An 82138-nucleotide genomic window follows, 5' to 3' on the forward strand; every position below is an offset into this window, starting at 1 on the left:
GCCACGCCCCGAAATCGGAATGTGGCCCATACCGCGGCTCCGATCCCGGCTATTGTTGGGGATTGGCGTTGGGAGTACGTTCCCGAACGGGACAGGTGAACACCTTTCCCTCCTTTTCAATCGACTGGCCGGCTAGTTCCGGAGTCCGGCAGATGGACGTATCCTCGCGGGTATCCACGAATGGCAATGCCGGTCTCAAGGCGTCATGGGACGACGGCGAGCGCGTCTTTTGCCGTGAATGGCGCCGGGGCGCCGATGGAGACGTCAACAGCGTCCTGACCGTAAGGGCGGCGACGGAACATCCGCCGGCCGCGGTCCTCGACCGGCTCGCCCATGAATACGCCTTGCGCGACGAACTCGATGGGACCTGGGCCGTACGGCCGCTGGAGCTGATCCGCGACGGTGGTCGAATCTTGCTGATACTGGAAGATCCCGGCAGCGAGCCGCTCGAACAACTGCTCGGCGCGCCGATGAAGCTGACCCGGTTTCTGCGATTGGCTCTCGGCATCACCACCGCCGTCGATCAGCTGCATCGGCAGGGCCTGGTCCACAAGGATTTGAAGCCGGCCAATCTTCTGGTGACCGGGGCAGACGAGGTCAGGATCACCGGATTTGGCCTCGCATCTCGCTTGCCGCGCGAGCGACAGCAGCTCGAACCACCGGAGACCATGGCGGGCACGCTGGCCTACATGGCGCCCGAGCAGACCGGCCGCATGAACCGGTCCGTCGATTCCCGCAGCGATCTGTACGCAATCGGCGTGACGTTCTACCGGATGCTGACGGGCGCACTGCCGTTCACCGCGGCCAGTCCGATGGAATGGGTGCACAGCCACATCGCGAGACGTGCCGTTCCGCCCGCCGAACGAGTCAATGGCGTGCCTTATGCCGTGTCGGCGATCATCATGAAGCTCCTCGCCAAGACGGCCGAGGACCGCTACCAGACCGCAGCCGGTCTCAAGAGCGACCTCGAACGGTCACTCGCCGAATGGGAAGCGCAGGGACGAATCGATGATTTCGTCCTGGCCCAAACCGATACACCGGACCGCCTGCTGATTCCCGAACGGCTCTACGGCAGGGAGCACGAGATCGAGGCGTTGCTCACCTCGTTCGATCGCGTCACCCGGAGCGGCACGCCCGAGTTGATCCTGGTGTCCGGCCCCTCCGGTATCGGCAAGTCCGCTTTCGTCGACGAAATGCACAAGGCCTTGATCCCGTTAGGAGGGTTCTTCGCCTCCGGCAAGTTCGATCAGCACAAGCGCGATATGCCTTACGCGACGCTCGCGCATGCGCTTCAAGGCCTTATCCGAGGCCTCCTCGCCAAGAGCGATGCCGATCTGGCACCCTGGCGTAGCGCACTGCACGAAGCGCTGGGCAATCTCGGTCAACTGATGGTGGATCTCGTACCGGAGCTGCGGCTGGTGATCGGGGATCAGCCACCTGTCCCGGATGCCTCCCCGCAAGACGCACAGCGACGCTTCCAACTCGTCGTTCGACGCTTCATTGGCATCTTCGCCAAGCCTCACCATCCACTCGTGCTTTTCTTCGACGACCTGCAGTGGCTCGACGTGGCCACACTGGATCTGATCGCGTTTCTTCTGAACAGATCCGACCTGCAAAATCTGCTTCTCATTGCCGCCTATCGACGCAAGGATGTCGACGTCAAACATCCGCTGGCACAACGGCTCGTCGAAATTCGGGCCTCCCGTAAACGGGTGCGGGAAATCGACCTGGCACCCCTCACCAGCGCTGCCGTCGAGGAATTCACCGCGGATGCACTTCACTGCGAGCCGGCATACGCCATGCCCCTGGCGCAGCTGATATACGAGAAGACGAACGGGAATCCGTTCTTTCTCACGCAGTTTCTGCGGGCACTGGCCGAAGAAGAACTACTGGCCTTCGATCATGACAGGCGACAGTGGCACTGGGATCTCGAACGCATCAAGGAAAAGAGCTACGCCGAAAACGTCGCGCGTCTCATGGTCGGCAAGCTGAGCGGTTTGCGCGACGAGACACGTCGGGCCCTGCTGGAGCTGGCCTGCCTGGGCAACAGCGCCGAGATCGCAATGCTCTGCCTCGTGCACGGAGCATCGGAGCAGACGCTGCACGCTGATTTGCGAGACGCGACGCGTCTCGAGCTGGTCCGACGCCTCAAGAGCTCTTACGCGTTCGTGCACGATCGCGTGCAAGAGGCCGCTTATGCGCTTCAACCGGACCAGGACAGGCGAACGACCCTGCACCTTCGGATCGGTCTGGTCCTGGCAGCGCAGCTGACGCCCGACGAAACCAACGAGCGCGTCTATATCGTCGCCAACCAGCTGAACCGCGGCATCGCCGCTTTGACGAACGGCGCTGAACGCGAACAGGTCATTGCCGTCAATCTCGCCGCGGGCCGGCGCGCCCGAAATGCAACGGCTTACCACGCGGCGGCAACCTACCTTGAAATCGCCCGCGAACTGCTCGGAGAGGAAGGGCATCCGCGGTGCAGCCGGGACGCCTTCGCGATCGGCCTGCTCCACGCCGAATGCAAATTCCTACTCGGCGAGCTGAACACGGCGGAAGCGGAATTGACGGTCCTGTCGCAGAGCTGTTCGGACATTCAGGCGAGCGCCGAGGTCGCCAGACTCCAGGCGCAGCTATACACCACCGCGGGACAGCTCGAGCGCGCGGTCGACGTTTGCCTCGCATTTTTGCGCAGAACCGGGATTGACTGGTCTCCTCATCCCAGCCGCAGCGAGGTGGACGAGGATCGGCGACGCCTGCGGAGCTTGACCGAAAAGCTGTCCGACGAGCAGCTTCATGCGCTACCGCCGATGACCGATCCGGATCATCGTGCGACCATGGGCGTCCTGGCCGACCTCCTCACGCCTGCGTTTCTCACCGATCGCAACCTCTCCGACACCATGCTCTTGGAGGCCACTCGACTGACGCTCCAGCACGGGACCAGCCCTGAAGCGTGCTACCCGCTGACCGCCATATTCGGCGTGCTCGCGAGCAATTCAACCGATGCTGAACTTGGATTCCGGCTATCACAATTTGGCGCAGCCCTTGCTGACAGGCAGCCGCAGACAGGGCTGAGCGGCCGGGCGCTTTTGGTATTCGGCCTTCACGTGACCCCATGGATTCTCCCGATCCGATCGGGACGGCCGTTCATTCGGCGCGCACTCGCAATCTGCTTGACGACCGGAGATCTGGCATTCGCGGCGTATTCGCATCGCGGACTGATATCGGTGGATCTCTTCTGCGGCGATCCGCTCATGGACGTCTGCTCGCGCGCCGAGCGGTCTCTGGCATTCGCCGAGGGTCTGGGCGTCCGATTGGCTGCGGAGGGCCTCATCAGGCAACGAGATCTGGCGCAGAGCCTTATGGGGCGCAATGGCCGGAATGACTTCGAGAGCCCCGCGGCGCTTCAGCCCTCGGATGCGAGCGAACCGATAAGCGCCTTCTTCTACTACGCGACGCAAATTCAGATCGAAGTCATTGCCGGACGTGACGATGTCGCGATTGCCCTCGCCGCACGCGCAGAAGCGCTCTCATGGTGCGCCCGCTCTTATTCGGATTTCACCGAATACCGGTTCTACACGGCGCTCGCTCATGCCGGGGCTTATCACGCATCGCGCCCCGAGGATCGCGAGCGACGCCTCAACGACCTCCGCGAACACCACCGCAAGCTGACAGTCTGGTCCAACCGTTGCCCCGCGAATTACGCTGCCCGGCAGAAGCTCGTCGCGGCGGAGCTTGCGCGCATCGAAGGTCGCGAACTCGAGGCGGAACAACTGTACGAGGAATCGATCCGATTGGCGCAAGAATCCGGCTGCGCCCAGATCGAAGCGATCGCTGCGGAACGCGCAGCAGGGTTCTACGAGGCGCGCGGCATTCGAACGGTAGTTCTGTCCTACCTGACAAAAGCGCGCGATTGTTACGCGCGCTGGGGCGCCGAGGCGAAGGTGAGCCAGCTCGAGAAACTCCATCCGGGCCTGCGGGAGCGAGGATCCGCGCTCAGCGCCGCAGGGACGATCGGTGCACCTGTCGAACAGCTGGACCTTGCGACGGTTCTCAAGGTGTCGGAGGCTGTTTCAGGCGAGATCGTGCTGGAGAAGCTCACGGAGACCCTGCTTCGTTCGGCCATTGAGCATGCGGGTGCGGAACGCGGAGTGCTGATTCTACCGAGGGGTTCCGAGCTGAGAATTCGGGCGGACGCGGTGACTGGCGGCGGTTCGATCACTCTCGATCTCGCCGATTCACCGATCTCCGCCGCCGAAGTCCCGATGTCGATCGTGCTTTACACGGCTCGCACCCAGGAAAGCGTCGTGCTCGACGATGCCTCGACGAGCAGCGCGTTCGGCGGCGACGAGTACATCCAGAAGAAGCACGTCCGATCAGCCTTGTGCGTGCCGCTCGTCAAGCAAGGCAGGGCGGTGGCATTTCTGTATCTCGAGAACAATCTCGCCTCGCGCGTCTTCACACCCGCCCGGATCGCGATTCTCAAGTTTCTCGCATCCGAGGCCGCGACCTCGCTCGACAATGCCCGTCTGTACCGGGAGCTTCAGGAGCGGGAGTCGCGGATCCGCCGGCTGGTCGAGGCCAACATCATCGGGATCTTCATCTTCGATCACACCCCCGACATTCTCGATGCCAACGACGCGTTCCTGAAGACCATGGGATATGATCGCGAGGATCTCGCCGCAGGCCGGTTGCGCTGGGCAGATCTGACGCCGCCCGAATGGCAGGAGCGCACCGACCGCGCCCGGGCCGAATTGAAGGCGACGCGGGTTGTCCACCCGTTCGAAAAGGCGTTCTTCCGCAAGGACGGCAGCCGGGTGCCGGTGCTGACCGGCGGAGCCTTGTTCGACGACGAGCAGGAGCAAGGCGTTGCCTTCGTGCTGGATCTCAGCGAGCGCAAGCGCGCCGAAACCGAGGCACGCGAGAACGAGCAGCGTTACCGCGAGGCTCAGATGGAGCTGGCCCACGCCAACCGCGTGGCGGTGATGGGACAGCTGACGGCGTCGATCGCCCACGAGGTCAATCAGCCGAACACCGCCGTCATCGCCAGCGCACAAGCGGCCTTGAGCTGGCTCGATCACCAACCACCGGCACTGGAGCAGACGCGCAGGGCGCTGACACGCGCCATCGAGAACGGCATTCGCTCCAGCGAGGTCATTGAGCGAATCCGGGATCTCGTCAAAAAATCACCGCCCAAACGGGATGCCCTGGCGATCAACAACGTCATCGGCCAAGTCATCGAACTCACGCAGGCCGAAGCAGCGCGGCACGATGTGTCGATCCAGACGGTATTCGCCGATCGTCTGCCCAAGGTCATCGGGGATCGCGTCGAGCTGCAGCAGGTCACGCTCAACCTGATCCTGAACGCCATCGAGGCCATGAGCGAGACAACGGGGGGCAAGCGCGAGCTGTTGATCCAGACCGCGAGAGCGGATGCCGAGAGCATACGCGTATCGATCACGGATTCGGGACCGGGCTTGTCGACGGAGGGCCTCGCGCGGCTGTTCGAACCCTTCTACACGACCAAGTCGGGCGGCCTCGGTGTCGGACTGTCGATATGCCGCTCGATCATCATTGCGCATGGCGGCAGGCTCTGGGCGACTGCAAACGAACCGCGCGGAGCCGTCTTCCAGTTCACTGTTCCGATCGATGACGGCTTTACGGTTGGTTGAATCATCTCGGCTGGCGTCATCACACCACAAAATTGGTGGGATGACCTGTAACCAAGGCCGGGCCGCGGACGAAATATAGCCATCGGATCGCGCCGGCGAAGCCAAGCACGGGCCGGAACAGGTCCGCCACCGACCGACGGTGCGCTGCAAGGAGAGATCAGTTGGGACTGTCCTGGCAACAAGGCCCGCTTTCAACGGGAGCAATCGGCCGCTTTCTCGTCCCCGAGCCGCTGCCCAAGCGAATCTTGTACGTCGAACCATTACGCCGCCGCCTCCGCGTGCGCTTTGGGGGAAGCTGGATCGCCGATAGCGAACGGGTGCTCCTGCTTTTCGAACCGGGCCGTTATCCCGTGGCCTATTTCGCGGAGGCCGATGTTTCCCCACATGTGCTGGAACGCACCGAGCACATCACTCAACACGCCGATCTTGGGCCGACGTCTTGGTACAGCGTTCGAGTCGACGAGCAACGCATCACGGCGCGCGGAGCATGGCGGCACACCAACCTGCCCGCCCATGCAGGCGATCTGCAGGGTCTGATCGCTTTTGCCTGGCGGGCCATGGATGCCTTCTACGAGGAAGACGAACGCATCGTGGGCCATGCCGCCGATCCCTATCACCGCATCGACATCCGCCAGACCTCTCGTAACCTCGTGGTCAACCACCAGGGCCGGGTCATCGCCGATACAAAGCAGCCGCTGGTCCTTTACGAGTCCGGCTTTGCACCCCGTTGGTATGTTCCACGTGCCGACATCGATGAGTCTGCCCTCACTCCGGTAAAGCTCCAGACCTTCTGCCCGTACAAGGGCCTCTGCAGCTATTATTCCATCGGAGACGCGCGCCAGGCGGCATGGTCGTATCCCGACGCCTATCCCGAAGTCCGCCGCATCTCCAATTTTGTATCGTTCGAGCCGGACATCGTGACGGTCCATCTCGATGGCACGCAGCTTCGTCTCGAACCCGGCCAATTGGTGGTTCCACACGGCCCCGATCGTAATCTTGACATCGCCGAGGTGGTCGCCGAGCCAACGCCTGGTGGCCGGCCCGCTGAAGCTGCAACCAGTCCCCTCCATCGACGCTCGTGAGACGAACGAGCATATCTTCGAGATCGCACAGCATTCAGCGTTTCGCGTCCACGATTATTGTGGCCCTCAACGGAGCCGCTCATCCCGAGCCTCCACTACGGGAGCGCCACAATGTCCCATCGTTCGAACCAGACACGCTCGATCCGCTCCGCTTTTGCGGGCCTTCTCCTGATCGGCTTGCTGTCGCCCGCACATGCCTCCGACCGGAACAGCTCTCTCGACGCCCTCCCCGATCTGCCGTCGCGGGCCGCCGCGCGTTTCGCCTCGGCCGAGCCGACGTCGCGCCTGCCCTGGCTCGCTCCGGTCGGCCACCGTCAGCCGAGCCGGGCCGATGCGCCTCGATCGGATGCTCTGTCGGCCTGGGAGCGCGAGCAGCAGCAGCGCGATCAGATGCTGGATCGCAAGCTCATCATCTGCCGCGGATGCTGAGCTAGCCCGGCCACCTCACGCTCGCCTGCCTAGGCATTCTCACCAGCCGATGCCGTCTCTGCGCTCTTCGCCAGCTCCAGCTCGTCAATCGTCGCAGGCGTCTGCGCAGCCTTTCGGCATTGCGCGGGCGTGATGCCCATATGGCTCTTGAACGCCCGCTGGAACGCCGCCTCGGACAGATATCCGACCGCTTCAGCCACCGCTCCGGTCGAGAGCGAGGATTTCCTCAGTTCGTTCGTTGCCAGCGTCATGCGGATGTCGGTCAGCAGCTCGCTGGGCGAACGTCCGACCTTCTCCTGGAATTGACGAGCGAGCGTCGCACGCGACATGTTGGCGAGCTGCGCAAGCTCGGGCAGCGTCCATGCGCGCGCGGGCGCATTGAACATGGCCGCGACGACCGGCGCGAGGCGTGGGTGACCTGCGAGCGCAAGCAGCCCGCGGGGCGCGTCCCCGGTCTCGCTGGCGAGGCGCAGCACGAGCGCGAACATCGCCGTCGACAACGCGTTCAGCATCGCGCGGCCGCCCAGCTGATCGTCTGCGGTCTCGCCGCGCATCAAGGCAACGAGGCCCGCGAGCTGCCCCGCCGTATCCCGCTCTCCGGCCTGCGCGCCGGCCCTCACGATCAGCACCGGCGGCAGATAGTTGCGCAGCAGCCGGTCGTGCGGCGGGGCGATCGAAAAATGTCCGCACAACAGATCGAGCCGGGCGTCCGAGCCGGGATTCTCGCTGATCGTGAAGTTGAGTGACGCGCGGTTGCGGGCCTTCAGCGGCGCGGCTCCGCTGCCGTCGTGCATGACGTGCCGGGGGTTGCGCGGCAGCAGCAGAATGTCGCCGGCCTCCAGTAGCAACGGCCGGCCTCCCGCCGGATCGTCCAGCACCGCCGAGCCTGCGAGCACCGCATGGTACGGGATCTCGTTGACCTCGCCCGGCCCCTGCTCGATCCGCCAGGGCGCGCCGTAGGAGCAGCGCAGGTCCAGACGGCCGCGCACCGGCATCATCTCGAACAGCCGGCTCAGCCAATCCATCGTATTCACCTCTCAGTACGTAACTTGAGACGATTGAGCATATATAAAAGCCTATCAAGCATTCAACATCTCACATCGCGACCCTACTGTCACTCCGCAATCGTTCACCACCCCAACACGGAGTGCCATCATGTCCCGACTTTCCGTCCCGAACCTCGAAACTGACGCCGGMCCCTCCGGCCAGGTCTATGCCCAGATCAAGAAGGCCATCGGCAGCGTGCCGAACACCTTTGCGGCCATCGCCGCCCATGGCCCCGCTGCGCTCAAGGCCGTGCTCGCTGCCGACACTGTGCTCGCCTCCGGCGGACTGACCAAGTCCGACAAGGAGATCATCAAGCTCGTCATCAGCGAAGCCGCCGGCTGTGACTATTGTGTCGCCGCCCACAGCCATCTCGCAAAGCTCGTCGGGCTGGCGCCGGAGATCCTGAAGCAGATCCGCGATGGCCGGCCCACCGGTGATGCCCAGCGCGATGCGCTGGTCGCGTTCGTCGACAAGCTTGCGCGCACCAGCGGCACCGTCAGCCACAAGGATTTCGTCGCGATCAAGGCCGCCGGCTACAGCGACGCGCAGCTCGTCGACATCAGCCTCGCCTTTGCCACCACCGTGTTCACCAACATCTTCAACCGCATCAACGACACCGAGATCGACTTCCCGGCGGTCGCCTAACGCGACGGCCGCCACGTCGATCATCACACATCAGGGATCACGACCATGACCACGCTTGCCAACACCCACACCGCCCAAAATCCTCTCGTCCGCGCCCTGCAGGGATCCGGCCTGCTCGCGGAAGATCTCGACTACCATGTCGTCCGCGCCTCGATGGTGATCATGTTCTTCTTCTTCGGTTACCAGAAGTGGTTTCCGTACGAATTCGAACGGCTGGTCCCGTTCATCAGCAACGGCCCATTGATCTGGTGGCTCTATCCCGTGTTCGGCCATGCCGGCGCCAGCTATTTCCTCGGCGTTTCCGAATGGACCTTCGGCACGCTGCTGCTCGCGGGCTTCTGGAGCCACCGGCTTGGCGTGCTCGGCGCCCTCGGCTCGACCGGCACCTTCATCGCGACCGTCACGATCATTCCCTTCATGCCGGAAGGCTGGGACCTCGCCGCTGGAGGCTTCCCCGCGATGACGGGCAACGTGCCCTTCCTGATGAAGGACGTCGTGCTGCTCGCAGTCTCCTTCTATCTGCTAAGGCAGGATCTGGTTCGCCTGACGCGGTAACAGGTTGCATTCTGCCCAGGGCGACGCGTCGCCGGCGAGCTTTCCCGCTCGCCGGCGATGGCGCGTCGCGACGATCACGGCAGTGTGCCCGCAAGCAGCCGCTTTCGCAGAGCATCAATGAACGCTCTTACCCGGACGGGCATTTGCGCGCGAGTCAGGAAAACCGCCCATATCCCGAGCTCAACCGGCGCGGCATCCGCCAGAACGATACGCTTCAACTCTCCGCGTTCAATCTGCTCGTAGACATCCCAATAGGTCATCATGGCGACCCCCACGCCTGCAAGACAAGCCGCTCGAACAGCGTCGACTGTGCTGGCCGACAGTGGGCCGGCGATCCGGATCTGCTCCAATTCGCCTCCACGTACGAACGGCCAGGTCTCCATCGCATGAAGCTTGATGCAGGGGTGACTCACCAGATCGCCCAGCGTTGCCGGTTCGCCGAAGCGAGCGATATAGGCTGGTGATGCGCAGAGGATGTAGGGATTGTCGGCGAGCCTTGTCGCGATCATGTCGGAAGGCTTCATCGGCGCCACGCGGATCGCAACGTCGAGACCCATCGAAGCGATGTCGACGCGATCGTCGCTCAGGACAAGATTGACCCGAAGCGCCGGGTTGTCCGCAATCAGCTTGGCTACGACGGGTACGATGACCGCATGGCCGATGACGTTCGGYGCGGTGACCTTGAGCACACCTGAGAGCCCCGAGCCGGCGGACGACACGGACTCGAATGCTGAATCGCGGGCGGCTATCAGGGCGGCGGCGTGAGGCAAGAAGGCCTCGCCCTCAGGGGTGAGCGACAGTGAGCGCGTGGTCCGATGAAACAGGCGCGCGCCGAGCTCAGCTTCGAGCGCTGCGAGCCTTCGACTGACCAACATCGGCGTGGTGCCCATCTCTCGCGCCGCAGCGGACAGGCTGCCGGCGGTCACGATGCTGCGAAACAGGGCCACATCCGCGAAATCCATTTTATAACGATAATCGATAAAGTGCTTAGCTTCCAGCCGGACTTCTGTCGGCTCACGGCGAGCTTTAAATCGATCTCCAGCAAGGGAGGCCACTCCCGAAGGTAAAGCCCCTGGAGATTCAAATGATGGACAACGAAGCGAAGGCGCTTTTCACGCCGATCGATATAAACGGCCGTACCGCGAAGAACCGTCTTGCTGTTGCGCCAATGACGCGCATCACGGCGACCCAGGACGGCCGGGCCACCGAAACCATGACGCGATACTACGAGCGGTTCGCGCGAGGCGGGTTTGGAACGGTCATCACCGAAGGCATCTACACAGACCAGGCGTTCTCGCAGGGCTACGTCCATCAGCCCGGCATGACCGACGAAGTGCAGGCCATGGCCTGGAAGCCGGTCGTCAACGGCATCAAGGCGCACGGAGCGATGGCCATTGCCCAGATGATGCACGCCGGAGCGATCAGTCAGGGCAATCGCTTTCGCGACAGCACGGTGGGGCCGTCTGCCATTCAGCCCAAGGGCGAGCAGATGACATTCTATCACGGAAAGGACCGCTACGTGCTGCCGGCAGCCATCACCGAAGAGCAGATCGCCGACGCCATTGCCGGCTTCGCGGGCTCGGCTGCGCGAGCGATCCACGTCGCCGGGTTCGACGCCATCGAGATTCACGGCGCCAACGGCTACTTGCTCGACCAGTTCCTGACCGACTACGCCAACAGCAGAACCGATCGCTGGGGCGGCACCACGGAGAACCGCGTGCGGCTAATCGTGGAAACCTTCAAGGCGGTGCGCGCGAAGGTCGGGAGCGCGGTGCCGGTCGGCGTCCGCATCTCGCAAGGCAAGGTGAACCACTATCATCACAAATGGGCGGGTGCGGAGCGTGACGCCGAAATCATCTTCGGCAGCCTCGGCGATGCCGGCGCCGACTTCGTCCATGTGACCGAGTTTGAGGCGTGGAAGCCCGCTTTCGCCAAGGACGGCCCGTCATTGATGCGCCTCGCCAAGCGCTACGCCCCCAAAGCGACGATTTTCGCCAATGGCAGCCTGCACAACATCGAGCAGGCGGTGGCTGCGCTCGACGATGGCGCCGATGTCGTCACGATAGGCCGCGGGGCCTTGGCGAACCCCGATCTGCCCAAGCGTCTGTTGGACCGCAGCTCTCTGGATGAATTTGACCCTGCGATCCTCGGCCCCATCGCTGACATCAAGGACACCGAACTGATGATGTGAGCACGTCCCGCGACGTCGATGCCGAGGGCCGACGCTCTGAAGATAGTGCACGCATCGAAAGGAACGATCATGACGGACGCGATCTCCGATGCCTCGGTGGCGTTGTCGCTCATGCTGGAAGCATTGCGCATGCTCGATGGGCCCGAGCATTCGAAGGCCGCGGCCCACCTTCGAGCGGCCATCGAGCAGCTATCGCCTCACACCGCGCAACAGTTGCTTCCACCTCTCGGTGAGGCTCCGAGCAGGTCCTAAGTCGTCATCGGGCGTGTAACCGCGACGACCTCATTCATCGTTTCGGCACCGCTCATCTCACCGCACGACCCATGAAGACGGCAAGGCCATGATGGTCGAGGCCACCTGCTATTTTGTAAAAAGAACTCAGATATGATGCTTATGAATTGTCAAATTCATTCCAGATAACGACTCGCGACCGAAGATAAGACCTAATCCAAGTAATTGAAATAGCACAATTATATTATTCACTTCGATCACGACAAAGCGAACCAATCCCACGCGTTCTTTGATGTGTTTTTATAAAAACGCATTTTATATAGAGACGTCCAACAGTCGGATGCAACCGAAAGGATCAATGGCATGGCCAAGTTCGCCTTCTTCGTCGAGTTGAAAGCCAATCGGGGCAAGGAAGCGGAAGTCGAAGCTTTCCTGAAGCAGGGCGCCGTGATGGCGAAGGCAGAGGCCGGAATAGCGGCGTGGTACGGGCTCAAGGAAGAGGAGCCGGGACGTTTCGGAATCATCGACACGTTCAATGACGAAGTCGGACGAGACGCGCATTTGAACGGCGAACTTGCAAAGGCGCTGTTCGCGAGGGCAGACGAGCTGTTTTCCGAAGCTCCCAAGGTGCACCGGCTTCACGTCGTCGCCCAGAAATAGAGCGTCTTACCGGGCTCTTCGTTGCAAGGCAGATGATGAGCTTGGGCGGCGCGACTTAACGAACACTTCAGCGAAGCGACCTCCCCCTAATTCTCCTGAAAAAGGACTCACGATGAACCAGGAATCGCCCAAGCCCGCTGTCGTTCTTGTGCACGGGGCTTTCGAAGACGCGTCGATCTGGAATGGAGTGATTGAGAGGCTCCAGCGCGACGGCTACCCGGTCGTCGCCTTCGGCAATCCGCTGCTGGGCCCGGCAATCGACACCGCGTACCTGCGCAGCCTGTTGGACAAGATCCAGGGGCCCGTGATCCTGGCGGCCCACTCCTATGGCGGGGCCGTCATCACGCAGGCCGGGGACGACCCCAAGGTCAAGGGACTTGTCTACGCGGCCTCCATCATGCCCGCGGTCGGAGAGGCCGCAACCCATTTGCTCGAACGGTACCCCGGCAGCACATTCCCCACGTCCGTCGAGCCGACCACGTACACCCTGCCCGACGGGACCAGCGGCACATATCTCCTCTACCAGCCCGACAAGTTCCACAGCAACGTTGCCGCCGACGTGCCCGCGAGCGTGGCCGCCCTGATGCTCGCCGGCCAACGCCCCATGAACCTGGCGGCCCTGACCGAACCGCTGACATCCGCAGCATGGACGAGCAAGCCGAGCTGGCAAGTCAGGCCCCTGCAGGATCGCGCCATTCCGGTCGACGAATACAAGTTCGAAGCCGATCGCGCCCACTCCACCGTCATCGAGGTGAACGCTTCGCACGCCGTCCCCGTCTCCAACCCGGACGTCGTGGCTGACGCAATCAAACAGGCCGCCCGCGCAGCAGCGAAGTAACGGCGTCCGCAAAGCGCGGTCGCTTGGCATCATTCAAACAGGGAGGACCCATCCGATGACGCAGGACGGTGAGCAAGAAGCAACGCCGCCCTGGGATGCGGCTCGGGTGAACCTCACATCGAACGAACTGGCCCCCGGCGTTTTCGCGGTCATGCCTGATGACGTGTTCGAGAAAGRCCACGTCGCCACCACGGCCGGTTTCGTGATCGGCGAACGCAGCGTACTCGTCGTCGAGTCAATGCTGAATGGCGATCTCGCCGCGCAGCTTATCGGGCTCGTACGTCAAGTGACGTCGAAGCCGATCCGCTTCCTCGTCAACACCAGCTATCACGGTGACCATGCCTACGGGAATTACCTGTTCCCCGACAGTACTGTCGTGATTCAGCATCCGGCGACCAAGCGCTACATGGAAGAAAGCTTCGAGGACGATCGCCGTTTCATGATCAGCCTCATGGGCAAGGGGAAGGGCATTGAACGCGTGCAGGCACGCGCCGCTGACATCACCGTCCCCGACATGATTAGCGTCGATCTTGGCCGCCGCATCGTCGAGGTCCGCCACTTTGGGTTCGCGCAGACGCCAGGCGATTTGGTCATATGGACGCCAGACGCGAAGGTGCTTTGGGTCGGTAACATGATCCAAGCACCGTCTCCGGCGCTTCCGTGGCTCCTCGAAGGGCGGCACAAGGAGACGATGACGACCCTTGCCCGCGTGCGCGACTTCCTGCCGGAAGACGCGACCATCATTCCCGGCCACGGCCGGCCGATGCGTCCCGCGGACATCGAATTCCCGCTTCGCTATCTTCGCGAGCTCGACAGCGCCGTGCGCACGGCGATCGCAGAAGGCCGATCGATCGAGGCCACGCTCGAGGCGGTCGCAATGGCGCACTACGGTGAGTACAGCCTGTTCGATTGGGCGCACAACTCCGTCAACGTGCCCGCCGCCTTCCGCCACCTGCAAGAGCCGGGCGGCGGAGTGGCCTAGAGGAAGATGCATCGGGGTCGACCGCGAGCCTTGAGCATCTCGTCGCGTTCGCAACCCTATCGATGTAGCTGATGTTACATCGATTTTTCAATCGCATCGCCGGGAGAACGTCGGCACGCCGAACTGTGAATGCAGCAGCGATCGGAGCGCTTGCTGTGCGCGTCACCTCATTGCCGGCTCGCAAGGCAACCCCTTTCGCTGATAGACACAGGGTCGGAGGCAGCTTTCGCCATGGAGCAGTTCGACTCGCTCCGAATCTTCCGGACCGCACGTCGGAAAGCGACTGCGGATTGGTCGGTGCAAGGAAGTCTGCCCCCGTTGTGGTCTTCGCCCTTTGGGCGATCAATTTGCGGGAGCGACCCTTGGCGAAAGGGTTACAGGAAGGGGAAATCAAGCAGGAGCTGCAAAATGGCGGGCACCTGCGCAATGTCCTCATCATCACCAAGACGATCGAGGGTATGGCGGAGCACCTGGCCTATGTTCGGCCGAGCTGGCGACGCGAGTTCCTGCCGCTGCGAACCTGGGGCGACAAGGAAGATCGTACCTACAAGGATCTGGATCGGCTGCTCGTGCTTCTCCGCGACGACTTCGGCTATCGGGGCTTCATTGGGCTCTACATGGATGGTGATCCCGATCTCGTGCGTTATCGCGCGCTTTCGGAAAGCGAAGAGGCCGACGACAAGCCGTAAAGCTCGGATCCGACGGTGCCGCTGCCTCACTGCGAGGCTCGCGGTGACATCAGGACTCTCACCCGCAGATTAAAAATGGCTCGCTTGATGCGAGCCATTTTCTCATCGGGACCGGTGAAGTCCGAACGTGGCTGCGGGATACACTACCGCGACCATGCCGGGACGACGCCGTTCAGCGATTTCGGGCCGCCAGCGCACGTCGCGCGTCAGCGAAGGCCGCCGGTGACGTGAAGTGTCTCGCCCGTGACGTAGGACGCTTCGTCCGAAGCGAAGAAGGCCACCGCGGCAGCGATCTCCTCAACCTTGCCGATGCGGCCAAGCGGGGTGGTGGATTCGATCCAGTTGCGCATGTCGCCCTCGTGCAGGCCGGCGGACACGACGCCTTCGGTGGCGATCATGCCCGGATTGACGGCGTTGACGCGGATCTTGCGCGGCGCGAGCTCCTTCGACAGCACGGAGGAGATCGCATCCACCGATGCCTTCGTCGCGGTGTAGACAGCGGTGTTCGCCGGCGCGATGGTCGACACGCCGGAGCTGATGTTGATGATGCTGCCCCCATTGGGATTGAAGTGCTGCACCGCTTCCCCTGAGATCAAGAGAAGCCCGAGCACATTGAGGTCGAAATGCTTGTGGAAATGCTCAGGCGTGATGGCCTCGAGCGCCGCGAACTCGTAAATGCCCGCGTTGTTGACGAGGATGTCGATCGCACCGAACGCCTTCACGGTTTCCGCGACGACGCTTTTCACGTTTTTGGCATCGGCCAGGTTGCCGTGCACGGCGACGGCTTTGCCACCCTTGGCGATGATGGCGGCGACCACGCGGTCGGCGGCCTCTTTGCTGGCGCTGTAATTGACGGCAACCGCCGCACCCTCGGCCGCAAGCCGGGCGGAGATTTCGGCACCAATGCCTTTGGATGCGCCGGTCACGAGCGCAACTTTGCCTTCGAGTCTCTTGGTCATCGCATGTCTTCCGTTGTTCGGCGGGATGCCGATATTCAATAGTTCAATACTAGTGAACTATTGAATGAGTTCAAGGGACGTGCTATATTTTGGGCATGGTGCAGTTCGTTCACCCATCGCGGGACGAGATTACACTCGCCGGGGTACTTGGAGCTCTCGCGGATCCGATGCGGCTGCGCATCGTCAAAAGCCTGGCCGCGCAAAACGATTGCATGTCGTGCACCGAGGCGGCGCCTTGCCCCGACATGGCGAAGTCGACCCTGTCGAACCATTTTCGGATCCTGCGGGAGGCCGGCCTGATCCGGACGTCAAAGCAAGGCGTCCAGCACCGCAACGTTTTGCGCGAAGAGGACATCAACGCGCGGTTTCCGAAACTGCTCAAGATGATCCTGAGCTTTCCCGATTGAGGGCATTCGCGCACGACAGATTTGTGGAGCGCGCAAGGGGATCGGCCGATGGTGCCACCGGGCGTATCCCAAAACAAAAATGGCCCGCGCTTCCGTCCCGGCGCAGCGCGTTGCCCGGCGTTCGCGCCATGATCGATTTTCTGGCTACAGCGCCGAAGGCCCAGGTCTAGCGCGCCGTCTCTGCGCCGACCTGCTAGGGCTGCAAGACATGTTGCTCCGCGCGCGTGACGGAGCCTCCAAGCAGGCAACCCACGGGCCGGCTGTCAGCGAAGCCGAGCCGCACCCGAATCTCGGACAACGACCCCATCGCCCGGCCCTGCATGATGGTGATCCGCGCGCTGTTGCGCTCGACCAGGCCGTTCTTGAGCAGTCCGAACGCGAGCGCCGCGGCGGCAATGCCGGTGGCAGCATCTTCCGGGTAGCCTGATGACTTCGGAAACTGTCGCGCCTCGAAGCGCCGTTCGCCCTGATGTTCGATGGCGTAGGGGTAAAGTCCGGTGGACCCGATCCGCCCGCAGCACGCCTCGATCTGCGCCGGGTCCGGCACCAGCTCGTTGAGCTCGCGGACGCCCTTGATCGGGATGAGCGTCTTCACGCGCGACGTGACGGCGTTCTGCACTGGCATATCAAGCAGATCGCGGCGCGACAGCTTGAGCGTCGACAGAACGTCCTCCTCTTCGGCACGCGAGAGATCAACGACCTTGCCGACGGGCTGGCTGATCTCGACGGACGGTTCGCCCGAGTCCACACGATCGACATAACCCGTCACCGATCCGCTGCGCGTCTCGATGCGGACCTGTTCGCCCGGCAAGCGCCCTTTGGTCGCGAGGACCCAGAGCGCGCCGATGGTCGCGTGACCGCACATCTCCATCTCGTGTCGCGGAACCCAGAACCGGAAGACGTAGTCAGAGTCGAGTCCCGGCGCCGGCAGGACGAAGCCCGACTCATGCCCGAAGCGCCGGGCCACCGACTGCATCCCTGCAGCAGTCAGGTTCGATGCATCGATGACAATCGGACAGGGGTTGCCGCCGCGCCCCATGTGGGTGAACACGTTGACAAGGTCGATCTCGGTCATCGGATAGCTCGCTTCATGGAGTGCGCGACGGCGTCAACGATCGCGTTGGCAACGGTTTGATGGATCATGGTCAGATTCTGATGGCGCTCGAATGCCACGCTGGGCGGAAGCGACAACCTCTGCATGTCGAATCCAAACCTGGGAAGTCGTAACGCTATTCAAGTTTTAGTGACATGTCCGGCTAGATCATTTCTTACAAGCGTCGAAATATTTGCACCGCGCCGATGTTTCTTATGCTGATGACAGCAACACCAGGATCCCCGATGCCCCCGGCTGCGCTGGTCTCCCTGGCGACGTCGGTGCCTCCCCACGTGTTTTTGCAAGAGGACGTGCTGACGGCGGCATGGGATGTCTTCGGCGCCCGCTTTCCCGAATTCGAACGGTTCTCAAGCATTTTCTCGAATACCGGCATAGTCAAGCGTCACGGCGTCAAGCCGTTCGACTGGTATCTCGAACGACGAGGCTGGCCCGAACGCACCGAGGCCTTTCTCGAAGGAGCTGAAGCGCTATTTGTCGATGTCGCCGAGAAGGCGCTGGCGAGCGCGCAACTTGCCGGCGGCGATGTCGACACTGTCGTGACCGTCTCTTCCACGGGAATCGCGACACCAAGTCTCGAGGCGCGCGTTGCTCGCCGGATGGGCTTCCGGTCCGACATGATGCGTGTACCGGTGTTTGGTCTTGGCTGTGCGGGCGGGGTTTCGGGTCTATCGATTGCGTCGCGCCTCGCCCAAGCGCGCCCTGGCACCAACGTGCTGCTGGTCACGATCGAGCTCTGCTCACTCGCACTTCGCCTGGACGAACTTACCAAAGCCAACATCGTCGCCGTCAGCCTGTTTGGCGACGGTGCTGCTGCAATCGTGTTGCGCGCGGGCGATGGCGGTGCGACGCAGATCGAGGCTGCCGGCGAACACCTTTGGCCGGATACGCTTGGCATCATGGGATGGAGTGTCGATCCGGAAGGATTCGGCGTCATCTTTCGCCGCACCATACCTGACTTCGTCACGAGGCATTTCAACTCCGCCGTGACCGAAATTCTCTCCAGAATGCGTCTTTCGGTGGAAGACATTGACCGCTTCATCTGCCATCCCGGCGGCGCGAAAGTTATCTGCGCATTGGAAGGCGCGCTCGCGCTCGACCAAGGAACGCTCTCCCATGAACGACAGATTATCGCCGACTTTGGTAACATGTCGTCACCCACTGTATTGTTCGTGCTTGAGCAGGCTCGCGCGAAAGGGCTGCCGGCGCGCTCACTGTTGACGGCGCTCGGACCCGGCTTCACCGCGAGCTGTGTCACGCTACGGCACACTGCGTGACGTTTGCTGAACTCATTCTCGGCGCCATCACGCTGCAGCGCGTCGGCGAACTCGTCATTTCGCGCGCGAACACTCGAAAGCTCCTGGCCCGCGGCGCCGTCGAGGTGGCACCCCGGCATTATCCGTTGATCATCACGGTTCATGCCGTCTGGCTGTTGTCGCTGTGGGTGTTCGGCCGCGACCAACCGGTGAATGTCGTTGCCCTGGCCGGCTATCTTATCCTTCAGTGCCTTCGCTTCTGGATCATCTGGACGCTCGGCTCACGATGGACGACGCGGATTATTGTTCTGCCCGAACAGCCGCTCGTGTCAGCGGGACCCTATCGATTTCTGTCGCATCCCAACTATGCCGTGGTTGCCGGCGAGATCGCCGTGCTCCCTTTGGTTCTGGGTTTGCCGCTGCTGGCCATCGTCTTCACCATCCTCAACGCCGCGGTTCTCGCGATCCGCATACGGGCCGAAAACCTCGCCCTCGCCGCATCCCGTGAGACATTATGCGTGGCGCACAATGACTGAACGGGTTACCGAGCCGAGTGCAGCTACGTGGCTTGGCTTCGTCCTGATGTGCCTCGGCATGTTCATGGCGATCCTCGACATTCAGGTCGTCGCCACTTCGCTACCCACGATCCAGAGTACACTCGCCATATCGCGAGAGGCGATGAGCTGGATTCAAACCGCGTATCTAATCGCCGAGATCATCGCCATTCCACTGACCGGGTGGCTTACGCGCGTTCTGACGCTGCGATGGCTGTTCGTTATTGCGATCAGCCTCTTTACCCTTGCCTCCATCGGCTGCGCATTCAGCAGCAGTTTTACGACGCTTGTCAGCTTCCGCGTGCTTCAGGGTTTCGCTGGCGGCGTGCTGATTCCGGCGGTTTTTTCCGCTGTCTTTCTGCTGTTTCCGATCCGTTTGCATCCCGTTGCCACCACCATGGCCGGCATCATGGCCGTGCTGGCGCCCACGGTCGGGCCGGTGGTCGGTGGCTGGATCACCGACACCTGGTCCTGGCATTGGCTGTTTCTGATCAATGTCGCTCCTGGGGTGGTCGCCGCACTCGCCACGCCAATGCTGCTGCCGCGCGAACGACCCCGGCTTTCTGATCTGGCTACACTCGACGTGCCGTCTCTCGGACTTCTTGCGGTTTCGCTTGCATGCCTGGAGATCGGTCTGAAGGAAGGCCCGCAACGCGGGTGGCTTTCTCCATTCTGCTCCATCCTGATCGTCTTGAGTGCTGCCGCGGCAACCGTCTTCGCCATCCGAACACTCAGGGCCGCGCATCCGGTGGTCGAACTGTCAACCTTTAGATCGCGCTCGTTTGCAATCGGTTGCGCATTGAGCTTCTTCCTCGGAGTTGGATTGTTCGGCTCGGTCTATCTCATGCCGGTCTTCCTCGCCTATGTTCGACATCATGACGCATTTGAAATCGGCACGATCATGCTCGTCACCGGCGTTGCGCAGCTTGCCACCGCGCCGATTGCGGGCCTGCTGGAAAGCAGGTTTGATCCCCGCTGGTTGTCGGCGGCGGGGTTTGGTCTGTTCGCGATCGGGCTGGGTTGCAGTGCATTCGAGAGCCGTGTCGCCGACTTCCAAGAAATGTTCTGGCCGCAAGTCTTGCGCGGCGTTGCGATCATGTTTTGCCTGCTGCCTCCGACCCGGCTGGCGTTGGGTTCGCTGACCGCATCACGGGTACCCGACGCAAGCGGCCTGTTCAACCTGATGCGAAACCTTGGGGGCGCAATCGGCATCGCGCTGATCGATACGATCCTTTACGGGCGCACCGGCGGGCACGCCGACGCTTTGCGCGAGCGCCTGATTGCGGGCGATGTGACTGCGGCTCAGGCGATCGGGCTTGACGTCACGCTGTTTACCCACCGCCCTCCGCAGGTCTCCGATRCCACGGTTGAAGCCTATCTGCGTCCCATGGTCGAAAAGGCCGCGTTCGCGCTCAGCGCCAACGAAGCCTGGGCCCTCCTCGCTTGCGTGGCGCTGCTCGGACTGTTGCTCATTCCGTTCGCGGCCGGTCCCCTGGAAGGCACTGATGAGAATTCTGGTGATGGCGCACTCAATTGAGTGGTGAATAGAGATCGCAATTGCCGCGACGCCCGGCCCAACCGGCGAAGTTCGGCGTGGTTCGCTTACCTATCTGAGGAAGGCCGCACTGACCGAGGGACTCGTCGTGACCTGAGACGGTAGGCGCCCGCCCCACCAAAACAAAAATGGCCCGCGTGATGCGGGCCATTTTCGTATCGGAACCGGTAAAAGTCCGAACTTGGTTGCGGGGATAGGATTTGAACCTATGACCTTCAGGTTATGAGCCTGACGAGCTACCGGGCTGCTCCACCCCGCGTTAAACCGTCGCTTTGCCTTGGCCAAGATGCCGGGGACGGTGGATGAAGTGGCCGGCGCTGTTCGCGTGGCTTGCTTCGTCCGTCCCAAAGGCTTCCTTGGAAGGCAACCCCGGGGCAAAGCCCCTCGGGTGCGAGGCGTATGTACCAACCCGGGCTGCCTTTGGAAAGGGCCGCGGGGACGTTTTTTTCGACTTTATGACAGTGAGTTGGGCCGATTTTCGGCCCGTTTGGTGCGCTCTTGCCAGAAGTTCCACAAAGGCCCAGCTTGCGGGCAATAAAACCGGGGGCAAACGCCATTTTCAGGGGAGACCACCCATGGACCATACCTTGGACCACCCCTTGGCGAGCGCGCCACTCCCGGCGCTGAGGGATGCCTTCGAGGCCATGGTCGCGCGGGCGCGCGCCGAGCCGGCGCCCGACCTGGCCGAGCGGCTCGACCGGCTGGCGCGGCTGCGCACTGTGGTCGCCGACAACGAGGAACGTTTCCGGCAGGCGATCTCGGCCGATTTCGGCCACCGCTCGGCCGTCGAGACCACCATCGCCGAGACGATGCTGGTGTTCTCCGAGATCCGGCATGCGACCAAGCACCTGAAGGGCTGGATGGCACCGCAGCGCGTGGCCACCGCGCTGCAATTCCTGCCCGCGCGCAACCGCCTGATCCCGCAGCCGCTCGGCGTCGTCGGCATCATCGCGCCCTGGAATTATCCGCTCCAGCTCACGCTTGCGCCGGCGATCGGCGCGATCGCTGCCGGCAACCGTGTCGTGATCAAGCCGAGCGAACTCTCGCCGCACTTCTCAGTGCTGCTGAAGGAGACGGTGGCCGCGAAATTCGATGCCACCGAACTACTGGTGACAGGCGTCGAGGACGAAATCGCAAAAGGCTTCGCACACCTCCCCTTCGACCATCTCGTCTTCACCGGCTCGACCCGGGTCGGCCGGCTGGTCGCGGAGGCCGCCGGGCGCAATCTCACGCCCGTAACGCTCGAGCTTGGCGGCAAGTCGCCTGTTATCATCGACGCTTCCGCCGATCTCGAGGAGGCCGCCGAGCGCATCGCCTACGGAAAGCTGCTCAATGCCGGGCAGACCTGCATCGCGCCGGACTATGTGCTGGTGCCCGAGCGCTCGTTGCAGGCCTTCGCCGAAAAAGTGCGCGCGCAGATGCGGCGCATGTTCGGCACCGATCCCGCCAACAAGGACTACACCTCCGTCATCTCCGACCGGCACTATGCGCGGCTGGAACATCTCGTTGCGGATGCCGCCCAGCGCGGCGCAAAGATCCTGCAACCAGCGAAGGCGGACGATCCGAACTGGAAAGCACACCGCAAATTCCCGCCGACGCTGGTCGTCGGCGCGACCGAGGCGATGGCGGTGATGCAGGAGGAGATTTTCGGCCCCGTTTTGCCGGTGCTGGGCTATCGCGATCCGGCGGAGACGATCGCTTTCGTCAACGCCCGCGACCGGCCGCTCGCGCTCTACTGGTTCGGCAAGGATCGCACCGCGCGCGACGAGGTGCTGTCGCGCACGATCTCCGGCGGCGTCACCATCAACGACTGCCTGTTCCACTTCGCGCAAGCCAACCAGCCGATGGGCGGCGTCGGCGCGTCCGGCACCGGCGCCTATCACGGCGAATGGGGTTTTCGCACGTTCAGCAAACTGAAGCCGGTGTTTTATCGCTCCAAGTTCAACCGCCTCGCCGACCTCTATCCGCCCTACGGCGGCAAGATCGCACGGCTGGAGAAGTTGATGCGGTTCATGTCGTAGCTTTCAGTCATTGCGAGCCAACGGGTCCGCGCGAAGCACGGCCCGATGGCTCGCAATGACGAGAAGAAAATGCAGAGGGGGAAACATCAGTGACTGACACATTCGATTTCGTCGTCGTGGGCGCGGGCTCCGGCGGCTGCGCGGTGGCGGGGCGGCTGTCGGAGGATGCGGCGACGTCCGTGGCGCTGCTCGATGCTGGCGGACGGAACGACAATTGGCGGATCACCACGCCATTCGGGCTCGCTTTGCCATACAGCGCGGCCAACTGGGCCTTCGATACCGTGCCGCAGAAGGGATTGAACGGCCGCATCGGCTATCAACCGCGCGGCAAAGGCCTCGGCGGCTCCTCGGCGATCAACGCCATGGTCTACATCCGCGGCCACAAATCGGACTACGACCACTGGGCCTCGCTCGGCAATGCCGGCTGGTCGTACGCCGACGTGCTGCCCTATTTCAAGCGCTCGGAGAACAATTCCGATTTCGACGGCGAGTATCACGGCAAGGGCGGCCCGCTGCATGTCAACAGACTGCGCTCGGACAATCCGATCCATGACGTCTTCCACCAGGCCGCGCGCGAGGCGCAGTTCCGCATCCGCGAGGACTTCAACGGCGAGGACCATGAAGGGCTCGGCAGCTACCAGGTGACGCAGCACCATGGCGAGCGCTGGAGCGCGGCACGCGCCTATCTGCATCCCCACATGGACAAGCGCGCGAACCTGCACGTCGAGACGGGGGCGCAGGCCACGAAAATCCTGTTCGATAGCGGGCGCGCGGTCGGCATCGAATATGTGCAGGGCAAGCAGACCAAGCAGCTGCGCGCCCGCCGCGAGGTGATCCTCGCCGGCGGCGCATTCCAGTCACCGCAGCTATTGATGCTGTCGGGCATCGGCGATGGCGAGGCGCTTCGTACGCACGGCCTCGGCGTCACGCATCATCTGCCGGGCGTCGGGCGCAATCTGCAGGACCATCCGGATTTCGTGTTCGTCTACGCTTCCGACTATCCACACTTCGTTCATTCATCGCTCGGCCGGTTGCCATCCCTGCTCCGCGCCATCCAGCGGTATCGCCGGGAGCGACGCGGCCTGATGACCACCAATTTCGCCGAGTGTGGCGGCTTCCTGAAGACCAGGCCCGAACTCGCGGTGCCAGACATCCAGCTGCACTTCGTCATCGCGATGCTCGACGACCACGGCCGCAAGAAGCACAAGGAGGCGGGCTTCTCGTGCCATGTCTGCCTGCTCAGACCGAAGAGCCGCGGCAGCGTCTGGCTGAAGAGCGCCGATCCGCTCGCTGCACCCATGATCGATCCGAACTTTCTGGGCGAGGCGGAAGATCTCGAGTCGATGGTCGCGGGCTTCAAGACCACGCGGCGGCTGATGGAGACGCCCGCGCTGCGCGCGTTGCAGAAGAAGGACATGTTCACGTCGGATGTGAGAACGGACGACGACATCCGCGCCATCCTGCGCAATCGCGTCGACACCGTCTATCACCCCGTCGGCACCTGCAAGATGGGCACCGATGCGATGGCCGTGGTCGATCCGAAGCTGAAGGTGCACGGCATCGAGGGCTTGCGCGTCGTCGACGCCTCGATCATGCCGACGTTGATCGGTGGCAACACCAACGCGCCGACGATCATGATCGGGGAGAAGGTGGCGGATATGATCAGGGCGGAGGTGCGTGCGAGTTAGCGCGACGCCGCCACCCAATTCTCCGCCGTCGTCCCCGCGACCGCGGGGATCCATAATCACAGGGAGATGTTGTGGGGCGAGATGGCAACTCCGAGTCTTCGCCAAACGTCTCCCTGAGGTTATGGGTCCCGGGCTCGCGCTACGCGCGCCCCGGGACGACAGTAGGGCTCAATTGAGCAGGAACCCGCCATCCACCGTCACCACACTCCCCGTCATATACCGCGACGCCCGTGACGCCAGCAGCAGGATCGCGCCGTCGAGATCGGACTCGGCGCCGACGCGGCGCTGCGGGATGCGCTTGGTCAGGCGTTCGCCCGGCGGGGTGGACCAGAAGGCGTGATTCATTTCCGTGTCGATATAGCCTGGCGCCAGCGCGTTGATGCGGATGTTCTGGCCTGCGAGCTCCAGCGCCATCGCCTTGGTCGCCTGGAGGATGCCGGCCTTGGAGATCGCATAGGGCGATACCGCCTTCAGCACGCCGGTGCCGAGCACGGAAGCGATGTTGACGATGTTGCCTTCCTGCTTGCGCGCGATCATGCGGCGCGCGACTTCGGTCGCGAGGAAATAGGCGCCTTTCAAATTGGCGCCGATCACGGCGTCCCAATCGGATTCGGTCTGTTCGGTCGCGAGCTTCTCGATGGCGATGCCGGCATTGTTGATCAGCACCGTGATCGGACCGAGCGCGGCTTCCGTGGCATCCACAGCCTTGGCGATCGATGGCATGTCAGTGACGTCGAGTGCGACCGCGGCAGCGCGGCCGCCCTTGCCGCGGATCTCCTCCTCCAGGCTCTTCAGCTAGTCGGTCTGCCGCGCCGCGAGCGCGACGGCCGCGCCATGGGCCGCGAGGACCCGGGCAAATTGCCGCCCCAGCCCCTGGCTCGCGCCCGTCACAAGGATGGTTTCTTGACTGACGTCGAATAAGTCTGACATGACGCTTGCCTTGAGTGTTTTCCCTGAGCTTTGGAGCCACCAATACAGACGATTTTAACGATCTGAAACCGGAATGATCGGTCCGGCGTTCATTCGTTCCATCGACGCAAGCGTTCCATCGAGGCAGGCCTGACGCTCATGAACAGTTTCGATCTCGCGGTCTATGCGGCACTCGTCGTCGCGATCGGCTTCGGTTTCAGGACTGGCCTGCTCGGCAGCGCCATGACCATCCTCGCCTATCTCCTGGCCGCTCCCATCGCCGTCGGACTGATGCCGCTGATCGTGCCGCAGGTCGCGAGCAATCCGAACGCGCCGCTGCTRCAAAACTGGATCTGGTTCTTCGGCATCTTCGTGGTCGTCGGCATGCTCCTTGGTTATATCGGCCGCCTCGCGCTGAACGACACGATACGCGAAGCCGGGATCGGCGACCGGCTCGCCGGCGCCGCACTCGGCGCCGTCAGGGTCGGCCTCGTCGCCACCACCCTGGTGCTGGTGTTCGACCAGATCGTGCCGGCCAACCGCCAGCCGCCGTTCCTCGCCGGTTCGCATCTGCGGCCGCTGTTCTCGGCGGCCGGCAAGATGGGCTTCAAGACATTGCCGCCGGAGGCCGCGGCCGCGATCGACCGCCTCAAGCAGGAACGGCGCATCTAGCTTATTGTCTGGGCATGATCTTTTCGGAAAACCGCTGCACACTTTTCCGGATCATGCCCGCACATTTGCATCGCCGCGCGACCGCGCCATGCATTTTGACGCGGCCCCCTCCCTTATCAGCGGCGCCACGATTGGCTAGAGTGCGGCCCGTCTAAAACCTGCCTGACATTACGGGAGTGAAACAGTGGATCTTGGGATCAAAGGTCGCCGCGCCATCGTCTGCGCATCCAGCAAGGGCCTTGGCCGCGCCTGCGCCATCTCGCTGGCGGAAGCCGGCGTTGACGTCACGCTGACCGCGCGCGGCGCCGAAGCCCTGAAGAAGACGGCCGACGACATCCGCAAAGCCTATCCGGGCGTGAAGGTCACCGAGATCGTCGGCGACATCACGACGCCTGCGGGCCGCGAGGCCGTGCTGAAGGCCTGCCCCGAGCCGGATATCCTCATCAACAATGCCGGCGGCCCGCCGCCCGGCGATTTCCGCAACTGGACCCGCGACGACTGGATCAAGGCGATCGACGCCAACATGCTCACGCCCATCGAGCTGATCAAGTCGACCGTCGACGGCATGATGGCGCGCAAGTTCGGCCGCATCGTCAACATCACCTCGGCGGCGGTGAAGGCGCCGATCGACATCCTCGGTCTCTCCAACGGCGCGCGCGCCGGCCTCACCGGCTTCATCGCCGGCCTGTCGCGCAAGACCGTGATCAACAACGTCACCATCAACGGCCTGTTGCCGGGTCCGTTCGAGACCGACCGCCTGACCGGCACCGCGAAGGCCGAGGCCGACAAGCGCGGCACGACGCCGGAGCAGATCCTGGCCGAGCGAGCAAAACTCAACCCGGCCGGCCGCTTCGGCCAGCCTGACGAGTTCGGCTATGCCTGCGCCTTCCTCTGCGGCGCCAAGGCCGGCTTCATCACGGGCCAGAATATCTTGCTCGACGGCGGCGCCTTCCCCGGAACGCTGTGAGAGCAGTCTGGTACGAGCAAACAGGACCGGCGGCGGATGTCCTCACCTATGGTGAGATGGCGACGCCGGTCGCTGGCCCAGGCGAAGTTCGCATTCGCCTGGAGGCCTCCGGCGTCAATCCGGCCGATGTCGGCCGGCGCGGCGGCAGCTATCGCGCGATGGAATTTTCGCGCGTCATTCCGAACAGCGACGGCGCGGGTTTCGTCGACCAGATCGGCGACGGCGTAACGCGCTTCAGGGTCGGCGACCGGGTCTGGCTGTTCAACGGCCAGCGCAACGGCCGCGCCTTCGGCACGGCGGCCGAATATATCGCGCTCGCCGAGCAGCTGGTGACGCCGCTGCCGGATCATCTTTCCTTTGCGGAAGGCGCAACGCTCGGCATCCCCGCGATGACCGCATGGTGCGGCCTGTTTGCGGATGGGCCGATCGTCGGCAAGACCGTGCTCGTCACCGGCGGCGCCGGCGCGGTTGGCCATTATGCCGTGCAGCTCGCCAAATGGGGCGGCGCGCAGGTGATCGCGACGGTCAGCTCGGCGATGAAGGGCGAGCAGGCCCGGCGCGCGGGCGCCGATCTCGTGGTCAATTACAGGGACGAGGACGTCGTCGCCAAGGCGATGGCGTTCACCGGCGGACGTGGTGTCGATCGCGTGGCCGATGTCGATTTCGGCGGCAACATCGCGACCACGTTGAAGCTGATGGCGCTCAATTCGACGATCGCCGTCTACGCCACCAACGGCAACCGCACACCCACGGTACCGATGCGCGAACTGATGGAGAAGTGCATCACGCTCCGCACGCTGGTGCTGTTCGCGCTACCGCCCGCGCTGCTTGCGGCGGCCCAGGCCGATATCACGAAATGGCTGGCGGCGGGACCGCGGATCCACACGATCGCGGCGCAGTTCGCGCTGTCGGATACTGCGCAGGCGCATCTCGCGGTCGAGAAGGGCGACAAGCTCGGCACCGTGATCGTCGACTGCGCGCGGTGACGACTTAGGATACCGGCGTGGTCCGCTCGTCGGTCCAATCGATGCCGAGCTCGTCCATGCCATCGGCGAGCAGATCGCCCAGCATCGGTTCGCCCAGCAGATATTGCACCGTTTCGCGACGCGGGTTCTTGTATTCACCGCGCGCCTCGGCGGCGCGGGCACGCAGATCGTCCCACTCCTCCACTTCGCCATCGCCGCGGCCAAGCCACATCAGCGTGACAAGGTCGAGCTGTTCGTCCTCGTTCAGCGCGCGGATGAAACCGGACAGCTCGGCCGCAACCGGGTCGGAATTGGTGTCCTCGAGCACGTCGATCTCGTCATCATCAGAGGGATTGGAGCCCGAGTCAGGGTCGGACGCCGCCTCCTTGACGTCGAATTCGCGGGCCTTCTCGATGATGAAGGCGACCTTCTCGGCGGAAATGGCAAGCTCTGGCATCGTCGCTCTCTCTGGCTGTCTCGGGGTTCCCCCGATAACGCAACATCGCGACAGATGATCCATTGCGTTCGACGGCGGAAGGCCGCATCTTTCGCGAAAGCAAGAAAATTGGGATCGCCGCATGCCGTGGGCCGTGGGCAAGGTCAAAATCACCAAGATCGTGGAAATGGAGACGGTCGGCTCGACCCGCTTCATCCTGCCGGCCGCGACCAATGACGAGATCCAGAAGCTGCCCTGGCTGATCCCGCATTTCGCCACCGGGGAGGGCCGGCTGAAAATGTCGATCCACTCGCTGGTGGTGGAGACGCCGACGCGCCGCATCGTGGTCGACACTGGCCTTGGCAACGACAAGCAGGGCCGCGGTGTCCCGGTCTGGAATAACCGCAGCACGCCGTTTCTGGAGACCATGACGGAAGCGGGCTTTCCCCCTGACAGCATCGACACCGTGCTGTGCACGCATCTTCATGTCGACCATGTCGGCTGGAATACGAAGCTCGTCGATGGCAAATGGGTGCCGACTTTCCCCAGGGCGCGCTACCTGTTCGGCGAGACCGAGTATGAATATTGGCGCGACTATACGGCCGAGCCGGACAAGGTCGCGGTGTTCAACGATTCCGTGAAGCCGGTCGTCGATGCGGGCCTGGCCGAGTTGATCCCGAGCGATCACCGGCTCTGCGAGGAGATCAGCGTGATCCCGACCCCCGGCCACAGCCCCGGGCATATGAGCGTCCTGATCGAGTCCGGCGGCGAACAAGGGGTGCTCAGCGGCGACGTCGCCCATCACCCCTGCCAGATGGCGCATCTCGACTGGTGCTCGGTCGTCGACACCGATACCGCCCAATCGGCCGCGTCGCGGCACAAGGTGTTCTCGCGCTTTGCCGATACCCCGACGCTGGTGATCGGCGGCCATTTCTCGGCCGGGCACATCAAGCGGGACGGGGATGCGTTCAAATTTGTGGCGCTGCAATCGTAGGGTGGGTAAAGCCACCGGGTCGCGCGAATGCGCGCCCGATGACAGGCTCCGCGTGCCCGCCATACCGGGCCATCAAAAAGAATTGGTGGGCACGGCGCTCCGCGCCTTTGCCCACCCTACAAAGGAAGGGCTGCAATGCGCCCCACTTTGAGCGGTTGAATTTCCCGCCGCCCTGTTCCATGAAGCTATTTAACCGATCGGTCCATCTCCAGGGAGAAACGAGAATGAAGCTTGTTCGTTATGGCGAAAAGGGTGCGGAAAAGCCCGGCCTGATCGACAAATCCGGCCAATTGCGCGACCTGTCGGCGCATGTGAAGAACCTGACCGGGGAGGCCTATTCGCCGGAATCCTTGAAGAAGCTGGCGGGCCTTGACCCGGCCTCCCTGCCCGCCGTCTCCGGCAAGCCGCGCTTCGGCGCGCCCGTCACCGGCATCTCGAAATTCGTCGCCATCGGCCTCAACTACAGCGACCACGCCAAGGAAACCGGCGCCGCGATCCCGACCGAGCCGATCATCTTCATGAAGGCCAACACCTCGCTGTCCGGCCCGAACGACGCGGTCGAGAAGCCACGCGGCTCGACCAAGCTCGACTGGGAAGTCGAGATCGCCGCCATCATCGGTACCCGCGCCAAGTATGTCTCTGAAGCCGATGCGCTGAACTACGTCGCCGGCTATTGCGTCTGCAACGACGTCTCCGAGCGCGCCTTCCAGACCGAGCGCCTGGGTCAGTGGACCAAGGGCAAGTCACACGACACCTTCGGCCCGGTCGGCCCGTGGCTCGCCACCAAGGACGAGATCAAGGACGTGCAGAACCTGTCGATGTGGCTCGACGTCAACGGCCAGCGTCGCCAGACCGGCTCGACCCAGACCATGATCTTCTCCATGGCCAAATGCGTCTCCTACGTCTCGCAGTTCATGACCTTGCTGCCGGGCGACATCATCACCACCGGCACCCCGCCCGGCGTCGGTCTCGGCATGAAGCCGCCGACCTTCCTCAATGTCGGCGACGTCGTCACGCTCGGCATCGAAGGCCTCGGCGAGCAGCGCCAGGAGATCGTGGCGGCGTAAGGCCTCCGCCCTCTCCCCGTCATTGCGAGCGAAGCGAAGCAATCCAGAATCCCTCCGCGGAAACAGACTGGATTGCTTCGTCGCTTCGCTCCTCGCAATGACGAGAACAAATTGCCGGTCACCGCGTAGGACATTTTCCATGAAACTCTCCTTCTCTGCCGCCTCGCCCTTCGCCCGCAAGGTGCGCATCGCCGCGATCGAGCTCGGGCTGATCGACAAGATCGAGCTGACGCCCGCGACCGTCGCGCCGGGCACGGTCAACGAGGACTATTCGCGCATCACGCCGCTGAAGAAGCTGCCGGTGCTGATCACCAATGACGGCGACGTCATTCTGGATTCCTACGTGATCGTCGAATATCTCAACGAGATGGCCGGCGGCAGCCTGATCCCCGATTACGGCCCGCGGCGCTGGAAGGCCAAGACCGATCACTCCCTGATCAACGGCATGCTCGATTCCATGCTGCTGTGCCGCTACGAGAAGATGGTGCGGCCGCAGGGCCTGCAATGGCAGGCATGGTCGGACGACCATTGGAACCGGGCCTGGACCGGCATGGCGCGCTTCGAGAACATGCCCGAAGTTTTGAACGGCCCGTTCGACATCTCGCAGATCGGCCTCGTGTGCGTGCTCGGCTATGCCGACTTCCGCTTCGCCGATTGCGGCTGGCGCAAGGCCTATCCGAAACTCGACGCCTTCCACCAGAAGATGCTGGAGCGCCCCTCGGTCAAGATCTCGGTGCCTCCAGCGGCGTAAACTAGGCTGCGGGGAGAAGGACGATGCGCGATCGCTTCCCCCGCCTCGGCATTCTCGGCGCGAGCCTCGTGCTCGCGTTGACCGTCTCAGCCACTTCCGTGCAGGCCGACGGCATGGCGACTGGACGACAAAACCTCGCCTGTGGATCGCCGTCGTCAATCGACGACGGGTGGACGACTGCGTCGCCCGACAGCGTTGGCATGGACGGCATGCGGCTCTGCAGCATCGCTGCACGGMTCGATCAACGCGCGACCTCGGTCCATTCGGTTGTCGTCGTGCGCCACGGCAAGCTCGTCTTCGAGCAGTATTTTCCCGGCTACGACCAACCCTGGGGACAACCGGACGGCCAGCACGAATTTACCGCGACGACGAARCATGACATGCGTTCGGCATCGAAGAGTGTCGCTTCGCTGCTCGTCGGCATCGCGATCGATCGCAAGCTGATCGAAGGCGTCGACGAGCCCGTGCTCAAATTCTTCCCCGACCATCAGGCGGCGAAGCAGGCGGGCTGGGAGGCCATCACGCTGCGCCATCTGCTAACGATGTCCTCCGGCATTGAATGGGACGAGGCACGGTCCTGGACCGATCCGAAAAACGACGAGCCGCATCTCACCTTTGAGGCCGATCCGATCGGCTATGTGCTCGCAAAGCCAGTCGCTGCGCCGCCCGACGTGCTGTGGACTTATAATGGCGGCGGGACTGAACTGCTCGGCAACATCCTCGAACGCGTCTCGGGCAAGCCGCTGGAGGCATTTGCTCGCGAGGTGCTGTTCCAGCCGCTCGGGATCAGCGATTTCGAGTGGAAAGCCTATAAGAACGGCAAGATCGCAGCGGCCGCGGGCCTTCGCTTGCGGCCGCGCGATGCGGCGAAGATCGGCCAGCTCGTGCTCAATCGCGGCCAGTGGAACGGCCGGCAGATCGTCTCGGCCGACTGGATCGCACAATCTACCACGCCGCGCTTCCAGGCGATCGGCTATTTCGGCAGCACGATGTTCTACGGCTATCAATGGTGGATGGGCCGCTCGCTCGCCGGCGACAAGGAGATCAAATGGGTTGCTGCCTTCGGCTGGGGCGGCCAGCGCATCTTCATCGTGCCCGAGCTTGATCTCGTCATGATGACGACCGCCGCGCAATACGGCCAGCCCAAAGAGGGTCTGGCCGCGATCGACATTCTCACCAACATCGTCATTCCATCCGTGCGCGATGCGCACTGATCACTGGGGAAGCGAGCATGAGCCTGAAATATACGGTCGGCGATCTCACCATCCATCGCGTCATCGAGCAGGAAACCTCGTTCGTCCCGGCACTGGAAATGCTGCCGGGATTGACGGCCGAGGTGCTGGCCGAGAACCGGGCATGGATGCGGCAGGCCAAGGCGCTGGACGAGCAGGACGTACTGCTCCTGTGCTTCCAGTCCTATGTGGTGAAGACGCCGCACCACACCATCCTGATCGACAGCTGCATCGGCAACGACAAGCCGCGCCCGCAGCGGCCGAAATGGAACATGAAGACCGACGATACGTACTTGTGCGGACTCAACGCAGCCGGGTTCGCGGTCGACGACATCGATTTCGTGATGTGCACGCATCTGCATGTCGACCACGTCGGCTGGAACACGCGGCTCGAGAACGGCCGCTGGGTGCCGACTTTCCCCAAAGCGCGCTACCTCTTCGCCAAGCAGGAATACGACCACTGGTTCGCGGAGAATGCGAAGGCGGAGATCCCGCCCTTCGCCGACAGCGTGCTGCCGGTGGTCGAGGCCAGGCGCCACGAGCTGGTCGGCAACGATCATCAGATCGGCGATCACGTCCGCATCCTGCCGACGCCGGGACATACGCCCGGCCATATCGCCATCACGATGGGCCGCGGCAAGGACGACGCCGTGTTCTCCGGCGACCTCATGCATTCGCCGCTGCAGACGCTCTATCCGGAGCTGTCGATCAAGTTCGACGTCGACCCGGCCGCGGCGGCGAAAACGCGCCGCAGCTTTCTGGAGCGCTATTGCGACACCGACGCGCTGTGCTGCACCGCGCATTTCCCCTCGCCGTCGGTCGGGAAGATCAGGCGCAAGGGCAGCGCGTTCGTGTGTGCGGCGGTGTAGCGCGCGGCAATCGCCCGGCTTCCGTCATGCCCGGGCTTGTCCCGGGCATCCACGTTCTTACAATCAACGGCAACAAAAACGTGGATGGCCGGGACAAGCCCGGCCATGACGAGGAAACAAAAAATGGCCGACCTCCCCGACATCCCTCTCCCCGCCGGCATCCGCTCGCGCTATGTCGACGGCATCAACGTCTTGCGCATGCACGTGCTCGAAGCCGGCTTCGAGACCAAAGGCCGGCCCTGCATCCTGCTGCTGCACGGCTTTCCTGAGCTCGCCTTCTCCTGGCGAAAGGTGATTCCGGTGCTGGCTGCGGCCGGCTATCACGTGATCGCGCCGGACCAGCGCGGCTATGGCCGCACCACGGGATGGACCGCGGATTACGACGGCGATCTCACGCCGTTCTCGCTGCTCAACCTCGTGCGTGACGCCCTCGCCCTGGTGTCGGCGTTCGGCTACCGGCAGGTCGATCTCGCCGGGCATGATTTCGGCAGCCCGGTCGCGGCCTGGTGCGCCATGATCCGGCCCGACGTGTTTCGCTCGGTGACGCTGATGAGCGCACCGTTCGGCGGGGCGCCACCGATGCCGTTTGGCACGGTCGATGTTCCGGCAAAGCCTGCAGTCGAAGACCCCGTGCATCGCGAGCTCGCCGCGCTGCCTCGCCCGCGCAAACACTATCAATGGTATTACGCGACGCGCCCGGCCAACGCCGACATGCAGCACGCGCCGCAGGGCGTGCACGATTTCCTGCGCGCCTACTATCACCAGAAGAGTGCGGACTGGACCGACAACAAGCCATATCCGCTGAAGTCGTGGTCCGCGGGCGAACTCGCAAAACTGCCGACCTACTACGTGATGGACGCCGGCGAGACGATGGCGGAGACGGTTGCGAAGGAGATGCCCTCGCCGGCCGCGATCGCCGCCAACCAATGGCTGCCGGACAGCGACCTCGCCTATTACAGCGCCGAGTACGGCCGCACCGGATTCCAGGGGGGCTTGCAATGGTACCGCTACGGCACCTCGGGCATGCCCAACAGCGAGATGCGGCTGTTTGCGGGCCGCAGCATCGACGTGCCCTCGTGCTTCATCTCGGGCAAGCAGGATTGGGGCACCTATCAGCGCCCCGGCGTGTTCGAAGCGATGCAGGGGCGCGGCTGCACGAAGATGCTCGGCTGCCATCTCGTCGATGGCGCCGGACATTGGGTGCAGCAGGAACAGCCGGCCGAAGTGAGCCGCTTGCTGCTCGAGTTCCTCGCAAAAGCCRCCTGATTTGACCCGGGAACCCCGGCGCCCTATATAGTTTAGAATAATTCTAAACTATCGAACAGGGCCGCCGTGAAGAGTTTTGCCGAACTGACCGAGCGCGAGGTGCTTGCGGTCGCGATCTCCTCCGAGGAGGAGGATAGCCGCATTTACATGACCTTCGCCGAGGACTTGCGCGAACGTTACCCGGACACGTCGAAGATTTTCGAGGAGATGGCCGAGGAGGAACGCGGCCACCGGCATCGGCTGCTGAAACTTTATGAGGAACGCTTCGGCCAGCACCTGCCGCCGATCCGCCGCGAGAACGTCAAAGGCTTTCTGCGCCGGCGGCCGATCTGGCTGACGAAAAACCTGCCGCTCGACACCATCCGGAAAGAGGTCGAGACCATGGAGCTCGAGGCCGAACGCTTCTACGCGCGGGCCGCCGAGCAGGCCGAGGATGTCGGCGTGCGCCGCCTGCTCGGCGATCTTGCCGAGGAGGAAAAGCATCACGAGAACCGCGCCGTCGCGCTGACCGACGAAATCCTGAAGCCGGACGTGCGCGCCGAGGAAGACCGCACGCGACGGCGAATGTTCGTGCTGCAATATGTGCAGCCGGGCCTTGCCGGCCTGATGGACGGATCGGTCTCGACGCTGGCGCCGCTGTTCGCGGCAGCTTTCGCCACCCACCAGAACTGGCAGACGTTTCTGGTCGGCCTCGCCGCCTCGATCGGCGCCGGCATCAGCATGGGCTTTGCGGAGGCGCTGTCCGACGACGGCTCGCTGACCGGGCGCGGCTCGCCATGGCTGCGCGGCATCACCTGCGGCGCGATGACGACGCTCGGCGGGCTCGGCCATACACTGCCTTATCTCGTCCCGGACAGCTGGCCGAACGCATTCTGGATCGCGACGGGAATCGCCGGCGTCGTCGTGTTCTTCGAATTGTGGGCGATCGCCTTCATCCGCGCGCGCTACATGGACACTCCATTCCTCCAGGCCGTGTTCCAGATCGTGCTCGGCGGCGCGATCGTGCTGGCGGTGGGGATCTTGATCGGGGCGGCGTAKGTACACATAGCCCTTCGCATATCAATCGCGATCAAACGGCGGTTGCGGCATTCGGTCAAACTGCGCATCATCCCATCAGGGAAGCGCAGGAGCATGTCGTGGCGAAATCGGAATGGAGTTACAAGAGCGCGGTCGAGCTGTCGGCCGCGTTGACGGCGAAGAAGGTCTCCGCGGTCGAGCTCACGCAGGATGCGATCGATCGCATCGAACGTCACGACGGCAAGGTCAACGCGATCTGCGTCCGGGATTTCGATCGCGCGCTCGATGCGGCGCGCGCTGCGGACGCAGCACTTGCCCGCGGCGAACGCAAGCCTTTGCTCGGCCTGCCGATGACGGTGAAGGAATCCTACAACATTGCCGGCCTGCCGACGACCTGGGGCATTCCCGCGCAAAAGGATTTTATTGCCAAGGAGGATTCGCTGCCGGTCACGCGGGTGAAGGACACCGGCACGATCATCGTCGGCAAGACCAACGTGCCGCTGGGGCTCGGCGACTGGCAGAGCTACAACGACATCTACGGCACCACCAACAACCCCTACGATCTCGGCCGCACGCCGGGCGGCTCGTCCGGCGGCTCCTCGGCTGCGCTCGCCGCGGGCTATGGCCCGCTCTCGATCGGCTCGGACATCGGCGGCTCGCTGCGTGTGCCGGCGTTCCATTGCGGCATCTATGCGCACAAGCCGACCTTCAATCTCGTCGCGATGCGCGGCCACACGCCGCCGCCGTTGCCGCCTTTGCCGTTCGAGCGCGACCTCTCGGTGATCGGCCCGATGGCGCGCAGCGCCGCCGACCTTTCGCTGGTGCTCGACGTGATGGCCGGGCCCGATCCGATCGACGCTGGCCTCGCCTACCGGCTCGAGCTGCCGGCGGCGCGCCACACGGCATTCAAGGATTTCCGCGTGCTGGTGATCGATACCGATCCGGTGCTGCCGACCGACACCGCCGTGCGCGGCACCATCAACCGGCTGGCCGACAATCTCGCCAAGGCTGGCGTCAAGATCGAGCGCAGCAGCCCGCTGCTGCCGGATTTCGCGGCCTCCTCGCGGCTCTATATGCGCATGCTGATGTCGTTCCTCGGCTCGACCTTCGCGCCGGATGTCTACGCCGGCGCCAAGGCAGCCGCAGCGGCGTTGCCAGAGGGCGACAACAGCTTGGCTGCCGAACGGCTGCGCGGTATCGCGCTCAACCATCGCGACTGGCAGGCGGCAAATGCCGGACGCACGCGGCTGCGGGCGCAATGGCGCGAGCTGTTCAAGACGTACGACGCCGTGATCTGCCCGGTGATGCCGACGGCAGCCTATCCGCACGACCATTCGCCCGAGCAGGAAAGGCGCCGGATCAAGATCGACGGCAAGGAGCACGTCTATCCGGACCAGCTCGCCTGGCCGGGCATCGCGACGCTCCCCGGTCTGCCCTCGACCGCGATTCCGACGGGCTTTGCGCCTGATGGACTGCCCATCGGCGTGCAGATCGTCGGCCCGTGGCTGGAAGACCGCACGCCGCTCAAGCTCGTCGAGCTGATCGAGCGCGAATTCGGCGGGTTCGTGCCGCCCCCTTTGTTCAATGACTAGTGCCTCCCGTCATTGCGAGGAGCCCTTGCGACGAAGCAATCCAGACTGCATCCGCGGAGACATTTCTGGATTGCTTCGCTACGCTCGCAATGACGGAGTAAAATAACATAGAGGGAGAGAAACGTCATGAGCCAAGACCTCGACCAGCTCACCACGCTCAACCACGACTATGTCGCCTCCGTGCAAAACTGCGACGTTAAACGCTTCGACGAAATCCTCGCGCCGGAGTTCTTTTGCTCCAATCCCGACAAGACATTGGTCGACCGCGCGGCCTTCCTGGAGCAGACGGCACGGCCGATCGCAATCCGCAATCTGCATGCGCATGATGTCATCATCCGCATCATGGGCGATTTTGCCATCATCCACGCTGCCACCAGCTACACCACCGCCGACGGCCAGCAGGCGACGGGGCGGTACACGGATTGCTGGACGAAGAAGAACGGGACGTGGCTCGCGGTATCAGCGCACGTGTCGCGGTGAGGCGGGGGCACGCTGCCCGCGTACTCTCCGCTGTCATGCCCCGGCTTGACCGGGGCATCCAGTACGCCGCGGCAGCAGTTCGTTCACGCAATTCCCGCCGCAGAGTACTGGATCGCCCGGTCAAGCCGGGCGATGACACCTGTTTTGGAGTGGCACCGGCGAGCGCCAGCGCTAGCTGTCAAACACAATCACGCTGCGCAGCGTCTTGCCGGCCTTCATGTTGGCAAAACCCTCGTTGATCTCCGACAGTTTCAGCTTGGCCGAGATCCAGTCTTCGAGGTGCAGCCGGCCGCGCAGGTAGAAATCAACCAGCCTCGGCATGTCCACGCGAAAATGGTTGGAGCCCATCGACGAGCCCTGGATCCTGCGCTCGCGCAGGAAGTCGAAGCCGTGCAGCTCGATCTTCTGACCGAACGGGATCATGCCGACGATGGTGGCCGTGCCGCCGGACGCCAGCATGCCAAAAGCCTGCTCCGCGGTCTCCTTGCGGCCGAGCACCTCGAAGGAATGATGCACGCCGCCATTGGTGAGGTCGCGCACCTGCTTCACGACGTCGCCGTCGGTGGGATTGATGATGTCGGTCGCGCCCAGCTTGGTCGCAAGCTGCAGCTTTGCCGGATTGGTGTCGATGGCGATGATGCGCCCGGCGCCGGCGATCTGCGCGCCGTTGATCGCGGCCATGCCGACACCGCCACAGCCGATCACGGCCACGGTYTCGCCGGCCGTCACCTTCGCCGTGTTCACGACCGCGCCGTAGCCGGTGATGACGCCGCAGCCGATCAGCGCGGCGAGATCGAGCGGCATCTCCTTCCGGATTTTGACGATCGCATTCTCGTGCACCAGCATCTGCTCGGCGAAGGACGAGAGGTTGAGGAACTGATGCAGCTTCTCGGACTTCGACCATTGCATCCGGTTCGAGGCGCCCGGCAGCAGCTTTACGGTGGTGTCGGTGCAGAGCACGGTGCGGCCGGTAGTGCAATTGTCGCAGGTGCCGCAGAACACCGACAGGCACGTCACGACGTGATCGCCCGGCTTCACATAGGTGACGTCGGAGCCGACCTGCTCGACGATGCCGGCGGACTCGTGCCCGAGCACCGCGGGCAGCGGATGCGGATACAGGCCTTCCATGAAGTGCAGATCGGAGTGACAGAGGCCGGCGACCGCCGTGCGGATCAAAACCTCGCGTGGGCCCGGCTTCGGCAGGCTGACATCCTCGATGACCAGCGGCTGATTGACTTCATAAAGGACGGCGGCCTTCATCGAGCACTCCCTATCGCTTCTTTTGGTTTGAGCGTGGAGTGCAGCCTACGCTGCCAGAACCAGTTCGCCAACCTCGCTCATGCCGGCGTCGCGATCCCCGAGCAGCAGCGCTGCGATCTTCGCTTGCGCGGCATTTTCCGTCAGCCGGAACGGGTCGCTCGGCGCCACGCGATGGTCGATCACCAGCCGCGACAGCAGCAGCCGGCGCGCATCGCCGCGCATCTCGTTGATGCGATGCGCTTCCCAGGCGAGCGCGACCGCGCTTGCGACGTGATAGAGCAGGCTGGTCGCGCGGCGCGCATCGGCCTCGTTCTCGGAATTGCCCGCGACCTCGCGCGCGAAGCCGACGGCGCGATCGACCAGACCGCGCAAATTGTCGCGCCAGGCCTGCGGGACCGACACGCTATCATCGAGCCGCGCATGCAGATCGGCTGATAGCGCGGATTCGGCGCCGTGGCGGCCGACCGCGCGCCGGAGCGCATCGATGGCGACGATGTTGCCGGTGCCCTCCCAGACCGAGCCGAGATGCGCATCGCGCAGCAGGCGGGGCGTGGCGAATTCCTCGATATAGCCGATGCCGCCGCGCATCTCGAGCGCGTCGCCGCAGACTTTTCGCGCATCGCGCGTCGCACGGAATTTCAGCGTCGGCGTCAGGATGCGCAGGAGCGCGGCTGCATCCTGGCTTCCGGCCTCGGCGCGGTCGAGCGCGTCGGCGGTCAGAAAACTCATCGACAGCGCCTGCTCGACCGGCAGCATGATCTTCAGCATCTGCCGGCGGCCGAGCGGCAGATCGATGATGCGCTTGCCGAACACCACGCGGTTCTTCGCCACCGTCATCGCGTCATGATAGGCGCGGCGCATCAGCGCGGTGGATTTGACGCCGTTGGAGAGCCGCGACGAATTGACCATCTCGGCCATCTGCACGAAGCCGCGGTCGAGCTTGCCGACCGCATAGGCGATCGCGCCTTCGAGCTTGATCTCGCCCGAGGCCATCGAGCGGGTGCCGAGCTTGTCCTTGAGGCGCACGATCCGGTAGTGGTTCTGCGAACCGTCGTCGAGGAAGCGCGGCATCAGGAACAGGCCGACGCCGCGCGTGCCGGGGCCGGCGCCTTCGGGGCGCGCCAGCAGCATCACGACCTTGGCATCGGCGTTCGAGCAGAACCATTTCTCGCCATGGAGGCGCCAATGGTCGCCCTCCTGCACGGCGCGCGTGGTCAGCGTACCGACGTCGGAGCCACCCTCCTTCTCGGTCATGAACTGGCCGCCCTGGGTCAGCTTGCTCATGTCGGTCTGGGTCAGGCCGTCCAGATATTTCGCCTTCAGCGCCTCGCTGCCGAAATTCGCCAAGAGCTTTGCGCAGCCGTCGGTGACGTTGATCGGGCAGCCCATGCCGAATTCGGTCTGGTTGAACAGGAAGGTGAAGGCGTGCTTGGCCACGACGGGATATTTGTCGGGCCAGCCCATGATGCCCTTGCGGATCGAAAGCGCGTGGATGCCGAACTCGCCGAACGCGGCATTCTCTAGCTCGCGATAGGCCGGGTGATATTCGATCCATTGCATGTCGCGGCCGAACTTGTCGCGCTGGTGCAGCACCGGCGTGTGCCGGTCGGCGAGCCGCGCGCAATCGTCGAGATGGCCACCGGCGAGTTCGCCGAGGCGATTGAGATGCGGCTCGATGTGGCGGAACAGCGGGTCCGGCAGATGGATACGCAACAGATCCGTTAGCGCCGGATCGGCGCGATAGAAATTCATGCCTGATGTATCGGGCGCCAGCAGACCGGATGGTGCGGCCGCGACACTTTTTGGCTCACCTGTGACCGGCTTGTGCATGATCGTCCTCTTCGTTCCCACCCGACGGCAATTCTTATCGCTTGCCGCTTGGGATGATGTCGATCATGCTCCAGTCGCAAAGGCGGATAAAGCCGCAAATTGTCAGGGAGGCATGATCGCCGTGAAGGAGCAATTCGCTCTGCGGAATTATGATCGACCTGGCTGGTTGTCCGCACGGCGGATGCATAGATCAGCGGCTTCCCGTCTCCGAGAGATCACGCCATGGAACATCCGAAATACAAGATCGCCCTCATCGTTGGCGCCGGCGAAGGCCTGAGCGCCTCGCTTGCTCGGCTGCTGTCTGCGCAAGGCATCCGCGTCGCGCTGGCCGCGCGCAAGATCGAGAAATTAGGCGCGCTCTGTAGCGAGACCGGCGCCAAGGCCTATGCCTGCAACGCCACCGAACCTGAGGAGGTCGAGCGGCTGTTCGGCCTGGTCGAACGCGAGATCGGCACGCCCGACCTCGTCGTCTACAACGCCAGCGGCCGCACGCGCGGGCCGTTCGTCGATCTCGTCCCGGCCGATGTCGCGCAGGCGATCTCGATCAGCGCCTATGGCGGCTTCCTGGTGGCGCAGCAGGCGGCCAAGCGCATGCTGCCGAACAAGCACGGCGCGATCCTGTTCACCGGCGCCTCGGCGAGCGTCAAGGGCTATGCGCAGTCGGCCTCGTTCGCGATGGGCAAGTTCGCGCTGCGAGGGCTGGCGCAGAGCCTGGCGCGCGAGCTCTCGCCGCAGGGCATCCACGTCGCGCATTTCGTGATCGACGGCGGCATCCGCAGCGCGGCGCGCGCGGAGCCGGCCGACAAGCCGGATTCGATGCTCGATCCCGACGCAATCGCGCAGAGCTATTGGAACGTGCTGCAGCAGCCGCGCAGCGCCTGGAGCTGGGAGCTGGAGCTGCGGCCGTGGGTGGAGAAGTTTTAGACGCGCTGCCGTAGGGTGGGCAAAGGCGCGCAGCGCCGTGCCCACCATCACGACGAAACAACAAATGGTGGGCACGCGCGCTTTGCCCACCCTACAAGGGTAGGGAGCGACATGACCACGGAAACCACCATCGATACCGGCACCAACGAACTCCTCTGCGTCATCCGCGACCGCGTCGCGGTGATCACGCTGAACCGGCCGGAGGCGCGCAACGCGCTGTCGGACACCTTGACGCCGGCGCTGCGGACGATGATCCGCACCTGCGGCGAGAGCCCTGAGGTCGGCGCGCTGCTGATCACCGGCGCGGGCGCGGCCTTCTGTGCCGGCGGCAACGTCAAGGGCATGGGCGCGCATCGCGACCAAGCCAAGCTCGACATGTCCTTTGACGACAAGGTCGCCGATCTCCAGGAACGGCAGCGGCTGCTCACCGGCGCGCTGGTGTCGGTGCGCAAGCCGACCATCGCCGCCCTGCCCGGCCCCGCGGTCGGCGCCGGACTCGCCATCGCCATGGCCTGCGACATCCGCATCGCCGCGCAATCGGCCTTCGTCGCCACCGGCTACGCCCGCATCGCGCTCTCCGGCGACTACGGCATCGCCTGGCTGCTCACCCGGCTGGTCGGCACCGCGCGGGCCCGCGAGCTGCTGTTCACCGGCGATCGCGTCGACGCCGCGCGCGCCGAGACAATCGGCCTCGTCAACCGCGTCGTGCCCGACGACAGACTGCAAGACGAGGCCTTTGCGCTGGCCAAGTCGCTCGCCGAAGGCCCGCGCCTCGCGCTGCGCTACATGAAGGACAATCTCGACGAGGCCCTGCTGTTCGATTTCGAGACCGCCCGCGACCACGAAGCTGGACGGCTGATCCGCCTGACCACGACCGCTGATCACAAGGAAGCCGTGCAGGCCTTCATCGAGAAGCGGAAAGCGGTGTTCACGGGGAAGTAGGGCTACGCAGCCAAGGCCATCAGATCATTCCATAGAGTAGGTACCCCATTTTCAGGAGGGCTGAATGGATTGGTCTGAAGTGGTGCGGAAAGCCGTGCTCCTTGCGGAGAAGACGGGCGATGTCACATTCGAACAACTGAACGAGTTGATACCGTCCACCGAGGCGGAACCGGAAGACATCGAGGCCATACTGGCTGCTTTGAGCGAGCGGGGTATCTGGATTGCCGAGGAGTAAGGTTCGCTCCTCCGTCCCCGTAGTAGGTCCGTAGCCCGGATGGAGCGGAGCGTAATCCGGGGCCGCTGGCGCACGTGGCACGAATCCCGGATTGCGCTTCGCTCCATCCGGGCTACGCAGCTCACTACTTGGCGGGCGCCCTCGCAAAATCCACGAACGCGCGCAGCGCTGCCGGCAATTGGCGGCGGCTTGGGTAGTACAGGAAGAAGCCGGGATAGGCCGGGCACCAGTCGGCGAGCACGCGCACCAGCTTGCGCTTGGCCAGCAGCGCTTCGACCTGCGCCTCAAACACGTAGGCGAGCCCGATGCCGTCGAGTGCTGCATCCACCATCAGGTCCTGGTCGTTCATCGTCAGCGGTCCGGTGACGTCGATCGCGAGCTCGATGCCGCCGCGCTCGAATTCCCAATGATAGAGCGCGCCTGAGGTGAAGCGATAGCGGATGCAGGGCAGGCCTTTCAGGTCGCGCGGCGTGGTGGGCGGCTTGTGCGATTTGAAGAACGCGGGCGTGCCGACCACGGCAAAGCGGTGCCGCGGGCCGATCGGCACCGCGATCATGTCAGCGGCGATGGTTTCGCCGAAGCGGACGCCGGCATCGAAGCCGGCCGCAACCATGTCGATCAGGGCGTCGTTGATGACGATCTCGACGCTGACGTCGGGGAACGCTTTCAGAAAGCGCGTCACGATCGGAAGCAGCACCAGCTGCGCGGACTGGCGCGCGGCGGTGAGGCGCAGCGTCCCGGCGGGCTTGCCGCGGAAATTGTTGAGGTCCTCGAGCGCGTCGTCGATGTCGCGAAAGGCCGGCGTGATGCGGGCAAACAGCCGCTCGCCAGCCTCGGTGAGCGCGACGCTGCGGGTGGTGCGGTTGACGAGGCGCAGGCCGAGCCGCTCTTCGACATTGCGCAAAGCGTGGGACAGCGCCGATGGCGTGACGCCAAGCTCGGTCGCCGCCGCGCGAAAACTGCGGTGGCGGGCAATGGCCAGGAAGGTCGCGAGGTCGGACGGGTCGATCCGCATTGATGAATTATTCTCAGCAGCTTGCAAAGCATATAGCGGATTATCTCAGCTATGGCGAGCCGCTACACCTTGCCCATCGGCTCCGCACACCGCCGGGCCAAAATGGAAAGGGCAACATCATGCGTGTCTGGTTCATCACAGGAGCATCCCGCGGATTTGGCGCGTTGATCGCCGAGGCCGCCTTGAAGGCGGGCGATGCCGTGGTCGCGACCGCGCGCGATCCGTCCACGGTCACCACGCGCCTCGGCACGCACGAGCGCCTGCTGGCCACCCGGCTCGACGTCACCAGCGAGGCCGAGGCGCATGAGGCGGCGGGCCAGGCTGTGAAGCGCTTCGGGCGCATCGATATCCTGGTCAACAATGCCGGCTACGGCCTGCTCGGCGCGATCGAGGAGGCCAGCGGCGCTGAGACGCAAAAACTGTTCGGCACGAATGTGTTCGGCCTGCTCGGCGTCACCCGCGCGGTGCTGCCGCATATGCGCCGCCAGCGCTCGGGCCACGTCATCAACATCTCGTCGGTCGGCGGCTACACCGGCTATCCCGGCTGKGGCGTCTATGGCGCGACCAAGTTCGCGGTCGAGGGAATCAGCGAAGCGCTGGCCGGCGAAGTCGCGCCGCTCGGCATCAAGGTCACCGTGGTCGAGCCCGGCTTCTTCCGCACCGACTTCCTCGACGACACCTCGCTGTCGCGCACCGCGCAGGTGATCGACGACTATCACGAGAGCGTCGGCAAGACCCGCGCTCACGCCGTCGAATTCAACCACGGCCAGCGCGGCGATCCGCGCAAGCTGGCGCAGGCCTTCCTGACGCTGGTCGATGCCAAGAACCCACCGCTGCGCCTGCCGCTCGGCAGCGACACGGTGGAGCGGATCGAGGCGAAGAACGCATTCGTTGCGCGGGAGCTGGCGGGATGGCGATCAGTCGCGACCTCGACCGACTTCACCAATGACGGCGCTTGAGCGAAGGCAAAAAAAGGCCCGGCTCTGGATGACCAGGCCGGGCTCGGAGTGGTGTCAGGCCGAGGCTGAGGGGCTGTCGGCCTGACGGGAAAGGGCGACGAGGCGCCAGCTCGCGCAGGGAATGTCTTTCGGTGCGACGTTGATCTCCTTGTCGAAGCGCACCAGCTTCCAGTCATCGGGATGGTTGACGAAAGCGAAACCAGATTTGCGGGCGAGCGAGATCATGGTCTCGTTGGAGCGCAGCGTGTCGCCGAACATGTGCTCGGCACCGAGCGCGGCCGCGCGGCATTCGAGATTCTTCATCAGCGCGGTGGCGACGCCGTGGCCCTGCCAGCGATCGTCGACCGACAGGCCGAACTCGAGTGTGGAGGTTTCGGCATGGAAGGCGTAGCGCGCCTCGGCGACGATGGTCTCGAAGCCGTCGACCATCTTGGTCGCCACAACGGTAAAGCGCTCGCGCGCTCCGACATCGAGGAATTCGCTCAGCAGGCCCTTCGGCAATTCGCTGATCGCACCGAAGAAGCGGTTGTAGCGGGAGCGGGTCGAGAGCGAGCGGAAATAGTGTTGAAGCTCCTCGGTGTCGCGCGGCTCGACGAAGCGGATGTTGATCGCCTCACCCTGCCGGGTGCGCAGCACGTCCGAATATTGCTTCAGATCTTCCAGGCGAAGAGTGCTCATGACACGAGCCCTGCGGAAAGAGGGACCGCCGGCGCCCCTGTGATCAGGCGGCGCCGGCCTGGCGGCCAATCAGGCCCGCCAGAAGGGTTTGTCAGCCTCGTAGGCGATGTCGGTCCAGGACAGGCCGACGTCGTGGAGATCGCGGGCCGTCCAGTGGGTCAGCTCACGCCGGGTGCGGTAACGCTCGTGCCAGACGTGAAGCGTCTCGCCGATCTGCTGGATGAGGCCGGGTGCATGATGATTTGTCATCGAATTGTGGGTCAAAGTAGACATTTTCAGCTCCTTGAGCTAACTTGACCGCTAATATCTGCTTGCTACCGCGCTGCGACAAACGACAATTTGTACCCCTTCGCATGAAATAACGTCATGCATCCTGCTGCCAGATGACTGCCAGATTGCCCTCCCTGAACGGATTGCGGGCCTTTGAGGCCGCCGCGCGCCATCTCAGCTTCACGCTGGCCGCGTCCGAGCTGAACGTGACCCAGACCGCGATCAGCCATCAGATCCGGCGGCTCGAGGAGGAGCTCGGCATCCGGCTGTTCGTCCGGCAGAACCGCGCGCTGGCGCTGACGCCGGAAGCGCGCGACTATTTGCCGGGCGTCCGCGCCGCCTTCAACGACCTCCGCCTCGCGACCGACCGACTGCTGCGCAAGGACGACGACAAGGTGCTGACCGTCTCGACGCTGGCATCGCTCGCCGCGAAATGGCTGCTGCCGCGGCTGGCCGATTTCCAGGAGCAGCACCCCGGCATCGACGTCCGCATCACCACCTCGACCAGCCTCGTCGATTTCCAGCGCGACAATGTCGATGCCGCGATTCGCTATGGCCGCGGTCAATGGCCGGGCCTGCGCGCCGACTGGCTGATGGCGGACGAGCTGTTTCCGGTGTGCAGTCCGTCGCTGCTGCGCGGCGACAAGCCGCTGCGCCAACCTGAGGATCTCAAAGGCTATCCGCTGCTGCACACCTCCAATGCCAACAGCGATGACTGGCGGCTGTGGCTGACGGCGGCCGGCCTTCCGGGCGACATCGCCAGGCAGCCCGGCATCACCTTCGACATGATCTTCATGACCATCCAGGCCGCGATCGACGGCATCGGCGTGGCAATGGGGCGAACCTCCTACGTCCAGGACGACATCGCCAAGGGCCGGCTCGTGGTGCCCTTCAAGATCGCGCTGCCGGCCGATGCCGGCTTCTACCTGGTCGCGCCGGAGGGCCGGCGCGAGGCGCCGAAGCTGGCCGCGTTCCGCGAGTGGATGATCGCTGCAACGCAGAATAAAGCGTGAAAAATCATCAGCTTCCCCGGTGAAATCGATTGACTCGCCGCGCCCCGCGCGAGAGGGGTAGGACAGATTGTCGCAGCCGACAATCTGATGCCTTGCCGTGAAATGAGTTCCGGTCCGGCCGCGCCTTCCAGGGGAGAAACGTCATGGCTGGACCAGCAACCAATCCGCCCGAGATCAAGTCGCGCATCGGCGCGATCCTGCGCGCCACCTCCGGCAATTTTCTCGAGCAGTTCGATTTCTTCCTGTTCGGCTTCTATGCCGCCGCCATCGGCAAGGCGTTCTTTCCCTCCAGTAACGAGACAGCCTCGCTGCTCAACACTTTTGGCGTGTTCTGGCTCGGCGCGCTGATGCGCCCCGTCGGCGCGATCGTGCTCGGCGCCTACATCGACCGCATCGGCCGCCGCCAGGGCCTGATCGTCACGCTCGGCATCATGGCCATCGGCACCGTCGTGATCGCTTTCTGCCCGAGCTATGCGACCATCGGCATCGCGGCGCCCGTCATCGTGCTGATCGGCCGCCTGCTGCAGGGATTCTCCGCCGGCGTCGAGCTCGGCGGCGTCTCGGTCTATCTCGCGGAGATCTCCACGCCCGGCAATCGCGGCTTCTACACCTCGTTCCAGTCGTCGAGCCAGCAGGTCGCGATCTTCGTGGCCTCGATCCTCGGCTTCATCCTGTCCGAGGTGATGCCGGCGGACGTCGTGACCGCCTGGGGCTGGCGCATTCCCTTCTTCGTCGGTTGCCTCATCATTCCCCTGATCTTCATGCTGCGGCGGACGCTCGAGGAAACGCCGGCCTTCCTCGCCATGAAGAAGCACCCGACGGCAAACGAGGTGTTCGCCTCCGCGCTCGCCAACTGGCGCATCGTCATCCTCGGCATGATGATCGCGGTCCTGACCACGACGACATTCTACTTCGTCACCGTGTACACGCCGACCTTCGGCAAGACGGTGCTGAAGCTCTCGACGCAGGACGCACTGCTCGTGACGCTGCTCGTCGCCGTGACCAACTTCTTCTGGAATCCCGTCGGCGGCGCGCTGTCCGATCGCATCGGCCGCAAGCCGGTACTGCTCGCAATCGCCGGCCTGGCGCTCGTCACCGCCTACCCGGCACTGTCCTGGCTGGTCGCCGCGCCGACTTTCGGCAAACTGCTCGCGGTCGAGATGTTGTTCTCGTTCTATTTCGGCATGTATAGCGGCACCATGCTCGGTGCTCTCGTCGAGATCGTGCCGGCGCATGTCCGCACCACCTGCTTCTCGCTGGCCTTCGCGCTCGCCGCTGCGCTGTTCGGCACGTTCACGCCATTCGCCTCGACCTTGCTGATCGACTACACCGGCAACAAAGCCTCACCCGGCTTCTGGCTGATGTTCGCCGCTGCGCTTGGCATCATTGCCGCATCGATCGTCTATCGCGGTGGCCGCCAAGCGGTGACGACGTACGATGCGACCGGTGAAGCGGCGCCGGCGGTGAGCCACTGATGGTCATTCCGGGGCGCCTCGAAGAGGCGAACCCGGAATCCATTTCTCCCAACATTCTTGCGGCACGATGGATTCCGGGCTCGATGCTTCGCATCGCCCCGGAATGACAGCAACCTAAAGCTCCACCACCACGTAATCGCTCTCGACCTTCACCGGAATCGTCTCGGCGACATAGGGCCCCTTCACCACGCTCGCGCCCGGCTCGACATGCGCCTGATAGGCCTTCACGCGGAAGCGGCGGGGGTCGCAATAAGACTGGCCGGTGCGGATGTCGAACTCCCAACCGTGCCAGGGGCAGCGGATGATCTCGCCGAGCTTGGTGTATTCGATCTCGCCGGGATCCTTTGATTGCGCGAGCCCGATCAGCGGGCCCTCGCACAGCGCCGCGCCCTGATGCGGGCAGCGGTTCATCAGGCCGAAATACTCACCCTTGATGTTGAAGACCGCGATCGGCCGTCCGTCGATCTCCAGAAATTTTCGCGTGCCCGGCGGAAGCTCATCCACCGCCGCAATCACGTGCCGCGCCATCAAGCAATCCCATAGAGCTTGCGCGCATTGCCGAGATAGAACGCTTCGCGGTTGGCGTCGCTGACGCCCGCCGGCAGCACGCGCGACGGCTCGTCATAGTCCCAATGCGGATAGTCGGTCGCGAACAGCAGACGGTCCCAGCCGATCCATTTGATGACGTCGAACAGGTCCTCGCGACGCTCCGGGTCCTCCATCGGCTGCGTGGTCCACCACACCTGCTCGCGGATATATTCCGACGGCGGCCGCTTCACATGCGGCACTTCGCTGCGCAGCCGGTGCCAGACCTTGTCGAGCCGCCAGGCGAGCGACGGGGCCCAGCCGAAGCCGGCCTCGATCATCACCATCTTCAGCTTCGGAAAGCGCTCGAACACACCTTCCAAGACAAGGCTCGCCAGCGCCGATTGCTGGCACTGCGAGTGGCCCACCATCTCCTCGATGTAATAGGAAGGCCAGCCGGACGGCGTGATCGGATTGCCGCCGAAGCCGAAAGCGTGCACGCCGACGGGAAGCCCTGCCTCTTCCGCGGCCTGGTAGATCGGCCAGTAACGGCGCTGGCCGAGCGGCTCGACATTGCGGCTGAGCAGCAGCACCTGCACGAAATTCTTGTCGCCGGCGCGCTCGCGGATCTCAGCGGCGGCCGACAGGCCGTCCTCATTGCCCACGACTATGGACGCCTTCAGGCGCTTGTCCTTGCTGGTCCATTTGTCGATCTGCCAGTCGTTGATCGCCGAGCACAGCGCCGCCGAGAGCTCGTGATTGCGGATGCCCTGCCCGGTGTTGAGCGGATTGAGCACGCCGAGTTCCACGTTGTTGGGATCGAGCAGCTGCTTCTGCATGAAGGACAACGAAGAGCCCTGCGGCCCGCCTTCCGGCGGATAGGCGTCGCGACGCGATGCGTTGGGCTGGGCCTTCGGATAGGGCGGGCCTTCCATCATGCCCTGGTAGGCATGGACGCCGTAGACTTCGAGATGATGCTGCCAGCGTTTCGCCAGATAAGGATAGAGCTCGGTGCGGGTGGCGCGTGCCGGATGGATGTCGCAGTCCGCGATTGCGGTTTTGACGGTCAGTGGGGAAGCGGCTTCGGTGCTCTCGCGGAATTGGACATTCATCGCCTTGCCTCCTTTGGCAGCGGGCTAAGTCAGGCGGGGATAGGTCGCATGCGGATTTTCGATCATGATCTTGCGCACGAGATCGGGGGTGAGGCCCTCGGGCAGCGCGTCCTGGCCGTCGAATTGCCAGTGCGGATAGTCCGTGGAGAATAGAACCAATTCGTCGGACTGCATATGATCAAACAGGCGAATTAATGTCTCAGGTTCCGGCGGCGCATCAAATGGCTGTAAAGAGAACCGGATGTTGCTGCGCACAATGTCGAGCGGCGCGCGATCGACCCATGGCGTCTCCATTCGCACCCCGCGCCAGAACTTGTGCAGGCGCCAGAGAAAAGGGGAGATCCAGGAGACGCCGGATTCAAGCATGACCATTTTCAGCCGCGGATATTTGGCGAACACGCCCTCGACGATCAGACTGGTGAGCTGAGTCTGGAACGCCTGGGCCTGACCGACATAATCCTCGATGTGATAGGAACCCCAGCCCACTGCAGTCGGCGGATTGTGATAGGCGGAACCGGCGTGAATCCCGACGGGCAGCTGGAGCCGTTCTGCCGCCTCGTAGATCGGCCACAGCGCGCGCTTGCCGAGCGGCGTGTCGCCCATGACCAGCATCAGCACCTGTACGAAGCGGCGGTCCTGTGCGCAGCGCTCGATCTCGGCGACGGCTTTCTCGACACTTTGCGTGGGGATCACGATCGAACCACGCAGCCGTGAATCGCGATCGAGCCATTCCTTCACCAGCCACTCGTTTAGCGCGCGGCAGAAGGCGGCCTGCAGATCTTCCGAAAACACCATCTGCACGCCGTAGAGTGGATTGCAGATGGCGTGCTTAAGCTGGAAGGGGTCGAGCAGATGGCGCTGCATGTCCTCCAGGCTTGCGCCGGGCTTGCCGGTTTCCGGCCGCCAATCGGGACGCGCAACGATCGGCGAGTTCTGCGGATAGGATTGCGAGACAAGGTCGACCATGCCGCKCGTCGTCACCTGATCGCGCCAATAGTCATTCAAGTACGGCAGCAGGCTGGTCAGATGCGGCACGGCCGGATGCACGTCGCAATCCACCCCGCCGGCGATCAGGGACGCCATCACGTCTCCTTCACGTTTCCTCGTCACGTTTTGTCTTGCCCACCATTCAAGCAGGCCTGCCCGTCGCCTGCAACTCGGCCAAGGCCGCTGTCATATGCTAGGAAGGCACAGCTCCGTTGCGAGGACTGAGAGGTTAAAGGGATGAAAGAGCTCGTCGGCATTGCGGAACAGGTTGCGGCCCGACTAATCGCGCGCAAACAGACCATTGCAGTGGCTGAATCCTCGACCGGCGGCCTGATCTCGGCCAGCCTGCTCGCGGTACCCGGCGCCTCCGCCTATTTCCTCGGCGGCGCCGTGGTCTACACCCGCGATGCCAGGCGCGTGCTGATGGATATTTCGGACGAAGGAATGAAAGGCTTTCGCTCCTCGTCGGAGCCATATGCGAGACTCCTCGCCGAACAGATGCGCAGCCGCTTCGGCTGCGACTGGGGCCTGTCCGAAACCGGCGCCGCCGGCCCCACCGGCAACCGCTATGGCGACGCCGCCGGGCACAGTTGCATGGCGGTTTCGGGACCTGCGGCAGAGGTGATCACGCTGGAGACGGGCAACAACGACCGGTTTGCGAACATGCAGATCTTTGCTGCCACGGCGCTGAAGCTGTTGCTGAGGAAGCTGGAGGGGTGAACGCCCTCACATGGGAACCGCACGCGCTCCCGATCTCCAGCCGGACTGACCGTCGTGCCGGCGCATGAGCAAGCGCGTCACCGCCCAGGCGCGATAGGAGCAATGATGCAACTTCCTGCGTTCGTATTCGCTGCCCTGCTCGTCCTTGGGATAACAACGGCTCAAGCCGCCGGGGTCAGAAACTTCGACATTCCTGCCGGTCCGGCGGGACCGGCAATCCGATTGCTGGTCTGGACTCCGTGTGCAGAGCCACCTCGCGAGATGGATGCGCGTGGCGCCACCTTCTTCGCCGTGCCCGCATGTCCGGTCACCGGAGAAAAGCTTCCACTCATCGTGATGTCGCACGGCCGCCGAGGATGGTTCGGCGGTCACCATGACACGGCCGCGGCTTTGGCCGATGCCGGGTTCGTCGTTGCGGCGCTCAATCATCCCGGCGACACCATGCGTGACACCAGCCGCACCGACAGTCTTTCGGTTCTCGTCGAGCGCCCCACGGATATGAGCCGGCTGATCGACTATATGCTGGACGGGTGGCCGGACGCATCCCGCATCGATCCTCAGCGCATCGGGTTCTACGGGTTTTCGTTTGGCGGCTACACCGGCCTCGTCGTCATCGGCGGCAATCCCGATCTGCGCAAGGGATTGCCGAATTGCGAGACGTCCAGCCTGAAGGCGTGCAAACAACTCGAAAGCGGCGAGCTTCCTGATCAGCCGACGACCCATGACAAGCGCGTCAAGGCCGCGGTCATCATCGATCCCTATCCGGTGTTCGTCTTCCCGGAGGAGAATCTGAAAGCAATAACAGTGCCGGTTCAATTGTGGAGTTCTGACCCCGCGCAGAATGCCGATGGTCTATCCGGATGCTGTGCGGCAGCGATCAATCAAAGGCTTCCGATCAAGCCGGACTACCATTTCGTGGACAATGCCCGGCATTTCTCCTTCCTCGCGACCTGCACCCCAAAGGACGCCCGGGAGGCGCCCGCCGTCTGCACCGATGCGCCGGATTTCGATCGCGTCGATTTCCACCGACGCCTTCACGCAGATGTCGTCGCGTTCTTTCGCAAGCATTTCGCCGAAAGCGCCAAGCCGTGACGCGGCCCTCGGCCCGGCGCCGCGCCGGCCTAAGAGCAGGACAAGCCGTTGCCGGGCTCGCGGCAGAGCTTCGCGCGAACCTCGGCGACATCGATGTTGTAATTCCTGGCTCTCCGCATGCGCGAGGCGGAGGCCGAGTCGGCACTGTCCATTGAAAGCAGATTGAGCTGCTTCTTGGTCGCCGCGCTGCACATCAGAGCAGCGTTGCCGCCGAGGTATCTCGACTGGGCGCCAAGCTCCTGCCGGGTGAGCTCCACGAATGGCCCCAGACGCAATTGCGTTTCGATCGCCGCGAGCTCCGCATCGCTCGGTTCTGCCCGGGCTACACCCTTCATCTTGCGTTCGAAGCCGTTTTCGATCGCCGCCCGATGTGCCGACCCAAGATCCGCAAACTCTTGCGCTGCGTCCGCAAACTCACCGGGCTGGGAACCAGCCAAAAGGTAGGATTTGCATGCCAATGGGTCGCTCGCGAGCTTCAGAAGCGCCGCCAGTTTCGCCCGGTCCACGGCATTGATGTGCTCGTCGTCGGCATAGGCTTCCATCTCGGTGGCCAGGATCAAGTTGAGCACACCACTGGCGGCGGGCCATCCGCCTTCATTGAACGCCGCCTCAGTCTCTCGAAGGAATATCTGCCTGAGACTCGGATCGCTGTGGGCGATCGATGCGGCCAGCGGATAACGCGCGATGTTCTGATCGAAATCGCGCGCAAACGCGCTCGGCCCGGAGAGGCTCGCATATGCCAGGTTTCCGGCCAGCAGGGCGACGACGAGGAGCAGCAGGATTGATCTTCTGGTCATGTGAGAGTTTTGGTGTGGGTTACCGCGAGAGATCATCTCACGCCGGGTCACCGCCATCCATTGCAACTACAGGCTGCCCTTAATGAATCCTTTCGCGGCCATGACGAGTTGCAGGCATGCCCTGCTATCTTGCCAGATGCCGCATGAAGATCCGCACCACATATCCCTGGACCCGCGGCGCCTCGTCATAGATATCCGACGCGAGCCGCTCGATGGTCTCACGCAGGGATAGGAACTGCGCCTGGCGCGCGCTGCTCTCGGTACCCTGCATGCCCGCGAGCTCGTCCATCGCGGCATCGCTGATCTGGCAATGCACGACCTCATCCTCACGCATCATCGTGAAGCGAAAGGCCAACCGTTCGAGGTCGTGGCCGATGATCCTGTCGCGCGACAGCGGCATTCAATTGTCCCGTTCGCGCCCCCGAACGGGACAATGCTGAAAATCTGACGCTTTGTCACCACCCGCGCCAGGAGGCATCGCTGTCATGCGATGTTCATCAACAGTGAGCTTCCGTCGGTCGGCCCGGCTCCAACGTCAGTAGGCGAGCGCCGTGCCGGTCGGCTTGTCGAGTGCCGCGGCCAGCGATCGATACTCCTCACAATCCGTCCCGCAGATGGCAGCGATCCGGCTGAGATGATAGAGCGCCTGCTCGCGGTTACCCCGCTCGAGCTGCCACAATCCGTAATACTGCCACGTCAATACGTGGTTCGGATCTGCCTTCAACGCGCGCTCGTACCAGACCTGCGACTGCTCGTAGTCGCCGAGCTTGCGGTAGGAATAGCCGATGAGGTTGGCGACGTTCGGATGGTCGTCATGGCCGAGCGATTTTAGTTGCTCGATCGCGGTCGCATAGTCGTTTCGCTCGTAGATGGTGTCATAAGCCACGCGGTAGCCGGCCGCGAAGGCGGGATCGCCGATACTGGACTGGTTGTTCGGCTTCCTGCCTTTGTGTGTTGCCTTGGTGCCCCAGCGCTTCGGGTAGACTGGCTGCGGCTGCAGCCTCTGATCCGCATAGGCTCCGGCATAGGGATCAGTGGAGCTGATGCCGCCCCCGCCACCACCACCGCCGCCGCCGGCGGCAAAGGCCGGCGAGCTCAACAGTACTGCCGCAAATGTACCGAGCGTGACGAGCCTGATCATCGCTGTGATCATGTCTGCCTCCTGTCCTGTTCAAGCGGCCCCGGACGACGTGATAACACTGCGTCGGCCGCGATATTCCGGGACACTGTGCTCACAGAGACGTCAGCGTTCGTACGACAGTCACGTTGTCCTTTACTGGAACGCGACCTCGGCGAAGCTTCGCAGCTTTCGCGAATGCAGCCGTTCCGATTCCTGCTGCTTGAGCCGCTCCAGCGCCTTCAGGCCGATCTCGAGATGCTGGCCGACGCGGCGGCGGTAGAATTCGCTGGCCATGCCCGCGAGCTTGATCTCGCCATGCAGCGGCTTGTCGGAGACGCACAGTAGCGTGCCGTAGGGAACGCGGAAGCGGTAGCCGTTGGCGGCGATCGCGGCCGATTCCATGTCGAGCGCGACCGCGCGCGACTGCGACATACGGCGGATCACCTCGGGCCCCGAGATCTCCCAGTTGCGGTTGTCGACGCTCGCGACGGTGCCCGTGCGCATCAGGCGCTTCAGCTCGAAACCTTCGAGGCCGGTGACGTCCTCGACCGCCTGTTCGAGCGCGACTTGCATCTCGGCCAGTGCCGGGATCGGCACCCAGAGCGGCAGCTCGCGGTCGAGCACGTGGTCCTCACGTACATAGCCGTGGGCGAGCACGTAGTCGCCGAGCCGCTGCGTGTTGCGCAGGCCTGCGCAATGGCCGAGCATCAGCCAGGCATGCGGGCGCAGCACAGCAACGTGGTCGGTGACGTTGCGCGCGTTCGACGGGCCGGTGCCGATGTTGATCAGGGTGATGCCGCGATAGCCAGGCGCGACCAGATGGAAAGCCGGCATCTGCGGCGCGCGGGCAGGCGCCACCCCGCTGGTTGCGCCGCCGCTGCCCGTGATCACATTGCCCGGCGCGACGAAGGCTTCGAGGCCGGCTTCGCCGGACTGCAGCCGCTGCTGGCAGAGCTGCGCGAAGGCATCGACATAGAACTGGTAGTTGGTGAAGATCACGAAATTCTGGAAATGCTCGGGATCGGTGCCGGTGTAGTGATAGAGCCGCCGCAGCGAATAATCGACACGGGCGGCGCGGAACAGAGACAACGGCTCGGGCGCGCCGGGCTGGAGCTCGAAGGTGCCGTCGGCGATCGAATCGTCCATGGTGGCGAGATCAGGCACGTCGAACGCGTCGCGCAGCGATCGCGTCACAAGAGAATTCTCGCTGGTGGTGATTGCGGCTTCGATATTGATGTCGCGGCGATAGGCGAAGTGGATCGGGATCGGCTCGGCGGATTCGCCGATCTCGACGGGAACGCCGTGGTTCTGGATCAACAGCCCGATCTGCTCGGTGAGATAGGCGCGGAACAGATCCGGCCGCGTAACGCTGGTCTCGTGCACGCCGGGGCCGGCGACGAAGCCGTAGGCGAGACGCGAGTCCAGCCGCGCATACGTCGCGGTGGTGACGCGGACGAAGGGATAATAGGCCCGCACCCGCGTCGTGATCGCCTCGCCGTTGACATAGGCCTCGAACCGGTCGCGCAGGAATTTCGTGTTGCGCTCGTAGATTTCCTCGAGGCGGGCGACGGCGAGGGCGGCGTCGGTGAAGGATTTGGTGGCGATGGAGGGTGGGGATTGCATTGTTCGACCGCCGGGTTGCTGGGCTTGAGTCGAACTATAGCAAAGAAGGCGGTCCTGTAGGGTGGGCAAAGCGAAGCGTGCCCACCATCTTGACCATCGCACGAAGAGCGGTGGGCACGGCGCGTTGCGCCTTTGCCCACCCTACGAGATCGCGTATGTCGCCCGAGATCCCGGATGCGCGCTAAGCGCGCTCCGGGATGACGCGCTTTCGCGCGTCACTTCTCGCGGAATGCCCGCATCAGCTGGTCGTGCAGCGGCTTCATCAGATAGGACAACATGGTGCGGTCGCCGGTCTGGACGAAGGCTTCCGCCGGCATGCCGGGGATCAGCTTGGAGTCGCCGAGCTTGGCGACCTCTTCCGCGGGCATCGATACGCGGATGGTGTAGTAGCTCTGCCCGGTGCGCTGGTCGGTGGTGACGTCGGGCGACACGCGGCTGACGACCCCGTTGAGCTCCGGCGTGGTGCGCTGGTTGAACGCAGACAGGCGCAGCAGCGTCTTCTGACCGATCTGGAGTTTGTCGATATCGACAGGATTGACCTTGGCCTCGACCTGGAGATCGTCGGCCTGCGGCACAATCAGCATCAGCGCGTCGCCGGCGGTGACGACGCCACCGACGGTATGCACGGTCGATTGCAGCACCATGCCGTCCTGCGGCGCGCGGATGTCGACACGGCGGAGCTGGTCTTCGGCGGCGACCTTGCGCTCGATCATTTCACCGATCTTGTCGTTGGTCTCGCGCAGATCCTTGGAGACCTCGCTCACCATGTCCTTGTCGACCTGGATGATCTGGAGCTCGGTCTCGGTGATCTTGCCCTTGGCCTGCGCGCGCGAGGCGATGTATTGCGCGCGCTCGCCGTTGAGGCGGGCGCTGTCGCGTTCCAGCGTGGTGAGGCGGGAGATCTGCACCAGGTGTTTCTCATAGAGATCGCGGACACCGACCAGCTCCTGCTGCACCAGGACGATCTCCCTGTCCTTGGCCTTTTCCTGCGCGGAGAGTCCTTCGATCTCCTCGTTGAGCTGCTGGACACGCTCGCGGAGCTGCGCCTTCTGCCCGGCGCGGCCATTGACGCGGACGTCGAACAACTTGGTTTCGGCGGAGAGCAGGTTCTTGACGTCGGGATCGTTGCCGCGATCGAGGAGCGATTGCGGAAACTCGATCTTGTCGACACCGCGCTGCTCGGCCTGGAGCCGCGCCGTGCGCGCCAGCGCGGCGTCGAGATTCTTGGTGACGATGGCGAGGTTCGCCTTGGTGACCGTGTCGTCGAGCCGCACCACGATATCGCCGGCCTTGACCACGTCGCCGTCGCGGGCACGCAGCTCGCCGACCACGCCGCCGGTCGGATGCTGCACCTTCTTGACGTTGGATTCGACCACGACCTGGCCCGGCGCGATCAGGGCCCCCGAGATCTRCACCGTCGACGCCCAGCCGCCGAGACCGATGACGAGGGCCAGCACGATGGCCAGCCCGAGCATCAGATGAAACCTGATGGAATCCCGCACGGTCCTCTTCGCGGCGGGCTTTCCGCCGCCGATAGCCATCGTGCTCATGACTTGGGCACTCCGCCTTCGCTGACGATCTTGATCGGTGCCGGCGGCGTCACGCGCGGCTGGAGCACCTGGGCAAGCACCTGCTCCTTCGGTCCGAACGCCTGCATACGGCCGTCGCGCAGCACCAGGATCTGATCAACCGCCTCGACGCCGATCGGGCGGTGCGCCACCACGATGACGATGGCGCCGCGCTCGCGCGCGCTGCGGATCGCGCGGGTCAGCGCCTCGTCGCCTTCGGTGTCGAGATTGGAATTTGGCTCGTCGAGCACGATCAGGAACGGGCTGCCGTAGAGCGCGCGCGCCAGCGCCACGCGCTGCGCCTGGCCCGCGGAGAGCGCGGTGCCCTGCTCGCCGACCTGTGTGTTGTAGCCCTCGCGCATCTTGATGATCATCTCGTGCACGCCGGCTTCCTTCGCCGCGGAAATGATGCCGTCAGAGGTGGCCTCGGGATCGAAACGGCTGATGTTCTGCGCGATGGTGCCGCCGAACAATTCGACGTCCTGCGGCAGATAGCCGATGTGGCGGCCGAGCATGTCGGAGGCCCACTGGTCGAGCGCCGCGCCGTCGAGCCGCACCTTGCCACGGACCGGATGCCAGACGCCGACCAGCGCGCGGATCAGCGACGATTTGCCGGAGCCGCTCGGCCCGATCACGCCGAGGCCATTGCCGGCGGTGAGCGCGAAGCTGACGTCCTGCACGATGAGGCGCTGATCGCCCGGCGGCACCATGGCGATGCCCTCGACCGACAGACGACTGGTGGGCGCCTGCAACTGGGTCGGCATCGTCTGCGGCGGCATCTGCTCCAGCAGGCGCGTGAGGCGCTGCCAGCTCTGACGTGCCGCGACAAAGGATTTCCAGTGCGCGATGGCGAGATCGACCGGCGCGAGCGCGCGGGCGGAAAGGATCGAGCCGGCGATGATGATGCCGGCGGTCGCTTCCTGGTGGATGACGAGATAGGCGCCGACCGCGAGCACGGCCGATTGCAGCATCATGCGCAGTACTTTTGCGACCGCGCCGAGACCGCCGGCGACGTCGCTCGCACGCTGGTTGCCGTCGAGGTATTTTTCGTTGGCTTCGCTCCAGCGCTGGTTCATCCGGCCGGTCATGCCCATCGAGACCATGACTTCGGCGTTGCGCCGGCTCGAGGCGGCGAGATCGTTGCGCTGGGCGGCGAGGCCCATCGCGTCCTTCGCCGGCTGGCGGGACATGAATTCGGTGACCAGCGTCAGCCCGACCAGGATGATGGCGCCGACCAGAGCGGTGAGGCCGATCATGACGTGGAAGGCGAAGCAGATGGCCAGGTACAGCGGCAGCCAGGGCAGGTCGAAGAACGCGCTCGGGCCCATGCCGCCGAGGAACGAGCGGACATTGTCGAGGTCGCGCAGCGGCTGCAGGCCCTCGTTGCGGCTGCCGACCAAGAGCGGCAGGCGCACGACGGTGTCGAACACGCGCTTGTTGAGGGCTTCATCAAGCGCCGTGCCGATCCGCCCCAGGATCCGGTTTCGGATCATGTCGAGCATGCCCTGCGCCATATAGAGGAAGCTGGCGATGATGATCAGGCCGACGAGAGTCGGAACGCTGCGGCTCGGCAGAACCCGGTCGTAGACCTCCAGCATGAAGATCGACCCGGTCAGATAGAGCAGGTTGATCATGCAGCTCATCAAGCCGACGCCGACGAACGCCGTGCGACAAGCACGCAAGGCGTCACCGAGCTCTGAACGGCGGACGCCGGGTACGGCTGCCATCAGTCTGATCTCTTTCGGGTAAGGGGCGACGCCCCTGATTTCCTAGGTCGTTCAGGGGTACGCGACCTGGATTAACATCGTATTCCCCCGCGACGAACGCGGTCGAATTAATCCAGGTCCCTGATAGGCCACCTCTACCCCTGACGGCCTCGCACGCAAGTCCGGTATTTCACAGTCTTTGCGGCTTTTTATAGCAGACATCGCGGCCTCTCCCCAGCGGGGGAGAGGCGAAAGTTCTGGCTCACCGAGCCAATGTGACGCTAGAGCCGGCCGCCGCCGCGCACCAGCCGCACCACCAGGAGCAGGATGATGGCGCCGATGGCGGAATAGATGATCTCGGACACGAGCCCGGTGCCGAGATGGATGCCGAGCTTCGGGAACAGGAAGCTTGCGACAAACGCGCCGGCGATGCCGATCACGATGTCGCCAATGATGCCGAACCCGCTGCCGCGCACCACCTTGCCGGCGAGCCAGCCGGCGACGAGGCCGACGAACAGGATGACGATGAGGCCTTGGCCAGAAATGTACATAAGTTGAAGTCCCTCTCCATGAACGGGGGCATGGAACCGGAACCGCGATGAATGGGGTCTGAATGGTCGGTTCGGATAAAAATGTCGAAAACAACCCCATGCACAGTAGGGGTGCAGTTGGCCGGTGGTGCGAGGTGAACTGTGACAAGTCGGTGTTGTCGTAGAGGGATTCTGAAGAAGCGCGCGATTTGAAGTGAGGGACGCGCCGCTCTCTCATTCCCTCCCCCCTTGCGGGGGAGGGGCAGGGAGAGGGGTGGCCACGGGCGAGGTCTGAGTTTGTGGCTACCCCTCTCCCCCGCCCTCCCCCGCAAGGGGGGAGGGAGCGCAGTGTTGCGCGGGGATGTAGTACGGCTGGAGAACGAGCTACGTCGCTCCCACCGGCTCCGCCAGCACGCACCTCGCCGCCCGGCCCGGTCCGACCTCCACATTCGCAGGCAATTGCTCCAGACACCGCGGCTGGGCGACCGCACAACGCGGGGCGAAGGAGCAGTTGTTCGGCTTTTCGGCCAGCGAGGGCGGGGTGCCGGGGATGGTCTCGAGCCGCTGCCCCCGCTTGGCGCCGTGGATGGTGGAGGCGAGCAGGCCCTTGGCGTAGGGGTGCACCGGCGTGCGGACGATGTCGCGGAGCGTCCCCTGCTCCACAATCTGGCCGGCATACATCACCGCGACGCGGTCGCAGATCTCGATCGCAACACCAATGTCGTGGGTGACGAAGATGACGGACATGCCGAACTCGCGCTGAAGGTCGCGCAGCAACAGCAGGATCTGGATCTGCACGGTGGCATCCAGCGCGGTCGTCGGCTCATCCGCGAGCAAGATCTTCGGACGGCAGGCGAGCGCGAGCGCGATCATCGCGCGCTGGCGCATGCCGCCGGACATCTCGTGCGGATAGGCATCGAGCCTGCGCTTTGCGGAGGGAATGCGCACGACCTCGAGCATTTCGAGCGCCCTCGCCCTGCCCTCCGCATGGCTCTTGCCTTCGTGACGCACGACGCTTTCGGCGATCTGCGCGCCGATGGTGTAGACCGGATCGAGCGCGAGCGCGGGCTCCTGAAAGATCATCGACACGGTCTGGCCGCGGAACGACGACAGCTCCTCGTCGTTCATGGCGAGCACGTCGCGGCCCATGACGTTGACCTTGCCCGTGATCTGCGTGCGCTTCTTCGGCAGCAGCCGCATCAGCGCACGCAGGGTCACGCTCTTGCCGGAACCGGACTCGCCGAGCAGGCCCAGCACCTCGCCGTCACCGAGCGAGAGACTGAGATCGTTCACGGCAAAGACCGTGCGCTCGCCGGTGAAGCGGATGTTGAGGCCTGAGATGTCGACGAGCTTTGTCATGACGGCAGTTTGGGTACCTGGTCGTGGTAGTCGGTGACGCGCTGGAAGGCGGCGCCGATGGTGAGCAGGGTCGCTTCATCGAAGGAGCGGCCGATCAGCTGCATGCCAACCGGCAGGCCGCTTTTGGTGAAGCCGGAGGGAATGGTGAGCGACGGCAAGCCGAGAAAATTCACCGGGCGGGTGAACAGCGTCAGCCGCTGCACCATGGCCGGCGCGTTCGGGCCGCCGCCGACATCGCTCTCCTCGATCGTCGGTGCCGGCACGGGCGATGCCGGCGCGATGATCGCGTCAACACCAGCGGTGGCTGCATTGTGGGCGGCGAGTGCGGGGCCGCGCCAGCGCATGGCCTCGAGATAGGTGATGGCGGGAACGGCGAGACCGTTCTGAAGCCGCATCAGGACCTGCGGGCCGTAATCCTGCGGACGCTCGATCATCCAGCGCTTGTGGAAGGCGGCCGCTTCAGCCGCGAGCACGAGCTGGCTTGCCGAGGACAATTGCCGTTGGTCGGGTAGATCGACCGTGACGATGTCGGCGCCCTCGCGCTTCAGCACCGCGATGGTCTCGTCCAGCACGCGCGCGACCTCGCTGTCGAGATCATCGACATAGAAGGACGCGGGCACGCCGATTTTCAGGCCCTTGAGCGAACCCTTGGTGGCGCCGACATAGTCGGACAGCGGCTCGTGGCTGCAGGTCGAATCCGCGGGATCGGGTCCGGCCATCAGCGCCAGCAACAGCGCGCAATCCTCGGCGGTGCGGGCGAGCGGTCCGACGGTATCGAGCGATTGCGACAGCGGCATCGCACCGGCCCGGCTGATGCGGCCGACGGTGGTCTTCAGACCGGTGACGCCGCAGAAATGCGCGGGCATGCGGATCGAACCGCCGGTGTCCGATCCGAGCGCCGCAAACGTCAGGCGCGCCGCGACCGACGAGCCGGAGCCGGACGAGGAGCCGCCGGTGATGTGCGCGACGTTCCAGGGATTGCGCACCGGGCCGTAATGCGCGTTGTGGCCGGTCGGGCCATAGGCGAATTCGGCCAGATGCAGCGTACCGAGGCGGACCTGGCCGGCATCCTTCAGCCGCTGCAAGGCAGTGGACGTGACGGTCGGCACGAAATCGCGGCGGATCAGCGAGCCGCAGGTCGAGACGTGGCCCGCGTCGTAATACATGTCCTTGTGCGCGAGCGGCACGCCGTGCAGCGGACCGCGGACATTGCCCTTGGCGAGCTCGGCATCCGCGGCCTCGGCAGCCTTCAACGCGGGCTCGGCTTCAACCGACATGAAGGCGTTGAGATGCGGCTGCCACTGCGCGATGCGGTGCAGTAGCGCGCGCGTTACCTCATGCGAGGACGCCTGCTTCATCGCAATCGCACGCGCGACCTCGGTGAGCGTCATCAATGCAGGCTCACGGCTCATTTCGACACCTTCTGCGTCTGCGCGATTGGATAGAGCGCGGGCTCGAGATCGAACGGCAGCGTGCCGGCGATGGCCGCAAAGCCTTCGAAGGCCGGCCCGATGGAATTGGAGATGCGCGTCGCGATCTCGTCATCAACAGGGACGCCGGCGATCTGCGCGATCGGCTTGATCTCTTTGGGTGTCGGTCTTGTCATGCTGTTTCCTCTGCGGGCGCGCGGCTATGGCCTGAACCCGGAATCGCCATGTAGCACGCGGCCTCGTGGCCCATTCTATCGAGCGCGGTGAGCTTTGGTGCTGCATTTGCGCAGAGCGGCTCCGCAAACGCGCAGCGGGTGTGGAAGCGGCAACCCGGGGGCGGATCGATCGGATTGGGCGGATCGCCGGTGATCGGCGGTTTTTCGGTGCGACGATCCGGATCCGACGACGGCATCGCAGCAAGGAGTGCGCGCGTGTAGGGATGCGCAGGGTTATCCCAGACCTGGTCGACCGGGCCGAGCTCGACGACCTCGCCGAGATACATCACCAGCACGCGGTCCGAGATGTAGCGCACCACGTTGAGGTCGTGGCTGATGAAGAGATAGGTCAGCCCGAACTCGCGCTTGAGGTCGGCGAGCAAATTGAGCACTTGTGCCTCGACGGACTTGTCGAGCGCCGAGACGGCTTCGTCCAAAATCACCAGTCGCGGCGACAGCGCCAGCGCACGCGCGATGTTGACGCGCTGGCGCTGGCCGCCGGAGATCTCGTGCGGATAGCGGTTGGCGAAGTTTTCCGGCCGCAGGCCCACCTTGCCGAGCAGCTCGCGCGCCAGCGCCCGCGCCGTGCCATCGGCCATGCCGTGCACTTTCGGGCCGAACGCGATCGATTCCTCGATCGTCAGGCGCGGATTGAGCGAGGCATAGGAATCCTGGAACACCATCTGCATGCCGCGGCGCAGCTCGCGCAACGACAGCGCCTGGCCGACGGTCATGCCGTCATAGATGATGTCCCCGGTATCGCGCGGCATCAGATGCATCAGCAGCCGCGCAGTGGTCGACTTGCCGCAGCCGGATTCGCCGACGATGCCGACAGTCTCACCCTTCGCGACCGAGAAGGAGACGTTGTCCACCGCGCGCACGGTGCGCTTCGCGGCGAACAATCCGCCACGAACCGGAAAATGCTTGGTCAGGCCGTTGACCTGGAGCAGCGGCTGCGCGACGCCGCCAACGTCCTCGACCGGCTCCAGCATTTCAACGGATGTGTTGCTCTCGCTCATGGCCTAGTTCCTGATGTCCATGGCGCTGCGCAGGCCGTCCGAGAGCAGGTTGAAGCAGATCGAGACCGCGAAGATCATCGCGCCCGGCAGCGCGGCAACCCAGGGATTGACGTAGATCGCGGTGCGGAGCGTGTTSAGCATCAGGCCCCATTCSGGCTCSGGCGGYTTYRYGCCGAGGCCGAGGAAGGAGAGACCKGMGGCCARRATCATCGASACCGAGATCAGACTGGTGGCATAGACGAAGATCGCGCCCAAGACGTTGCCGAGGATATGCACGCGCATGATGGTGAAGGGTCCTGCGCCGGAGGCGCGCGCCGCTTCGACGAAGTCCATGTTGCGCACGCCGGTGGTGACGCTTTCGGCAACGCGGGTGATCTGCGGCACGAACACGACGGTCAGCGACACGATGGAGTTGAGGATGCCGGCCCCGAGCGCGCCGGAGATCGCGATGGCGAGCAGCACGGAGGGAAAGGCGTAGAACACGTCGATCGTGCGCATGATCGCGGTGTTGAGCTTTCCGCCGACATAGCCGGCGACGAGGCCGAGCGACGTGCCGATGCAGAAGGCGAGGATCACGGGCAGGATGCCGATGACCAGCGACAACCGCCCGCCGTAGATCAGCCGCGCCAGYATGTCGCGGCCGAGCTCGTCGGTGCCGAGGGGGTAGCCTGCTGTGCCGATGTGGCGGAGGCGGCGGATCATCGAGCCCTTGTAGGGATCTTCAAGTCCGAGCCACGGCGCGAGCACCGCGGAGAGGAAGATCAGCAGCAGCACCAGCGCGCAGGCCATGCTGACCTTGTCGCGGGCGATGCGGCGGCCGACGGTCGCCCAATAGCCGCGCGCCTTGGTGGCAGGCGCGGCCTGCAGCGCGGCATCGGCGGTGGCCGAAAACGGAAGCTCGCTCATCGGCTAGCCCCGCTTGATGCGCGGATCGATCGCGGCTTGCGCGATGTCGACCAGCAGATTGAGGAAGACGAAGAACAGCGCCAGGATCAGGATCGTGCCCTGCAGCAGCGGCAGGTCGCGCTGGAAGATCGCCGAGTTGAGCAGGAAGCCCGAGCCCGGCCAGGAGAACACGGTCTCGATCAGGATCGAGCCGCCAAGCATGTAGCCGAGCTGAAGCCCCATCACCGCGAGCGCGGTGGGCGCGGCATTCTTGATGACGTGGCGGAACACGCCGGTTTCGTGCAGGCCTTTTGCGCGCAGCGCCTCGACGAAATCCTGCGAGAGGATGTCGCCGGTGAGCGCCCGCACGGTGCGGGTGACGATGCCCATCGGGATCACCGAGGTCGTGATCGCCGGCAGCACCAGGTATTTCAGATGCGCCCAGTCCCAGGCCCAGGAGTTGGAGCCGTTCGGCCCGGCGCCGACCGCGGGCAGCCAGTTCAGCTGCACCGAGAAGATGATGACGAGCACCATGCCGAGCCAGTAATGCGGCACCGAGACGCCGGCGATGGCGAAGGAGGTCGCGACCTTGTCGATCCAGGTCTCGCGGAAATAGCCGGCGATCAGGCCGAGCAGGATGCCCATCGTGAAGCCGATGATGGCTGCCGCAATCGCGAGCGTGACGGTGTTGCTGACCGCGCGCATGACCTCGGCGAGCACCGGGCGCCCCGTGGCGATGGAATTGCCGAGATCGCCATGAAGGGCACGCAAGAGCCACAAGCCGAACTGCACCGGCAGCGGGCGGTCGAAGCCGTAGGCGGCGCGCAGCTGCGCCGCGAGCTCCTGCGAGGCGTCGGCCGGCAGCACCGCCACCAGCGGATCGCCCGGCGTGATGTGCACGAGCAGAAAGCACACCAGCGCCACGCTGATGACGATCGGAATGACATAGACGATGCGGCGAGCGATATAGGCGAGCACTGATTGACCTAACGTGATGTCGCACGATTGGGTGCGCGGGCTTGAGTGAGGGACGCGCGATGCGAGGGTTCCCTCCCCCCTTGCGGGGGAGGGTTAGGGAGAGGGGTAGCCACACAGGGACCGCCCGTGTGAACCCCCTTCCCCAACCCCTCCCCGCAAGGGGGAGGGGAGCCCTACCAGCGTGCTCGCCTCACGGCGTTATCGACACCAGCGAGAAGTCGATGAACCAGCTCTTCGGCTGCACGACGCCCGTCACCTTCGGGCTGATGGCACGGGGGCCGACGTCGTGGGCGACGTAGAGGAAGGCGGCATCGTCGACGGAGGCCGCGTGCAGCTCGGCGAGCGCCGCGTCGCGCGCGGCGGGGTCGAAGGTCTGGCGCGCCTTCTTCACCAGCTCGTCGAACTTGGGCTCGTGGATGAAGCCCCAATTGTTCGAGACCGGCGGCGCCATGCCCGATTGAAGGAAGCGCACCAGCGCGAAGAACGGGTCCATCGCCGCATAGGTGACGTTGGTCGCGTTCGAGCCGTTGGCGCTGGGATCCTTGGCGCCGCGGCGCCAGTTGGTGAACAGCGTGTTCCACTCGATGACGTCGAGCTTCACATCGAAATAGCATTCGGCGAGCGCCTGCTGGAGATATTCGTTCATCGGCAGCGGTTGCATCTGGCCCGAGCCCGACGCAGACGTCTGGATCTTCACCGTCAGCTTCTTTGACGGACCGAAGCCGGCCTCCTGCATCAGCTTTTGCGCAGCCGCCTTGTCATACTTGATCTCGAAGGTCGGCTTGCCGCGCCAGGGATGGCCGGGCTCGAAGGTGCCGGTCGCCGGCACCATCAGGCCCGCGAGCAGGCCGTCCTTGAGACCCTCGCGATCGACGCAGAGATTGGCGGCCTTGCGGACCCGGATGTCGTTCCAGGGCGAGCCCTCGACGCGCGAGAACTGCCACGGCCAGACATGCGGCTGCTCGTTGGCGTAGAGCTTGAAACCGCGCTGCTTGAGCTCGGGCAACGCGTCGGGCGCCGGCGCCTCGACCCAATCGACCTGCCCGGAGAGCAGCGCCGCGGTGCGCGCGTTCGCCTCCGGCATCGGCAAGAGCACCATCTTGTCGACCTTGGGCACCCGCGCCTTGTCCCAATAGGCCGCATTCTTCACGAGCTCGAGCCGCTCGCGCGGCGTGAAGCTCGCCATCTTCCACGGGCCGGTGCCCGCGGCGTCCTTGGCGAACGCGGTCCACGCGGCCTGCGACTTCGCCTTGGCGTCAGCGCCTTCCGCCTTGTCGTAGAAATGCTGCCACTTCGCCGGGCTCACCATGAACAGGTTGGTGAGGTTGATCGGCAGGAAGCTGTCGGGCTCCTTGGTGGTGAGCTCGACCGTCAKGTCGTCGATCTTCTTCGCGSWGSSCAGCGTSGGCATGCGCGASGCGGTSACGCCSACCTGGCTGGCGTCGAACTGCGGTGCATCCTGCTTCAGCACCTTCTCGACGTTCCACACCACGGCATCGGCATTGAACGGCGAGCCGTCATGGAAGGTGACGCCGGGGCGGAGCTTGAAGATCCACTTGGTCTTGTCGGCATCGTCGACCTTCCACTCGGTCGCAAGGCCCGGGATTACCACGCTCGCCTTGTCGGCCGAGGACAGGTCCCAGCCGGTGAGCGCGTCGTACATGGTGAGGCCGGTGAAGCGGTTGCCTTCAAAACCCTGATCGGGCTGGCCCAATGTGCGCGGAATATCGGCAGCGGTCATGCCGATGCGCAGCACGGTTTCGGCGCTTGCCACGCTCGGCCACGCGGCCGCAGTCGTCAGAGCCAGCGCAGCAATCAGCGCCGCGCGGGTGGTTGTCTTCATAAGCATCGTCTCAGTCCTCTTCCGGCTTTCAATGACTAATTTTGATGCAAACGTATGCAATGGCTATGCCAATGGGGAAACTTTTTCTGCAAATTGCCCCTGCGACGACAAGTCTGTGTGATCACGTGTCGGCAAAGGCACCGTCCTGCCTATTCTGGCATCAAGATTGCAAGTTTGGCCCTGAAATCTCCTGGGAGCCTTGGGCCATGCGTATCCGACTATCGACCTGTCTCGCCGTGCTTGCGCTGGCGTTATCCGCGATCACGGCACGCGCCGAAACGGTGGTGCGCTACGGCATCTCGATGGCGGACATCCCGCTGACGACGGGCCAGCCCGATCGCGGCGCCGGCGCCTATCAGTTCACGGCGTACACCATCTACGATCCGCTGGTCGCCTGGGAGATGGACGTCGCCGACCGCCCCGGCAAGCTGGTGCCCGGGCTCGCCACCGAATGGAAGGTGGATGATGCCGACAAGACCAAATGGCGGTTTGCTTTGCGCAAGGGCGTGAAGTTTCACGACGGCAGCGAGTTCAACGCCGATGCGGTGATCTGGAATCTGGACAAGGTGCTCAACGACAAGGCGCCGCAATTCGACAAGCGGCAGAGCGCGCAGGTGAAGACCCGTCTGCCTTCGGTCGCTAGCTACGCCAAGATCGACGATTTCACGGTGGAGATCACGACCAAGACGGTCGATTCCTTCTTTCCCTACCAGATGCTGTGGTTCCTGGTCTCGAGCCCGGCGCAGTACGAGAAGCTCGGCAAGGATTGGGACAAGTTCGCGAGCCAGCCCTCCGGCACCGGTCCGTTCAAATTGACCAAGCTCGTGCCGCGCGAGCTTGCGGAGCTCACGAAGAATCCGGACTACTGGAACAAGAAGCGCATTCCAAAGGCCGACAAGATCGTGCTGGTGCCGATGCCGGAAGCGCTGACGCGCACCAATGCGCTGCTCGCAGGGCAAGTGGACCTGATCGAGACGCCGGCGCCGGACGCCGTGCCGCAGCTGAAAGCCGCCGGCATGAAGATCGTCGACAATGTCACGCCACATGTCTGGAACTATCACCTCAGCGTGCTGCCGGGCTCGCCCTGGACCGACATCCGCCTGCGCAAGGCGTTGAACCTCGCGATCAATCGTGACGAAGTCGTCGGCCTGATGAATGGCCTCGCAAAACCGGCCAAGGGCCAGGTCGACCCGTCGAGCCCGTGGTTCGGCAAACCGAGCTTTGAGCTGAAATATGATCTGGCTGCGGCCAAGAAACTGGTCGAAGAGGCAGGCTACTCCAAGGCACAACCGCTGAAGGCCACCTTCATCATCGCCCAGGGCGGCACCGGCCAGATGCTGTCGCTGCCGATGAACGAATTTTTGCAGCAAAGCTTCAAGGAGATCGGCATCGACATCGACTTCAAGGTGGTCGAGCTCGAGACATTATATACGCATTGGCGCAAGGGCGCGGCCGACGAGATGAACGCCGGCATCACCGCCAACAACATCGCCTATGTCACCTCCGACCCGCTCTACGCCATCGTCCGCTTCTTCGCCTCCGATCAGATCGCGCCGGTCGGCGTCAACTGGGGCGGCTACAAGAACCCTGAGGTCGATGCGCTGATCAACAAGGCCAAGCAGACGTTCGACACCGCCAAGCAGGACGATCTGATCGCGCAGGCGCATGCGCTGATCGTCGATGATGCCGTGCTGGTCTGGGTCGTCCACGACACCAACCCGCACGCGCTGTCGCCGAAGATCAAGCAGTTCGTGCAGGCGCAGCACTGGTTCCAGGATCTGACGACAATCGGGACGGAGTGAAGGCGGCAAACGCCGGTGTCGTAGGGTGGGCAAAGCGTAAGCGTGCCCACCACCTCTATACGCGGAGTAAGATGGTGGGCACAGCGCTAGCGCGCCTTTGCCCACCCTACGGGAGTTGATGTTGGCGGCGAAGAGCAGACGGACGCTACCGCGTCAAACACCGCTGTCGTCCCGGGGCGCGACGTAGTCGCGAGCCCGGGACCCATAACCACAGGAGTGGTTTGGCGAAGACTCGGAGTTACCGAGTCGCGCGATAACCGCTCCCTGTGGTTATGGGTCCCTGCGTGCACAGGGACGACAGCGAGTGTGAGGCCCCGAGCGGGGGCCTCAAGCACCCCCTACTTCGTCAGCAGCGCATACGCCCCGGTCCATCCCTCCGCCGGCGGATTGATCTGGAATTCCTTGATGCGCGCCTCGTACAGCTTGAACAGCTTTTCCAGCGTGTCGGCATCCTCGCTGTGGCGGCCGCGCTCGATCGCATCCAGCGCGCCCTGCCAGTCGCGGCCGCGGTAGCAGCCGAGCATCTCGATGGTGACGTTGCGCAGACGCTGGAAGGCGCCCGAATGCATCACGTCCTCGCGGCCGGCGATGGCGTAGATCACCTCGGGTTCGGTCTTGCCCTTGACCATGATGAAGTCGAGCTCGAGGATCGCGAACTTGTCCTTGGCGGCGAGCGCGGTCCTGGAGCCGACGATGATGGGAAAGCCGTATTCCTTCGACTGGCCTTCCAGGCGCGAGGCGAGGTTCACGCTGTCGCCGAGCACCGAATAGTTCTTCTTCAGATCGGAGCCCATGTTGCCGACGACGCCGATGCCGGTGTTGAGGCCGATGCCGACATTGAGCGGGATGTAGACATGACCGCCATCGGCGGCCTCCTGCTCGCGCTCCTTGTTGACCGCGTCGATCTGCTCCAGCATCTGGATCGCGGCCTCGCAGGCGTTGACCTCGTGCTCGGCATCGTCGAGCGGCGCGTTCCAGAACGCCATGATGGCGTCGCCCATGTACTTGTCGATATAGCCCTTCTGATCGATGATGACGTCTGTCAACGGCGTCAGGAAGCGGTTCATCAGCGCGATCAGGCCTTGCGGATCCTGCTTGTAGCTCTCCGAGATCGTGGTGAAGCCGCGCACATCGGAAAACATGATCGTCATCTCGCGCTCCTCGCCGCCGAGCACCAGCTTTTCGGGCGACTGCGCGAGCTGCTCGACCAGGACGGGCGACATGTATTGCGCGAACATGCCGCGGATCTGCACGCGCTGACGCTGCTCGCGCACGAAGCTCGCGAAGATCAGTGTCAGATAGATCGCGGTGGTCGAGAGCAATGGGTAGGTGAAGTCGATGAGATAGCGATACTGCGCATAGAAGAACCAGGATACGCCGACCAGGATGGCGGCGAACATGGCACCCGCGAGCCCAAGGCGCACCGGTCCGAGATTCGGCGTGAAGATGATGACGAGCAGGCCGATCACGAGCGCGGCGATCAGCTCGACGCCGAGCGCATAGTTCGGCTGGGAGATCACCGCGCCGCTGAGCACGCTCTCCAGCACCTGGGCATGAATCTCGACACCCGGCATGGTCGATGACACCGGCGTGGTCTTGATGTCGTTCAGCCCGACCGCCGAGGTGCCGACCAGCACCAGCTTGCCGGCGATCCTGTTCGGCGGCACGGTGTTGTCGAGCACATCAGCGGCGGAGACGTAGATCGAGGGATCCTGGCGGGCATAGTGCACCCAGAGCTGGCCGTTCTTGTCGGTCGGAATCTCCACGCCCTTGAGGCGCACGGCCCTGATGCCGGTCTTGTCGGTCCGGACCAACAGCGTCGGCGTTCCCGTGACGACGCGTAAAATCTCGAGGCTGAGCGAGGGCATGATGTTGCCCTGGGCGCGCATGATCAACGGCACGCGGCGGATCAGGCCGTCGCGCTCGGTCTTGATCGAGAACAGGCCGCGGCCGGCCGCGACCTTCTCGATGACAGGCACGTTGCGCAAGAGGCCGGGGAATTCGAACAGGAAACGTTCGGCATCCGCTTCGCCGACCGTCGCGACGCCGGTGAAGGGCAGCGACTTGTCGATCTCGGACGAGATCGCCGGCTGCCCGGTTTCGCCCAGCACCACGTGCGAGCGCTTGATCGCGTCGGCGAGGACCTGGTCATTGGTCGGCAGTTCGCGCAGCCTGGCGCGGGTGGCGTCGTCGAGATCGCGCATCTGGCTCGCGACCAGATCCGGGTTGAGCCGGTCGGCTTCGGAGAACACCATGTCGAAGCCGATCGTCACCGCGCCGTTACCGGTGAGGTTCTGGATCAGGTCCGCGATCCGCGTGCGCGGCCATGGCCACTGGCCGAGCTTGGCGAGGCTCTTGTCGTCGATGTCGACGATGGTGACCGGCCGCGCCGCCTTGTGGCGCGGATCGATCAGCTGGAACATGTCGAAGGTGCGCAGCCGCAATTCCTGGATCGGCGGCGGATCCCAGACACGAGCGCCGGYGAACAAGACCAGCAGCGCAAGGCACATCAGCCGCGCGAAGCCGAGCTTCCGCGCAAACCACCGCCGCAGGATCTTCAGACGTTTCATTTTAGTCGGACTTCCTGACCTGTATCGCGCCCGGCGCCGATCATGCAGCTGCGGCGCGTAATTGGCTATTCCCCGGCGGTTCAGGATTATGGATTTTTTGCCGCGGTCAAGCTGCGAGCCGGCCGCCAGGAGGCCCCGGCGGCGATCAGGTGATGTGGAAGATGAAATCGCTGGCCTTCAGATTTGCCGCGATCACGTTCTTCAGCAGGATCGTCTCGTGGTTGTCCAGCGTGATCTGGGCGCCGCCCGATTGCGGAGCGATATTGACGTCGTCCAGCGAGCTGATGCTGCCGAACTGCCGCAGGTCGATCTTGTCGAGGCCAATCTCGAAATCGTCGAYGCTGTGCTGGACCGTGGACTGCGACGACGTCGGCGCGAACACGAACTGGTCCTTGGCGCCGCCGCCGATGAGCGTGTCGCTCGACTCGGTGGCGAAGATCACGTCCTTGCCGTCGGTGCCCTCCAGGCGGACGCCCTGGCTGTTGGCGCCCTCGACGAAGATGAAGTTCACGGTGTCGGAATGGCCGGTCGAGTCGGCAACGGTCACCGTGATCTTGTCCGTTGCGGGCGGCTGCGGATACTGCTCGGTGCTGGCGCCTGTCGGGTCGTAGGTGATGCCGGCACTTTCTGCGAGGCCGGTGTTGATCTGCTCGAGCGAGCCCGTCGTCGGATATGCACTGACGCTGCTGGTATCCGGATGCGAGGTCGACACCGTGACGGTGAAAATGTCCGTCGCCGCGCCAGAATCGGTATCGGTGACCACCAGATCGGTGATGATATCGTTGCTGTTCTCGCGGATGTGCTCGACGTGGAAGCTCTCGGTGTTGATGACTGGGCCGATGGCAGGCGTCACGCTCGTGCCGATGGTGGTGATGTCGTGCGAGATCGGCGTGGTGCCGCCGGTGCCCGTCGCCGTGAGATCGATCGTCGCCGTCGAGCCAGCGGTGGTGATGGCGCCTGTATAGGTGTCGTCGAGAGCGTGGACGCCCAGCGCGCCAGGCTCGCCGCTGAATCCGTCGGCAGGCACGAACCGGATCAGCGTAGCGGAGCACAGCACGAGCGCATTCGCATCACCGACCGAGTCGACATCGACCCAGCAGCCGCCAACCTTGTACTGCCAGACGCCCTGGTCGGCGGTCGCGGCGTCCGACGTCACCGCGATGGCCTTGAAGGTCGCGCCAGTGTCGGCGTCATGGAACTTGTTCGTGAAGAGATCGCGGATCTTGCTGCCAGCCGGATCGCTGTCGTTGCCGGCGACGGCGGCCAGCGTCGCGCTGTCGAGCGTCGGCGCGTCGTTCTTGCCGGTGATCGTGATGGTGACGTCGGTCGTGGTGGTCTCGCCCCGGCCATCATCGAGCGTGATGGTGGACACGACCTTCGCCGTCTGGTCCTGGCCGAGGAAATCGAGCGCGTTGTCGGCGATCGAATAGTGCCAGGTGACGGTACCGTTGTTCTTGCCGGTCAGCTGATACGTCAGCGCGTTCTTCAACGCGGCGGTCTCGTCGGGCGTGAGCGACGCGGTGAGGTCGGTGGCGCCGTCGAGCCAGGTCACGTCCTGGTCGACCTTCGTCACCGTCGGCCGGTCGGTCAGGTCGATGTCCTTGAAGTCGATCGAGCCGGTCGCGGCCGGCGACGGGTCGATCGTCGAGGACGAACCGGTGGTATCAGGCTGCTCGGAGAAGCTTGCGGTCAGCTGCGCCACGTCCGTGGTGGTGAATGCCGGCGCATCGTCGTCCGCATGGATCGTGATCAGCGTGTGGCCACCCTCATCACTGCCCGCGAAGTGCGCGTCGCGATAGTCTCCGACCAGGGTCAGGCTGATGCTCTTGCCATCGTCGCCGGTGACCGTCAGCACGCCGCCGCTCGCGGGGTGGTCGGCATCCGGGACATAAACCGCGCTGGTGCCAGGCCCCCACTTGATCATCGTCAGGTCGATCTTGTCGTTCGCGGACAGCTCCGCGATCGAGCCGCCGAAATCCTTCGTATCGATCTCCAGCTCGGCGCCGTCACCGGCAAGCGTGATCGTTTGCGATACCGCACCCTTGACCTCGAGCGTCGCGCCGGCATCGACGACGACCGCGCCCGTGGCCGAGCCCGACAGCGAGCCAAACAGCGTCAGCGTCCCGGTGTGAACCTCGATCGAGCCAGTGCCGGTGTTGGTGATGTCGCCCGTGATCGACGCAGTGCCCCAGCTGTCGATGTCGCCATAATTTTCGATGGTCAGATCGGCCCCGGAAATGGAGGCCGCGTGCAGATCGATGTCGCCGTGGTTGACGATCGAGGACGCATCACCGAACACGCCGCTGCCGGCGACCGTCCAGGTGCCGCCTGCGTTGTTATTGAACGTGGCGGTGGCGACCGAGATGTTGCCGTTGATGTGGCCGGCGTTGTTGATCGTGATCTCGCCACCAGTCTCGACGATCGCGTAGGTCGATGAGGTCACGCTGCCGGCATCGGTTGGCCCGATGGTGCCGGAGTTGATGATAGTCGCAGTGCCGGTACCGTTCTCCTGGATGGAGATCGCAGCGACGCCATCGGCGCCGACCACGGAGCCGGTATTGGTGATGTGCGTCGAGCCGGTCGCCCCCGCATCGTCCTGGTCGACATTGATGCCGGACGAGGTCGTGCCGGTGATGTGCCCGTTGTTGGTGACGGTGACTGCGCCGTTGCCATGGGAGACGATGTCGAGACCGACCGCGCCGGAAACGCCGCCGCCGATCGTCGCCGTGATATTGCCCGCGCCGTTCGCACCGTCATGCAGCACGATGCCGTTGCCAGTCTGGCCGGTGATGTCGCCTGATGTCGTCAGCGAGATGTCGCCGATGCCGTTCTGAGTGACGACAATGCCGTTGGTCGCGCCGGTCAGCGTACCGCTCGGGGTCAGTACGATATTGCCGCGATGGCCGATCGTCCCGCCCGAAGCGGTGAAGTCGAGCGCGTCGCCCTTGCCCGAATTGATGTCGGCATCGCCGGTGACCGTGAAAGTACCGCCGGTCGTCGCCTGACCGGCGATAGTGCCGGTAAAGGCATGGCTCGTCTTGTCGAGCTCGAGCGTATTGGTGCCACCGGCGAAGGTGACGGTCTGCGCGTCCGCGCCACCAAGCTCCAGCGTCGTGTCATCGTCGATGATCAGCGTGCCCGTGCCGGTGATGCCGCCGGACAGGTTGAGCGTACCGCTCTGGACTTCGATGGTGCCGGTGTTGGTGACGCCGCCCGTGATCGTATTGAGGCCGGCGACGCTGTACAGGTTGCCGGCATTGGTCAGGCTGCCGCCGTTGATCGAGACGTCGGTCAGATAGAGCTTTGACGCGCCGTCGACCGAGATGATGCCGCCGGCGTTGGCGATGGTGGAGGCCGTGAGCTTCAGCGTGCCGCCGGTCACTGCCTCGATCAGACCGTGATTGGTGATGGCGTGAAGGATGCCGGGATCGATCGTCAGGGCGCCGCTGGTGACCGAGATCGTGCCGGTGTTGCCGACGTCGGCGTTGTCGATGGCGCTCGCGCCGGTCGATTCCAGCGTGCCGGCGATGGTGAGCGTGCCACCGGCCAGGCTCGCACCGTTCAACGTCAGCGTCTTGCTCGCATCGACATTGACAGTGCCGTGATTGACGATCGCGGTGCCCACAACGGTCGCGTTGTCCAGCGTCAGCGTGACGCCGCTCTCGACCGTCACCGCACTGACGCTGAGCGTGGCGGCGCTGTCGATCTTGCTGGCACCGGTGACGTCGATCGTGCCGGCACCCTTGATGGCGCCGCCGCTGATCGTGGCATTGTCCAGCGTCAGGACCGCATTGCCGTCGACGATGACGTCGCCGCTCGAATTGTCGACGGTCGAGCCCTGCTCGATCGCGAGCGCGCCGTTGGCGAGCACTTCGATGATGCCGGCATTGGTGACGGTCTCACCGCTGAGCGCATTGCGCGCACCGCTCACCTTGAAGACGGTATTGTTTTTCAGAATGCCGCCGCTCAGGACGGCATCGCCGGTCAGATCGATCTCACCGTTGTTGGTAATCGTGCCTGCGCCGCGAATGCCGACGTTGAGGACGGGGCCTCCCTCGTCATCACCGCCGCCGGTGTCGATCACCGCACCAGCTCCGCCGATGGTCGCATTGTTGACGATCAGCTTGCCGCTGGCATCGACCGTGATCTGACCGTCATTGATAACGCTGGAGCCCTGATGGATCGTCAGCCAGCCATTGGCCAGCACCTCGATCACACCGGCCGCGGTGTTGGACACGGTCTCGTGGGCGAACTCGACCGTGCCCTTGACGTTGACGGTGCCGGAATTGTTCAGCGTGCCGTTCTCGATCAGGCTGGTGCCGTCGAGCTCCAGCGTGCCCAAAATGCTGACGGTGCCACCATCGACCGTCGCGGTATCGACGATCAGCGTCGAGCCGGCATCGGCCCTCAGCAAGCCGCCGGCGTTGTGGATCGTGGCGAGCGTCTTCAGCGTGCCGCCGGACAGCTCGATCGTGCCGGAATTGGTGATCTTGGTGCCGCTGGCGAAATCGCCGCCGCCCGCGAGCGTCAGATAGCCGGCATTGGTGAGCACGCTCGTGCCCAGAATCTCGGCCTTGCCGCCGACCGACATCGTTCCGGTCGCGGCGGTCGTGAGGATCGAATCGGCACCCATGTTGAGCGCGCCTGATATCGTCAGCGAGCTCTGGACGATCACCTTCGGCGGCGGGCCACCGAAATCGTTCATCGTCAGCGACTTGGCGTAGGCCGCGGTGTCGATCGTCACCGGATAGGACGGCGTCAGGCCGTGCAGCTGATCGGTGATGACGATGACGTCGTCATTGATGGTCGGGACCGTACCGGTTGCCCAGTTCGCCGCGTCCTTCCAGAAGCCGCCGGAGGGAGCGCCGGCCTTGTCGGTCGCGATCCACACCACCGCGGGCGCGTCGGTGCCGGTGATCGTGACGGTGATGGTCTGCTGTGAGGTCGCGCCGTGCGAATCCGTCAGCGTCACGGTGTAGACCAGCGTCAGCACCTCACCCTTCGGGATGAAGTCGGCGAGATAGACCGGCAGATCGGCCAGCGACCAGTTGATGGTGCCGGTGCCGTCTCCGGTGCTGTCGGCGCCCGCCGCGATCGCGACCGACATCGCGCTCTGGAACGCCGCGAGCGGGCCCGGCGGAACGGTGCCATCAGGCAGGGTCGCGCTGGTCAGCGCCACCGACACCGTATGCTTGTCGGTGAGATCCACGTCGTCGAAGTTCAGCGTGCCCGTCGTCGGCACATCGCTGGTGAGCGGGCCACCCGGCACGCTGGTGCCGCCTTCAAAGATGATGACCGGAACGCTGGTGGTGATCACCGGCTTGTCGTTGGTGCCGGTGATCGTGATCGTGATGGGGATGAAGGCGGTCTCGGGGCTGACCGAGAAATTGTTGTCGACGCGGACCATGTAGGTCAGCGTCAGCGTTTCGCCGGCCGCGAGGAAGTCGAAGACGTGGTCGGGGATCGTGTAGGTCCAGACCGCCGAGCCGTTGTTGTTGTTGCCACCGTCGGCGGCGACGCTGATCTGGATCTGCGTCGCCGCGATGTCCTGCTTCTGAAGTGCAGAGAGCGTGCCGGTGACGTCCTGGCCGGCACTCTTGTAGACGTAGTTCGGCGCATCGGCGAGATTCACGCTCACCGTCGGCCTGTCGCCCAGGTTCTGGTCGACGAAGGTGATCCGGCCGGAGATCGTGTCGGAATGCGTCGTGTCGCCGGTCGTGTCCGCGCGCTCGGTCAGCGCAAACGCCGTCTTCACATTGCCGTTGAGATCAAGGCTTTGAGACAGAGGCTTGCCGGGGTAACGGTTGAAAGGCGTCGTGTGATCGCTGGGCCCCTGCGGTCCCTGCTGACCGAGGTTGGTGAAGAGCGCGGTCGCGATGTAGCCGGCCGGCGTCTTGATCACCAGGCCGTCGCTGGTCTGCGTGATCGTGTCGGTGAAGTTCGTGGTCAGCTTGGTGTTGGTGTTGTTGTCGGTGAACTTCAGCGTGAACACGTCCGTGATCAGCTTCTGCACGTCCGGCGACAGCAGCCCGTTGGTGATCGAGACATTGCCGCCGCTGATCTGGATCATCTGGCCGGCCTGGTTGACCGTCGCGATCGGCAGCAGCGTGACCTTGTCGAACAGGATGTAGGAGCCCGTCGTGCCGTTCGGCTCGACCAGCACCTGGAAGCTCGCCTGCGGCTGCGGATCGCCGCCGCCGGCAGGAACGACGAAGTTGATCTGGGTCAGAACCGCCGTGCCGCGGATGCCCATGGTGGCGACCGGCGTGTCGATCTTCATGTCGCCGTGCTTGGCGGTCTCGCCCGCGACGAAGGTGATGGTGCCCGCAACCAGGCTCAGCAGCGAGGAATTGCTCGACCCGTTGGGGTCGTAGACCATCTCGTTCAGCACCATCCGCGCATTGGAGGACAGGCCGAACACGGTGCCGTCGATGAAGGTGATGCCGAGCGTCGAATCCGCGCCGGTCGAGACCACATCGCCCTTCTCGACATTGTCGCCGTTGTTCAGCGTGACCGAGACGCCGTTGCGAACCGCGGTCGCGCTGCCGGAGAGTTTTGTGACGTGGCCGATGACCTGCGCGGCGGCGATGCCGGGCGCGGCCTGCGCAACCTGCACATGGCCCGTGAGCGCGTTGACGACGTCGCCGGTGAGATGGGCGCCATCGGGCGAGGCGATCGCTGCGCGCTTGTCGCCCTTGAAATAATCGTGAACGACGAACTCATGCCCCTCGTGGGACAGCACGAGGTCGAGACCTGCGCGCTTGAACTCGCCATTGAAGATCAGGTTAGCATCGGGAACAACGAACGTGCCGTCGGGCACGTGACCGTGCGCCTTCGCGACAAAAGGCTTGGCGATAAAAGTCTTGGCCGCAAAGGAATCGACATGAACGTCCGCGGCCGAGCGGGAACCCTCGCCATCAAGGGGAATCGTGGCGTCAAATTTGCCAGCGTAATTCAACCGGGGGGCACCGCAAAAAGAGTTAAAATCTAAGTAAGTAACGACCGCCTAAGCTTGAATAGCATTACCAAGTCCTTAGCGAAACCATCTATTGCTTGTGTGATTCCCATCACTTGGCTGGAGGAGTCTCCAATAGCGGCGCCTTCACAGAGAAGTCGAAGTAATTCTTTAAATATTCCGAGGTCGGTTTTCGGCTTATTTTCACGCATTCCCAGTCATCCAAAGTAACCAGTCGCCCATATCGAACGACGGATACTTGTGTCATCTTTTGTTCGTAGTTCCCCGCAGCATCCTGCGGCAAATACGGGGCAGAATCTGTGACCCAACTAACAGAACCCGTGAAATAGCGGGCTGTTAGCCATAAGCGGTAGAATCAGCCCTCCCGCAGCTTCAGCCCGCAATTGGTTCCATTTCGCGGCGACGGAGCCCTCCTAGCCGGCGAATCGTAAAATTTTACGCAATTTGCACAGGCCCGTTTCAGCCTGTCCCACGGTTTTGGGAGCCCTGCCGGGCGCATTAAGCAGAACAAAACGGCCCGTCTCGCACTATCTCCGCGAAAGCAACAAAGCCCGGCACGACCAGGTCGAGGGGGACCTGGCGAAGCTGGAAGGGGATGTCAGATGGAGACCGCTGCTCGCTCGCGCGCTTGGCGCGCTGTCATTGTGCTGTGCGGATTGATCCTGCTTGGATCGGCCGCCGAGCTCCGCGCCGGCACGCTGCTGTCGCCTGGGGCCGGCGTCCTCGTGCGCAAATCCGCCGAGCCGTTCGGCGTGTTCGCCTTCGCTATCTCCTCCGGCAGCCTCCAGCAGAAATGGTTCGCGCTGAAGCAGAAGCTCGACGACGACATGGTGCAGCTCGCGCTGTGCGACGGCGACCGGGACAATTGCGCGTCGCCCGCGGCGCTCAAACTGATCGCCATCGTCGACCAGGCCCGCAGCCGCGACGGCCGCGCGAAGCTGGGCGAGACCAATCGCGCCATCAATCTTGCCATCCGGGCCGCCAATGACGGCGCCGACGACGTCTGGAGCTCGCCGCTCGCGACCTTTGCGCGGGGCGCTGGCGATTGCGAAGACTATGCCATCGCCAAGCTGGCCGCGCTGCGGCTCGCCGGCGTTGCCAATGAGGACCTCCGCATCGTCGTGGTGCGTGACGTCAGGGCCGGCGAAGAGCATGCGGTCGCCGCAGCAAGGCTCGACGGCCACTGGCTGATGCTCGACAACCGCCGCATGGCGATGGTCGAGGACGACGCGGCCCAGACCTACCAGCCGCTGTTCGTGCTCTACCAGTCCGCCGTGATGAAATATGTCGACGAACCCGTGCGGTTGTCGATGGCCGCGCCCGAGGCGCACTGACGAAGAAGATGTTCACCGCGTGCGTCGCCGCCAACCGCTCGGGGTCTCGCCGGTCAGCTTCCTGAATGCCGCAGCGAAGGCGGTCTGCGAGGAATAACCAAGCGCGGCTGCGATCGACACGATCGAGTCGTCGGTGTCGCGCAGCATGTTCATGGCCTGCTCGAGCTGGTGCTGGCGTAGCCAGGCATACGGCGACAGCCCGGTGCTTCCCTTGAAGGCGCGGCAGAAATGGAAGCGCGAAAGGCCGGCATCGGATGCCAGCGCCGCGAGCGAGACGTCCGCATTGCTGTCCGAACGCAAGCGTTCGATGGCGCGACACAGCACCTTGGGCGACAACCCGCCGGTGACCGGCTGGACCGTTACAGGCGAACCTGCGTGGGCAACCAGCAGGCGCGTCGCCAGAAGATCAGTCATCTGATGCCTGAACAGGGCATCCAAGGCCGCGCTGCCTTCCAGCACATCCGCAGCACTCAGGAGCAATCGGGATGTAACGGGGTCGGGATGGACCGTTCGCTCCACGAGATCACCAGGAGCGGCCACGTCGGCTTCGTGGGCAACGCGCTGGAGCGTTGCGTGCGGCAGGTAGAGCTGAACGACATTCAGAGGCTGGTAAATGTCCCATCGTGAGCTCGAACCGGCCGGAATGACTGTCACGGTCCCGGGACGCGTCATTCCATTCACAAATGCTTTCCCGTTACGGCGCTCGAACCGCACCGACCCGGCGGGGAACGTCATGATGACGTGATCGTCCATGGGCTTGACGACGTCGTGGAGGGGATCATGCTTCCAAAGTGTGATCGCGCCGCAGGATGATGACGCCATGTGAACGGGCTTCGTCTTGAGTACGCGCGTCATTTCCGCATCGGGACACTCGCCGATCGGCAACTGGGAAGTGTCTGGATTCTGCGAAATATCTCGCAAGCGAGGTTTGCTCATGGACCTGTTCTCGCCGTTGAGAGGGTCTGGTTTGAGCGTTCGAGGCGTTCTCAGGAATACGGATCTGGGGTCTCTTCCCAAAGTGACCCTGCTGCAAGTTTAGACGAAACGCGCGTTCAGATCGACCTGCATTCTCGGATAGTGCGGGACCATGGTGCCGCAGGGCAAGGTTTCGCAGGTTCCGCGGCAGCTCGGCCAATGACCAGCTGGTTTGTGTTCTTCCGCTTTTGGCCCGAAGGCGAAGTGCCGCGATGTCCGCTCCCGCGCCGCCGTTGGGGGAGAAGCAGACATCAGGTGGCCGACTCGCAGCAACCGACTTTATGAGTACGCACCCTAACACTACTTTGGCAGATTTTTGATTTTGTCGCGTTTTATAGGATTCCCGAATCAATTTTTCAATGATTCATGGGTGGTCGGCTCTTGGAGGGCTGACCATGCCGGGATGGGAAGACGAACTTGAACGCTGGCTGAKGCCGTTCTTGGACCGGCTGGGTCATAAGACCCGGCAGCGGATGTGCCCTCTGTATGTTGCGGGACTGATCGGTCCTGGCGATCGCAAGAGCGTTCAGCCGATGGCGGAACGCCTTGCCACGAGCAACTACGACCAGTTGCACCATTTCA

General features: G+C 63.9%; 69 protein-coding genes, 1 tRNA gene and 2 pseudogenes. 40 read left to right on the top strand and 32 right to left on the bottom strand.

What is annotated here, in order from left to right:
- The first annotated feature begins 152 nt into the window (after positions 1–152).
- The 3 genes from AB4Z51_RS21475 (at position 153) to AB4Z51_RS21485 (ending at position 7183) form a co-directional block, all read left to right on the top strand.
- Complete coding sequence (locus AB4Z51_RS21475) at positions 153–5672, top strand: trifunctional serine/threonine-protein kinase/ATP-binding protein/sensor histidine kinase (protein ID WP_441497911.1); 5520 nt, start codon at positions 153–155, stop codon at positions 5670–5672.
- A gap of 161 nt (positions 5673–5833) precedes the next feature.
- Positions 5834–6754: a DUF427 domain-containing protein gene (locus tag AB4Z51_RS21480; protein ID WP_208089006.1), complete on the top strand. Its 921-nt coding sequence runs from the start codon at positions 5834–5836 to the stop codon at positions 6752–6754.
- 111 nt (positions 6755–6865) lie between these two features.
- Positions 6866–7183, top strand: coding sequence for a hypothetical protein (locus AB4Z51_RS21485; protein ID WP_441497912.1), 318 nt, complete (start codon positions 6866–6868; stop codon positions 7181–7183).
- A 29-nt stretch (positions 7184–7212) separates the two neighbouring features.
- On the opposite strand, the gene AB4Z51_RS21490 is transcribed toward AB4Z51_RS21485, so the two are convergent.
- Positions 7213–8208 carry an AraC family transcriptional regulator gene (locus AB4Z51_RS21490; protein WP_441497913.1) on the bottom strand — a complete coding sequence of 332 codons (996 nt, stop codon included), beginning with the start codon at positions 8206–8208 and terminating at the stop codon, positions 7213–7215.
- A 130-nt stretch (positions 8209–8338) separates the two neighbouring features.
- Between AB4Z51_RS21490 and AB4Z51_RS21495 the strand changes: the two genes are divergently transcribed.
- Together AB4Z51_RS21495 and AB4Z51_RS21500 are read left to right on the top strand one after the other, a co-directional pair.
- Positions 8339–8875, top strand: coding sequence for a carboxymuconolactone decarboxylase family protein (locus tag AB4Z51_RS21495; protein WP_071916799.1), 537 nt, complete (start codon positions 8339–8341; stop codon positions 8873–8875).
- 45 nt (positions 8876–8920) lie between these two features.
- Positions 8921–9430 carry a YkgB family protein gene (locus tag AB4Z51_RS21500; RefSeq protein ID WP_071916800.1) on the top strand — a complete coding sequence of 170 codons (510 nt, stop codon included), beginning with the start codon at positions 8921–8923 and terminating at the stop codon, positions 9428–9430.
- A gap of 74 nt (positions 9431–9504) precedes the next feature.
- Here the strand turns inward: AB4Z51_RS21500 and AB4Z51_RS21505 are convergent, their stop codons facing one another.
- A complete protein-coding gene (locus AB4Z51_RS21505; RefSeq protein WP_441497914.1) occupies positions 9505–10485 on the bottom strand; it encodes a LysR family transcriptional regulator in 981 nt (326 codons plus the stop codon).
- Between the two features lie 32 nt (positions 10486–10517).
- Here AB4Z51_RS21505 and AB4Z51_RS21510 point away from each other — a divergent pair, with 32 nt between their 5' ends.
- The 6 genes from AB4Z51_RS21510 to AB4Z51_RS21535 all read left to right on the top strand — a co-directional run bounded on the left by AB4Z51_RS21510 (position 10518) and on the right by AB4Z51_RS21535 (position 15021).
- The gene (locus AB4Z51_RS21510; protein WP_441497952.1) at positions 10518–11621 is read left to right on the top strand and encodes an NADH:flavin oxidoreductase; all 1104 of its coding nucleotides are present in this window, start codon (positions 10518–10520) and stop codon (positions 11619–11621) included.
- A gap of 69 nt (positions 11622–11690) precedes the next feature.
- A complete protein-coding gene (locus AB4Z51_RS21515) occupies positions 11691–11873 on the top strand; it encodes a hypothetical protein (RefSeq protein WP_441497915.1) in 183 nt (60 codons plus the stop codon).
- A gap of 342 nt (positions 11874–12215) precedes the next feature.
- The gene (locus AB4Z51_RS21520; protein ID WP_441497916.1) at positions 12216–12512 is read left to right on the top strand and encodes a putative quinol monooxygenase; all 297 of its coding nucleotides are present in this window, start codon (positions 12216–12218) and stop codon (positions 12510–12512) included.
- 112 nt (positions 12513–12624) lie between these two features.
- Positions 12625–13350 carry an alpha/beta fold hydrolase gene (locus tag AB4Z51_RS21525; protein ID WP_441497917.1) on the top strand — a complete coding sequence of 242 codons (726 nt, stop codon included), beginning with the start codon at positions 12625–12627 and terminating at the stop codon, positions 13348–13350.
- A gap of 55 nt (positions 13351–13405) precedes the next feature.
- A complete protein-coding gene (locus tag AB4Z51_RS21530; RefSeq protein ID WP_441497918.1) occupies positions 13406–14332 on the top strand; it encodes an MBL fold metallo-hydrolase in 927 nt (308 codons plus the stop codon).
- A gap of 320 nt (positions 14333–14652) precedes the next feature.
- The gene (locus AB4Z51_RS21535; RefSeq protein ID WP_354176055.1) at positions 14653–15021 is read left to right on the top strand and encodes a hypothetical protein; all 369 of its coding nucleotides are present in this window, start codon (positions 14653–14655) and stop codon (positions 15019–15021) included.
- A 206-nt stretch (positions 15022–15227) separates the two neighbouring features.
- On the opposite strand, the gene AB4Z51_RS21540 is transcribed toward AB4Z51_RS21535, so the two are convergent.
- Positions 15228–15980: an SDR family NAD(P)-dependent oxidoreductase gene (locus tag AB4Z51_RS21540; protein ID WP_014498385.1), complete on the bottom strand. Its 753-nt coding sequence runs from the start codon at positions 15978–15980 to the stop codon at positions 15228–15230.
- Between the two features lie 95 nt (positions 15981–16075).
- Here AB4Z51_RS21540 and AB4Z51_RS21545 point away from each other — a divergent pair, with 95 nt between their 5' ends.
- Positions 16076–16387 carry an ArsR/SmtB family transcription factor gene (locus AB4Z51_RS21545; protein WP_028148917.1) on the top strand — a complete coding sequence of 104 codons (312 nt, stop codon included), beginning with the start codon at positions 16076–16078 and terminating at the stop codon, positions 16385–16387.
- A gap of 193 nt (positions 16388–16580) precedes the next feature.
- Here the strand turns inward: AB4Z51_RS21545 and AB4Z51_RS21550 are convergent, their stop codons facing one another.
- A complete protein-coding gene (locus AB4Z51_RS21550) occupies positions 16581–17462 on the bottom strand; it encodes a PhzF family phenazine biosynthesis protein (protein ID WP_441497919.1) in 882 nt (293 codons plus the stop codon).
- Positions 17463–17725: 263 nt separating this feature from the next.
- On the opposite strand from AB4Z51_RS21550, the gene AB4Z51_RS21555 reads away from it, so the two are divergent.
- From AB4Z51_RS21555 to AB4Z51_RS21565, 3 genes are read left to right on the top strand one after another with little or no spacing between them, the layout of a single operon-like run.
- Entirely contained in the window at positions 17726–18775 is a 1050-nt protein-coding gene (locus tag AB4Z51_RS21555) for a type III polyketide synthase (protein ID WP_441497920.1), read from the top strand.
- The gene (locus tag AB4Z51_RS21560) at positions 18772–19290 is read left to right on the top strand and encodes an isoprenylcysteine carboxyl methyltransferase family protein (protein ID WP_063980860.1); all 519 of its coding nucleotides are present in this window, start codon (positions 18772–18774) and stop codon (positions 19288–19290) included. Before AB4Z51_RS21555 ends, AB4Z51_RS21560 begins: the two co-directional genes overlap by 4 nt.
- On the top strand, positions 19283–20845 hold the full coding sequence (locus tag AB4Z51_RS21565) for a DHA2 family efflux MFS transporter permease subunit (protein WP_441497921.1): 1563 nt from the start codon (positions 19283–19285) through the stop codon (positions 20843–20845). The genes AB4Z51_RS21560 and AB4Z51_RS21565 overlap by 8 nt, the downstream gene beginning before the upstream one ends.
- A gap of 200 nt (positions 20846–21045) precedes the next feature.
- Here AB4Z51_RS21565 and AB4Z51_RS21570 read toward each other — a convergent pair.
- Positions 21046–21122, bottom strand: a tRNA-Met gene (locus AB4Z51_RS21570).
- 316 nt (positions 21123–21438) lie between these two features.
- Here AB4Z51_RS21570 and AB4Z51_RS21575 point away from each other — a divergent pair.
- Both AB4Z51_RS21575 and AB4Z51_RS21580 read left to right on the top strand, forming a co-directional pair.
- Entirely contained in the window at positions 21439–22884 is a 1446-nt protein-coding gene (locus tag AB4Z51_RS21575; protein WP_441497922.1) for a coniferyl aldehyde dehydrogenase, read from the top strand.
- A gap of 89 nt (positions 22885–22973) precedes the next feature.
- Positions 22974–24572: a GMC family oxidoreductase gene (locus AB4Z51_RS21580; protein ID WP_441497923.1), complete on the top strand. Its 1599-nt coding sequence runs from the start codon at positions 22974–22976 to the stop codon at positions 24570–24572.
- Positions 24573–24740: 168 nt separating this feature from the next.
- Here the strand turns inward: AB4Z51_RS21580 and AB4Z51_RS21585 are convergent.
- Positions 24741–25502, bottom strand: a pseudogene (locus AB4Z51_RS21585) (SDR family oxidoreductase).
- Between the two features lie 138 nt (positions 25503–25640).
- On the opposite strand from AB4Z51_RS21585, the gene AB4Z51_RS21590 reads away from it, so the two are divergent.
- From AB4Z51_RS21590 to AB4Z51_RS21600, 3 genes are all read left to right on the top strand, one after another.
- Complete coding sequence (locus AB4Z51_RS21590; protein WP_247316222.1) at positions 25641–26153, top strand: CvpA family protein; 513 nt, start codon at positions 25641–25643, stop codon at positions 26151–26153.
- 184 nt (positions 26154–26337) lie between these two features.
- Complete coding sequence (locus AB4Z51_RS21595; RefSeq protein WP_014498394.1) at positions 26338–27120, top strand: SDR family oxidoreductase; 783 nt, start codon at positions 26338–26340, stop codon at positions 27118–27120.
- A complete protein-coding gene (locus AB4Z51_RS21600; RefSeq protein ID WP_441497924.1) occupies positions 27117–28106 on the top strand; it encodes an NADPH:quinone reductase in 990 nt (329 codons plus the stop codon). The genes AB4Z51_RS21595 and AB4Z51_RS21600 overlap by 4 nt, the downstream gene beginning before the upstream one ends.
- A gap of 4 nt (positions 28107–28110) precedes the next feature.
- Here the strand turns inward: AB4Z51_RS21600 and AB4Z51_RS21605 are convergent, their stop codons facing one another.
- Positions 28111–28542, bottom strand: coding sequence for a DUF3775 domain-containing protein (locus AB4Z51_RS21605; RefSeq protein ID WP_038933620.1), 432 nt, complete (start codon positions 28540–28542; stop codon positions 28111–28113).
- Positions 28543–28663: 121 nt separating this feature from the next.
- Here AB4Z51_RS21605 and AB4Z51_RS21610 point away from each other — a divergent pair, with 121 nt between their 5' ends.
- From AB4Z51_RS21610 to AB4Z51_RS21650, 9 genes and pseudogenes are all read left to right on the top strand, one after another.
- Positions 28664–29515: an MBL fold metallo-hydrolase gene (locus tag AB4Z51_RS21610; protein WP_441497925.1), complete on the top strand. Its 852-nt coding sequence runs from the start codon at positions 28664–28666 to the stop codon at positions 29513–29515.
- 224 nt (positions 29516–29739) lie between these two features.
- The gene (locus AB4Z51_RS21615) at positions 29740–30582 is read left to right on the top strand and encodes a fumarylacetoacetate hydrolase family protein (protein WP_441497926.1); all 843 of its coding nucleotides are present in this window, start codon (positions 29740–29742) and stop codon (positions 30580–30582) included.
- A 139-nt stretch (positions 30583–30721) separates the two neighbouring features.
- A complete protein-coding gene (locus AB4Z51_RS21620; RefSeq protein WP_063980851.1) occupies positions 30722–31333 on the top strand; it encodes a glutathione S-transferase family protein in 612 nt (203 codons plus the stop codon).
- A gap of 23 nt (positions 31334–31356) precedes the next feature.
- Positions 31357–32547: a serine hydrolase domain-containing protein gene (locus AB4Z51_RS21625; protein ID WP_441497927.1), complete on the top strand. Its 1191-nt coding sequence runs from the start codon at positions 31357–31359 to the stop codon at positions 32545–32547.
- Positions 32548–32564: 17 nt separating this feature from the next.
- On the top strand, positions 32565–33434 hold the full coding sequence (locus tag AB4Z51_RS21630) for an MBL fold metallo-hydrolase (RefSeq protein WP_441497928.1): 870 nt from the start codon (positions 32565–32567) through the stop codon (positions 33432–33434).
- A gap of 123 nt (positions 33435–33557) precedes the next feature.
- Positions 33558–34700 carry an alpha/beta fold hydrolase gene (locus tag AB4Z51_RS21635; protein ID WP_441497929.1) on the top strand — a complete coding sequence of 381 codons (1143 nt, stop codon included), beginning with the start codon at positions 33558–33560 and terminating at the stop codon, positions 34698–34700.
- Positions 34701–34766: 66 nt separating this feature from the next.
- Positions 34767–35735, top strand: a pseudogene (gene mbfA / locus AB4Z51_RS21640) (iron exporter MbfA); the annotation flags it as partial.
- 101 nt (positions 35736–35836) lie between these two features.
- Positions 35837–37309: an amidase gene (locus tag AB4Z51_RS21645; RefSeq protein ID WP_441497930.1), complete on the top strand. Its 1473-nt coding sequence runs from the start codon at positions 35837–35839 to the stop codon at positions 37307–37309.
- 126 nt (positions 37310–37435) lie between these two features.
- Positions 37436–37789, top strand: a complete 354-nt coding sequence (locus AB4Z51_RS21650; protein WP_085403464.1) for a nuclear transport factor 2 family protein — start codon at positions 37436–37438, stop codon at positions 37787–37789.
- A 171-nt stretch (positions 37790–37960) separates the two neighbouring features.
- Here AB4Z51_RS21650 and AB4Z51_RS21655 read toward each other — a convergent pair whose 3' ends face one another.
- Positions 37961–39049, bottom strand: a complete 1089-nt coding sequence (locus AB4Z51_RS21655; protein WP_441497931.1) for a Zn-dependent alcohol dehydrogenase — start codon at positions 39047–39049, stop codon at positions 37961–37963.
- A 45-nt stretch (positions 39050–39094) separates the two neighbouring features.
- Entirely contained in the window at positions 39095–40879 is a 1785-nt protein-coding gene (locus AB4Z51_RS21660) for an acyl-CoA dehydrogenase family protein (RefSeq protein WP_354244828.1), read from the bottom strand.
- A gap of 222 nt (positions 40880–41101) precedes the next feature.
- On the opposite strand from AB4Z51_RS21660, the gene AB4Z51_RS21665 reads away from it, so the two are divergent.
- The 3 genes from AB4Z51_RS21665 to AB4Z51_RS21675 all read left to right on the top strand — a co-directional run bounded on the left by AB4Z51_RS21665 (position 41102) and on the right by AB4Z51_RS21675 (position 42980).
- Complete coding sequence (locus tag AB4Z51_RS21665; protein ID WP_354244831.1) at positions 41102–41803, top strand: SDR family NAD(P)-dependent oxidoreductase; 702 nt, start codon at positions 41102–41104, stop codon at positions 41801–41803.
- Positions 41804–41914: 111 nt separating this feature from the next.
- Positions 41915–42745, top strand: coding sequence for an enoyl-CoA hydratase (locus tag AB4Z51_RS21670; protein WP_441497932.1), 831 nt, complete (start codon positions 41915–41917; stop codon positions 42743–42745).
- A 64-nt stretch (positions 42746–42809) separates the two neighbouring features.
- Positions 42810–42980 (top strand): RNA polymerase sigma factor region1.1 domain-containing protein, encoded by a 171-nt coding sequence (locus AB4Z51_RS21675; protein WP_354118758.1) that lies wholly within the window; start codon positions 42810–42812, stop codon positions 42978–42980.
- Between the two features lie 124 nt (positions 42981–43104).
- Here the strand turns inward: AB4Z51_RS21675 and AB4Z51_RS21680 are convergent, their stop codons facing one another.
- Positions 43105–43995, bottom strand: coding sequence for a LysR family transcriptional regulator (locus AB4Z51_RS21680; protein WP_441497933.1), 891 nt, complete (start codon positions 43993–43995; stop codon positions 43105–43107).
- A 119-nt stretch (positions 43996–44114) separates the two neighbouring features.
- On the opposite strand from AB4Z51_RS21680, the gene AB4Z51_RS21685 reads away from it, so the two are divergent.
- Positions 44115–44954 (top strand): oxidoreductase, encoded by an 840-nt coding sequence (locus tag AB4Z51_RS21685; RefSeq protein WP_441497934.1) that lies wholly within the window; start codon positions 44115–44117, stop codon positions 44952–44954.
- 54 nt (positions 44955–45008) lie between these two features.
- Here the strand turns inward: AB4Z51_RS21685 and AB4Z51_RS21690 are convergent, their stop codons facing one another.
- The gene (locus AB4Z51_RS21690) at positions 45009–45632 is read right to left on the bottom strand and encodes a GNAT family N-acetyltransferase (RefSeq protein WP_441497935.1); all 624 of its coding nucleotides are present in this window, start codon (positions 45630–45632) and stop codon (positions 45009–45011) included.
- A gap of 69 nt (positions 45633–45701) precedes the next feature.
- The gene (locus AB4Z51_RS21695) at positions 45702–45905 is read right to left on the bottom strand and encodes a DUF1127 domain-containing protein (protein WP_063980835.1); all 204 of its coding nucleotides are present in this window, start codon (positions 45903–45905) and stop codon (positions 45702–45704) included.
- Positions 45906–46015: 110 nt separating this feature from the next.
- Here AB4Z51_RS21695 and AB4Z51_RS21700 point away from each other — a divergent pair, with 110 nt between their 5' ends.
- Positions 46016–46915, top strand: a complete 900-nt coding sequence (locus tag AB4Z51_RS21700; protein WP_441497936.1) for a transcriptional regulator GcvA — start codon at positions 46016–46018, stop codon at positions 46913–46915.
- 143 nt (positions 46916–47058) lie between these two features.
- On the top strand, positions 47059–48390 hold the full coding sequence (locus AB4Z51_RS21705) for an MFS transporter (RefSeq protein ID WP_071916835.1): 1332 nt from the start codon (positions 47059–47061) through the stop codon (positions 48388–48390).
- Between the two features lie 114 nt (positions 48391–48504).
- Here the strand turns inward: AB4Z51_RS21705 and AB4Z51_RS21710 are convergent, their stop codons facing one another.
- From AB4Z51_RS21710 to AB4Z51_RS21720, 3 genes are read right to left on the bottom strand one after another with little or no spacing between them, the layout of a single operon-like run.
- A complete protein-coding gene (locus AB4Z51_RS21710) occupies positions 48505–48918 on the bottom strand; it encodes a Rieske (2Fe-2S) protein (protein ID WP_441497937.1) in 414 nt (137 codons plus the stop codon).
- Entirely contained in the window at positions 48918–50027 is a 1110-nt protein-coding gene (locus AB4Z51_RS21715; protein WP_441497938.1) for an amidohydrolase family protein, read from the bottom strand. The genes AB4Z51_RS21710 and AB4Z51_RS21715 overlap by 1 nt, the downstream gene beginning before the upstream one ends.
- 24 nt (positions 50028–50051) lie before the next feature.
- Positions 50052–51110 carry an amidohydrolase family protein gene (locus AB4Z51_RS21720; RefSeq protein ID WP_441497939.1) on the bottom strand — a complete coding sequence of 353 codons (1059 nt, stop codon included), beginning with the start codon at positions 51108–51110 and terminating at the stop codon, positions 50052–50054.
- A 141-nt stretch (positions 51111–51251) separates the two neighbouring features.
- Here AB4Z51_RS21720 and AB4Z51_RS21725 point away from each other — a divergent pair, with 141 nt between their 5' ends.
- Both AB4Z51_RS21725 and AB4Z51_RS21730 read left to right on the top strand, forming a co-directional pair.
- Positions 51252–51734, top strand: a complete 483-nt coding sequence (locus AB4Z51_RS21725) for a CinA family protein (protein WP_441497940.1) — start codon at positions 51252–51254, stop codon at positions 51732–51734.
- Positions 51735–51788: 54 nt separating this feature from the next.
- Positions 51789–52826 carry an alpha/beta hydrolase family protein gene (locus AB4Z51_RS21730; protein ID WP_441497941.1) on the top strand — a complete coding sequence of 346 codons (1038 nt, stop codon included), beginning with the start codon at positions 51789–51791 and terminating at the stop codon, positions 52824–52826.
- A 29-nt stretch (positions 52827–52855) separates the two neighbouring features.
- On the opposite strand, the gene AB4Z51_RS21735 is transcribed toward AB4Z51_RS21730, so the two are convergent.
- From AB4Z51_RS21735 to AB4Z51_RS21800, 14 genes are all read right to left on the bottom strand, one after another.
- Positions 52856–53623, bottom strand: a complete 768-nt coding sequence (locus AB4Z51_RS21735) for a hypothetical protein (protein ID WP_441497942.1) — start codon at positions 53621–53623, stop codon at positions 52856–52858.
- 124 nt (positions 53624–53747) lie between these two features.
- Entirely contained in the window at positions 53748–54023 is a 276-nt protein-coding gene (locus AB4Z51_RS21740) for a DUF1488 family protein (RefSeq protein WP_063980827.1), read from the bottom strand.
- Between the two features lie 135 nt (positions 54024–54158).
- Entirely contained in the window at positions 54159–54776 is a 618-nt protein-coding gene (locus AB4Z51_RS21745) for a tetratricopeptide repeat protein (protein ID WP_208089041.1), read from the bottom strand.
- A gap of 120 nt (positions 54777–54896) precedes the next feature.
- Positions 54897–56366 (bottom strand): AMP nucleosidase, encoded by a 1470-nt coding sequence (locus AB4Z51_RS21750; protein ID WP_208089042.1) that lies wholly within the window; start codon positions 56364–56366, stop codon positions 54897–54899.
- Between the two features lie 215 nt (positions 56367–56581).
- Positions 56582–57916: an HlyD family type I secretion periplasmic adaptor subunit gene (locus tag AB4Z51_RS21755; protein ID WP_441497943.1), complete on the bottom strand. Its 1335-nt coding sequence runs from the start codon at positions 57914–57916 to the stop codon at positions 56582–56584.
- On the bottom strand, positions 57913–59661 hold the full coding sequence (locus AB4Z51_RS21760; protein WP_085403449.1) for a type I secretion system permease/ATPase: 1749 nt from the start codon (positions 59659–59661) through the stop codon (positions 57913–57915). Before AB4Z51_RS21760 ends, AB4Z51_RS21755 begins: the two co-directional genes overlap by 4 nt.
- A 260-nt stretch (positions 59662–59921) precedes the next feature.
- Positions 59922–60191, bottom strand: a complete 270-nt coding sequence (locus tag AB4Z51_RS21765) for a GlsB/YeaQ/YmgE family stress response membrane protein (protein WP_063980822.1) — start codon at positions 60189–60191, stop codon at positions 59922–59924.
- A 363-nt stretch (positions 60192–60554) separates the two neighbouring features.
- Positions 60555–61529, bottom strand: a complete 975-nt coding sequence (locus tag AB4Z51_RS21770; protein WP_441497944.1) for an ABC transporter ATP-binding protein — start codon at positions 61527–61529, stop codon at positions 60555–60557.
- Positions 61526–62941, bottom strand: a complete 1416-nt coding sequence (locus AB4Z51_RS21775) for an amidase (RefSeq protein ID WP_441497945.1) — start codon at positions 62939–62941, stop codon at positions 61526–61528. The genes AB4Z51_RS21770 and AB4Z51_RS21775 overlap by 4 nt, the downstream gene beginning before the upstream one ends.
- Complete coding sequence (locus AB4Z51_RS21780; RefSeq protein WP_018321359.1) at positions 62938–63135, bottom strand: hypothetical protein; 198 nt, start codon at positions 63133–63135, stop codon at positions 62938–62940. Before AB4Z51_RS21780 ends, AB4Z51_RS21775 begins: the two co-directional genes overlap by 4 nt.
- Positions 63132–64193, bottom strand: coding sequence for an ABC transporter ATP-binding protein (locus tag AB4Z51_RS21785; RefSeq protein WP_085403446.1), 1062 nt, complete (start codon positions 64191–64193; stop codon positions 63132–63134). The genes AB4Z51_RS21780 and AB4Z51_RS21785 overlap by 4 nt, the downstream gene beginning before the upstream one ends.
- Positions 64194–64196: 3 nt before the next feature.
- Positions 64197–65099, bottom strand: coding sequence for an ABC transporter permease (locus AB4Z51_RS21790; RefSeq protein WP_441497946.1), 903 nt, complete (start codon positions 65097–65099; stop codon positions 64197–64199).
- Between the two features lie 3 nt (positions 65100–65102).
- Positions 65103–66056, bottom strand: coding sequence for an ABC transporter permease (locus AB4Z51_RS21795; RefSeq protein ID WP_014498430.1), 954 nt, complete (start codon positions 66054–66056; stop codon positions 65103–65105).
- Between the two features lie 190 nt (positions 66057–66246).
- Positions 66247–67905, bottom strand: a complete 1659-nt coding sequence (locus tag AB4Z51_RS21800) for an ABC transporter substrate-binding protein (RefSeq protein ID WP_441497947.1) — start codon at positions 67903–67905, stop codon at positions 66247–66249.
- A 200-nt stretch (positions 67906–68105) separates the two neighbouring features.
- Here AB4Z51_RS21800 and AB4Z51_RS21805 point away from each other — a divergent pair, with 200 nt between their 5' ends.
- Complete coding sequence (locus tag AB4Z51_RS21805) at positions 68106–69701, top strand: ABC transporter substrate-binding protein (RefSeq protein ID WP_441497948.1); 1596 nt, start codon at positions 68106–68108, stop codon at positions 69699–69701.
- Positions 69702–70039: 338 nt separating this feature from the next.
- Here AB4Z51_RS21805 and AB4Z51_RS21810 read toward each other — a convergent pair whose 3' ends face one another.
- Together AB4Z51_RS21810 and AB4Z51_RS21815 are read right to left on the bottom strand one after the other, a co-directional pair.
- Entirely contained in the window at positions 70040–72271 is a 2232-nt protein-coding gene (locus AB4Z51_RS21810; protein WP_441497949.1) for a CHASE2 domain-containing protein, read from the bottom strand.
- Between the two features lie 145 nt (positions 72272–72416).
- Positions 72417–79229: a VCBS domain-containing protein gene (locus tag AB4Z51_RS21815; RefSeq protein WP_441497950.1), complete on the bottom strand. Its 6813-nt coding sequence runs from the start codon at positions 79227–79229 to the stop codon at positions 72417–72419.
- A gap of 620 nt (positions 79230–79849) precedes the next feature.
- Here AB4Z51_RS21815 and AB4Z51_RS21820 point away from each other — a divergent pair.
- Positions 79850–80581, top strand: coding sequence for a transglutaminase-like cysteine peptidase (locus tag AB4Z51_RS21820; RefSeq protein WP_085398858.1), 732 nt, complete (start codon positions 79850–79852; stop codon positions 80579–80581).
- Positions 80582–80593: 12 nt separating this feature from the next.
- Here the strand turns inward: AB4Z51_RS21820 and AB4Z51_RS21825 are convergent, their stop codons facing one another.
- Positions 80594–81517, bottom strand: coding sequence for a helix-turn-helix domain-containing protein (locus AB4Z51_RS21825; protein WP_085398857.1), 924 nt, complete (start codon positions 81515–81517; stop codon positions 80594–80596).
- 398 nt (positions 81518–81915) lie between these two features.
- Here AB4Z51_RS21825 and AB4Z51_RS21830 point away from each other — a divergent pair.
- The coding region (locus AB4Z51_RS21830; protein ID WP_441497951.1) for a transposase at positions 81916–82138 on the top strand (223 nt) is incomplete at its 3' end.

This window comes from Bradyrhizobium sp. 2TAF36 (assembly GCF_052114925.1).
Taxonomy (GTDB): Bacteria; Pseudomonadota; Alphaproteobacteria; order Rhizobiales; family Xanthobacteraceae; genus Bradyrhizobium; species Bradyrhizobium barranii.

Bases quoted from the DNA above. Each gene is read 5' to 3' on its own strand.
- AB4Z51_RS21475 (WP_441497911.1), top strand. From the start codon at position 153: ATGGACGTATCCTCGCGGGTATCCACGAATGGCAATGCCGGTCTCAAG.
- AB4Z51_RS21750 (WP_208089042.1), bottom strand. From the start codon at position 56,366: ATGCAATCCCCACCCTCCATCGCCACCAAATCCTTCACCGACGCCGCC.
- AB4Z51_RS21665 (WP_354244831.1), top strand. From the start codon at position 41,102: ATGGAACATCCGAAATACAAGATCGCCCTCATCGTTGGCGCCGGCGAA.
- AB4Z51_RS21540 (WP_014498385.1), bottom strand. From the start codon at position 15,980: ATGACCAAGAGACTCGAAGGCAAAGTTGCGCTCGTGACCGGCGCATCC.
- AB4Z51_RS21760 (WP_085403449.1), bottom strand. From the start codon at position 59,661: ATGGCAGCCGTACCCGGCGTCCGCCGTTCAGAGCTCGGTGACGCCTTG.
- AB4Z51_RS21715 (WP_441497938.1), bottom strand. From the start codon at position 50,027: ATGAATGTCCAATTCCGCGAGAGCACCGAAGCCGCTTCCCCACTGACC.
- AB4Z51_RS21545 (WP_028148917.1), top strand. From the start codon at position 16,076: ATGGTGCAGTTCGTTCACCCATCGCGGGACGAGATTACACTCGCCGGG.
- AB4Z51_RS21520 (WP_441497916.1), top strand. From the start codon at position 12,216: ATGGCCAAGTTCGCCTTCTTCGTCGAGTTGAAAGCCAATCGGGGCAAG.
- AB4Z51_RS21700 (WP_441497936.1), top strand. From the start codon at position 46,016: ATGACTGCCAGATTGCCCTCCCTGAACGGATTGCGGGCCTTTGAGGCC.
- AB4Z51_RS21820 (WP_085398858.1), top strand. From the start codon at position 79,850: ATGGAGACCGCTGCTCGCTCGCGCGCTTGGCGCGCTGTCATTGTGCTG.
- AB4Z51_RS21500 (WP_071916800.1), top strand. From the start codon at position 8,921: ATGACCACGCTTGCCAACACCCACACCGCCCAAAATCCTCTCGTCCGC.
- AB4Z51_RS21615 (WP_441497926.1), top strand. From the start codon at position 29,740: ATGAAGCTTGTTCGTTATGGCGAAAAGGGTGCGGAAAAGCCCGGCCTG.
- AB4Z51_RS21670 (WP_441497932.1), top strand. From the start codon at position 41,915: ATGACCACGGAAACCACCATCGATACCGGCACCAACGAACTCCTCTGC.
- AB4Z51_RS21825 (WP_085398857.1), bottom strand. From the start codon at position 81,517: ATGAGCAAACCTCGCTTGCGAGATATTTCGCAGAATCCAGACACTTCC.
- AB4Z51_RS21785 (WP_085403446.1), bottom strand. From the start codon at position 64,193: ATGAGCGAGAGCAACACATCCGTTGAAATGCTGGAGCCGGTCGAGGAC.
- AB4Z51_RS21745 (WP_208089041.1), bottom strand. From the start codon at position 54,776: ATGATCACAGCGATGATCAGGCTCGTCACGCTCGGTACATTTGCGGCA.
- AB4Z51_RS21515 (WP_441497915.1), top strand. From the start codon at position 11,691: ATGACGGACGCGATCTCCGATGCCTCGGTGGCGTTGTCGCTCATGCTG.
- AB4Z51_RS21690 (WP_441497935.1), bottom strand. From the start codon at position 45,632: ATGAGCACTCTTCGCCTGGAAGATCTGAAGCAATATTCGGACGTGCTG.
- AB4Z51_RS21575 (WP_441497922.1), top strand. From the start codon at position 21,439: ATGGACCATACCTTGGACCACCCCTTGGCGAGCGCGCCACTCCCGGCG.
- AB4Z51_RS21710 (WP_441497937.1), bottom strand. From the start codon at position 48,918: ATGGCGCGGCACGTGATTGCGGCGGTGGATGAGCTTCCGCCGGGCACG.
- AB4Z51_RS21805 (WP_441497948.1), top strand. From the start codon at position 68,106: ATGCGTATCCGACTATCGACCTGTCTCGCCGTGCTTGCGCTGGCGTTA.
- AB4Z51_RS21780 (WP_018321359.1), bottom strand. From the start codon at position 63,135: ATGACAAGACCGACACCCAAAGAGATCAAGCCGATCGCGCAGATCGCC.
- AB4Z51_RS21675 (WP_354118758.1), top strand. From the start codon at position 42,810: ATGGATTGGTCTGAAGTGGTGCGGAAAGCCGTGCTCCTTGCGGAGAAG.
- AB4Z51_RS21610 (WP_441497925.1), top strand. From the start codon at position 28,664: ATGCCGTGGGCCGTGGGCAAGGTCAAAATCACCAAGATCGTGGAAATG.
- AB4Z51_RS21740 (WP_063980827.1), bottom strand. From the start codon at position 54,023: ATGCCGCTGTCGCGCGACAGGATCATCGGCCACGACCTCGAACGGTTG.
- AB4Z51_RS21770 (WP_441497944.1), bottom strand. From the start codon at position 61,529: ATGACAAAGCTCGTCGACATCTCAGGCCTCAACATCCGCTTCACCGGC.
- AB4Z51_RS21705 (WP_071916835.1), top strand. From the start codon at position 47,059: ATGGCTGGACCAGCAACCAATCCGCCCGAGATCAAGTCGCGCATCGGC.
- AB4Z51_RS21680 (WP_441497933.1), bottom strand. From the start codon at position 43,995: ATGCGGATCGACCCGTCCGACCTCGCGACCTTCCTGGCCATTGCCCGC.
- AB4Z51_RS21620 (WP_063980851.1), top strand. From the start codon at position 30,722: ATGAAACTCTCCTTCTCTGCCGCCTCGCCCTTCGCCCGCAAGGTGCGC.
- AB4Z51_RS21490 (WP_441497913.1), bottom strand. From the start codon at position 8,208: ATGGATTGGCTGAGCCGGCTGTTCGAGATGATGCCGGTGCGCGGCCGT.
- AB4Z51_RS21605 (WP_038933620.1), bottom strand. From the start codon at position 28,542: ATGCCAGAGCTTGCCATTTCCGCCGAGAAGGTCGCCTTCATCATCGAG.
- AB4Z51_RS21775 (WP_441497945.1), bottom strand. From the start codon at position 62,941: ATGAGCCGTGAGCCTGCATTGATGACGCTCACCGAGGTCGCGCGTGCG.
- AB4Z51_RS21630 (WP_441497928.1), top strand. From the start codon at position 32,565: ATGAGCCTGAAATATACGGTCGGCGATCTCACCATCCATCGCGTCATC.
- AB4Z51_RS21550 (WP_441497919.1), bottom strand. From the start codon at position 17,462: ATGACCGAGATCGACCTTGTCAACGTGTTCACCCACATGGGGCGCGGC.
- AB4Z51_RS21555 (WP_441497920.1), top strand. From the start codon at position 17,726: ATGCCCCCGGCTGCGCTGGTCTCCCTGGCGACGTCGGTGCCTCCCCAC.
- AB4Z51_RS21735 (WP_441497942.1), bottom strand. From the start codon at position 53,623: ATGACCAGAAGATCAATCCTGCTGCTCCTCGTCGTCGCCCTGCTGGCC.
- AB4Z51_RS21725 (WP_441497940.1), top strand. From the start codon at position 51,252: ATGAAAGAGCTCGTCGGCATTGCGGAACAGGTTGCGGCCCGACTAATC.
- AB4Z51_RS21485 (WP_441497912.1), top strand. From the start codon at position 6,866: ATGTCCCATCGTTCGAACCAGACACGCTCGATCCGCTCCGCTTTTGCG.
- AB4Z51_RS21765 (WP_063980822.1), bottom strand. From the start codon at position 60,191: ATGTACATTTCTGGCCAAGGCCTCATCGTCATCCTGTTCGTCGGCCTC.
- AB4Z51_RS21650 (WP_085403464.1), top strand. From the start codon at position 37,436: ATGAGCCAAGACCTCGACCAGCTCACCACGCTCAACCACGACTATGTC.
- AB4Z51_RS21525 (WP_441497917.1), top strand. From the start codon at position 12,625: ATGAACCAGGAATCGCCCAAGCCCGCTGTCGTTCTTGTGCACGGGGCT.
- AB4Z51_RS21510 (WP_441497952.1), top strand. From the start codon at position 10,518: ATGGACAACGAAGCGAAGGCGCTTTTCACGCCGATCGATATAAACGGC.
- AB4Z51_RS21695 (WP_063980835.1), bottom strand. From the start codon at position 45,905: ATGTCTACTTTGACCCACAATTCGATGACAAATCATCATGCACCCGGC.
- AB4Z51_RS21660 (WP_354244828.1), bottom strand. From the start codon at position 40,879: ATGCACAAGCCGGTCACAGGTGAGCCAAAAAGTGTCGCGGCCGCACCA.